This is a genomic window from Corynebacterium lubricantis DSM 45231 (assembly GCF_000379425.1).
Taxonomy (GTDB): domain Bacteria; phylum Actinomycetota; class Actinomycetes; order Mycobacteriales; family Mycobacteriaceae; genus Corynebacterium; species Corynebacterium lubricantis.
The window spans coordinates 1-113,073 of sequence record NZ_KB902238.1; the positions used below are offsets into that span (position 1 = coordinate 1).

The following is a 113,073-nucleotide window of genomic DNA, read 5'->3' on the forward strand; positions in this document are numbered from 1 at the left end:
GGCGGACAGCAGGAGGTTGATGGTGTCCTGGAGCATCTGGCGCATCAGATCGGGTGAGGCTTGGGCCAGCAGGTCGTCGAGGTATCCGGTGGGGTCGATATGATTGGGCGCGGAGGCCATCGTTGGTGTCCTTTCGAGGATGTGTAGGAGCTGAGTCGAAAGGTACCGCGGTGGTCTCCTTGCTGGTCGGCAGGGGGGGNTCACCAGGCGGTAGCTGTACACCACACTATTGGACGCAACCATGTTATATTCGCACCACCGACAGTGAAATAGGAAGCATGAGTAATCCACTTCAATTACACGATGTCACCAAAAACTTCGGTGACAACACTGTCCTATCCGGTATCACACTGTCCATCAATCCAGGCGAAACAGTTGCTGTCATGGGACCGTCTGGTTCCGGTAAGTCGACGCTTTTGCACTGCATGTCAGGGGTTTTGGTGCCCACGCACGGCAAGGTTGACTATGGTGAGACGTGCTTGAGCTCGCTTAACGACGATTCCCGCTCGTCGCTTCGCCTCAACCACTTCGGTTTTGTCTTCCAAGATGGACAATTGTTGCCAGAGCTCACCGCCCTAGATAACGTGGCGCTTCCTGCCATGCTCACTGGTGTGCCACGCTACGAGGCTCACCAGCACGCTTTCAACCTGCTGCGACAGTTGGGCCTGGAAAAGTTCACCAAACGCCGCCCTGGCAAACTTTCCGGTGGCCAAGCACAGCGCGTGGCCATTGCCCGTGCCCTGGTAACTGAACCTGGCATCATCTTCGCCGACGAACCTACCGGCGCACTCGACCAGACGACCGGCCAAGAGGTAATGCAAATGCTGACTACCTTGGTCAAACAATCGGGCTCCACCTTGGTCGTAGTCACACACGATTCCAACGTGGCTAATTGGTTGGACCGACGCGTGGAAATCCGAGATGGAATTGTGCACGATGATCGCCTGCTGCGAGGTGTCCGATGAATACTGCCGTACTAGTTTCGACGCTCTCTCGCGGAAGTAGGCAAGCGCGTACTGGCAGCGCCGTAGTCAGCGTTGTGGCCGTTACCGCTATGACTCTGACATCATTTGCAGCTTTCCTGCTCGCCGGTGGAACATGGATGTTCTACCGGCGCTCCCAGGAACCGTTCGGCTTGCTGGTAGAGCTGTCTTCTGTCTCCGATAGCTTCAACTTCTTGGATAACTGGTTAATTTTAGCCGTGATTGCCTGTACCCTGCTTATCCCCGGTGTTGTCAGTTTGGCCTCCCAATCTGCAGTTTTGGGTGTATCAGGCAGGGAAAACCGGCTAGCCACGCTGCGTCTTCTTGGGCTTTCTGCCCGCCAGATTACGCGCATGACCGTGTATGAATCAGGTATTCAAGCCTTGATTGGTATCGTGTTCGGTTTTGCCTTGAGTTTGGCTTGCCTGCCCTTCGCACGTGCTTTTACCTTCCAAAGCGAATTCATCCGGCCCCGTGAAATGCTGCTTCCGTGGTGGGCATATCTGCTTGTCGCCCTCGTTCTCTTACTCTTGGTAGTGGTTTCCTCTGCATGGAGTATGCAGCGAGTACGTGTCTCTCCCCTAGGTGTGGCGAAAAACGATGTACCAGCAACCTTGAAAGCAGGACGCGTTGTCGCCGGACTGCTAGTCATAGCCGGGGCAATGCTGGTACTTGTTCAGATCAACCTGTTTTCCTCCACCCAAGCTGCACTTGCTGTCCTGGTCCCTTTGTTGATTGCAATCGCCATGCTGAATCTAATCCTGCCGTTCGTACTCCAAACGATGTCACGCCTTGCTTCCTATCTGCCCGGCTCAACCCACTACGTAGCCACACAGCGTGTGGTGGCCAATGGGCGTCAAGCGTGGCGACGCAGCGGCGTGATGGCATTCTTCGGAATCATTGCCGGATTTTTAGTCACCTCACCGCTGCTCAATGATGGCTTCAGCCTGGAGTTATCAACTGATAGGCAAGCCAACATTCTCTGGCAAGACATCTCCACCGGCTCCATCATTGCCTTGGTCTTCGGCTTTGCTTTGACTGCTATGTCAGTCTTTCTCGGACAGACAAGTTCGGTTTATGAAGACGCCGACCTTACTCGCGCACTCCACCATGTGGGCGTGAATAAGCACTTCCACGTTCGTGTGGCCGTGTTGGAAGTGTTGGCACCGATGATCATTATCTCGCTTGCCGGATTCGCTCTCGGAAGCCTGCTGGGGCTGGCCATCCTAGGCATGGTTGCCGAAGTCAACCTTGCCGGCCGCCTCGTCGCCGCCTTCGGAATGCTCGCCTGCGGGTGGATCGCTGCTGCAGCCGCGGTAGTTGCCACCCAGCCCCTTCGCTCACAGCTCTTGGCTCAAGTGTCACGGAAGAATGACTAACGCAGCCTGATTGACGCCAAGGGCATAAAGAAACTTTGGCCACACTTTGCCGAGGGGCGAAAGGTTCCACGACACCGTTCTGCCACACTAACGGCATGACTTCTGCCACTGCAGCAGAATACTTCAACCTCTCGCAACACCGACTAGAAGCGGTGTCGCGAGAGATCCCTTTGTGGAGAGCAAGGGACTCATTTAGCTCATGCCTCCGTAAATGCCGTAGCTAGATTGTTTGCTTGGCTCGCTATGCGTGCAAGCGCTGAACGAAATGATTCAGCGCCAGGACCCTCGAGGATCGTCAGCGAAACGTCTAGGTCCCGACTCACCCACAGCATGTGCCAGGCAAGATCATCCCAGGTTGGCGCGCCTGTAAGGAACTGGCACCCACGTTCAGTTGGCTCAAGTTGATCTAGGTAAGGCGCTGGTACGCGCCGTGCCAATCGCTCAGGAGAAACGGCCATCTCGATACGGGCAACGCACTCATACCGGCTGGCCAAATCCCGATCAAAGCCGATACTGGGTGCCCGTCGCGGCTGAAAGTTCCAAATGGTCGAGCTGACCTCGCTCATACGATCGATCCGAAACACCCGCCAATCGTCACGCTTGCGGTCATAACCTTGCAGATACCAGTGTTCACCTTGTGTCATTAACCGTGCTGGTTCCACCTCCCGTGCAGTCCTCTCGTCGGCATGCTTGCGATAGGAAATGCACACCAGCGTGTGATCCCTCTGTGCTGTGGCAAGAAGCTGAAGAACATGAAGATCAACTACCGATCGACCTCGAGGTATAGCGAAAGTAGCATCATCAACAGCGGTGACAATAGCGCGCAGTTTCGGTGGTAATACCTGATCAAGCTTTGACAGGGCACGCAGAGCTGCCTCACCGACCTCATCGGCTCCCGATAATGCCACCATGCGCAGGCATACAACAAGTGCCACTGCTTCGTCATTGTCTAAAAGCAGTGGCGGCAAGCGGCGCCCGGCGCCGAGTCGGTAGCCACCGGCAATCCCACGATCTGCCTCTACCGGATAGCCCAGATCACGCAGGCGAGTCACATCACGACGAATGGTCCGCTCGGTGACCTCTAATCGTTGCGCAAGTTCATGGGCTTGTCATGTCGTGCGCGCCTGAAGCAAACCAAGTAAGCGCAGGAGACGCTCGGTTGTCAGGTGGGTCGTTTCAGCCATGCCCCTGATTTTGCCCTAGACAGCGGACAAGATCTGTCCGCAATGATTTTTAGAATGGAGTCACCGACAACCACAGTCATCGCACACTGGAAGGAAATCCCATGTACCTACCGCGTATCGACGACGAACGCACCACCTTGTGCAATTACATAGAAACACAACTCGATGCCATTCGCGCCAGCTCCTACGGCTTAAACGACGACCAAGCACGGCACACACCGCTGCGCAGCATCCTAAGTATCAGCGGAATCATTAAGCACTCCACCTGGGTGATGAAACAATCCCTCGCAGGAGCAGGCCACAGCGAACACGCACAGCCTGCTGAGGCTTTTTCCGACAGCTTTACACCCACTAGTGAGGAAACCTTGGACAATCTGCTTGTCACATTCGATGCTGTACGAGGTGAATACATGACCATGTGCCGCGAGAGCGACCTCGAAGCAGAGCTACCCGTCGGACCCATGCCTTGGTACCGCATGAATGAAACACGACCAGCAAAGCTACGCTACCTCTACGTACACCACGTCGAAGAATTCGCCCGCCATACCGGTCACGCCGACATCATCCGCGAACAACTCGACGGAGCCAAAGCCGTCGAACTACTCGCCGCTGTTGAAGGACTCCCTGCTAACGACTTCGTAACCCCGTGGCACGCCTAACTACCACGGCACCTCGGACTAGTGTGTGATGGTAGTTTGCTGGTACACAGCCAGGCGAGGTTGACCTTCGATACGTCGATAAAGGCTGGTCATCACCGTAGTGAAGGGCTCAGCAAGGTCACCACGCGTTGATGTCGCCTTATACACCAGCGCCGTGGCCTCTGGCCCCGCATCAACTATGCGGGGCTGACTTATCTCATAAGAATCCCAGCCTGGAGCGCCGTCGAGGGATTCGGCTATCTCATCACGTGTCATCACCATGCCATTGACCAAAATGAATACCGCATCAGGCATCAGTAACTCGCCATAAAACGATCCACCTCGCGACTCGCACAGCGATTGCCACCCCGCGTGCTCGAGTTCCACAAGCTCGTCGATAGTAAAAGCCGTCATGCGGTGGACTGTACCGTCGTCAAACGATATATGCAGGAAACTAATCTTTACCGAAGGCATGGATTCTCTCGTCCTGCAGCCGGCAGGCTACCGCTGCTTTGGTCACCCCGCCGACCAGCCGCTTTCATACCTCTTAGACCTGCTTATCAACCCAACACCGGTCACTAAAAGACACAGCGCGATGAGGCAGCTCCGCTCCAGCTTTCACCTCGCAACATCTACGGAACGATGTCGCGAAACATCACCCATTGACCCCACCACCACGTCACGCGTATAAATCGTGGCATGGACACTCGACAGTGGTTCTCTCAGGCCACCACCGGCCTGATTTCTCTCCTGCCCGGCCTGACCGACCAGCTCGATGCCCCCGGCCTTGGCGTGTGGTCGATCCGATCCCTGCTCGGACACACCTCCCGAGCATTCACAACGATAGAAACCTACCTTGACACAGAACCAGTCAATCCCGGCACCATCGATCTGGATTCACCTGCCGCCTACTACCGAGCCGCCAGCGCCACACTTGCCGATCCCGCCCAAGTCGCCGAGCGCGGCCACCAAGCCGGTCTTGCACTCGGCGACGATGCTGAGGCTACCGTCCGCGCCTCTGCCACTTCGGTACTAGATCTTGTTGCAGCTTCCGCCGATGATGCCGTAGTCGTGACACCGCTTGGCAAAATGACCTTGTCCGGCTACCTGCCCACACGCGCCTTCGAGGTGACCGTCCATTCCCTCGACCTAGCAAACGCATCACATCAGCCCATCCCCGCGGAGACCCTCGCCTGCATAACACCAGCGTTGGAGCTAGCCACACGGATCGCATCTCCAGATCAACAGCTGCATCTACTTCTAGCCGCAACAGGGCGAACAACCTTGACCCCCGGATTCAGCGTCTTATAAGAACCGCCCGCATTTTTCCTTGGTCGTGGCCCACGAGGTGCACTTTGCACGACTTTGTTCACAGCGACCTGCGGTTTTATATTTCGCAGTTCGTTAGGTCCGGATTTTCGCTTCACGACGACCCCTTGCGCGGACCTAACGCCGGGCGAAAACCAAAACCCCAGGTCAAATAAAGGTGATATCTTGCGAAGTGCACCTCTTTAAAGATTCAAATAAAAGCGCAATTAAGGAACGATGTCGTGAGACATCAACGGCCCAATCCAGCCAGAAACGAAAAACGTGAGGTCCCAAACCTTTAATGTTTGGGACCTCACGTTTTAATTGTGCCCGAGGGGGGACTTGAACCCCCACGTACTTGCGTACACTGGCACCTGAAGCCAGCGCGTCTGCCAATTCCGCCACCCGGGCGGGCAACGCGCTTAACTTTAGTGCACTGTCGAATAAAACAACAAATCACATGGTAAACCGCGTTTTCAACCTCCAAGTACAGGGTTTTCCAAGCCTGTCCCACGGCGCGGATATAGGAAACACTAGGGTTTGGGCACTATACTGAACCAGAAAACTTTTGCCCAAAACTACATAGCACCATCATTGCTTGGAAGGAGGTGCGGTAAATGGCGTTTTTAGATCGTCTTGCAAAGCTAGATTCATCTTTACAGCGGGGCCTTGATAATGGCTTCGCTGCAGTTTTTGGAGGGCGCGTTGTCCCTGCAGAAATTGAAGAACTGCTGAAGCAGGAAGCTCAGGACAATGTAACTGTCAACGAGAACGATCGCGAGGTAGCTCCCAACGTGTATGCGGTGGGTGTCTCCTCTAAGGACTTGGAGAATTTGTCTAAGGAACGCGAAACACCGCAGTTCCTCGCCGAGCAGTTGATGCGTTTCATTCGCAACCAAGGCTGGATCCTTGCGGGTCCGGCTGTTGTGCGAATTGCTGAAGAATCGGGGCTACGAACCGGCCAGCTCAGGGTGTCGTCGTATATCGATGACAATCCGGATGTGGCTAGCGGGTTCGATGCCATTGTTTCCGACGCAGCAAAGAAGAAGCCAGCTCAGGCTTCTTCCGCTGCTGCGGCTGCGGCCCCGCACAACAAGGAGGAAGAAGTGTCCGAACCAAATTCCATCACCCCAGTGAACAACGCTGAGGCTGCGGTGAGCTTGCTGCTGCAGGATGGATCGTCCCGCACCTACCTGGTGCACGAGGGATCCAACATCCTTGGTCGCTCCAACGATTCGGACTTCCGTCTCCCGGACACTGGCGTCTCCCGCCAGCACGCGGAGATCACCTGGGACGGCCGCGATGCCGTGCTCACCGATCTTGAATCCACGAATGGCACCACCGTCAACGAAGAACACATTGATAACTGGCTGTTGCAGGATGGTGATGTGATCACGATCGGCCACTCCAATATTGAGGTTCGCATCGTCGAGCCACAGTCACGCTAACGAAAGGGCCATATCAATCGTGGACTCAGCGATTCTCCTTATTGTTCGGTTTGGCCTGCTCGCACTCCTGTGGGTACTTATCATCGTTGTGGTGTGGGCGCTGAGCAAGGACATCATCAAGTCAAGTGGCGTGCGCCGCACGAAGACGCAATCGAACCCGATCCGGCGCGAGAAGGCCAATTCGGTCCAGGTCGTGGAAGGCCCGCTGAAGGGCAGTCATATGGATGTCTCCGGCTTGGAGGCATTCACGCTCGGGCGCGCCGATGACAATGACTTTGTGCTTGGCGACGATTTCTCGTCGTCACGCCATGCGCGCCTCTTCCGGCGCGGCAGTGACTGGTTCGTCGAAGACCTGGACTCCCGCAATGGCACGTACGTTGCCGGCTCGCGCATTGAGCAACCCGAGCGGGTGTCGGTGGGAACTGATATCAAGATGGGTCGCACGATCGTGAGGTTGGTGCCATGACCTTAAAACTCAATTACGCCGCCGGCTCCGATCGTGGGCTCGTGCGCGACAACAACGAGGATTCCGCCTATGCGGGGCCTCACCTGCTTTTGCTTGCCGACGGAATGGGCGGGCACGCAGCTGGCGAGGTTGCCTCCCAGCTCATGGTCGAGCACATGGAACATCTCGACCGCGATCCCGGCGACAACGATATGCTCGCGCTACTCGGCGCTGCTGCCGACGACGGCAACGCCTCGATCGCGGACTCGATTCGTGAGCACCCCGAGCAAGACGGCATGGGCACGACCCTGACATCCCTGCTCTTTAATGGCAAAGAGTTCGGCTTAATCCATGCCGGCGATTCGCGTGGCTACCGGTTGCGCGACAAGCACCTGGAGCAGATTACTGTCGACGACACGTTCGTCCAGTCGCTGGTGCAGCAAGGCAAGCTCAACCAGGATGATGTGTCCTCGCACCCGCAGAAATCGCTGATTTTGAAGGCCTACACGGGTCGCCCAGTCGACCCTTACCTCGCGGTTCTGGATGCGAAACCAGGCGATCGCCTGTTGTTGTGCTCGGATGGTCTGTCGGACCCTGTGACCAGCTCCACGATTGAGGCTGCGATGAATCAGGGCACTCCTGAAGAAGCGGTCCAGGTGCTCATTGAACTGGCATTGCGCTCGGGTGGTCCCGACAATGTCACTATCGTGATCGCTGATGTTGTGGAAGGCGACTCGGATACCCCGGTTCCCACGAAGCCTGTCTTAGCCGGTGCGCTTGCACTCGAGCAGAACGAGACACATCCGGATACGGCTGCTGGTCGCGCTGCTGCGCTGAACCGCAAGCCTCAGGTGATTCCTCCGAATCAAAATGCGGAGGGCCACTCGCGTCTCGCAGATTCCGAAGTTGGCGACGACGATGAGGAGGTTCACCCCGCGGGCTCCAATGAGCACGAATCAGGGCGCAAGAAGAACGGCCGCGGACGGTGGGGTGTGATCATCTCGCTCTTAGTCGTGTTGATTGTGCTCCTCGGTGGCGGAATCGCTGCGAATCGGATCATCGATAACCGGTTCTTTGTTAGCGTGAATGCAGATAACCAATTCGTCATCGAACACGGTGTGGACTTCTCAGTCTTCGGTAACCGACTTAATGAACCCATCCAGCTGACGTGCATAGACGGTAACAACGAGCTGAAGTTCGTCGATATAGGTGCAGTACCGAAAGACTGCGAGACCTTCTCCTCGGAGGACCTGCCTGCTTCCGCGCAGGGCGCTGCAGAGAATCTTCCGAGCGGCTCCTATGACGAAGTCACTCAGCAACTCAATAGGCTGGCTAATGAAGCACTACCTGTGTGCGTCGACGCCCCACGGGGCGCCGCTAACGACGAAACACGACAAGTGGAATGCCGGGAGGTGAACTGATGTCACGCATTTTAGGACGCAAGCTCGAGCTAGGATTACTACTCCTAGTCACTGCGGTGATCGCGGTAGCTTTGGTGAGCCTCGAGCTCTCCCAAGGCAATGCTCTCACCACGGAGATGGCATGGATCATCGGTGGCTTTATCGGTGTGTTTGCCCTCGCGCACATCGTGATCAAATTCGCGGCACCTTATTCCGACCAGATCATCTTGCCGGTTGTGGCAGCTTTGAACGGGCTGGGCCTGGTCATGATCTATCGCATCGACATTGCCAACGAGACTAATCTGGCGTCTCGCCAGGTCATGTGGACACTCGTGGGTGTTGTGCTGCTCATTGCCACGTTGATTATCGTGGCCGACCACAAGGTACTCAGCCGCTTTTCCTACATCCTGGGACTCGTGGGCCTCGTGCTGCTTGCCCTGCCATTAGTGTGGCCACAGCCGGGCGGCGACGAGTTCGCCGATGCCCGCATCTGGATCACTATTGGCCCGTTTTCTGTACAGCCTTCCGAGTTCTCGAAGATCTTGCTGCTCATGTTCTTCGCGCAGCTGCTCGCCCAAAAGCGTGCGCTGTTTACCGTCGCGGGCTACCGGTTCTTAGGCCTTGAGTTCCCACGTTTGCGCGACCTCGCACCCATCCTTGTCGTGTGGGCGATCGCGATTTTGATCATGGCCATCTCCAACGACTTCGGCCCAGCGCTGCTGCTTTTCGCCACCGTGTTGGGCATGGTCTATTTCGCTACTGGACGAGCGGCGTGGCTGGTGATCGGGCTTGGCCTGGTCGCCATCGGCGCTAGTGCCGTCTACGCGGTATCCGACAAGATCCAGTCGCGTGTGGCCAACTTCCTGGACCCCATCGCGACATACCACGACGTCGGCGGCGGGCATCAGCTCGCGCAGTCGCTGTTCGGTCAGGCGTGGGGCGGAATCACCGGCACCGGCTTGGGCATGGGCTATCCCAGCGAAGTCCCTGTCGCCCACTCCGACTTCATCCTGGCAGCCATCGGCGAGGAGCTCGGATTGTTCGGGCTCGGTGCCGTGCTCATCTTGTTCGGCATCTTGATTGCCCGCGGTTTCGGCGCAGCGATGAACGTGCGCGATTCCTACGGCAAGCTGCTAGCCTCCGGCTTGGCTCTGACCATCGCGATCCAGATCTTCGTGGTCATGGGCGGTGTCTCCGGGCTCCTGCCAATGACCGGTTTGACCACGCCGTTCATGTCGGCGGGTGGCTCCTCGCTCATGGCTAACTACATCCTGGTGGCCATTTTGCTGCGGATCTCGAACGGGGCTCGCAAGCCTGCGGAGCTCGACTCCGCCCAGCAGCAGGCTCCAGGCACCAATCTTTTCCCGGCAGCTGGCCCTGCCTCATCTAATGCATCTAATGCGGAGGTGGCACGATGAATCGCAGCATCCGCAACGGAGCGATCTTCTCCCTCATCCTGATCCTTGCCCTCTTGATCAATCAGACCTGGATCCAGGGCGGATTCAAGGAGCAGGAGTACGCACAGAACTCCTTGAACAACCGCGCAACCTACATGATGCGCGAAACAGAGCGCGGCCAGATCAACGCTGGTGGCCAGATTCTCGCCGAATCCACACCAGACGAAAACGGCATCTACTCGCGCAATTACCCCACCATGCCGGTGTCTTTCTCGTCGGTACTTGGCTATGCCTCGGGCACCTACGGCACCGCCGGCCTGGAGCAGGGGTACAACGATGTGCTCAACGGTGATTCCACCTCTTTCTTGAACAATCGCGCCTTCGATACTGGGCAACACCGTCAGGGCGACTCGATCGATCTCACCCTGGATCCCAATACCCAGGCCACCGCGTACGAGATGTTGTCGAACAATGGCTACGAAGGCGCAGTCGTCGCGATGCGTCCGTCGACCGGTGCCCTGCTGGCAATGGCCTCGACACCGTCGTATGACCCGAATGCCATTGTGAACCCGGAGACCGCTGACGCGGCGTGGAGCGAGGTCAACAACGACCCTGGCCAGCCGCTGCTCAACCATGCAGCGCAAGAACAGTTGCCTCCGGGGTCGATTTTCAAGATCATCACCACCGCGGCTGGGCTGGAAAGTGGCTTCACACCGGATTCTCAGCTCACCGGAGCGGCCTCGATCACGTTGCCGGACACCGTCACTGAGCTGACTAACTACGGCAACAATGCCTGTGCTGGCAGCGGCGGCGGCCAGGTCTCGCTGCAGACCGCGTTCGCTTATTCCTGCAATACCGCCTTCGTGGAAATGTCCACGGAGATTGGCACCGACGGCCTGCGCGACATGGCCACTGCTTTTGGTGTCGGCGAGTCCTACGATCTGGGCCTGCCTACCGCCGCTGGCTCGCTCGGCGAGCTGCCTGATCTGGCGGCCACCGCGCAGTCCTCGATTGGCCAGCGCGACGTCACCATGACCGCGCTGCAGGCAGCAGTCATGGCATCGACCGTGGCTAACGACGGCCTCCGCATGGAGCCATACGTCGTCGACCGCGTCTTGGGCCCCGAGCTCCAGGTCCGCAGCGAAACCAGCCCGACCGAAGTCACCCAGGCAGTTTCGCCTGAGCAGGCGGGCACGCTGACCGAGCTGATGTACGCCTCCGAGCGCAACACTTCCGGCTACGACGGCAACAGCTTCGCATCGAAGACCGGTACCGCCGAGCACGGCGAAGACGTTCCCCCACACGTGTGGTACGTCGCTTTCGACCCCGCGAAGGACGTTGCGGTTGCCGTCGTGGTGAAAGACGGTGGCGGCTTCGGCTCCAGCGCAACCGGCGGCCAGGTCTCCTCGCCCATCGGCCGCGCCGTGCTGCGCGTCGCCCCGGCTGGAGGTTCAGAATAATGCACCCCGATAACCTTGAGGGCTTGCAAGAGCTAATTGGTAGCGATTACACGTTGCAGTGGATCATCGGCCACGGTGGTATGTCCACGGTTTGGCTTGCCGACGACAACACCCACGACCGCGAAGTAGCCATCAAGGTGCTCAAGCCTGAGTTTTCCTCTCACGAGGAATTCCTCACTCGTTTCCGCAACGAGGCGACTGCGGCCGAGGGCATTGAATCCGAAAACGTCGTGGCCACCTACGACTACCGCGAGGTCGAGTCCGACGCAGGCTTTACGGTGTGCTTCATTGTCATGGAGTACGTCCGCGGCGAATCGCTGGCCGATCTGCTCGCCCGTGAGGGAAAGATGGATGAACCACTGGCCCTCGACGTGTTGGAGCAGGCCGCTCATGGTTTGAAGGTCATCCACAGCATGGGTTTGGTCCACCGCGATATCAAGCCGGGCAACATCATGATCACCCAGAACGGGCAGGTCAAGATCACCGACTTCGGCATTGCCAAGGCAGCCGCGGCCGTCCCTCTAACGCGGACCGGCATGGTGGTGGGTACTGCCCAATACGTTTCACCAGAGCAGGCCCAGGGTAAGGAAGTCACCGCTGCCTCCGATGTGTACTCGTTGGGTGTTGTCGGTTATGAATTGTTGGCGGGTCAGCGTCCGTTCTCGGGTGATTCGTCGGTAAGCGTGGCTCTGGCTCACGTTAATAATGTGCCGCCTGCGCTGTCGACGAGCGTGTCTGCGCCGGCGCGCGAACTCATTGAGATTGCGCTGCGTAAGAATCCTGAGACTCGTTTTGCTGATGGCAACGAATTTGCCATCGCGGTTGCCGCCGTGCGCGAGGGTAAGCGCCCGCCGCAGCCGGCGAGTGCGGCGATGAATCAGGTCGCGGAGGAGCCTTCGCCGACGGCGTCGACGCGCCAACTTGCCGCAGTCGCGCAGCCCACCACGTTGCACCCGGCTGCCCGGAAGGATCCGGAAGGCTTGGTTACGGGGCCTGCCCAAAAGGCACCGAAGGCCGCGCCACAGCAGGCGCAGACCAAGAAGAATAGTTCCTGGCCGTGGGTTTTGTTGATCCTGTTGCTCATTGCGGCCATCGGTGGCTTGGTATGGGCGTTCGTCTCGGACTCGTTTTCTTCGCGGAACAACGAACCGCCAACTCCCACCGAAGTGATTGTTACTGAAACCGTGACGTCTTCGAACGGGGAGCCAACCTCGGTCGAGGAGCCCACGTTTGCTCCTGCGCCGACGACTCAAGCTCCTACGCAGGCGCCGGAGACGACGCGCACCACCAGTCAACAACCAACAACCCGGGAACCAGAGCCAACACAAACAACTCAGGCGCCAACGCAGGAGCCCGAACCGACGCAACCTACGCAGGTGCCGCCGACCAGCGACACCGGCAACGGTAACAACAACGGTAACGGTGCTGGTCCTGGCGAGCAGCCTCCGCAGGCGACGCAAAATGGTAATGGACCTGGTGCGACCGGTGGGACCGGGAATGGCACCACAGGAGGCGGGGCAGCAACTCCGAATGATGCTGGGGATGCCTTAGTAGACATGCTGGACGGAGGCGCATAATGACCTTGGTCGGAGACCGCTACGAGCTCAAAGAGAGCATCGGCACCGGTGGCATGAGCGATGTCTACGCCGCCACCGACACCCTGCTCGGCCGTGAGATTGCCATCAAAATGTTGAAGGTCGACATGGCCCGGGACGAGAATTTCCGGGAACGCTTTCGTCGTGAAGCGCAAAACTCTGCGCGCCTGAACCACCCGAACATCGTGGCTGTCTACGACACGGGAAGTTATAACGTCGACGGTATCGATGTGCCGTTCATTGTGATGGAACGCGTCAACGGCCGGAACCTGCGCGATATCGTGCGCGAGGACGGAGTGCTCACGCCGGAGGAGGCCGCGAGGTTCCTCTACCCTGTCACTCTTGCGCTGCAGGCCAGCCACGATGCGGGCATTATTCACCGCGACGTGAAGCCGGCGAACATCATGGTCACCAATACCGGCGCTGTGAAGGTGATGGACTTCGGCATCGCGCGTGCGCTGGACGATTCCACCGCGCAGATGACGCAGACCTCCGCCGTGATTGGTACCGCGCAATATCTCTCGCCGGAGCAGGCACGTGGCAAGCCGGCCGATGGTCGCAGCGATATCTACGCGCTGGGCTGCGTGATGTACGAATCGGTCACGGGGCGTCCGCCTTTCGAGGGCGAGACTCCTTTCGCCGTGGCGTATCAGCACGTGCAGGAGGATCCGGAGGAGCCAAGCGGTTTCATCGCGGATCTGACGCCGCAACAGGCGGTCAACGTTGACTCGGTGATTTTGACGGCGATGGCGAAGCACCCGGCGGATCGTTACCAAACCGCCACGGAGATGGGCGAGGATTTGCAGCGCCTGGAGCGCGGTGCGGTCACTGCGGCCGCGCGTACTCACGTCACTGACCCGAGCGATGCTCCGACGACGGTGAGCGGGGCTGTTCCTGCTGCGGCCGCTGGTGCTGCGGGGGCTGGGGCTGCTTCTGCTTCCGATGAGACCCGCTACGGCCAGCACCGCGCGGAGAACTCGCGCCCCGCAAATCGCTGGTTGAAGTGGATCGCAGCGCTGTTGGCACTGGTGGCACTCGGTTTTGGTGTCGCTTTCGCGGTGGACTATTTCCGCCAGAACGAGGAGCAGCCCATTGCCGAGACGATGATTACCGTCCCGGATGTCACGGGCATGTCGCGCAGCGAGGCGCAGACGATGCTGATCGATCTTGGTTTCCAGGTCGAGATTGCCCACGCCGCTAGTTCCGATGTGGAAGAAAACCATGTGATTCGCTCGAACCCGTCGGCCGGCTCCCAGCTGCGCGCGGGTACTCAGGTCACGCTGACGGTGTCGTCGGGCAGCGAGGTCGTCTCGGTGCCGGATCTGACCGGCATGTCTGCCCAGCAAGCTGCGCAAGTGCTTTCCGACGCGGGCCTGCAACTCGACCAGAATCTCCAGGAGGAAAACAGCAGTTCTGTCGGCCAGGGCCAGATCATTCGCCAGTCGCCGAGCGCGGGCACCGAGCTCGCCGTGGGATCAGCTGTCTCTGTTGTGGTCTCCGCAGGTCCGGTGCCCACTACCACCGAGGAGGAAGAGGTCATGGTGCGGATCCCATCCTTGGTGGGCATGTCCTCGCAGGCAGCCCAGTCAACACTGGACTCGCTCGGCTTGTCCGCGCGCTTTACACCAATCGACTCCAACCGCCCCGAAGGCGAAGTCATCTCCGTCGAGGGCGAAGGCACCGAGGTCAAGGAGGGCTCCACCGTGAACATCCAGATCTCTAACGGCCAGGTGATGAGCATGCCAGACATCCGCCGCATGACCCCGGACCAAGCCCGCAGCGCTTTGACCCAGGCAGGTTGGGCCGGCCAGCTTGAGACAGGTGCCCCGATTCCAACGGGAGCACTTGTCGACGAGGGCCTGATCGGTGGGTTCACCCCCGAAGCCGGTGCTGAGATTCGTCGCAATTCCACGATCACCGTTCGCCTCTGGGAATTCGACGCCGCGGCCCTACTTCCCTCGGGCCTCTAGATAGTGGCTGCTAACATTGATAAATAGAAACGCTTTGACGCGGTAAAGCTTAAGGAAACGAAGGAATGCTATGCCTAAGGCAAAAGTAACTAAGACAACGGTGGGCACCCAGTCCAGCTCCACCACCAACCGCACCCCGGTCAAGATCAACACCGGTGGCACCCCGATGTGGTACAAGGTGCTCATGTTCGGGTTCATGCTCTTCGGCCTTGTCTGGCTGTTGGTGAACTACCTCGCGGGCGACCAGATCCAGTTCATGATGGAGCTCGGCCCATGGAACTACCTCATCGGCTTCGGCGGCCTGATTATTGGTTTGTTGATGACCATGGGTTGGCGTTAACCCCGACCTAGCACCGTTTCCTAAGATCTAAGGCCCTGGGCCACTCTTTCAAGAGTGGCCCAGGGCTTTTTTGCACCTTTTTGCACCCCCGCGCGAGCTTCCTCTGCACTTTGTTCACCGCGTGTTATCCCACAGTTCTTCTAGCTCATGCGATAAGTTATCCACAGGGTGTGAATGAAATTGTGGAAAGACCGAAAATCCCCCAATTCCACAGCCTGTGGATAACTCTGTGCACTACTTCCACCATGTGACTAAAAGTGCTGATAGTCAACCATTCGGGCAGGTTATCCCCTACCCATTCGCCTAAATTTTCGGTAAATTACAAGAATGTGGTTATCCACAATGTGGATAACTGTTGTGAATAACTCACAACTGGGGACAACTAGTGGATAACGGGTGGATAACTCCCCGACTTTTCACAGCCGCTTCTCGGGGTGTCCAGACAGAAAAGAAATCCCACACACAGACGACATCTGCATGTGGGATTAGGGGGTGCCAGGCCTCGGGTGGCGCTAGAACGTGACGACGAAAGCCGCGCTCACACCGCCCACCACCAGCACAGCCAGCCAGCGCACAAGCTTCGAGCGCGAGGTCACCGGCCAGGCCATCAGGGCTCCGGCAATCAACCCGCCAAGATGTCCCCAAAGGCTCACACCTGGGCTGATCAGCGTGTACAACACGTTCATTACTAACAAAACGAGTGGGGCGCGGAGGTCGGCTGATCGTCGCGAAGCGACGGCGATGAGCACCGCCATCAGTGCGTAGAGCGCACCCGACGCCCCGGCCGTGGGTGTGTTCGGATCCATCAACAGTATTGCGGCCGAACCGCCGAGCCCGCCGGCGAGATACGTGGCCGCATACAGCGGCGTGCCCAGATAGCGCTCGATCTCACGGCCGATGAACAGCAAGAAGAGCATGTTCAAGGTGAGATGCCCGATGTCGAGATGCAGAAACATCGCCGTGATCGCGCGCAGCGCCCCGAGCGGCTCGGAGGTAACGAACGGGCCCCACAACACCGTATGGATCCCCAGCGGAGAACCCCACACGAGATCGCCGAGCGAGCGCGACTGCACGGCCGCGATCAGGAAAACGACCACACAGATGAGCATGATCGCCGAGGTCGCCGGTGCCTGGCGGGTGTAATTGCGGATATTCATATGCTTATTACACACGAAAGCCCCCGCACGAAGCGGGGGCTAAAGTGAGCGAATTTACTCGGAGATTTCAACGGACTCGATGACAACGTCCTCGACAGGACGGTCCATGCGGCCGGTCTGCACTGCAGCCAGCTTATCGACGACAGCCTTGGAATCTGCGTCGGTGACCTCACCAAAGATGGTGTGCTTGTTGGTCAGCCATGGGGTTGCGTCCACGGTGATGAAGAACTGGGAACCGTTGGTGCCTGGGCCAGCATTAGCCATTGCCAACAGGTAAGGGCGGTCGAAGGTCAGCTCAGGGTGGAACTCATCAGCGAACTCGTAGCCAGGGCCGCCGGTGCCGGTGCCGGTTGGGTCGCCGCCCTGGATCATGAAACCAGGGATGATGCGGTGGAAGATTGCACCGTCGTAGAAAGGACCATCGGTGGTGCCAGATGCGTTCTGAGCGGAGTAGTCCTTGGAGCCGTTGGACAGGCCAACGAAGTTGTCCACGGTCTGAGGTGCGTGGTTACCGAACAGGTCGATGACAATGTCACCGAGGTTGGTGTGCAGAGTTGCAGTAGCGGTCTTCTGAGTCATGCTAAATATTCTAGAGAAGTTTTGTGCTGGGTGCGGCTGCGCGCGGGGTTGTTCGCTATGGGCGTTCACCTACCCAGCGCCACAGCACCTTAACGGTTGAGGGTTGCCGAATTCCGCGGTCGCTGCATTTCGGCAATCTACGGCAACCTTGGAATTCGTGGAGCCTCAACCGTTAATCTGTGGGAGGGGTGGCACCTGGAGGGAGCGAATTCCTGGCTTCAAGTGCCGTTTTGATCTCGGCGACGAACCGATCTGGATTCTTAGTGAGATCAATTGGGCGGTATCTCACGACACGATAGCCCCAGTTGAGCAATCGCTTCTCCCGATCACGCTCCTGCAGCACTATGTCGTCTCGATTCTCACCTTTATATTTGATGTCACCGTCGACCTCGATAATGAGGAAGCCATCAATTAACACATCGACTCGGTAGTTATCCACCCACACCTGCACGGTGATACCTGTGATCCCTGCTTGGATCAAGATCGCCCTGGCAAGTGACTCATACGCTGATTCCGAAGTATCGATAGCAGCCGCGATGCATTTTCTTGCTGTGGCGACGCCTTTTCTCCGTCCGAGCAAAAGCAGTTCCTTTGAAAGCGCTTCCCGAGTGAAACCGTTTGCTAAGGCCCAGTCACACGCAATAACCCCCTCAACCTCCCCGTGATACCTGCAAATATCGATGACAGTTCGAAGCTGCTTGGTAAGTCGAACCCCATTCCAGTGATGTATATCCGACGGATTCAGGACTGCATAGTAATAGCTCACGCCCTTGTCCCTGTCTCTCTTAGCCGGAACTGCGCCAGAGGGGACAACCATTTCAACGGTTTCCGGAGTGAGGGAGACTGTCCAAATACGATGAATCCGTGCTGCAGATCGACCAGCGATAACTGCTTTTTGCGCGGTCCTGCCAACAGCGAATGCCTTCAAGATCCGCTTCTTGTACCAATCAAGATCTTTGTACAGGTCAGCAGGAATAAACCACTGCGAAGAAAGTGAAACGAGCTCACCATTTGCAATTGCTTCCCACACACTGAGGTCCGAGGATTGAACGGTACGTAAATTTACAAGCTTAGGTAGAAGAGTGTCGAATGTAAGTAGTTCAGCCATGCCCTTTTAGACTGTCGCGCGGCTCTTTTGGTTGCATTGCCGTCGAAGCCCGCGCACATTAACGGTTCCAGAATGCCGAAAACCGAAGACGCCTGTTTGAGATTACCAAAGAGCGACCTCGGTTTTCGTGGAGGTTCAACCGTTAATCTGCGACGGTGGCGGGACCCTCACCCATTGAAGTGCGGATTAACCTGCAGAACTAAACGGTAACGCTAACCTCAGACGACACCTCGTCGCGCGCGAGAACCATGTTGCGCAGCGCTGGCTCGACCTCGGCGTAACCGCGGGTCTTCAGGCCACAGTCAGGGTTAACCCAGAGGCGCTCAACCGGAACGTGCTTCAGAGCAGCGCGGATGAGCTCTGCCATCTCAGCAACGGAAGGCACGCGTGGGGCGTGGATGTCCCAGATGCCCGGGCCGATCTCGGAGTGGAAGGTCTCGTCGATGTCTTCCAGCAGCTCCATGCGGGAACGAGCTGCCTCGATGGAGGTCACGTCGGCGTCCAGGCCAGCGACGGCGTCGATGATCTGGCCGAACTCGGAGTAGCAGAGGTGGGTGTGGATCTGGGTCTCTGGTGCCGCGTTCAAGGAAACGAGGCGGAAGGAGCGCACTGCCCAATCCAGGTACTCTGGGCGAGCGTCTGCACGCAGTGGCAAAAGTTCGCGCAGGGCTGGCTCGTCGATCTGGATGACCTTGATGCCAGCGGCTTCGAGGTCGGTGACCTCGTCGGCAAGTGCAACACCGATCTGGTCAGCGGACTCGGCCAGGGTGACGTCGTCGCGGGTAAAGGACCAGGCCAGGATGGTGACAGGGCCGGTGAGCATACCCTTAACTGGCTTGTCGGACAGGGACTGAGCGTACTTTGCCCACTCCACGGTCATTGGTGCTGGGCGGGACACGTCGCCGACAACGATTGGTGGACGGGTGCAACGGGAGCCGTACGACTGGACCCAGCCGTTGTCGGTGGTGACAAAGCCCTCGAGGAGCTCTGCGAAGTACTGCACCATGTCGTTGCGCTCTGGCTCGCCGTGGACCAAGACGTCCAGGCCGAGGCGCTCCTGCAGTTCGATGACGGACTTCACTTCGTCGCGAAGACGCTCGTTGTAATCAGCGTCGGACAGCTCGCCGTTGCGGTGCTGGGTGCGGGCGCGACGCAGCTCGGCGGTCTGTGGGAAGGAACCGATGGTGGTGGTTGGCAGCAGCGGCAGGCCGAGGGCCTTCTGTGCTTCAACGCGCTCAGCGAACTCTGGCTGGCGCTTGACCTGGCCTTCTGGCAGCGCAGCGACGCGCTCAGCAACTGCAGGGTTGTGCAGCTTGGTGGATTCTGCGCGGGTGCGCACGGCGCGGTCGGAGCGAGCGAAAGCATCAGCGGCGTCGAAGCGACCAGCAACGAGTGCCTGGACTTCGCCGATCTTTTCGTCGGCGAAGGAGAACCAGCCGGCGACGTCGACGGGGAGCGACTTCTCGTCGTCAAGCGTGTGTGGAACGTGCTGCAGGGACACGGAGGTGGAGACGTGCTTGGTGCCCAGCTGCTCGAGGATTTCTTCCTTCTGGCGCAGGTTGCCGGCCCAGATGTTGCGGCCGTCGATCAGGCCTGCGACCAGGGTGATGGAATCTGGGACAGCAGCGGCGATGCGTGCTGGGTACTCAGGATCTGCGGCCAGGGTGGCTGGAGCCAGGTCGACCTGAAGTGCCTCAGGGCCAGCTGCGACAACAGCTGCAAGGCCCTCGCGCAGGGAACCATAAGGAGTGGTCAGGTAGACGTTTGGACGGTCTTCGGAGCCGAGCAGCTCGGTCCATGCCTCGCCGGCAAGCTTGGCCAGCTCGGCGTCTTCGACCTCGATGTCAGCGGTGAGGATTGGCTCGGCAACCTGCACCCACTCGACACCAGCAGCCTTCAGCTCCTGGAAGACGGAGGCGTAGGCGGCGGTGAGCTCGTCGAGACGCGAAAAATCGATTGGCTTGGACAGCGCGAGCAGGGTGATTGGGCCGACCAGGTAAGGGCGAACGGTGTGGCCTGCGGCGCGAGCTTCCTCGACGATGCGCAGGATGCGGGATGCGTCTGGGTGGAAGGCGTCGCCGGAGAGTTCTGGCACGAGGTAGTGGTAGTTGGTGTCGAACCACTTGGTCATCTCGAGCGGGTTGCGCTCGTCGGTGCCGCGGCACAGGGCGAACTCTTCGTCGAGGTCAGCGGCAGAAAGCACACCGACGGTCAGTGCGGTCTCGAGCACCTGGTCGTAGTAGGCAACGTCGGCCGGGATGGTGTAGTCCTCGGTCAGGCCGAGATCGCGCAGGCGGTTGTAGGTGTCAATGCGCAGGGCGTGCGTGGTGGAGAGGAAAGTCTCCTGGTCGATACGGCCAGCCCAGTAGGATTCGAGCGCGCGCTTGAGCTCGCGGTTGCGGCCGATGCGAGGGTAACCCTCGATGGTTGCATGAGGAAAAGTCATGAAAGGAAGTCCTTTGTGAAGGAGTCGATTAACAAGTGTCTTGTTCTGCAATCCTGCGGAGGCTTCCGGTTCGTGCAGTGCTAGCTAGCTTTCAAGCTTGCTAGCGTTCGGGTTCGGGATGCCGATGCGATTCAGAAGATCCTGAGTCACTTCGACGTTGTTGTGGGTGTAGATGTGTAGTCCGCCGGCTCCGCCGTCCACAATGGTGCGGGCCAGCTCTACGGTCATCTGCATGCCCTCTTCGTACTCGTCCGTGGCGGCCTGCATTCGCTTGACCACCCGGTCGGGGACGCTGATTCCCGACAGCACGCCCATGCGCTCAGCCCGCTTCAGGCTGGTCATAGGCATGATGCCAGGAATCAACGGGATCCGTACGCCGGCCATGCGCGCCTTTTCCACGAAGCGTAGGTAGTCCTCGGCGTCGAAGAAGAGTTGGGTGATGGCGAAATCGGCACCCAGGCGCTGCTTCGCCAGCAGCACATCCAGGTCCTCGTCGGGCCCGGAGGACTCGGCGTGGCCGGAGGGGTAACAGGCCACGGAGATGGCCAGGTTGCCTGCTGCCAGGCGCCATTCCTCCTCGTGCTCGATCTCGCGGATGAGTTTGACTAGGTCGGTCGCGTGCTGGAGATGGTCGGCAGGCAACGATGTCTCACCCTCAGGCAGGTCACCGCGCAGGGCGATGAAGCCGCGCACGCCTGCGTCGAGAAGCGTGTGAATCCACTCGGTGAGCTCCTCGCGAGTGCCAGCCGTGCAGGCCAGGTGCGCGATGGTGCGTGCGGAAGTCTCGCGGCTGATGCGCGAGATGAAGTTGGCGGTGCCCTCCAGCCAGTGCGAACGTGCCGAGCTGGTCACCGAAATGTAGTCCGGCTTGTACGCATTGAGCGTGGCCAACAGGCGCTCGATTTTCTCCTCGTCCGCGTCGTGGCGCGGCGGGATCACCTCGAAGCTCAAGGCGAGGCGGCGGCGCTTGGGCGCCTCCGGGGCGGGTTCGTCGAGGGAGTCGAGCGGGGCCGATGCAGAAAGCCGAGCTGACAGCCGCGACGACGAAAATGTGGCAGACACTTTCAAGTGTCCTTTCAAGTCAAGATGTTCGTCGTGTAGTTGTCGCGGCCGGGCTCGGCACTTGCGTTGGAGAGAATCTAACCCAGCAGCAATATGGAGTTCAATTGAAAACAATTGGTGTGACCAGCAATTATGTCGCTGACTAGCAGTTTCGACATGAATATAATTCGCGTCACACCGTTGATTTGAACACCTCTCCCTCACTGTCAAACACCGGTATTCTTGGATTTACGTACAGTGATAAATTGACACAGCTCGACTGAAAGATCGAAGAAAGTAGGTCCACAATGAATCTGGCACTGATTAGGCAGGGCTACTCCGTCGCCCGCGATGTTTTGGATACCGTGAACGACTATCGCGAGCAGAAGCAGCGCGAGGCATTCGACGCGCTGCAGGAGGCCGCTGACAACTTCGACGCCGATGAGCTGCGCGAGCGTGGACAAGATCTTTTCGACGAGTCCCGCCGCGAAGCCGGCAAGCTCACCCAGGCCGCACATCGTCGCCTGGATAAGACTCGCGCTACGATCGCCGACCGCGCCCAGGACGCATCCAAGCAGGTAGAGGCACGCGCAACGCAGGTTGCGGATAAGGTCACCGGCAAGGAAGCCAAGCGCGAGAAGCGTCGCAAGAACACCCGCCGTGCGCTGTCCGCCGTGGGTATTGTGGCGCTGCTGTCCGCGATCGCCGCGGCCGTGTACTACTTCTTCTTCGCTTCCGATAACAAGCAGAAGGAAGAGCGCACCACCCCTCCACGCGTCGAGGAGCACTCCACCGAGAAGGACTCCAAGCTGGTCTACTCCACCACTTCCGACAAGGCTGCGGAGAAGGCTTCCGCAGGACCACTTGGCGAAGAGCCTGCCGAGCGCGACGAGGAACTCCTGGAATCCCTCGAGGAGCAGCTGGAAACGCTTGCCGACGATGGCGGCGCCGCAGACGACCTGAAGGAAGAGGGCAAGGACGCAGCGTCTGATCCAACCGCTTTCTACCGCGACGATTTCAGCGATGAATTCAACAAGAAGGACAACGAAGGCAACTAAGCCCTAAACGCTTCTGGCCCCCGTGCGAACCGACTCGGTCCGAGCGGGGCTTTTGTCTAACCCAAGCAGGTCCAATCGGCGGGTTCAGCCGTCATCTAGTGCCGTAAACTCCTTGATAGGCATCAAATATCGATGAATCAAAATCCTTTGTCAATGTGCCTTGAGTTACTGCCGACAAGGGGGTCAAAGCCCGGCCATCACCTTGTTCGGGCAATGCGTGGTTAGGAGCCAACCACCACTGAGTCATCGAGGCTGCCATACGCACTTGATCTGTTTCTTGACATTTATGGCGCATAGCCTGGTTTATCTCAGCGACCACTGGATGCACTGCACCATCCACAAACTGAAAGTTTGGGTAGTACGTCGTGTCACCCAAGGGAAAGAAAATTACTACACCGTAGTCCCGGTACGATTTCAGCATCTGACGTGGACTTTTGATCTGTTTGCGTTTCTCGACAGGAAAATCTGCGCTGTAAAATTTGTCTACACTGAGGAGTCTCCGAACAATTGCCGCAGACCCCGTTTCGACCCAATCAAGAAGACTTCCAGCCAACATTGGCGACTTGTCAAGTGAAAATTTCTCATCCCAAATCGGATTGTCTTCCCATTTCTCGGGAAAACCAGCGTCCCGCAGGTCAAGACTCAATTCACGGCACTTCTCTACTACGAACGAAACAATTTCTAGTATTTGTTTATCATCCGGCGAGACGCTTAGAAGCGTGTATCGAAGAGCAAGTAGGAGTCCATAAAGACGATTGTTTACATGCTGGTCGGATAAGTCAGCCAGCACCTCACCTACTTGTACCGCTGAAATTCGCGGACTACTAAGCACAACATCAAAGATCAAAGACGCGATTCCAAATTCGCGAATAGTGGCGGCAAAGGTTCCGAGCATGACGAAAACTGTTCAGCCAATTGCTCAATACCTCAGTTTCGCCGACCAACCTTCCCTCTTTGTTCTGACGGCTTACCTGAAGTCGATCTGCAATGACGCGCTTGTCCTCTTGGGGCATAAGGTCGAAGAATCGACTAAGCGCTCCGAATGACATGACCTCAGTTGCTACCCAAAGAGGTAGATGGGGGCCATACTTTTCACGAAAGTGCTGCACAAAAGAAGACTTTGCGCGTTTTTCAAGTCGATCATATTCTTCGATCCACTCCTCATACGTCGGCAGGATTCTAGGTTCGCCGTTTTCATCTTGAGTCACCATCTCGAAGAGGTCGGGCTTTCGATGAATAAACGGGTCTACCTTTCCCATCCTGTGACTAACAAAGAAACGAAACGCCACTTCTACAGCGCTGAGAACGCTTCCTAGACGTGTCCGCAATTCGTCATCGAATTTGTAAATCTCAACAATTTTGGAAAGAGATGTTCCTTCCACAAATGTTTCAAGGCGGATCTCACGTCCTAAGTCGTCCTCGCTGGGGGCCGGAGGCCGAGGAACTTCACGAAATGGGTACCAATACCCCGAAAGCCGGTAGTATCCGTACCGCTCAAGTTCTCTATATGCGACAGACGCGTTCCCACAGTCCATCCCACGCTCCACTAGTTGGCTTACCTGTTGAGGAAGAGTGAAATGTGGCTTGCCATAAACGCTATCCGCCGTCATCATAAAAATGACATCCCCCAGAAAAGAACAATGCCCGCGTCCTCTATCCAGAAGAGCGGGCCTGTCATGTTGCCTTTAGACTACCTCACAGTTAAGAAAGCTGATAGCCCAGAATTCACATAATGTTTCAATTTTCCCCTGAATAGGGGACCGCCGAGCCTATCCCTGCAGGAACGCCTCCAGTTTTTCAGCGCCGTCAACGGCCAGCGGGGTAGGTGGCTCGGCGAATGCCAATTCCAGCAGCAGGATCTGGTTCTCGCGCACGGCCGTGATCGCGTCGGCACCTGGCAGTGTTGTCACTGCATCGACCGCGCCCGACTCGCCCGAGTGCAGGAGCAGGATCACATCGGGATTCGCCGCCACGAGTTGTTCCGCGCTGATCTCAAAGACGCGGTCCTGCTGGTCACCGAACACGTTGGTCAGCCCGACGGAGGTCACTACCGGGTTCGACATGGAATCCTTGCCGTAGGCATACATGGTGGCACCCTCAATGCCGGGGTACACCACGGCCACGGTCTTGCCCTCCCCTGCTGTCTGATCCAGGGCGGCGACGCGGGAAGCCACGTCCTCTTTGAGGGATTCGGCGCGGGAGCTTTCGTCGAAAAGCGTGGCGTAGAGGTCAATCTGGTCGTTGACGTCCTCGATTGAGGCGTCGTGGACCTCGCCGCAGAACCCGGGTTCGTTGATGACGGGCACGTCGCTGACAGTGTCGGCGCTGACGGAATTGCTGTAGCCGATGATGAGGTCGGGGCTCTCGGCCATGACGGCTTCCTTGGAGATCTCGAGGTGGCCGGAGGTGTTCAAGCGATCGGAAAGCGTGGGGATGTCAGCGAGCTGAGCGTTGGTCTCATCGTCGAAATACACCTCGGGGAAAAAGCCCGCCTTCGCCACCACGCGGTCAAGAACTCCCAGTTGAGAGAGGGTTTCAACCGAGGACGCATCCTGGAGCACGACGCGCTCGGGAGCCGCATCGAGGCTAAAAGTGTTGCCACAATTCTCCACGGTAATGGCCGCGTCCGATGCCTCTGAGGAAGTGGTACAGCCGGTCAGGCCAAGCGCGAGAGCGGGAGCGAGGATGAGAACAGGCACAATCTTTTTCATGGTTGGAGCCTTTCAAATTGGAGGTGATCGCGAGTACGTGTGACGGCGACGTTGTAAACGGGTTCAAGGATGGCAGGAACAAGGACCTGATCCGGCGGACCCGAGGCGACGATCTTGCCGTAGTTGAGCAAATAGACGTGATCGCAGTACTCGAGCGCCGCGTTGAGGTCGTGTAACACCACGGTGACGCTGCCCTGGTAGTGGGAAATACTGTGGAAAACATCCAGCGTGTAGCGGATGTCGAGGTGGTTGGTGGGCTCGTCGAGAAGCATGTGTGGCGTGTCTTGGGCGAACGCGCGTGCGATCATGGCGCGCTGGCGCTCGCCGCCGGACAACGTGGGCAGAAAGCGCGTGGCCAATTCGGTCAGGCCGACCTGTTCGAGGGCTTCGAGGACTTTGGTTTCGTTATTGTCGCGGTGCGGGAGGCGGCCGAGTCGGACCACCTCCGCCACGGTCATCTGCGGCGGTTCGTCGTTGTCTTGGCTGACCACGGACAGGCTCTTCGCGATGTCGCGCGCGGAGAGTTTCTTTAGCAGCGAACCATTGATCAGCACCTCGCCTGCGGTGGGTTGAAGCGCGCCGAAGAGGCAGCGCAGCAAGGTGGTTTTGCCGGAGCCGTTGGGCCCGACAAGTCCGGTGATGCCGTGGTCGGGGATGTCTAAGTCGATGCCGTGCAGGATGGATTTGAAGCTGAGGTCGCGGGTGGTGATCATGACGCGGCCCCCATGCGGCGCACGAGCAGCAGCAGGAAAGGCGCTCCGACCAGAGCGGTGAGGATGCCGATGGGGATCTCCTGTGGGGCGAGCAGGGTGCGCGCGGCGATGTCGGCCGCTATGAGCAGCGTGGCACCGAGCAAGGCCGCGACGGGCAGGAGATGGCGGTGCGCTCCCCCGACGAGGCGGCGCGCGGCGTGCGGAACGACAAGCCCGATAAACCCAATCGACCCGGCCATGGCGACGACCGCGCCGACAATGATGCACACGAGAATGACCAGCCCGGCGCGCAGTCGGTCTGGGTTGATCCCGAGGGTGAGTGCCGCATCATCACCTATGGTCAGGGCATCGATGTTGCGGCCGAGCAGCGTGAGTATGACGGTCACCAGTACAACGACAAGGAGCGTTGCGACGAGCACCTGGTTCCATTGCGCCAGCCCCAAGGAACCGAGCAGCCAGAACATCACGGAGCGCGAGCCCTCAGCGGAATCCGAGGCGAAAATCAGAAAGGAAGTGAGTGCGGAGAGCGCATACCCAACGGCAACGCCGGCCATGAGCAGGCGGATGGAGGTGAGGCGACCACCCGCTCGGGCGACGGCAAACATGAGGGCAGCAGCGAGAGCCGCGCCGACGAAGGCAGACCCCTGCAGCGCGAACTCGCCGAAGCCCGCGCCGACTCCGAAGAGGATCGCGAGCGCGGCACCAGTGCTGGCACCGGAGTTGATCCCCAGGATGTAGGGGTCGGCGAGCAAATTGCGCACCACTGCTTGGAGCACTGTCCCGGCGACGGCAAGACCTGCGCCCACCGCAACACCCAAGATGATGCGTGGTGCGCGGATGTCCCAGACGATCGCATTGGCGGTGTCAAGGTCGCTCGGGAGGGGGCGATTCAGCAGGTTGTGGCCCAGGACGGACAAAGTGTCGCGGAGGGGAACCGACGTGGGACCTAAAATAAGACCAGCAAAACACGTGACGACGAGGGCCGCCACCAGAATGCTGGACCACACCAAAGTGCGGCGCTGATGCGCGGCGAAGCCGAGCTTGTCCTGGGTGGGGGTCACCCAGCTAGATTATCAAACGATCAATTGAATATATGAGTTAATCCGAGACTGGATAGACTCTGGAATAATAGGGCTTATGACTGATTTGGACCGCAACCTCGCCATTGCCGAGGGGTGGTCTCCCACTTTCAAGATCATGGGCGATCCCACTCGGCTCAAGCTACTCAGCGCTATCCATTTCGCAGGCCAACATAAGCTGACGGTCAGTGAGCTTGCCGAGGCAACAGGACTGCGAGTGGCCACTACCTCGGCTGCATTGCGCTCGATGGAGACCGCGAGAATTGTCAGTTGCGCGCGCGATGGTCGCACCATGCGCTACGGCATTGCCGACGATCGCGTACACCGGTTATTGCACGAAATAGGCGCTGGCCATAGCTATTAGGAAGCTTGGTAATCTCACACGCATGGACCCGAAAGTGGACTCTAAATTGGACCCAGAAGTACACCAGAAGAATCAACAGCTCCTCTCCGCAGCCGTGCGCAATGGATTGCTCATCGGCATCGGAGTCGGCGTGATTGCTGGGCTTGTCATGGGCAGCGTCACCATGGGTCTTATCTACGGGGCGATTCTTGGGTTGATCGTGGGTGCCGCGATCGGGCTCGTGAAGCAAACACCTCCTCCGAAAAAGGAGCAGGGTAAGAAATGACTATTCTGTACCTCTTTCTTGTCGCCGTCCTGCTCCTGAGCCTGAATCGCGCATGGAAACGCGACGACCATGTAGCCGAAGTGCTCGACCGCGAACTAGAGATTATTGAAGGCCAGATCAACCGCACACAAGACTAAACCCGACCCCTAGCCTTGTGGGCCAGGTGTCGGGCGGGGCAAAACTATCGTGCTAGAGGATTACTCGCTGCGATCGATCTCCTCTTCCTCGGAAGCAATCTCGTTTGGAGTCTTAATATCGATCTTCTTCTTGGAGCTCTTTGCGTCCGGAGTTGGAATGGTAATCGTCAAAACACCATCGCTCAGATCCGCTTCGATCTTGTCGGTGTCTGTCTTCTCCGGCAGCGTCACGCGACGCTGGAAGCTCGAGGAAGATTCACGGACTACGTATTTACGATCCGAGTCCTCTTCCCTCTTCTTGCGGGAAGCAGTAATAGTCAGGGTACGACCATCAACGTCGACGTCGACTTCGTCGGACTTAAAGTTAGGCAGATGCGTTTCTACGACAATCGCGCCGTCTCGCGAATAAACATCTGTGGTTGGGCTCGTGCTGTTTCGTAGACCCGAGCTAAAAGAGTCTCCGAAGAGCGTCCTCTGAAGCGAGTTAAGTTCTGCAAATGGGTCCCAGCGGGAAATGTCGGCCATGGTAGTTCTCCTTTAATTCTAAATTTCTATAATCTGCAAGCGATGGAACTTGAGCGCCCTTCGCTCTACCCCTAATATTACCCCCGATTTGCCTCTAGTCAAATATTCTGATTCTTGTTCGCTAGGGGCGAATTTCGGATAGGATTACAGAGGTAGTGGGTAAGTTCCCCACACTGGTTATAACAACCTCTTAGAGAACTTATTCCAAAGGAAGAAAAATGGTTCGAACCATCGCCGTAACCGGCTCAGCTTCAGGCATCGGCAAAGCAACTGCCGAAATTCTCGAGGAACGCGGAGACACCGTCATCCGCATCGACCTCACCGAGGGAGACATCACCGGAGACCTTGGCAACCCTGAGGAGGTCTCCAGGGTGGCACAAGAAATCGTCAAAAAATCTGGCGGAACCCTCGATGGACTCGTTGCAAACGCCGGTGTGACGGCGGGAAACTCGCTGTCTTTGAAGATCAACTACTTCGGCACGGTCCAGCTCATCGAGGAGCTCGTCCCCGCGCTGGCAAAGTCAGACAACCCACGCGTTTCCATCACCACGTCCGCAGCTACGCTCCAGGGCAACGATCCTGAGCTGGTGGACTTGCTGCTGAACAACGATGTCGAAGGCGCTATTGAGCGTGGCGATTATTTGGGCACCCTGGGACCCCAGGCAGGTTACGCAAACTACTCCTCGTCGAAACGCGCGATCTCTCGCTGGGTTCGCCGCGTCGCTTCGACCGATAAGTACGCAGGTCAAGGCATCGGTATCAACGCCGTGGGACCGGGTCAGGTTCGCACGGGCATGACAAAGGAACTCTTCGCCTCCGAGGAGGGCCGCAAGCAGGCCGCCGACGCAATGCCCACGCCGTATAACGGGATCGCTGATCCAGAACACATCGGGGTTGTGCACGCGTTTTTGCAGGATCCCCGTAATGCACGGATGACGGGCCAGGTATTCTTCGTCGATGGTGGCTACGATGCTCTGCGCCGTGGCGACGATATCTTTACCAGCGTGGAATAGTCGGCGGAATAGGAGTGAAAAGTGTCTGAAGCAGGGTCCGGCCAGCAAGAACCGGTGACAAGCGCCTGGCCCCTCGAGCATTCGCTGGGCTATCTGCTTCGGCGCAGCATCAATCGGCTCAGCACCGCTTGGTCGCATACCGGCCCCGCGCTGACCATGGCACAGTTCACCATCATGATCGAGCTGGACCGCAATCCCGGCCTTGACCAGCACACTCTTAGCGAAAACGTGTGGATCGACTCGTCGACCGTCGCGGACGTATGTCGCCGACTGGTGCAGCAGAACATCCTGGAGCGCACTCGCAGTGAAACCGATCGCCGTCGCTATATTCTCACCCTGACTGCGGAGGGAAAGCAACAGCTGCGCGACGCGCTGCCCAAGGTCACCGCGGTCAACGAAGAATTGGCCACGCACCTCAACGAGAAGCAACAACGCGAACTAGTCGCGTTGCTGCGTCAATCGGTCGGTCTAGAGTAGACCCCGAGCAGGCCCTACTCGGGGATGCGGTCGAAGGCCTCGCTAATCTTCTGTGCCCGTGCCTCGATCGGTCCGCGCGTCTGCGGATGTGTGAACACGTAGTCGGCACCTTCGCGCAGCCCCGTGATCACGAGAGCTGCGACGTCGCGGGGATCCTTCACCGGAAGCGGTGGCAAGAAGTCCTCCATTTTCGACGATTCCGGGCCGTGGCTCGGCCGAGAGGTCGCGTTCTCGTTGATACGCGTCTCGACGAGCGCCGGTACCAAGTTCAGGACCTTCACGTTTTTGTCGGCGTATTCCTTCGCAATGACCTCGCCGAGTGCAAGCGCTGCCGCCTTCGACGCGCCATAAGCGCTGGTTCCCGGCGCGTGCATCAGCGCGGCCACCGACAAGGTGTTCACCACGTGCCCGCCCCCGGAGTTGGATTCGAGGTGCGGCAGGAAGGACTTCAAACCGTGGACGACTCCCCAGAAGTTGGTGTCCATGACCCACTTGAAATCCTCGAGCGTGAGCTCACTAAACGGTGCGAGCGGACCAACGCCTGCGTTATTGACCACGATGTCTACCCGGCCGTGTTCAGCGATGACCTGATCAGCGAGCGATTGCACGGATTGCGCATCGGTGACATCGGTTTGGATGCCGTGGGCGCCGATCTCGGCTGCCACAGAATTGAGCGTCTCGGGATTCCTGCCGGTGATCACGACGGTGGCGCCCTCGTCGATAAGCGATGCTGCAAGTGCCTTACCGATACCGGATGTGCCGCCGGTGACCACCGCTACCTTGCCCTGAAAGGACTCGATTGCCATTGCTCTCACCCTAGCTTTCGAAGAGCTTGAGGCCGGCGATAATCTCCTCGAGAGGAGTCTGGTCGATCAGCGGAGCGGTCTTCTCGCGGGACTGCGCAGGCGTGGTGATCGCGGAGGCAGGGACCTCTTCGACCTTGCGACTGGAAAGGTCCTCGTAGACGTGCTCGCCGTAGAGGCGTCCGCCCTGGTAAGGCCACACCATGGCCATATTCTGGGTGATTTGGTAGGTCTTAGAAGGATCGACATCGTCGTGGGCAAGCAGCTCGTGGGTGCCGGGAACAACCCAGGCGAACACGCCGTCGGAGAAGATTCCGTGATCGGAAACCGCTACGTGCTCCTCGATCGGGCCGAAGACGTTGTCACCGTTGGCTGCGGTGGTGCCGTAAAACTTCGCCACGTCATCCATGCCGTTGAGCACGAGTGTCTGGCCGTGGTCTTGGAGACGGTACTGCGGAGACTCGATGGTCATCTCCGGGATGAGGATTTCCTCCCACCGGCCGGCGACCTCGAGCAGGCCGTGACGGCGGTAGTTCTTCAAAATGTGGCGGTGCTGTGGGTTCTCCACGGTGGCCAACTGCTCGTCGACACCTGCGGGGACCATGTGTACTTGAAAAATAGTCATGCGAGTTGCTCTCCTATTTGCGCTTGATATTCGCGTTGAAACGGAATACATTTTCCGGGTCGTAGCGCTCCTTGAGCTCGACGAGGCGATCCCAGGTACCGCCGTATGCTGCAGCGGTGCCGCCCTCTTCGTCGCCACCGAAGTAGTTGATGTAGGCGCCGCCACTCATGTGAGGCTCAAGCTTGGAGTAGATATCGCGGACCCAGGCGATGTTCTTCTCGTCGTCTTCCTTATCGTCCCAAAGGCCGAGGATATTCACCGGGTGCTTCGCGTGGCGGTGGTTGAACGCGGTGGCATCGTTGTCTACTCGCGCGACCGCTCCGCCGAGGGTGAGGATCTCAATCTGGCAGCGGACGTGTGGGATGTTGCGGGTTGCCTCGATAACATCGTCGATAGCCTCGTCTGGGAATTCCTCCAGGAAGCCGGCCTTGGCGTAGTGGCGGGGGCCATGCTCAAAGACATCATCAAACTGCTGCTGCACAACGACATAAGGCAGCACCCCGTCGGTGGCTGCGACTGGCTCAGGGATGCGATTTCGCAGGGCCTCGATGTAGGCGCGGCCTTCCTCATGGTCACCTGCCCAGATCATCGGGGTGAGCAGGATTGGCTTGCCGCGCAGGTCCTCGGGGATCCACTCGAAGCCAGGCAGGCTTGGGTCTGGGCAGCCGCGGAAGAAGGTCAACCAAGCGAAGTCTTCTGGTGCCTGGGCCATCTCTTCGCGCCACAGCTCGGCGACCTCACGAGCGTCGTCGAGGTCGAAGACCAGTGCTGCCAGGTAGACATCTGGGTGGAAATCATGGCACTTGAAGTGGAACTGCGTCACGATGCCGAAGTTGCCACTGCCGCCGCGCAATGCCCAGAACAGGTCGGGGTCGTTATCCTTGTCCACAGTCTTGATGGTGCCGTCTGCCAGCACGATCTCGCAGGACAGGAGGCTGTCGATGGACAGGCCGAACTTACGCATGATGTGACCGAAACCGCCACCGAGCACGAGCCCGCCCATGCCGGTATGGGAGATGGCGCCAGCCGGAACGACGAGGCTGTGCGGTGCGGTGGCCTTATCCAAGTCACCGAGCAGCGCGCCGCCCTGGCCCCAGGCTTCCTTCTTTTCAGGATCAACGGTGACTTCTTGCATGTTGACCAGGTCGATCACAACGCCGTCGTCGCACATCGAGTGGCCTGGAGCGCTGTGTCCGCCACCCTTGACTGCGATGGGTTGGTTATTGGCTCGCGCCCACTTCACGGCCTCGGCGACCTCTTCGGTGTTCTTCGGTTGGATAATCAACGCTGGATGGCGATCAATCATGCCATTCCAGAGGTGACGGGCCTCGTCGTACTCTGCCTGTCCTTGCGTGCGCACGGTGATACCGGCGTTCAGGAGTTGGGTGGTGTCGAGGTTGCGTGCGTTGGTGGGGTTGGTCGCTTGAGGCATAGCGGGCCTTTCTGAAGATTCGGAAGTACCACTCGATAATTAGTCCGTGTACGTACTAATTTGTGATGGGCCTCATAGTAAACAGAATTGTGTGATCTGTCTAGCGCAGGATGAAAAATTTCTGGCGACGCACAGCGTTCTCCTATGATGGCCTGACCCGGCCTGGCTTCCCATAAGAAAAGGCCACGGAGTAAAAACTCCGTGGCCTGCTCAATTTATATTGCGCTAGTTAAAGCGTTATGCACCTACAACAACCAGGGTCTTTCCCTTGGACTCTGCGTTCGCAGCGAATGCTTCCTTCGTCTGCGACAGTGGGAAGGTGTTGGTGATGCGCTGGGAGATCTTGCCTGCGTTCACCAAGCTGACCAGTTCGTTGAGAACGTCAGTCGAAGGCTGGGTCATCTGGGCAGACACCTCGATGCCCGCGGCTGCCGCAGCCTCTTCGTTGTGCTGGGTGCCACCCATGGACACCATGTGGCCACCCTTCTTCAGTGCCTTGTAGAAAGGTGCTGGATCAACGCCAGCTGGGGCGGTATCGAAGACACCATCAACCTCTGGCAAGGAGTCAGCCCAAGAAGCCTCCTGGTAAATATGCACCTCGTCGGCACCAAGACCCTTCACATAGTCAATATCGCTAGCACTTGCGCTGGCGATTACGCGTGCACCCTTGGCCTTAGCAGCCTGAACGGCAACGCTGCCGATGCCGCCACCAGCTCCGAGGACGACGATGGTGGAACCTTCACTAACGCCAATGGTGCGCAGCGCCTGAATTGCGCTGGCGCCGACGAGTGGCAATGTTGCAGAGTCGTTGAGGTCCAGCTCGGTTGGTGCGAGTGCAGTCAGTGCAGCTGGCGCGAGGATCTGATCGGCGAAGGAACCTGCGCCGCCAAGGAGGAGGCCCGCCTGGCCGATCACCCTGTCACCAACGGAAAGGAGATCAACACCAGCGCCGACCTTCACTACGGTGCCGGAGAAGTCGCCGCCGACGGTAGCTGGCAGCTCGAGTGGCAGCATCTCTGCAAGGTAGCCCGCGATGATCGCGTTATCGATTGCATTAATGCTGGTAGCTGAGACCTGAACCAAGACCTGGCCCTCGGCTGGCTCACCCAGCTCTGGGGTGTTGTTAAGAACGATGTTGTCGGTGGAACCGTACTCGGTGAACTGTGCTGCGGTCATGATGTTTCCTTTTTCCTAGAGTCTGTGTGGCCTGCTTTAAACTTCAAGCTTGAACTCAACCTTAGGTCGATTTACTTCAAGATGCAAGTATTTCTTCAAAGTTTTATTTCAATCTTGAAGTGAAACTGGTTAAAATAGGGCCATGGACAAGGCACAGGAGCCTCGCTGGCTCAACGAAGAAGAGCGTGGCGCGTGGAACGCGCTCGCAAGCATGATGATTTTGCTGCCCGGCGCATTAGACACCCAGCTCAAGCGCGATGCCGATATCTCGCACTTTGAATACCGCGTGATGTCTACCCTCTCCGAGGTGCCTGGGCGCTCGCTGCGCATGAGCGATCTAGCCACACTGGCCGATTCAGCGCTGCCGCGGCTCTCCCAGGTGGTGGCAAAACTAGAAAAGCGCGGCTGGATTCAGCGCGAGCCCGACCCTACCGATGGCCGGTACACCACCGCCACGCTTACCGAAGCCGGGTGGGAGAAAGTCGTGGACACCGCGCCCGGGCACGCTGAGGAGGTCCGCCGCCTTGTCATTGACCCATTGACCAAGACTCAATTACGGGCGTTGACCGAGATTGGTAAGCGGGTTGTGCACGAGATCAACCCGGCCAACCCTCCTACGCATTAGGCAGACATTTGACCGCGAACTAAGCCAGCTTGGAATAAAGGTGCTCGGGCCGGCCCGTTGCGCCATAATTCAGGCGAACGTGAACAACTCCCTGGGCGGCCATCGCCGCCAGTCTGCGCTGCGCCGTTGCCCTTGATACGCCAGCAGCCTCGGCGGCTGCGGCTGCCGAGAGTTCGCGGTTACCCAAAGCGTCGAGAAGCAATTGCTCGGTCGATGAACTGGACACCGGTGCGCTGGGCGCCACCCCATGCAAGATGGAAAGTGCCTGGTCTATCTTTTCTTGGCGCAGCCCGCGCTTCCCCGTGAGCACGTGGCGGTAGCGGGCGTACCTGTCTAAGCGGTCAAGTAAGAGTTGTCGCTGGAAGGGCTTGACTAGATACCCCAATGCCCCGGCGCGAAACGCGCGACGCACGGTGGCGGCCTCGTCGGCTGCACTGAGAATGAAAGCATCGATGCCGGTGTTGTGAACCAACTCGATCCCATCGCCGTCGGGCAGGTACACATCGACGAGCATGAAGTCCGGCTGCGAAGAGCGGATCGCCTCGTGGGCTTCTGCCACGGTGCGCACGGAATTCTGCACGCTAAAGCCGGGAGCCGCTTCGACGATGTCGGCGTGAATCCCGGCGACGCGAAAATCGTCGTCAACTATTAACACTGACCAACTGCGCTGTGCCATCTCACTCCTCTTCCTGCCTATAGTTCACATACTCCCCCGGTTCCATCACTCCCGGCAAGCGCGCGCCAAACACTGCACCTCGCCCGGTGTCGGCGCCGCCCAGTTCGATGACCCACACATCGCCTCCACGGCGCTTGGCTAAGTCGCGAGAAATGGTCAGGCCTATGCCTCGGCCATGGACTCGATCGGGGTCGGGGTCGGACTCGGGCCGGTGATCGAATACGTCAATCCCGGGTTCAATGCCTGGGCCCGAATCTGCCACGATGATGACCAGGTCGCGGGCTTCGTCGAGAAGCGTGACCTCGACGAGTCGTGGTTCCTCGCCATGCAATGCAGCGGTGATGGCGTTATCGACAAGGTTGCCCAGCACCGTGGCCACGTCTTCAACCTCGACAACCGTGCCCAGGACGAGGCTCGTGTCACGGATCTGCAGCGCCACCCCGCGCTCGTCGGCCTCCAACGACTTTGCGCCGAGGAAGGACTGGAGGAAAGCCTCGGTGATCAGATCCGCGCCTGTCAGCGGATAATCCACCGGACCCCGGTCGCGCATGGTGTGAAGGAAATCGTTGGCTTCGTCCTTCCGGCCTGCCTCCAAAAGCCCCGAGGCGACATGCATGCGGTTGGCGAACTCGTGGCGCTGCACGCGCAGCGCCGAGGTCATCGCGCGCACCGAATCCAGGCGCTCGCTGAGCGCCACCATGTCGGTCCGATCGCGGATCACGATCACCGAGCCCAGTTCCTGCCCGCCGCGGTCGACGGAACGAGACTCCAGGTAGAGCACACGGCCGTGAACCACGACGCCGTCGCGCGCATTACCCGCCTCAAGGTCGGCGACAACGTCGGGGGCGAGCTGCAATTCGGCAAGCGTCATGCCCTTGGCATCGCGGACCTCGAAGATGTTGTTCGCAACACCGTTACTCAGGCGAATCACCCCGTTGGTATCAAGTGCCACAACGCCGTCGCCGACACCATCAAGCACCGCGGCCTGGTTTTGCACTAAGACCACCAGTTCCTCAGGCTGCAAGCCCAGGGTTAATTGCTCCCAGCGGCGGCGCAGCAATAAAGCGGCCGCAAAGCCGATGGCCAGGGCCAATAAGGCGGCGGCACCAATGTAGAGGAGGATTCGCGGCAACTCATCGAGCACCCCGGCGCGCTCGAATCCCACCGCGACTTGACCAACGGGCTCCTGCGAATCGGGCGCGAAGACGGGCACCTTCGCCCGTGCCGATTCTCCCAGCGTGCCGCGTTCCCAGACGATGACTTCCCTGCCCTCAATGGCCGCGGTGAAACTGGTGGACACGGGTTGATCCAGGCGGTTGGGGTCGGGGTGCGTCAAGCGGATTCCGGTGTCGTCGGTGATCACCACGAATAGCGCGCCCGTGGATTCGGTTGCCTGATTGGCAAATTCCTGCAGGTATCCCTGAGCCAGTTCTTCCTTCGGCGGATCGTTGTGCAGGTGAGTTTCCTCCGCCACCTGCTCTCGCACCTCCGGTTCCGCAGCAATGGTGCGGGCAATCATCAGCGCTGAGTTCTCGGCCTCGTCGCGAAGCTGCATAATGCTCATGCCAATGAAGAGGACAGAGCTCGTTGCGACGACAGTCGCCACCGTGAGCAGCTGTAAAAACAAGACGCGAGTGGTAAAGCGCATGAACACCTCTTCTAATTCGATTCTCCGATTCTCTGATCCGAGACTGAGAAAACTCCATTTCAGCACGTATAAAACGGTGCACCAAACTGTGTGAGCTAAACGCACTAAACGATGAAAATGCACTCATCGCGATCTAACGCACTGAACCCTTTGAGAGTGATGGAAGCCACTTTAGACTGAGCGCTGTCTTACAGAACACTGAGATTTCACGCACTAAACCGTAAATATTCACTTTCACGAACTTTCACGAACTTTCACGAAGGAGACCGGATGTTATCCGAACCCGCGTTTATGTTGGCTGCGGAATATGCGCCCAGCCACACCCTGTCCGACGGGATCCTCGTCGTGCTGGGATTCCTCATGGTCCTAACCTTCATGGGTCTGATCATGCTTGGCCGAGTGACCCCGATGGTCGCCCTGATCTTGGTCCCCACCATCTTCGGCCTCATCGCCGGAGCTGGCCTCGGCATCGGCGACATGGTCATCGACGCCATTAAGGACATGGCGCCTACCGCGGCCCTACTCATGTTCGCGATCATGTATTTCGGCATCATGATCGACGTCGGACTTTTCGATCCCCTGATTCGCTTCATCACGCGCACGCTCGGCAACGACCCCGCGAAGGTCGTCCTAGCCACTGCTGTACTGGCCGGCGTTGTTTCCCTCGACGGCGACGGTTCCACCACATTCATCATCACCACCTCGGCGATGCTGCCGATCTACCTGCGTCTGGGCATGAGCCCGGTCGTGCTCACCGTCGTCGCCGGCCTAATCAACGGCACCACGAATATTCTCCCCTGGGGCGGCCCCACCGTGCGTGCAGCAGCCGCGCTCGGACTTGAACCATCTGACGTCTTTGTGCCGATGATCCCCTCGCTGGTTGTCGGCCTCGTCGTTGTGTTCATCTTCGCCTGGTTCCTGGGTCTGGCCGAGCGCAAGCGCCTCGGCGGTGCCATCGACGATTCCCGCTTCGGCGGCACCTCCGGTGGTGGCGTTTCGGGGGGCAACGGCGGCACCGGCGGCAGTGGTTCGGGCAGGACGAACAATGACAAGGTTCCTACCGGTGGCGGCGGAGCAGTGCTTGTCGACGAGCGCGAAACCAAGGTTGAGCAGCACGTTTCCGTCGATCCGATGGATACCGAGCAGTCCCAGGACGGGCTCACCGACAGCATGCTCGATCCGCACCGAGCAACCCTGCGCCCGAAGCTGACCTGGTTCAACCTGATTCTCACCATCGCCGTGATGGCACTGCTTATCGCGGATATCTTCCCGCTGGCCTACGTCTTCATGGTGGGCACGGGTATCGCGCTGGCCGTGAACTTCCCGAAGGTCAAGGACCAGGCCACCGAGATGCTGGCCCACTCTTCCTCCATCGTCGGTGTGGTTTCCATGGTGCTTGCAGCAGGCGTGCTGGTTGGTGTCTTCTCCGGTACTGGCATGGTTGATGCGATGGCCAGCTGGATCACCTCCGTCATTCCGAATTCCCTGGGTGCCTACCTAGCTCCGATTACCGGCCTGCTGTCCATTCCGATGACGTTCTTCATGTCCAACGACGCCTTCTACTTTGGCATCCTCCCGGTCTTAGCCGAATCCGCCTCTCACTTCGGTATTGAGCCGGTCGAAATGGCCCGCGCCTCCATCATCGGCCAGCCTGTTCACTTGCAGTCTCCACTGGTGCCTGCGATCCTGCTGCTCGTCTCGCTGGCGAACGTCAGCCTCGGCGAGCACCACAAGAAGGTGCTGTGGCGCGCCACCATCGTTTCCCTGGTCATGCTCGCTGTAGGCATCTTGGTTGGATCCATCCCACTAGCTGCATAATCCGCTTGAATTTTCTTGGCACCTGTTCGGCACCGTAGCTTCCGGCGGTGCCTTTCTCATTGTTTCCGTACCATTGTGGCAACCACTCGATTTCCATTTGAAGTGAGGCATCATGCCTGAGACGACACCTAACCCCCGCTCAGTAAAGCGAAGCACGGCACAATATTGGTCGCTGATTCATACCGAGCGCTCCCGAATCGCTGACGTGGCTGAGGACCTAACGGCAGACCAGTTGCGCACGCAGTCACTGTGCCAAGCCTGGACTGGCGAGTACGTCGTCGCACACTTATCAGCAGCAGCCAACACGGGAAGGTTCGCATGGCTCGCCAGCATGGCACGTTCGAGGTTCCACGCGGATCGGCACAACGCCCGCCAATTGGCGCGCTACCTCGGTGATACTCCAGAGGAAACCGTGCACACCTTTCGTCGATTAGTGCCCAGCACCGTCGCACCCACCAAAGATTACGGGGCCTGGCTCGGCGAGGTCATCGTCCACGGCCAGGACATAGCGGTCCCCCTCGGCGTCGATTTGGCACCCAGCCGTGCCGCGGTCAGCGAGGTGGCCACATATTTCACCACGAAAGACTTCGCCGTGAACAGCTACAGCCTTGTCCAGGACTTAAAGATTGAGGCGCTTGACGACGATTTTCACGTCGGAACCGGGCCGGCCGTACGCGGGAACCTCCTGCCTTTAGTGATGACAATGGCCGGACGCCCGCAGTATCTCGATCAACTTAAAGGTGACGGGGTTGCCGAATTGGAGCGTCGCCTGCGGGGTTGAGAAGTGGCCGAGCGTTGCGTCACTTTTCTGCGGAAATGCACTGTGACGTGCGTAAAATTGGAGCTGGAAAGGATGCATCATGAGCAGCTCCGCAACTAGCCAACTCCCCGCCAACTACGTGCTCGATCACACCATCAACATCCAACAAGATGACAAGGCAAAGATTCAAGGCTATTTCATTGCCATTGCCTTGGTAGCCTTCGCCATTGCCCTGCTCTTCGATCTGCCGATCACCTCAGACTGGCACACCGGCGTAGTTATTGTCATAACCATTATTGCAGTCGTTGTCTATCTCGCGCTTCACGAAGCAACACATGGAATCGTCGCGAAGTGGCTCACTCAAACTCCCTCGACCTACAGCTTTTCTTTTCCATTCCTGCGCACCTCAAATACGGGATTCTTGACTAGGAGGGGTCTCGCTGCGGTTTCCCTCGCTCCCGTGGCGGTCTGGGGAGTTGTTCTTCTCCTGGCACTCCTTGTGGTGCCCGAGGACTTTCGAATGACTTTATATATTCTGCTGGCATTGAATTTCGCGGGTTCGTCCGGCGACTGCATCGAGGCTGCTGCTGCTTTGAAACAACCGGAGAATACGCTGCTGCGGGACAACGGTGACGAGCTCGAGGTGTACCTCCCGGCTTAAGTGGCTTCGGTTTTCTGCGACATCAAAGTCTGATCTCACATTTCACCTCGCCCAAACGTCTGCATAATGAGAGACGAGAGGTGAGAATCATGACATATGTACGACATGCACAGGTGGAGTCCCCGCTTCGCCAGCTGACTGTGGTCGCGGAAGACGACAACCTGGTCGGGCTTTACTTCCCTGAACATCGGTATCCTCCAAAGGAATCTGACGTTGGCCAGCGAGTAGACGTAGAGACAGACGAGACATTGTCTACGGTCGAGAATCAACTGCAAGAGTTCCTTGACGGAAATCGCCAAGAGTTTCATGTTCCTGTGCGCCCCCATGGCGATGACTTCTCGCAGCAAGTCTGGTCACTCCTGCGCGGGATCCCCTATGGCGAAACTACGTCTTATGGCCAGCTGGCTGAGCGTTTAGGCAACAAAAGGCTTGCTCAGCGCGTGGGCCAGGCCGTCGGCCACAACCCCGTCAGTATTGTCATCCCCTGTCACCGGGTGCTCGGTGCCGATGGATCGTTGACCGGTTACGCGGGAGGATTGGATCGGAAACGCTACCTCTTGGAATTAGAGGAACCGGCCGCGGCCGACAGCGGGAGACTTTTCTGAGGCTCATGGAACTGCCATTCGATCACGCCGTGGAACAACATGGGGCAACCGTGCTGCGCGTCTGCCGTGCCGTTTTAGGCCCCGGCGCGGATGCTGATGACGCTTGGTCGGAGACCTTTCTCTCAGCTCTCAAAGCGTGGCCGGAATTGCCAGACGATACGAATACGGAGGCGTGGTTGGTACGCGTCGCTCGTCGTAAAGCAATCGACATTACTCGAGCGCGCGCTCGCCACGCGGTCCCCACCGATGAGCTTCCGGAGCAGGCCTCCACGGATCAAACCCATGGAGACAACGATGTGTGGTCAGAAGTAGCAGCGCTGCCCGAGCGACAGCGGTTGGCCATCGCCTACCACTACCTCGGCGGACTGCCCCACGCAGAAACAGCCGAACTGATCGGAGGCAGCGCAGACGCGGTGCGCCGAGCCGCAGCCGACGGCATGAAGAAACTAAGAAAGTCCTACGAGGACAAGGAGCCCAACAATGGATAACACTCTGTTCCCCATTGACAGTGCCACGTTGACCGAATTGAAAGCTCGGCTTGCCGTGGAGGCTCAGGAGCGTGGGCTCGTCGACGTGGCCTACCGAACCATCGATACCCCAGTCGGGCCACTGCTACTTGCTGCAACTGAAGCAGGCCTTGTTCGAGTCGCGTATGAGAAGGAAGATTTCAGCGCGGTGCTTGACTCACTGGCTTCAAAGATCAGCCCCCGCATTCTTAAAGCACCCCGTCGTTTAGATCCTGTCGCCGAAGAGATCGACGAATACTTCTCGGGCACACGGCTCACTTTCGACGTCCCCTTAGATTTTTCGATGTCCAGCGGTTTCCGCCAAAGCGTGCAACGCTACCTGCCACACATCAAATACGGCCACACGGAATCGTACAAAGAAGTCGCCGAGCACGTCGGCAACCCGAAAGCATCTCGCGCCGTGGGTACCGCGTGTGCCACGAACCCACTTCCCGTTGTAGTGCCTTGTCACCGCGTGCTGCGCAGCGATGGCAGTCTTGGTGGCTACATCGGCGGGTTGGAGGCGAAAACTACTCTGTTGAATCTGGAGAACGCAGCATGAGCAGGAAGGAGCAATCTATGGACTCACTATTCGACGATCTAACGGATCCCCCGGTACCTGAACTCCCAGAGGGTGCGCATTACGTACCCCGGTGGCTCACGCTTGAACACCAAAGTTGGATAGTCCGGCGATTCCATGAATGGACTGCCGGCCCCGTCCCGATTCGCTCAGCGAAGGTTCGCGGGCATGAGATGAGCGTGCGCACGGTCTGCCTCGGTTGGCATTGGCGCCCTTACGAGTACACCCGAGAAGCCGTCGACGTCAACGGCAACCGAGTGCTGGACTTCCCCGATTGGATGGTGCGCCTCGGACGCAAAGCGCTCGTCGCTGCCACGGGCGACCCGCATGCTGGCGACGATTACACACCGGATACGGCACTTGTGAATTACTACGACGACGCGGCTCGCATGGGAATGCACCAGGACAAAGACGAGCAGTCCCTTGCACCTGTGGTGTCGCTTTCCATCGGCGACACCTGCAAGTTCAGGTTCGGAAATACGGAGACCCGCACCAAGCCATACCAAGATATTGATCTCGCCTCGGGCGATCTGTTCGTCTTCGGCGGTCCCTCCCGTCTGGCGTACCATGGCGTTCCAAAGATTTACCCGGGAACTGCCCCAGAGGGCTGCGGGCTAGATTCGGGGCGGATCAACATCACCATGCGCGTCACAGGACTGGAGGGATAGGCGTGGAAAGTACACCGAGCCCGGACAACCAACCGGACAATGGAATCGTCGTCGGCGAAGATGGATTATCTCGCCCACAGTTGGCCAGCACCGATCCCATGATGCGCGACTACTACGACGAAGAATGGGGCATGCCTGTCCGCGACGAGCAAGGCGTGTTCGAAAGGATCAGCCTCGAAGCATTCCAAGCAGGTCTGTCCTGGCCGACAATTCTGCGCAAACGCCCCGCATTCCGTACTGCGTTCGATGACTTCGACCCCGAGAAAGTCGCACGCTACGGTGATGCCGAGTTCGACAGCCTCATGGGCAACGCAGGCATTGTGCGAAATCGAGCCAAGATCTTGGCGACGATTAACAACGCCAACGCCACCCTTCGCCTGCGCGAAAGCGGCGGCTTAGCCGAGTTTGTTTGGTCCTTTCAACCTGCAGAAACCCCAGCTCCGCGAACGATCGCGGAGATCCCCACGAAGTCGCCTGAATCCCTCGCATTATCTAAGGCGCTGCGGAAGGAGGGCTTTTCTTTCGTCGGGCCGACAACTATGTATGCACTGATGGAGGCTATCGGCATCGTCGACACCCACCTGATTGGCTCGCATCGGCGTGGAACGTCCGGAGTCTGGCCTGCATGAGCCAGCGCACGGAACTCAGGGTCGATTCCAACGGTCCCTTCGACTTTCAGGCAGCCTTCGACACCCTTGTGGCGCACCGGATCGAGGGATTACACCAGCTCACCACGAACTCCTGGGAATTCACCCGCCTAGAGCAAATTGGCGACGAAGCGCACCTAATTACAGTCCGCCTGGATCATCGCGGTGCTGTTATTTCATCGGAAACTCAGGACGAAGACGTCAATTCCACCGTCGCACAACGAGTCCGGCATTGGTTCGACTTCGATACGGATCTGGATCCAATTAATCAGCACCTTGGCGCAGACCCCGTATTTGCTGCTCAGGTAAAGGCACGCCCTGGCATCCGAATCACGAGGTTTCAGGCACCGTTCGAAGCGGTGATCCTGACCGTTCTAGGTCAGCAAGTCTCCCTTGCAGCAGGCAGACTTTTCGGCGCCCGCCTTGTCGCTGCCTACTCACCACCGCCTACTCATTCAGGGCTGCGCCTGTTTCCCGCACCAGCCAGCATCGCTGCCACAACCGTCGATGAATTGCGCGCCGCAATTGGCCTCACCAACGCACGCGCGAGAACAGTACACGAGGTGGCCGTACTCTTTGCCGAACAAGACAATCATGCAGTGTTACCTTCGCGCGAGCAGCTGCACCAGATTTCCGGGATCGGACCATGGACCTTGGATTATTTGGCTATCCGGGCAAGCACCAACCCAGACGCTTTCCCTGCCTCCGATGCTGTTCTCAAACGCACGCTTGCGGCAAACATCACCGACAATAGTGTTCAACGCATCCAGTCCTGGGCGCCGTATCGTAGTTACGCAGCAACACGTTTATGGGCATTATCCAGCTAGTTTCGGAATTCTCCGTCTCTCCTCGAAAGCGGTGGGCGCCATAGAAGGCGCAGTTACTCACCTGAGAAGAGGGTCTCCGCGGTCCACTCTTTTGCGGGCTGAGTGTGCAGCTGCCAATAGGTCTCGGCGATGGTGTCAGGGTCAAACGCGGTACCCGGCGCGATCGCACCGTGAACGGTAACGCTCGTGGCTTGCACGCCTGCTGGAGCGAGCTCATCATGCAAAATAGACGAGGTGGCCAGCACGCCAGCCTTGCCAATAGACAGGGTGGCGTATTCGGCACTCGGATGATGGCCGAATCCTCCGCCCGTGATGAAGAACGTGCCACGGCCTGCCTCGCGCATGGCAGGTGTCAGCACCTGAGCAGCTGCAATGGAGCCGAGAACGTCAACGTTGTAAGCGGCAGCCTGCTCGGAAAGCGGAGTCGCCAGGATTCGGTTAGGCACGAACACTGCCGCGTTGTACACCACCACACCAGGAGCGCGCTGCTCAGCAAAGCGTTGCAGCTCAGCTACGAAGTTCTCGGTATCGCCAGCATCGAGAAGCAGCGTATCAACCTCTGCGCCCAGGTCTTTCAGCTCAGCAACAACGGGTTCCAGCTTCGTCGCCGTGCGTGCCGCGAGGGTGACGGAAAAACCCTCCCGCGCGAAACGCTTGGCAATGGAACCGCCCAGGCCGGGACCTGCACCGATGACTAGCAGGTGGTTTGAATCAAGTTCTGGAAAAAGAATTGTTCCTTTCGAGTCAGTTGGTGCGCGCAGCCATGTGCTCGCTAGAATTGCCCAGGCTACTCCCTTTTCCGCAGACGATGCAGCAGGCTATTCAACAAAGCGGTTTAGCTACACAACGAGCACTTGACCCGCATACTCGGCGACATCAATCGCATAACTGCGCGATTGGTTGTACGTGGTCACGGCAGAATTCCACCCGTTGTCGGTGGTGACATCGCGCTCCTCACCACACAAATACGAAGCCGCGGTAAGTACCGCGTCATCGATATTGTGCGGATCCGCTTCCCCGTCGAGATTGCCGTCGCGCCCCTCGAGCTGCCACGTGCCCGGGATGAATTGCATGGGGCCCACTGCACGGTCGTATTCCTGGTCGCCGTCGAGCTCGCCACCATCGGTATCGACAATTTCCGCGACACCCGAACTGCCGTCCAGGGGCACACCGATGATCGCGGGGCTGACCTGGCCGCGCTCGTCGATACGCGCTCCGCCGTACGCGCCGTGCACCGACTCCACCCGACCGATACCGGCCAACGTATTCCAACCGATGCCGCATTCCGGCTGCTCGTCGGCGATGCGCAAGGCCGCGCCCGCATACGCCGCCAGGGCGCGTTCGGGGATATCGCTTGTCGACGAGGTCTCGGCTAACCAATCAGCATCGGCGAGCTGCGCAATCGGCGTATATGCGTTGGTGTCGGCAGCCGGTTCGGCTTGGCTTTGCTCAGGTGCTGTTGGGTAGCCCTGCTCGACGTAGTTCGGTTCGTTCGAGGAGCAACTAGCCAGGACGAGGCTAGTTGTAAGAATTGCGGCCAAGGTTATGCGTTTGGCTGAAATGAGCTTTCCTTCCGAATGACTTGCGTAGGTTTAAGGCACGCGGTGACCGGAGGCCTTCACCAGCCCGTACCATTCGCCACGAGTCAATGGAATATCCGATCCTGCTACAGACTCAACGACGCGGTGGGGCGTTGTAGTTCCCAAAACAACCTGAATTCCTGCTGGGTGCCGGGTAATCCAGGCAACAGCGATCGCCATCGGCGTGACACCGTACTTCTCTGCCAGGCGCTGCAGCTCGGCATTGAGGTCCGGGTATTCGGGGGAATCGAGAAACACACCTTCGTGAGTACCCGCCTGGAACGGCGACCAGGCCTGCACGGTGATCTTGTTGATGCGGCAGTAGTCGATGAGTCCGCCGCCGTCGCGGGTGATGGAATCGTCGCTACCTGCGATATTCGAGGCGAGACCCTGCGCCATCAGCGTCGAATGGGTGATGGACAGCTGCACTTGGTTGGCCACGATCGGCTGTGTGACCGCGGTTTTTAGCAGATCGATTTGGCGCGGGGTGTGGTTGGATACTCCGAACGCGCGGACCTTGCCGGAGGAATCGAGTTCGTCGAAGGCGCGGGCGACCTCCTCGGGCTCGACGAGTGCGTCGGGGCGGTGCAGCAACAACACGTCGATGTAATCGGTGCCCAGAGCCTGCAGGGACTCGTTGACGGAAGCGATGATGTGCTCGTTGGAGTGATCGTAGCTCCACGGATCAGGCACGATGCCCGTCTTGGTCTGCAGGATGATCTGCTCGCGCTCGCTGGAGCTTAAGTGCAGGGCCTTGGCGAATCGGCGCTCGCACCAATGTCGCCCGCCCGGATGATTGAATCCGTACAGGTCAGCGTGGTCGAAGAAGGTGATTCCCGACTCGCGGGCTACTTGGTAGAGCTCGCGGATCTCGTCGTCGGACTTGTCCGCGATGCGCATCATGCCCGCGACGATGTTGGGCACCTGGGTGCCGGTGTTTCCAAGGGGGACGGTTTTCATGGCGGCCAGTGTAATCCAGCGAAAGAATAAAGAAACCGCCTCCCACGCAATGTGGAAGGCGGTCCGGGCTGTGGAGCATAGGAGAATCGAACTCCTGACATCCTGCTTGCAAAGCAGGTGCTCTACCAACTGAGCTAATGCCCCGTGCAGGAACTCACTTTACTCCCACACCCTGCCAAGAGAAAAATCGCCCCACAACCAGCACTAACTACTCTTCATGCAGGCCCTTCATGGCTACCTTCGTAAAGTCGTCGAGGGCTTGTTCGGCGCGCTCGAGCTCTGCACGTGCGGATTCCTGCTCGGCCGGCGGGTCGTAATCGCGCGCCACAATCTTCTCAAACCACGCTTGGTAGCGCGCCAAATCTGCCTCCGACTCTTCGACCTCCTCGTAGGTGGCCCTACCCTGCTCCAGCTCCTCGTCCAGCTCGGCGAAGAAACCCTGAATGCGTGTGAGTAGTTCCTGGTATTCGTCGGCACGCGCGGCTTGGAGCTCGGCGACGACCTCGGTTTCCTCAGCGGGGTCGGTGAAGCGGAAGGACAGGACGCGTGCGCTACCACCTTCGTCCTGGACCTTCGCGGCGAGCGTGCGGATCCCGCGCGTGGTCTTCGGAGTTGCCGGGATCAGGCAGGTGGATTGCTGAATATATAGCGCACCCAGTGCTTTGAGCTTGCGCCAGACCGTTACGCGCAATGATGCGGGCGCGCCCGCCGTCGAGATCGCAATCAGCAGCCATTCCCGTGGTTCACTCATGCCCTTGAGCCTACTTCGTCACGTCACCTCCCCAAAGTAGCGCTCCAATGTTACGATTGTAACAAATCAAAGTAACAAGGGAGAATGCTATGGCTGAGACAATCAGCACCTGGCATGAGGTCGACGCCGACGAGACTCTCGCCGAACTCAACTCTCGCGCCACAGGCTTAAGCACCGCAGAGGCCACCGAAGCCCTCGAAAAGTCAGGGCCCAACCAACTCAAACCACCAAAAAAGAAATCCTTCTGGCACGAGCTGGCCGAGGAATTCACCGAACCGCTCCAGCTCATGCTCATCGTCGTGGCAATCCTGTCGTTCATCTTCGGCGAAATGATCGACGGTATCGCGATTTTGGTCGTGATCGTCCTGAGCGTGCTCGTCGAAACGCTCTCTGAAATGCGCTCGCACAAAGCCATCAGCGCGCTCGCCACACTCACGGCGGCGCGGGCGCACGTGCTTCGCGACGACTCCCCCGTGGAAATCCCCGCCACCGACGTAGTCCCCGGCGACGTTCTTGTGCTTGAGCCAGGCGAAATCATCGCCGCCGACGCCCGCGTCTTGGAGGCAACGGGCCTGCGCCTCAACGAATCCGCACTGACCGGCGAGCCCGTCACCACTGTCAAGGGCGCGGATCCGGTCGCCCAGGACACCACCCTGGCCGAGCGCTCCAGCATGGTCTACTCGGGTACTTCGGTCGCCTCGGGCACCGGCCGCGCCGTGGTCGTGGCCACGGGCAAAGACACCGAGGTCGGCCGCCTGGGCACGATGGTCTCCACTGAGAAGCCGCCTGCCACTCCCCTTCAGAAAACTACCCGCAACCTGGCGAAATATGTCCTGGTCCTGGCGATCATCGTCTCCGTGGCGGTGCCAATCATCGGCCTACTCATGGGCCAGCCATGGCAGAAAATGGTTCTCACGGGTCTCACCCTGGCGTTTGCCACCATCCCCGAAGAGCTCCCCATCCTGGTCACGGTGCTGCTGGCCATCGGCGGCATGATGCTCTCGCGCAAGGGCGCGCTGCTACGCCGCCTCGGCGCCGGCGAAACGCTCGGTTCCATTACCCACCTGGTCACCGACAAGACCGGCACGTTGACGCAGAACAGGATGGATGTCCGCGAGGTGCGTGGCGACGAAGCCACCGTCCTGGCCACCGCCCTCATCGCTCAAGGCGGCGACGATCCCACTTCGTCTGAGCCGATGGATCTCGCGGTCGCGGAACGGGCCCGAAAAGTTGTCCCGGAGTCCTTCCTGGAAAACATCGCCGCAGGCCACACACTTGTCGAATGGCCGTTTACCTCGGAGCGGCGCCGCGTCGCCCGCGTTTTCGCCGACCCTTCGGGTTCCGCAAACATCACGGTCATGGGCGCGCCCGAGTTCGTAATCGCACTCGATAGCGAAGGCTCCCACTGGCAGGCCGAGGCAGAAGAACTGGCCGCCCGCGGGTACCGCGTTCTGGCAGTTGCCTCCCGCCCGCTCAGCGAAGCCGAGCTCGCAGGCGAGCCAGCGGTGGAAGAACTCGAGGCCGGCGCCACCGTCTACGGTCTGATCGGATTCGAAGATCCACTGCGCACCGAGGTCCCCGACGCGGTAACCAGCATCCGTACGGCGGGCATCGCCACCCTTGTGGTCACAGGCGACGATCCGGTCACCGGCCGTGCCATTGCATCACAGGCAGGCATCCCCGAGGGCCCGACTCTGACCGGCGGCCACCTCACCGAGGCAGACGACAACCAACTTGTCGACGGTGCCGTCATCGGCCGCTCCACCCCCGCCGACAAGCTAACCATCGTGCGCCGGCTCCAGGCGCAGGGCTACCGCGTGGCCGTGACCGGCGACGGCGTCAATGATGCCCCCGGTCTCGCCGCCGCCGACGTCGGCATTGCCATGGGCGAGCACGGCACCGACCTCGCCCGCCAAACCGCCGACGTGGTGCTCACCAACGACTCGTTTGCCACTATTGCAGAGGCCATCAAGTCCGGCCGTAACGTGGGCACACAGCTGCGCCGCGCGATCGCCTTCTACCTGGGCGCCAAACTCGCACTGGTACTGGTCACCGTTGTCGCCCTGCTCATGGGTTACCCGGCTCCGTTCAGCCCGGCACAGATCGTCATGATCGAGCTGTTCATGGACATCGGCGCCTCCATTGCCTTTGTCTACGAACCAGCCTCGAAGCGCTCCATGCACCAGCCGCCACGGGATCCGGCGGCGCACTTCGTCGATAAGCCTCTTGTCACTGCTCTTGTGGGCAGCGGCCTTGCCCTGACGGTTGCGGCGCTGCCTGCCTACTTGATTGTGCAGACGCATTCCACCGACGAGATGATGGCGCGCAGTGCCGCGCTGTTTGCCTGGTTGGCCTCGCACGCCCTGATCGCCTGGACCCTGCGCGCGGAGCCTGGCCTGTCGTGGAAGGCGAACCCGTGGTTCCCGACGTGGGCGATCGCCGCGATCCTCACGGCCGTGGTGCTGTGCATGACCCCAGCCGCTTCCGTGATTGGCCTGGTAGCGATGCCATTCTCCGCAGCGCGTGTGGCCATTGGCGCTGCTGTCGCCGGCGTTCTGATCGCGCTCCTGCTGCGGCCGCTGACCACGCACAGGAATACTTTGTAGATTCGCCAGTTTTGGTCGCCGCGCTTGCGTACCCTCGGAATTGATAAGAATCTTGTTCTCGCTTCATCTGACTCAGGCGGCGACCACCATGAAGATGACCATGTCCGAGATGTGGGATTACATCCACACAGAACGAAGAGATCTTGCCGGCGACCTCTGCTCTTTGCGCGCGACGGAGTGGGAGACGCCCTCGCTGTGCCCGGGCTGGAGCGTGCACGACGTGCTGGCCCACCTCACAGATACGGCCCGCACCGGAAAAATCGCATTCATGCGCAGCATGTTGCGCGCACGGGGGGATTTCCACCTCGCCAACGAAAACGGCATCAAGCGCTGGAAATACGAGGACCCGCGCGAAACGCTCCATTATTTCCTCGAGGCTCGCTTTACGACGAAGCTTCCGCCCGCCCATCCTTCCACGCGCCTCGTGGAGATGATCGTGCACGCCGAAGACATCCGCCGGCCCTTATCCATCCCCGCGGAATACCCTACCCAGGGAATCCACGAGGCGCTGAAATACCAGCTGCGCACCTCTGCTTCTTTCGATGGAGGCAAGGAACGAACCCAGGGCCTGCACCTCATTGATGCCGAAAACGGCACTTCCTTCGGCAGCGGCGACGACGTCACCGGCCGCGGGATTGATCTCCTGCTGGCCGTGTCAGGCCGCGCAATTGACCCAGACCTGCTGACTGGGCCTGGGGCACACAAGCTGGTTTAGCGCTCTGGGTTGTCCTGTGCGCGGTTGTCCTGAGCTCGGTTGTCCTGAGCTGGTGCCTGGTTGTCGCCGTCACCGATGCGCTTATCAATTTCTTCGCGAGCCTTCTTAATCTGGTCGGCCTTGTCGGCGCCAAGCTTCTCGGTTGCGAACTGTTCTGCCTTGTCCAGCACAGCGTCGGTCTGAGCCTCGTCGCCGAGGAGGTCTTTTGCCTTATCGAAGATGCCCATGATGCACCACTTTCTGCATGGTTTTGCGTAGCTTCTAGGAATCAGCCCCAGGGCTGGGACCTGGTCCCCAAAATACACACTTTTTGCCTAATCTATCGGCCTGAGCAGCCGGATGGTCGAAAATGCACCCTCGCCATTATCGACCACACGAAATTCCCGAACATTTGCATAGTGCATTTCCCCAGGTCATTTGCGGTCATATCAGCAACATTTCCCGCATGGTCGATAATGATTTTCGACCATCTGAGATCTGGGCACCAAGTTGACACTCATGCCACAAAAATACCGCCTCCCACTTTGCGTGGGAGGCGGTATTTATACTGTGGAGCATAGGAGAATCGAACTCCTGACATCCTGCTTGCAAAGCAGGTGCTCTACCAACTGAGCTAATGCCCCATCGTTCCGTGGTGCGCCCGGCAAGAATCGAACTTGCGACCTCATCGTTATCAGCGATGCGCTCTAACCGACTGAGCTACGGGCGCTGGGAACGAAATAGAACATTACCCACGATTTGAAAACAAAACAAATCGCCTGGTCAAAGGGCATAAATAGCACGAACATGAACACAAAATAAACGGGTTCAGGCGAAAACAAAAAGCGCCCGCACCACCCGAATGAACCACATTCGGGGGTGCGGGCGCGGGCCTAAAGAAAAGTCCTACTTCTTCTTGTCGTCGAGGGTGACGCGAAGCCCACCCATGATGTCTGCGACGAGGTTGTAGATCACTGCCGTCAGCGGCGCGAGAACGGCCACCAGGATGGTGCCAATCGCTCCCATGAGCAATGCCGACATGAAGGCGAGGCCGAAGCCGACGGCCTGCTCGCCGCCAACACCGCCGATCAGGGAGTTCACCTGGTCAACGACGCCAGCTGCGTCCATGCCCACGTACAAGATGGTGACGGCGATCAGCCAGATCACCAGCCCGATGAGGCCGAGGATCAGCCCCACCTTGAAGGCGGATGCTGGCGAGATCTTTCGTAGCTCAACTTCCCGAGCTGCCATGTCTACTCCTTGTCGGAATCTAGGTCAGAATCTGCTGACGAATCTGCGGACGAAGAATCGGACCTACCGGTTGGGGCTCCGGTGGAGTCCATTGCCTCCTCCGGGGTCTTTTCGCCCTTTGCTACAGCAGTTGCTTCCTCTTCGCCTTCATCTTCAACGTTCTTATCAATTGCCAGAAGCTCGACATCGTCGCCGAGATCAACCAAGCGTACCCCCATCGTGGCACGCGAGGACGGACGAATCTGGTTTACCTCGGTGCGAATAACGCCACCAGCCGAAGTAATAGCGAAGATCTGATCCTCCTCTTCGACCGCGAGGGCACTGATCAGCTTGCCGCGCTTCGGGGTGTACTTGAAGGTCATGACGCCCATGCCACCGCGGCCCTGAGGGTTGTACTCCTCGATTGGGGTACGCTTGCCGTAACCACCGGAGGTGGCCACCAGCAGGTACTCGCCGTCATGCACCACGGTCATGGAAAGCAGCTGGTCATCGCCCTTAAAGCGCATGCCCTTCACACCAGCGGTGGCACGACCCATCGGACGCAGCTGATCGTCGTCGGCCGTGAAGCGGATGGCCTGGCCCTGCTCGGAGACGAGCAGGATGTCGTCTTCCTGGCTCACCAAAGAGGCACCGATCAGGGAGTCGCCCTCGGACAGGTTGATGGCAATCAGGCCTGCAGAGCGTGCGGACTCGTAGTCGGTCAGGCGGGACTTCTTCACGCGGCCCTGCTGGGTGGCCAGGACCAGGTAAGGCGCGTCCTCGTAGGACTGGATCTGGATGATCTGCGCGATGCGCTCTTCCGGCTGGAATTCCAGCAGGTTGGCCACGTGCTGGCCGCGTGCGGTGCGGCCTGCTTCCGGCAACTCGTAGGCCTTGAGGCGGTAGACACGACCGAAGTTGGTGAAGAACAAGATCCAGTCGTGCGTGGAGCAGATAAAGAAGTTCTTTACAATGTCGTCTTGCTTCAGCTCGGCGCCGCGCACTCCCTTGCCGCCGCGCTTCTGCGACTTGTAGGCATCCACCTTGGTGCGCTTGGCGTAGCCCGTAGCGGTGATGGTGACCACCACGTTCTCACGCGCAATGAGGTCTTCCTCGGAGACGTCACCGGTGGCGGCCACGATGCGGGTGCGACGCTCGTCGCCGTACTTCTCCACGATCTCTTCGAGTTCGTCGTGGACAATCTGGCGCTGGCGCTCAGGACGAGCCAGGATGTCCTTGTAATCCTCGATCTCTTCTTCGATGGACGCCAACTCGTCGATAATCTTTTGGCGCTCCAGGGCTGCCAGACGGCGCAGCTGCATGGCCAGGATGGCGTCCGCCTGCACCTGATCCACGGTGAGCAGGTCCATCAGGCCGGTGCGGGCCTCGTCGACGGTTGGGCTGCGACGAATCAGGGCGATGACCTCGTCGAGCATATCCAGTGCCTTGACCAGGCCGCGCAGGATGTGGGCGCGCTTTTCGGCCTCGTCGAGGCGGTACTGGGTGCGGCGCACGATGACTTCGATCTGGTGCTTGACGTAGTAACGCAGCATTTGATCGAGGCGCAGGGTGCGCGGCACGCCGTCGACGATGGAGAGCATGTTCGCCGAGAAGTTCGACTCCAGCTGGGAGTGCTTATACAAGTTGTTCAGCACCACGCGCGGAACGGCGTCGCGCTTGAGCGTAACGACGATGCGCATACCCACGCGATCCGAGGTCTCATCCTCGATCTTGGAAATGCCGGCAAGCTTGCCGTTGGTGACCTGGTCCGCGATATTCGCGATGAACGCGTCTGGGTTCACGCTATAGGGCAGCTCGGTGATGGTGATAACCTGGCGGTTTCCAATCTCTTCGATCTCGGTCACGCCACGCATACGGATCGATCCGCGGCCGGTGGTGTAGGCATCCTTGATGCCCTGGTCGCCGACGATCATGGCAGAGGTTGGGAAGTCTGGGCCCTTCACGCGCTCCATGACGGCGTCGAGCGTGGTCTTGTCGTCGGCCTCGTGGTTGTCCAGGATCCAATAGATCGCCTCAGCCAACTCGTTCAAGTTGTGCGGAGGAATATTGGTGGCCATACCCACGGCGATGCCGGAAGAACCGTTCATCAACAGGTTTGGCACGCGCGATGGCAGGACGTCTGGTTCCTGGGTCTTGCCGTCGTAGTTCGGGGAGAAATCCACGGAGTTCTCGCGGATATCGCGGACCATTTCCATGGCCAGCGGGGTCATGCGGCACTCCGTGTAACGCATAGCGGCTGGGCCGTCGTAGCCACGGGAACCGAAGTTACCTTGCCCGTCAATCAGCGGGTAGCGCATCACCCATGGCTGCGCGAGGCGCACCAGGGTGTCGTAGATGGCGGTATCGCCGTGCGGGTGGAACTGACCCATCGTGTCCGAGACTGGGCGCGCGGACTTTACGTAGCCGCGCTCGGGGCGGTAGCCCGAGTCATACATCGCGTAGATGATGCGACGGTGCACTGGCTTCATACCGTCGCGGACCTCAGGCAAGGCACGGCCCACGATCACGCTCATGGCGTAATCAATGTACGAGGTTTGCATCTCGTCATTGATATCAATGGGTTGAATCTTGTCGTAGCCGCCGTCGCTGCCGCCACCATTGGTGGTGTCGTCGCTCATTTAGGACCTTTCTTCGAGTTCTAAGACATACCTATTTTACCCCCACTCTCACGGTTTCCGCCCTTCCAACCCGGTATCAAAGTGATACCGTTGCCCCATGGCTATGACTCTCAGATTAAGCACTGAGGAGGATCGCGCCCTCGTACTCCTCGCCTCCGCGTGGGGTTGCAGTAAGCAGGAAGCGGCGAGGCGTGCGGTGGTCACCACCGCAACGAGTTTGCTTGACGACGAGCAACTCGCCTCCCTTGCCCGCGAGATCATCCCAGGTCACGCCGCCTTAGAGGCGCGAATCAACCAGGCACGGATCTCGATTTCCTTCGAAGATCCGGGCGAGGATCCGGGCGAGGAACCAGGCGTAGACGCATGAGAGCTCTCACCCCCGAGCAACTGCTCATCGTGGCCGACGAATTCTGCGCGCACACGCACGTCACCGTGCGGGATTTCTCGGCCCTTGCAGCCATCGCGGCCGTTCCTGGGGCACGCTTTCACGGGATCGCCGTGCATACAAGCGTCGAGTCGGCGGCGCGACATCTCGAAGCCGCAGTGCGTTCTCTTGAGCCCCTCTCAGCGCGCAATGATGAGTTCGCCCTTGCCGCCGTGCAGATCTATCGCAGGTGGGCAGAAGAGCGTTACCTGCAGGATCTTGCCTGAGGAAAATTTATTGCCGGTTAAGTGGCCAACACCAGACTCCATCTGTTAAGTTTGTGGTCGTTGTGGTTGCAGTGACTCGTGGGACTTGAGTAGCCAGTGTGACTGGAAGAAGTACTGTGGCGGAAGAACTGCAACACTAAAAGCGATTGGCGTGGAATTGATCTCCCGTGCCAATCGCTTTTTCGCGCTACAGTGAAGGCTGAAAATCAACTACGGAAGGTAGATTTATGCCCGAATTGTCAGCGCTCCTCAACGAAGATAAGCGCCCGCAGGTTGTTGCGGATCTAGCCAACGTCGCAGAAAACGCAGTCGCTGCACAGTCCGGCATCACCGGTGTCACCCTGAAGGGCGGCGTCACCGCAGCCAAGAAGATCGACGCCAACATGCTGGAAAAGATCGTCAACCGCGTGCTGCCCGATCTGCTCGGAGAACTACAGCCGCATTGGTCCGCCTACGAGACCGGATCTGCGGCAGATTCAGCGGCTGGCAGCTTCGGCGCCTACCTCGCGCAGCACGACGACAAGGTGGTTGATTCCTTCCTCAGCGTCGCTGATCGCAATGCGGAAAAGGCCCCCAACGTACTCGGTAAGGTCTACCAATCCCTGCGCGGCAAGGCCTCCAAAATTGTGGCGCCGGCACTCCCTGAATTCGGGGATACCATTGAAAAGCACATGAAGTAGCAGGTCAGGGCCTCGGGGCGAGCTCGAGGCTTTCCATCACTCCAACACCTGGCCAGCCGATATAAGGCTCGCGCGACAACACCGTGGGTTTATGCACGTGGCCCAAGATCCAGGTGGCGTAGTTCTTCTCCCGCAGCCCCTCCTCGGTAGCAGGCAGGCAGTTATTATTCGTGTAGCTGCCATCGAGCCCCGTGTGGAACACTCCGACATGGCCGGGCTCGGTGGCGGTGGGGAAATCGTCGATAAGCAAGCGCTCGTCGCGTTTCTTCTTCACATTCGCGGCATGGAAAACCAGTGGGATGCCTGGGACGGTGAGCTCCTCGACGCCGAAACCCGCGGGGCGATAGACGCCGTCGATGTGTGGGAAGCGGGTGTGGAATTCAAAACCCTTGGCCACATCGTGGTTGCCCCAAATCATCACCACAGGAGTCTGCAAAGTTTGCGTAATCCACCGCATCAGCTCGGCGCCCTCTTTCTCGTGGTCGGCGGTGGCAGTGTGACGGTCGAATAGGTCGCCACCGAAGACAACCACCTCTGGATTACGCGCCTGTAATTCGTCCTTCACCCACTGGTGGCCGGGGCTATAGGCGGCGCCAAGGTGAAGATCTGCAAATGCTGCGACGTAAACCATGTCGCTATTCTAGGATGATTAGAGGCTCACCCAATAACGCCGCAGCCCGCCAGTCGTCATCTCGTAAACGCCGCCGGCCTTCTCAATCACGCGCGCAGACGCAGGGTTCGCCTCGAGGCAGGTCACTAGGAGCTTCTCCAGGCCGCGTTCGCGGGCAAGAGGAAGCAGTTGCATCAAGGCCGCAGTGGCTAGGCCTTGTCCGCGTGACGACGATCGCACCGTGTATCCCACATGACCGCCACGGGTGCGCAGGTACTCAGTTCCCAGATTGTGGCGCAGTTGGATACTGCCTAGGTAGGTGGAGTCTTCTGTCATCCACAGGTTGGTGGAAGGGACTCGGCCCGGCTGGGGAGTTCGCTCTTCGTCGATAAGCTTGCGTACCCACTGGGCGAAATCCCGCGGCTGATTGAGGTCAAGGCCCTCTGCCAGATCGAGGCTCATGCCGTGGCCCTCGCCGATGTCCTCGCCCTGCCATACTTCAAGGAAGCTCTGGTGGAACTCGACTGCGGGTTGACTTAACTCCATGGAGTTGATTTTAGAGATCGATGGCGCGTGTGTGGCTGATTCGACGACCTTGGTAGACCAACGGTCCTGCTCCTGGGCGCTCAACGACTCGGACGACTTCCAAAACTGCCTGGATATGGTCGCCGATGCGGATCTCGTCGACAAGCCGGCAGGTCAGCTGGACTCCCGCCTCGGCGAGCAGGAGCGCCGAACCGTCTTCCTCCAAGTTCACGCCCTGGAAGCGTTCCGCCGCGGGCCCGGAGAACTGGCGCACCAAGTGTGCGTGGTCTTCGCTGAGCACTGAGATCCCGATATGGTCGGCGCAGCGCAGCTGTGGCCATGTGGTGGAGGTGTCTTGGATACTCACGCTGACGAGTGCAGGTTCCAGCGACTGACCCACGAAGGATCCCACGGTGATGCCGGTCGGTGTTCCGTTGATGTCGGCTGCGACAACAACTAGTGGCGTTGGGATGTGTGCGAATACGGAACGTACGGCGGTGGCTTCAGGTGCGGGCTGGGTGGAGGTCAAAGTTTGTGTGTGGTTGCTCATGTGAATCAGTAGACCATGCGGTCTTTTTCCTAAACAATATTTTGAATCGTAGTGAGAAAAATAGAGGTACAAAGCGATTCACTAATAGACAGAGATGTCTATATTGCGAATCTATCCGTGCGCTGCATGCACTGCCGTGGTCACATCATGGCGTAACCGAACAAATTCAGCCGAAGCCTTCACTTCGGCAAATTCTTCGACGGAATGCGGATGCAACTCGCTGGGAACTGAGATCTCGTCAATAATGTGCCCGGGGTGAGCACCCATGACAATCACTCGTTGACCGAGCAGAATCGCCTCCTCTACCGAATGAGTGACAAAGATTCCTGTTGGGCTATAACGCCTCCAGATGCCTAATAATTCCGCCTGAAGTACTTCACGGGTAAATGGGTCCAGCGCACCGAAGGGTTCATCCATAAGTACGGTCTGCGGTTGAGCCGCGAGAACTCGTGCGATTTGTGCGCGCTGCTGCATTCCACCGGAGAGCTCGTGCGGTAGCCGGTCCACTGCGTCTGAAAGCCCAACGATTTCAATCAGGGCATCGGCTTGCTCCGAGATCTCATCGTCGTTTTGGTATTTCGCGGCCAGGTGAATGTTCTCGCGCACGCTCAGCCACGGAAACAAAGTGGGCTGTTGAAACACCACTCCCCGATCGGTGCCGGGACCGGTAACTTCGGTACTTCCTTCGGAGGTGACGGTGGAAATTTGTCCCGAACTCGGAGTTTCGAAGCCAGCGATGAGTCGCAGCAGCGTAGATTTTCCGCACCCCGACGGTCCAACGAGGCTGACAAACTCACCGTCACAAACGGTCAGGTTCACCCCTTCGAGCGCATGCACGGTATCGCCTGATTCGGTGTAATAGTTGTGCTGCAATTGCGAAATGGTCAGCATTTAGGGTCTCGTTTCTGGAACTAATACGGCTTCTTCGTAATGCGAACGATCCACGGCAGTAGCAATCGCTTGCTGGTCGAGGAATTCGGCGGTGTTGTACAGGGCGTCTGTGATGTCTTTGTGGAGCTCGGTGGCCTCGGGTGCGATGATCTCCTCGGCCCCTTCCAGCTGGGATTTCGTCTCCTCGAGTCCGAGCCCGATCTGCACGGAGTTGGCCAAGATGTACGGCTCGGGATCTGTGCGATAAATGCTCACCGCATAGTCCTCAAGCTGGGTCCAGACCTGAACGTAGTCTGGGTTGGAAGCGATGATCTTGTCAGTCCCCAGGGTGAATTGGAAGGTCGGCGCGCCATCTTCCGCGACTTCAGCGGAAGTGATCAGCGTGGTACCTGTCTTTTTAATCTCTGCCAGTGCGGGACCCCAGATATACGCTGCATCGATATCTCCCGAGGCCCACGCACCCGGCAATGTGTCCGGAGTGAGGAAGACTAATTCAACATCGTTGCTTGGGTCGATCCCCTCGGCCTCCAACGTTTTCAGTAGCGAGTAGTGCGAGGTGGAATTCGCTCCAGTAGCAATCCTTTTGCCCCGCAGGTCCTGGATTGAGACGATACCCGTAGAATCCCGGGCGACCAACGCCTCACCGGTTCCGGTGATGTTATTAGTGCGGATAATCTTCGCATCCAAGTCAATCGGCTGGCTCAGCCCATTGGCCGCAGGTGGAGAACCCATTACGCCAAAGTCAATGGACTCAGACACAAACCCCTGCACCACGTCCTGGCCAGTAGGAAAACGTACCCAGCTCACGTCGGCATTGGGGAAGCATGCCTCCGCGAGGCCCTGATCGCGCAGGTAGAGGGTCGATCCGGCGATCACCTGGTAGCCAATCCTGAGCTGGCCGTCCGACTCCGCCGGGGTGACTGGGCAGGTCACGTCGCCTGAGATTTCATAGGTGCTCGCTGGGGCGCCCACGCACCCGGTTAGGGCAAGTCCGCTGATTGCCACGGTGGCAATCGTCGATAAGTATTTTTTCATCTTTACTACTTTCCGCGCCACGGGTTCACGCGGCGATCAATCCACACGATGATCTGGTCCATGAGCAGCGCAACTAGGCCGATAATCACGATCGCCCCGATTGCCATGGCGGTGTTCAGCTGCGTGCCGGAGACATAGGCCAGGCCGCCGATGCCGGGGATGCCGTCGTTGATCTCCGCGGCGACAATCGACGCCCACGCCGCCGAGGAGGCAAGGCGTATCGACGAAAGAATCTCGGGTGCTGCGCCAGGGAGTCGGACGCTGCGGAACACATCAATCTCCTTGGCGCCGAGCGTGCGAGCAGCTCGGACCCAGTCTTCCCTCACCCCTACAAATCCGCCGAGGGTACCCACGGTGACAATCGGGAAGGTAGCAAGGAACAACAGGATCACTTTGGATCCGTCGCCGATACCGAACCAGACGATGAGCAGACCGATGTAGCCCATTGGTGGCAGCGCGCGGAGGAAGGTGATGTACGGCTCGACGAGGCTGCGGACTCGAGGTGCAGACGCCAGCGCCCAACCGAGAAGAACGCCAACAATAATGCCTGCGCCGAGGCCAACTGCGATGCGCTGCAAAGTGGCTGCGAGGTGCTGCCATAGAAAGTAGCCTTGCTCGCCGCAAGTCAGGCGGGCACTGCCCTCGCCGACAGGAACACACCTGGAGGCATCCACGACTTCTTGCAGAACCAGTTGCGGCCCAGGTAAGACAACCGGGTTGATGTGGAAGATCTTGGTTGCCGCCCACCACAGGGCGATCACGGCAAATAGGACTCCGACCTGGGCAACCCAGCGTGGGGAGTTCTTTGCTGGTTTCCTTTGTGCAGCGAGCTCCTGGCGAGGTGCGGTGTTTTGCGCTGCAGTAACGGTCGTCCTTGTCGCGGCGGTCATCGGGCTGCGAAAGGGGTTGAGACGGATACTTCAGCGGCACCGGCTTCATGGCCGGCCACGTCCACGCCGAGCTGGATCAGCTCCGGAACGACACCTTCGGACACGTGGAAGCTCTCTTCAAGGTGCGGGTAGCCAGAGAGAACGAAGTGAGTCAATCCGACCTGCTGATATTCCGCGATGCGCTGCGCCACTTGTTCATAGGAGCCAACGAGTGCGGTGCCCGCGCCGCCTCGGACCAAGCCAATCCCGGCCCACAGGTTCGGGGAAAGCTCGAGCTCACGCGCGTTCGTCCCAGCCCTAAAGCCACCACCCTGGTTGTGCAGTTCACTCATCCGACGCTGTCCCTCCGACTGCGACTTCGCCAGACCTTCTTGGATGCGGGCGACCTCTTCCGGATCGATCTGATCGAGTAGCTTCTGCGCCTGATCCCATGCCTCTTCCTCGGTCTCGCGAGCAATCACGTGGAGGCGAATGCCGTACTCCAGCTCACGGCCGTTGGCCTCTCCCTGGGCACGGACGCGCTCAATCTTCTCCACCACCTTGTCAGTGGGCTCACCCCAGGTCAGGTACACATCGGAGCGCTTCCCAGCCACTTCAATGCCAATCTGGGAGGAACCGCCGAAGAAGATCTGCGGTGCTACATCCGGGCGATCGCGCAGGACCGCACCCTCGGTTTTCTGGTAGTCACCGTTGTAATCCAGCGGCTCTGGGTTATGGAAGAGGTGGTCCAGGATTTCGAGTGTCTCGTCCGCGTTACGGTAGCGGTCTTCCTTCGTCGAGTAGTCTCCGTAGGCACGCTGTTCGTGGTCTTCTCCACCCACCACGACGTTAATATTCAAGCGGTTACCCGAAAGTTTCTGAAAGGCGAGCGCCTGCTGGGCAATGATCAGCGGGCTAACCAAACCTGGGCGCACAGCCACCAAAAACTTCAGCTTGCTGGTGCGCGCGATCAACGCCGCGGTGGTGATCCAGGCATCCTCGCACCACAACCCGGTGGGCACGAGAACAGACTGAAAGCCACCCTTCTCGGCCGCAAGCGAGATTTGCGTGAGGTAGTCCAGGTCGGCGGGACGGGAACCGGTGTGGAACCCAGCTCCGTGGCCTCCCGCGGTGATGCCGCGGGAGTCGCCGTAGGTAGGAAGGAACCAATGAAGTGAGATCGTGTTTGTCATGGGCTGTAGTAGACCATGCTGTCCATATTTTCTGCGAGAGTTTGATTCTTAGTGAATTAATCTCCCTCAATCGCCCCGTAGTAAAACTGTTAAATTCATAATAAATGCGCAGTTCATGGCGTATTAATGCACCCTTCACGAGAAGCATCGCGATTTCTAGACAAATTAGTCTAGTATTTCCTACTATGAGCATCGCCACCCAACTGAGCACGCCCGTACAGTTCGCCGTGCCCACATCCGGCAGCGCGCGCATACTCCATCAGATTCGCAACCAGCCAGGTATTACGCGCTCGGAGCTCCGCGACCAGCTAGGCATGTCCCAGCCGACAATCGCACGCAACGTTTCCGCGCTTATCGACGAACGCTTCGTCACCGAAATCCCCGCCTCACAGGTCGACGGTCGTGCTGGCCGACCCTCGCTGGGATTGCGTATCGATGCGTCTCACCTGCGTGTGTGGGGCATACATATCGGATTGCGCTCCACCGAAATTGTCATCGCCGATGGGGCGGGCCGGCTCCTGGAACACGCCACACTCCCCTTATCCATCCCGGAGAATCGGGTGGAGGATTCGCTCGATCTCATCGCGCATCGCATCAAGGCACTTGGTGCCGCACACCCCTCGCCGATCACCGTGGGCATGGCTACAAGTGCGCATATCGATGCCGTCGGCTCCGTGACCAGCGAAGAATACGGTTGGGAGGGTGTGCCTGTGGGCAATGAGATATCCCAGCGCCTCGGTGCGCACGTCTTCTACTCCACCGGTGTAACCGCGATGGCCGGCTACGAGCTGGCCGCCAACGATTTGAGCACGAGAGGCATGGATTCAACACTCTATTTCTATGTCCGCGAGATGATCGGCCACGCCTGGATCTTCAACGGCGCGGTCCACCGCGCGCATTCCGGCACGCCTACCACCGCGCTGCGCCTGCTCGACGACGGCAGCATTGCCACGCACGGCGCGCACCCGCTGAGCACAAGATTTACGCTTGACGACGCACGCTCCCGCGGCCTTTCAGTTGAATCTCTCTCCGAGCTCATTGCCTCTGGCGATCCCCGCGCCCGCGAGGTATTGGATGCCCGTGCCCATCGCATCGCGCGCGCCGTGGCTGTCGCAGTAGACATCGTCGATCCCGAAAAACTTGTGCTCGCGGGTGAGGCCTTTACCGCAGACCCGAAGGGCCTCAAAACGGTGATCCGAGACCTGCGCGACATGGGAGGCGCACCTGCAAAAATGCGGCTGTGTAAAGCGGGCGGCAACGTATTGATCGATGCCGCCCGCCAGGTTGCACTCCAACCGCTCTGGCAGGAACCGCTGGAGTTTGTGTAGTTCCTGCGCTTAATTAGGCAGGCACCTTGGCCGGGCGCTCCAGCGCCTTCCCAATTTTGGTGCCCACAGGTGTGCCATTGAGCTCGTATTCTCCCACTGCATTTCGCGCTAGCGACACTGGGTTATTTGACGAGACCGTGCGCACATTGCGCCAATGACGATCTATCGCCCTCTCCTTCAGCGCCGCCGATGCCCCAACCGCATCAAAAGCGTGTGAGGTGACGTATAGTGCCTGCTCAGAAACCACCGACCACAGCGAAGCAACGATCGCATCGGCCTCATTGAAGGCCTCTGGGGTGCCCTGCTCTGCGGCTTTCGCTACCCTTCGAGAAGCATCAACTAGTGCTCCGCGAAGCACGGTGACGCGACTGCGCGTATCGCCCAACGCCGCCGTCGCCGCCGGGTCACTGCGGTGTTCCACTCCCGGATTCCACGCGTTGCGTGACGACGATCGAGCACGCTCCGCAACCTCACGCACCGCAGCATCAGCGCTGCCCACGAGCACGCTTAGAAGGTTGATCTGCAGGTAGGACCACACCAGGGAGTAGTGGGGCTCGCGAATGACAATCCAGCGCGGGTCGACTTCAATACCGCTGAAAGTTGTCGTACCCGAGGCAGTGAGACGCTGACCAAAGCCCGTCCAATCGTCGATAATTTCAACTCCGGGTCCTCGGACATCTACCGGCAGGCTCACCAAATACTCGTCGCCGTTGGCTCTGCGCCACAGCGCGGTTGTCCATGCGTAATCCGCGAAGTAGGTTCCAGTGGTGTAAAACTTGGTACCGTTGAGAACCTGCACGATCTTGCCCTGGGACTCGATTTCGTCGACAAATGTGTGCGGATCACCGTAAGCGCCTCGGCGTTCACTCTCCGCATTGCCGAAGAGCTTTCCGCTAGCAATCTCGGTCAGCCAATGGTGGCGGAATTCGCTCTCTGGGGATTCAAGGAGTTGTTCCGTAAACGCAAAATGACCGCGCAATGCCTGGGCAACATTGGAATCTGCGGAAGCGATCTCGATGTAGAGCTCGACAACCGCGTCTAGTTCTAAGCCCTCACCGCCGTATTCCTTTGGCACTCGCAAGCCTGTAATGCCCAGCGCGCGCAGTGCCTTGATCTCCTCTTCGGGCAGCCTGCGATCGAGCTCGCGCTGGACAGCACCCGCGCGAATCCTCTCGAGTGTCGGGCCGAATCTCTCAAAAAGCTGATCAAAGTGAGTTGTCATGAGTGGGATCCAATCGTGTATTGCGCAGCCACGTGGCCGCCATTGACGGCATCTGCTCCGATGAGGCGCGCCCGGTAGATGATGGGGTTATGATTCGCTAAGACTCGGGCGTTGCGCCAATGACGGTCAAGGCCGAGTTTCTTGGACGCGGCAGACGCCCCGCCCACTTCAAAAGCCTTTGTGGCCTGTGCAAGCACTACAGGCGCGATGGTTAGCTGCGCCTGATACGCCTCGAGGTCGATGGCAGCGTAATCTTCCTCCGTTGCGGTTCCCGCCTGGGCCTTCGTCGATACGCGATCAAGCGCTCGGACGAAGCCTTCGAAAACCTTGTCCACTCCATACGATGCTGCCTTCACCTCCCCGATGACCTGTTGAACCTGTGGATCATGGCGAGGAAGATCGCCACTGCCATGGCTATAGACTCGGGTGCGGGCCTGCACGTAATCCACGATGTCGCGGACAACCGCACGAGAAATTCCTGTCAGAGTGGAGAGGTGGTGCGACTGTGCCGTGGCCTGGAAGGCACCAGGCGCGGAATATTCGCGGTAGGCAACATCAATTGGATCGACAACGACATTGTCAAAAATGCTCGTTCCTGAGGCGGAAAGCTGCTGGCCGAAGCCGTCCCAATCGTCGAAAAGTGTGACTCCTTTAGCGTCGCGATCGATGAATACGAAGACGTCCTGGTCATTCTCGTCGAGAGCGTGTACTTGGATCCAATCGGCGTACAGGCTGCCGGTGCTGTAGAACTTGGTTCCCGAAACTACCAACTTCCCGTCAACCTCGCGGATCGTCGTACTGAGATTCCCGGATTTGTTTCCCACCTCGGTAAGTGCGTTGCCCACCACGACTCCCTCCTCACCTATGCGGCGCAGCCACGTGCTTCGGTGTTCGGAATCAGGTGCTGTCAACAGCGACTCCACCGCGAGGAAGTGTGGGCGCAAGCCTTGTGCCAAATTCGAATCCGCGGCCGCAAGCTCAACGAGGACTTCGAAGGCCTCGGGCAGAGACAACCCGAAACCACCGAATTCGGTGGGAACCCGAAGCCTCGTGAATCCACTTGCTTTTAACTTCGCGACGAGATCCCGGCTGAAATCCCGGTCGGCTTCGCGTTGCGCGGCGCTTTCTGTGATCTCACGCAAAACTGGTGCTAGCTGGTCGATGATTGAACGCGCTGAAATAGTTTTTGTGAAACTCATGCGTGCACCTGCGCTGCTACTCGACGATCAGTGGCTGTGGAATTCTCGCGACCAATCCGATAGCTGGCACCACGGTGCTCCTCGGGTAGCCGGTCCCCTGCGCCGAACAGCTTGTTGCGCAGCGAGCCTGGCGTGTACTCAGTTTTGTAGCGGCCGAGTTTTTGCAGTTCAGGAACCACATATTCCACAATATCCTCGAAGGTACCGGGAGTAATTGCGTAGGCGAAGTTGAACCCGTCGAGGTCCGTCTCGTCTTGGATGTGGGCAAGCTCGGCGGCAATCTGAGCGCCGGATCCCACAAGGACAGGACCGAATCCACCAATGCCGGTGGATTCTCCCAGCTTCCGAACGGTCCACGCTCCGTCTCCGGTGCCATTGCTAATCGTTGCAGCCGTGGATTGGATCGCGTTGGACTCGATGTTCGTGATCGGCTCGTCGAGATCGTAGAGCGACAAGTCAGCGCCGGTCCAGCCGGACATGAGTGTCAGGCCACCCACGGGATCGATATACTGCTTATATTCAGCCAGCTTGTCTAGGGCGTCACGCTCGGTGGCACCCGTGATGATGGTTTCCATTGCGAAGACTCGAATGGAGTATGGGTCGCGTCCCGCCTCCACGGCTGCAGCGCGAATCTTCGCCACTGTTTCCTTCATCCCTTCAACCGTGTTTGAATTGATGAACACTGCCTCGGCATTCTCCCCGGCAAAGTGCAGGCCACGAGGCGATGCCCCAGCCTGGTAGATCACCGGTGTGCGCTGGATACTGGGCTCGGTGATCGCAATTCCTGGTACGTCGAAGTACTCGCCGTGGTGATTAATTGCGTGTACCTTGTCCGGATCAGCAAAGACTCCAGTTTCCTTGTTGTACTCAACCGCGTCGTCCTCCCACGATCCTTCAAGGAGCTTGTAAATCACCTCGAGGTACTCGTCGGCCCGATCGTAGCGCTGATCGTGGGGAAGCTGATCGGTCTCGCCCATGTTTTGTGCTGCGGATGGGAGGTAGCCAGTGACAACGTTCCAGCCCACGCGCCCCTTGCTCAGGTGGTCGATGGTGGCCAGCCTGCGGGCAAAGGGATACGGGTGCTCATAGGCAGTACCCGCGGTGATGCCGAATCCCAGGTGTTCGGTGGCGTGTGCCATCGCGGAGACCAGCAAGATAGGGTCGTTTACCGGCACCTGCGTGCCGGCACGCAAGGTGGCTTCGTTGCTGGATCCGTAGACATCGTAGGTGCCAAGGACATCGGCGATGAACAGCCCGTCGAAAAGGCCCTCTTCCAGGGTCTTTGCAAGATTCACCCAGTAGTCAATCGTGTTGTAGTCCCGCGCATGATCTTGCGGGTGCTTCCACAGTCCGGGTGACTGGTGGGCAACGCAATTCATGTCGAATGCGTTAAAGAAAATCTGGCGTTTGTTAACCATTGATACTCCATTTCTAGACTGCTTAGTCTGTTAATGGAATACCGTATGTTCTACTCTTATCTGCTGGCAATGAATCGAGCCACGCTGAATCAAATCCGAAGAAACGCACAAAGGCGATGGTTTCAAACCATCGCCTTTGGACTCAGAACGTAGCATTTGGGTAAGTAAACATCCTTACACATCCAGGAAGCGAACGTCCTTCGCCTTGCGCGTAATAAACGAACGACGAGCCGCAACGTCATCGCCCATCAGAACCGAGAACAATTCGTCGGCACGCTGTGCGTCCTCGATATCAACACGACGCAGAATGCGATTCTCGGGATCGAGTGTGGTCTCCCACAGCTCGTTCGGGTTCATCTCGCCGAGACCCTTGTAGCGCTGGATGCCATCGTCGGTGTTGATCTTGCGACCCGCACCGAGGCCCTCCTCGAGTTCTTGGTCACGTTCCGCGTCGGAGTAGGCGTAACCGGGCTCGCCCTTTTGCCACTTCAGCTTGTAAAGAGGTGGGTTAGCCAAGTAGACGTGGCCCTCCGCGATGAGCTCCGGCATGAAGCGGAAAAGCAAAGTCAGCAGCAGTGTTGCGATGTGCTGGCCGTCGACGTCGGCGTCGGCCATCAGCACGATCTTGTGGTAGCGCAGCTTCTTAATGTCGAACTCTTCATGAATGCCGGTACCCAGCGCGGTGATGATGGCCTGGACTTCGGCATTCTTCAGGATGCGGTCCATGCGGGCCTTTTCCACGTTGAGGATCTTGCCGCGCAGCGGAAGAATCGCCTGGTACATGGAGTCACGGCCCTGCTTCGCGGAACCACCTGCGGAGTCACCCTCCACGATGAACAGTTCGGACTTAACCGGATCCTTGGAACGGCAGTCAGCGAGCTTGCCGGGCAGGCCACCCATGTCCGTCGCGGATTTACGACGAACGAGGTCGCGGGCCTTACGCGCTGCCTGGCGCGCATGGGACGACGACACTGCCTTATTGACGATTGCCTTTGCCTCGGCAGGGTTGGCGTCAAACCAGAAGGCGAGGTGCTCGTTGACTGCCTTCTGCACGAAGCTCTTGATCTCGGTATTGCCGAGCTTTGTCTTCGTCTGACCCTCGAACTGTGGATCACCAATGCGCGCGGAAACGACAGCGGCAAGACCCTCACGGCAATCCTCACCGGTGAGGTTTGGGTCCTTATCCTTGATCAGCTTGTGCTCACGTGCGTAACGGTTCATCAAGGAGGTCAAAGCGGCGCGGAAGCCCTCCTCGTGGGTACCGCCCTCATGTGTATTAATGGTGTTCGCAAAGGTGTGCACAGACTCGGAAAAGCCGGTGTTCCACTGCATGGCGATTTCGACTTCGTGGTCGTCGCCCTTGGCCTCGAAGCCAACGATCGAAGGGTGAATTTCCGTCTTGTTCTTGTTCAGGAATTTCACGTAATCCACCAGCCCATCTGGATAGTGGTAGGTGACCTTCTTTTCGCGCTTCTTTGGCTTCTTGGGTGCAATCTCTGCCCCAGCCTCATCGGAGGTCGCCTCTTCCACGACAACATCGTCGAAAGAATCACCATCGATGGCTTCCGCAGTGTCGCCTGCTTCCGCGAGTGCTTCGAGTTCGAGTTCCTCTTCGCTGACGCGCTCGTCCTTGAGCGTGATGGTCAGGCCCTTGTTCAGGAAGGCCATTTCCTGCAGGCGACGCGAGATGGTGTCGTAGTCGAATTCGACGGATTCGAAAATTTCAGGGTCCGGCCAGAAACGGATCGTGGTGCCGGTGCCGCGGGCGTTGCCACCTTCGATCAACGGATCTGGAATCGAACCATTGAAGTTCTGGATCCAGTGCTTTCCGTCACGCTTAATGTCTGCTTCCACACGGGTGGACAGGGCGTTGACCACAGAAATGCCCACGCCGTGCAAACCGCCGGACACCGCATAAGAATCTGAGTCGAACTTGCCGCCTGCGTGCAGCTGGGTCATAACAACTTGGACAGTTGGGGCACCGGAGGGGTGCATCTCCACTGGAATGCCACGGCCGTTGTCGATGACTTGGACGCCACCGTCTTCGAGCAGTGTGACATCGACGCGATCCGCAAAACCAGCCATTGCCTCGTCGACCGAGTTGTCTACGACCTCCCAGATCAGGTGGTGCAGACCTCGAGGCCCGGTCGAGCCGATGTACATGCCTGGGCGCTTGCGCACGGCTTCGAGACCCTCAAGGATGGTGATCGATGAGGCATCATAATGTGATTCATTGGTAGCCACGTGAAACCTAGTACTCCTGTCGCGCTATGGACTTCTAACCTTATCGATACTACACCTTAATGGTGTCCTATAGTGGCAGGGGTCCCGCGCGTTGCAGGGGCATTGTCGCGCCGAATTCGACGTTTTCCCAGGTCAGATTTTAGCCGTACGTGTCTCGTGGGCCACGTCCTTTGACGTGAAGCGGCCCATAACGCCAACTTTTCGTTTTCGGCGGGTAAACATGCAGGTCAGTGATCACACCTGCACCAATTTTGTCAGCAATGTTGCGCAGGATCTGAGGTTTCATCATCTTCAGCTGAGATGCCCAGGCTGTCGTATCAGTAGAAATGAATAAGGTTGATTCTTTCACCATTTCCACGGTGGTGTGCTGCGCTATCTTTTCTCCGACAAGCTCATCCCAGCGGCCCATGACCCAGCCCAGTGCGAGAGGTTTCGCCCAATCTCGATTACGCACCTCGCGTTTGAGTACATCGCCAAAGCCTTTGACCTGATAACTGCGGCGCGGGGCGCGGCCATCCGGACCACTGAGTCGCCCAGGCCCGTAGTACCGCGCTTTTTTCAAGCCACCAGAATCCTCTGAATCCTCCAATTTTATCCCGGGCACGCGGATTCCATCATCTGCCGATTCATCGGTAAGCCGGCCAAGCGCTCGTTTCGGCACAACATTCCTGCCCTGACGGCGCAAATCTGGGACTGTGCCATTACGTTTCTTGGCTGTCCTTCGCAAATTCTCAAAAGTCTCAGCTACCAGGTCGTGTTCTTCAGCCATTAGGCCTCCTCGATCCGAGAAACCCGGTCCACCATGTCAATGCGGTACCTGGCCGCGACGGCATCCGCCAGGTTGCCCGGCAGATCGTCACCCACGGCAGCCGTGATCAGCACCTGTTCTGCCTGTTCAGCAACGTGGACAAGCCGCTGGCGCCGCTTCGTATCAAGTTCGGCAAAAACGTCATCGAGGATGAGGACCGGATCCGAGCCCTGGGCCGACAACAACTGAAATTCCGCAAGGTGCAGCGATAATGCGAAGGACCACGATTCACCGTGGCTGGCGAAACCCTTGGCGGGTTCTTCTCCCAGGATGAGGTGTAAATCGTCGCGGTGCGGGCCGACGAGCGTTAGCCCTCGTTCGATTTCGTTGCGACGACGCCGGCCCAGCTCGCTGAGCATCGCGGCCTCGATGACCTGCGGGTCCCTGGTAGATTCGCCGGACAACTGGCGCACGGCATCATCGACTGTCGAGGAGTAATACACCGAGGCTGGCCGGGATTCGGGAGCAATTGCAGAGTAAGCGTCATGAATCAGCGGCGCGAGCTCGTCGATAAGCGAAAGGCGTGCGGCGATGACCTGCGAACCGTGACTTGCAAGCTGTGCGTCCCAGACATCGAGCGTGGTCAAGGCGCTGGCGCCGTCAGGGTGATCGTAGCCGCGGCGCAGGTCAAAGCCAGAATTTTTCAAAAGTGCGTTGCGCTGACGCATGATTTTGTCGTAATCCGCCTTCACCCCGGCCAATCGAGGTGTGCGGATGGCGATCAAATCATCCATGAAGCGGCGTCGCTCGGCGGGCTCGCCCTTGACTAGGGCCAAATCCTCAGGCGCGAAGAGCACGGTGTGCAAAACGCCAAGCAATTCGCGCGGCGACTTCAGGCGCGTGCGGTTGATCTGCGCCTGGTTCGCACCTTGGGCCTTGATCAGCAGGTGAGAGGTGAGCTCACGTCCGTCGTTGACCGTGGTGGTGGAGATCCTGGCATTCGCGGCGCCACTGCGGATCAAAGGCTGATCCGAGGGCACGCGGTGGCTGGAAAGATGAGCCATGTAGCCAATGGCCTCGACAATATTCGTCTTGCCAAACCCATTGCGACCAGAAAATACAGTGACTCCGGGAGTCAGATCGAGTGACAGCTCGTGCCAGGAGCGAAAATCACGCAAGTCAAGGTGCCGTAAATACACGCTGAGTCACGCCCTTTCGTTACCCACACTTTCGCACTTGTTGCCAATTTGAATCTGCGATTTAGCCTGGCAGGCGCACTGGCATCAGCAGGTAGGTGAAGTCCGTCTTCGGAGTAATGAACGTGCCATCGGCTTCAGCATCCGGCATATTTTCTGGTTCCGGGATCATGATCGCAGGCCGCGAAGGCTCGGTGAATCCGAACACGGCACGGTCGGTGCGAATCACGTTCAGGCCGTCCTTCAGGTAGCCCGAGTTGAATGCAATGACCAGCTCATCGGCACCGGTGTAGGCACAAGGAATGGTCTCGCTTGCCTCGCCAGATTCTGCTCCGGAAGCAAAGAGGCTCAGCTCGCCGGGGCGGAATTCCATGCGCAGCTGCGCGTTGCGGTCGGCCACCAAGCTGACGCGACGGATTGCCTCGAGCAGCGGAGTAATTTCAATACTTGCCATGGACGTGTGGGTCTTTGGCAATAGTGGCTGGATATTCGGGAAGTCTGCGTCGAGCATGCGCGTTGTGGTTTCGCGATTCGACGAATGCAGGCCGAAGAGACCCTCGGCGCCGATGTTCTCGCCGGTACCGACGGCGATTTCCACGGGCTCGTCGAGGTGCGTGTCCAAAGTTCGAGCATTGTCCAACAAGGTTTTCGCAGGTACCAGCAGGTCTGCCTTCACATCGGGTGCGGAAGGCTCCCACTCAAAAGTGCGCAGCGCAAGACGGAAACGGTCAGTTGCCGCGAGCTGGACGTGGGATCCATTGACTTCCATGTGCACACCGGTGAGCATTGGCAACGTATCATCCTTGCCGGCTGCGGATGCCACCTGGGTGACCGCGTTGACGAACAGCGATGGGCTAATGCGACCCGTGGTCTCCGGCAAAGTTGGCAGCTGCGGGTAATCATCGAGCGGCATCAAGGGCAGCTCGAAGCGGGCCGATCCGCCCTGGAGTAAAAGCTTCGAATCATTAACAACGCTGACTTCCACCGGTTTAGCTGGCATATTCGCCACGATGTCTGCCATCAGCTTGCCCGCTACTGCGATGCGACCTGGCTGATCAACCTCAGCCCCGATGCGAACGCGCGAGGAAACTTCGTAGTCGAAGCCCGCAAATTCCAATCCGCTCTCATCGGCGGTAATCACAACAGCGCGCAGCACTGGCTGAGTGTTTTTCGTTGGAAGACTACGGGCAACCCATGCCACCGCATCCGACAAATCATCTTTGTGAACACGGAATGACACGTTGTTGCCGTCCATAGTCTTCTTCGAACTCCTTGAGCCAGTAGTGAAATCTTGTTCCGAGGTTTTATGGCATGCCAAGCACCCAGAAATAACAAATATTGTTCACCACTCTATGTCGTGGACCCAGCTTTTGTCATTTGCGCATGGGCTTTCTTTGCCCTGTCTTGGTCTGAACTTTTGTAATTCGATTCCTCGCTGCGAAGTTGTCCCCATCCCCTTCTCTTAAACGAGAATTATTAGTAGAAAATTTGGTAACTACAGTAAGTCCTGTGCGATCTGTGGATCAGGTGCTGTTTCTCAAGCTTATCTCGGCGATTCGACTTGTGATTTTGGTTGTGGATAACTTGTGGATAAATCGCTTCCTCTGTGGATAAATTTCGGGTCAAAATGACTTTCCACAGATAAATCGGATTCATCCACCATTGTTTAACAGGCAAAACAGAGTTATCCACAGGAGAAATTCTGATGTGACCCAGGCTACAGTGTGCGGAAGATCATTAAATTACAAAGCTGTAATTACACAGGTGTGGATAACTCTGTGGAAAGTGTGGAAAACCCCCACCACTTCCCCAACTACTGCTTTAAGTCCTGCTCAAAGCACTAATTGTTGAAAGTGTGTGGGGGTTTGCGAGAAGAAATCGTCGTAAAGCGAAAAATGCCCGCTACGCGCGACCGCGATTCTTAATAATCTGCGTCAACTCCTGGATCTCGTCGTAGGTGTCGCGCTTTTCCGTCATCTCCTTGCGGATCTTGCGGTCCGCGTACATCACGGTCGTGTGGTCCTTGCCGCCGAACTCGTCGCCGATCTTCGGCAACGACAACTCGGTGAGCTCACGGCACAAATACATGGCAATCTGGCGCGCGTGGGCCACCGCGCGAGTCTTGCCGGCGCCGGTCAGCGTGCTCACGGAAACGTCGAAGTACTCCGCGGCCGCCTCCTTGATCGTGCTGGCATTGATCTCTACGGTCCCGCCTTCGGGCAGAATATCGCGCAGCGCAATCTGCGCCACGTCCATTGTGATTGGCTCATTGATCAGGGAAGAATAGGCCGACACCCTGATCAGTGCGCCTTCGAGCTCGCGTATCGACGACTCGAACTGCGAAGCAATCAGCTCCAAAACAGCGTGGTCAACGTGCGTGCCATCGGCCGCGGCCTTCTTCATCAAAATCGCAATACGCGTCTCCAGATCTGGCGGCTGAACGTCGGTGATCAGGCCACCCTCGAAACGGGTGCGCAGGCGATCCTCCAAGGTAGTCAGCTGTTTTGGCGGACGGTCCGAGGACAAGATGATCTGCTTATTCGACTGGTGCAGCGAGTTGAAGGTGTGGAAGAACTCTTCCTGAGTACCTTCCTTGCCCTCGAGGAACTGGATGTCATCGACCATCAAAATATCCAGGTTGCGGTAGCGACGTTTGAAAGATTCCTGGCGGTCGTCTCGCACTGAGTTGATGTAGTCGTTGGTGAATTCCTCACTGGAGACATACTTAATGCGCAGGCCAGGCTGCAAAAGCTTGGCGTAGTTTCCAGCGGCGTGCAAAAGGTGGGTCTTGCCCAACCCGGATCCGCCCCAGATGAACAGCGGGTTGTAGGCGCGTGCCGGATTTTCCGCGACGGCAACCGCTGCGCCGTTGGCGAAACGGTTGGAGGAACCGATGACGAAATTCTCGAAGGTGTACTTCGGGTTGAGGCTGGTTTCCCGATCCGGGTCGTGGGCGGGCTTCTCGCGCGGGAGGCGCTGAGGCTGCTCGACGACAGGATGGGAATGGTAATCAGCCGTGGGCTGCTTCGGCTGTTCGGTATGAGCGCGCGAAAGCTGATCGATGCCGAAGGAATACTGGTTACCGACCTCTGTGAACTGCGGTTCGCTGTAGGTAGCTGTCCATTCTTCCTGCTGAGGAGCCTGTTGGGGCTGGGTCGGTTGTTCTACCGGTGCGACCATCGGGGGAGCTGCCTGCGGTGCCACTGGTGGTGGAGTTTGAGGGGCTGCTTGGACAGGCGCGGCCTCTGGTTGATGTTGTTGCACCGAGACAGCAATGGTGGTCGGGCGACCGAGAAGACGAGACAACGATGTCGTGATGTGTTCGCCCAAGGTCTCTTCAATGACGGCTTTCGCGGCGGTATGTGGCGCACTGAGGATCGCGTAACCATCAACAATCATCACCGGACGGACGAGCTGTAGATAAGCCCGTTCCTGGTGCGTGAATGTTGGGACATCAGAATTCGGACGTTCTGATAATTCCAACAATTCGTCGACGACTGAGCGCCATAGCACGTCGACTTGCTGATATTGTTCCGCCACTTAAGACCTCGAGTCTGTCTAAAACCAAAAATTAAAAACTAGCTAAAGCAGTCGTGCTTTTCAGACTTATCCTGGTTGTGGACAAGTTTTCTGGCCGACTGTTGTTCCTGCGCTCTTGTTAGTGTGAATGACAAACTTTATTCACCATTCATTCACACCATCCTTTGAGACAAAATGCCTATTCAGCAATGAGTTTTCACAAGTTTATTCACACCTGTGGATAACTTTGCTGTGGAAGTTCTCCACAGTTTAGTCAACTGATTGTGGATAAGTTAGTTACGGCCTAAAAATCGCATTGACCAGCAAGTTTGCTAATGCCGATTGTGAAGTCTCAACCGCTTCTTTAAAGTTATCCACAATTCCTGTTGTGCACAGGGTGTGATTTGTGAGTGATTTCTCCATTGTTACTCGTTTCAGTTGAAGCCTGTCCACATGGAAATTGCTGTCATCTGAAATTCGCCTATCACAGTTTTCTCGAAGTGCTCGCCACGATGCTCGACGGTGCAGGATTTCACGGCGATTCGCCCCCGACCTGCAGAAAAACACATCTTTGTAATTACGGGGGCACCCATTGTCCATAAGAAGTTTACCGGCGTGTCGATTTTGATCGCGGGACGCAAATCGCGTACCCTGTAATGGTCTGTCACATTGAATTTGACACAAGGTATCTACCTTTGCCAGATCCCAATGTGCGTGAGAGCTCCACCAGCACCGAGTACCGGGCCATCGCAAGATGTGTCAGTGCCGGTGAGGCACACGATCGGTCGATGTCACGATGGCCTCGATCTTCCGTTTCTCACTTTTACTTTTCATCTCGGACAGCTAGTTCCCCGGGAGGCCGCACGTGGCTGAAGCTGCGTGCAGCCGTTGGCTGTCATATTTTCTCAAGGAGTCCACCATGTCGAAGCGGACGTTTCAGCCAAATAACCGTCGTCGTTCCCGTAAGCACGGCTTCCGTACCCGTATGCGCACCCGTGCAGGACGCGCTATCGTGTCCGCACGCCGCACCAAGGGCCGTGCAAAGCTAACTGCATAAGTGCTGCCCAAAGCGCATAAGCTGGAATCTTCAGCTCAGTTTCGTCGCACGATGAAAACTGGAACCCGCGCTGGTAGTCGCACCCTCGTGGTGTACCAAACAGCTCGAACCGAACAAGTCATCTCTGGTGGCCCTCGGTTCGGGCTGATTGTGTCTAAAGCCGTGGGTAATGCAGTAATCCGTCACCGCACTTCGAGGCGACTACGCCACATCTGTCTAGCCGCTACGGATTCGCTTGATCACAACATTGATGTAGTAATCAGGGCGTTGCCCGCAGCGGGAGACGCAAGTAGTGCTGAACTGGAACAAGACTTCCGCAGTGCACTTGCAAAGGCACAACGAAAGCGGTGAAGTAGAGACCATGTCGCACTTTAATACTGACGGCGAGCAGATCCCCGAACCGGAAAGCGCCGGTGCTAAAGGGGTAGTTCGCTTGGTGCGCCTTTACCAAAAGTACGTTTCACCGCTTAAAATGTACTCCACTTGCCGTTTCGAACCTACGTGTAGTGCGTACGCTCTGGAGGCAGTATCTCGACGAGGAGCGCTTCGCGGTAGCCTAATGGCAGTCGCGCGCCTCGCGAAATGCGGTCCGTGGCACCCGGGTGGGTATGATCCCGTCCCGAGAAGCGTGTAATTACCCCACCCGACCAAATATAGGAGTAACGAAACCAAGTGCTTAACTTCGTTTACTGGCCGATTTCGGCCGTCCTGTGGTTTTGGCACCAGATTTTCGGTTGGTTGTTTGGCCCTGATTCAGGTATTTCCTGGATCTTGGCCATTATGTTCCTGACATTTACCATTCGCGTTCTGCTGATCAAGCCGACCGTGAATCAGCTGCGCTCTGGCCGCAGGATGCAGGAAATGCAACCGAAGATGCAGGCCATCCGCGAAAAATACAAGAATGACAAAGAAAAACAGGCTCTAGAGACTCAAAAGCTCTACAAAGAAGCCAAGATGAACCCAATGGCCAGCTGTGTTGCGCCATTGGTACAGATGCCCGTGTTCTTCGGCCTTTTCCACGTGCTGCGTTCCTTCAACCGAACCGGTACCGGACAGGGCCAGCTTGGTTTGAGCGTCGAGCAGAACCGCAATACGCCGAACTACATCTTCGATGTCCAGGACGTGCAGTCCTTCCTGGACGCCACTGTCTTCGGTGTTCCAATCTCGGCCTACATGTCCATGCCAAGTGACATGATGGACGCCTTCACCACCGACTTCCAGCGTTGGCAGGTCGTCGCTGTTGCATTCCCACTGATTATTATCATCGCTCTGTTTACCCACTTCAATGCTCGCCTGTCGCTGAACCGTCAGAAGCAGCGTCGTGAAGCTGGTAAGACTGTTGCTCCAACCGGCGATAACGCCGAGCTCATGGAGATGCAGACGAACATGATGAACAAGATGATGCTGTGGTTCCTCCCAGCAACCATCTTCCTGACCGGCTTCCTGTGGCACATCGGTCTGCTGTTCTACATGTTTGCGAACAACATCTGGACCTTCGTCCAGAACGTCCTTGTCTTCCGCAAGATGGACAAGGAAGAGGCTGAAGAGGAAGAAGCCAAGCTTGCTCTGAAGCGCACCAGTGCCCCAACTGTTGGCGCACGCAAGGTAGACAAGCGCACAAAGAAGCAGCGTAAGAAAGACAACTAAAGCGACTTTTTTGTAGCGTCTCCCTCTACAACTCACCGCCTGTACTTTGGATGAATCCAAGGCACAGGCGGTTACTTGTTTCCGGGGTTCGTTGGCTACTCTAAAAGCGGACCTCTCTTGTTGGATCGAACTAGTTTGTAGGAGTACACAGCCGTGTCAGCCGAGATTGAAACCACTCCCGCTATCGCCGAGAAAATCTTCGGCGACCGCCTCCCAATCGCCCAGGCGTACCATGACTCTTTGGCAACCACCGCTGCAGAGCGGGGGTTCATTGGCCCGAAGGAAGTCTCCCGCCTGTGGAGCCGCCACATTCTTAACTGCGCAGTCATTTCGGAAGCCTTCGATCAAGATCTCAGCGTGGCTGACATCGGCTCGGGTGCTGGCCTTCCTGGTGTTCCTCTTGCCATTGCTCGCCCAGATTTGAAAATCACATTGATCGAACCGCTGCTGAAGCGCTCGAACTACCTTGCAGAAATCAAGGAAGAACTCGGGCTGGATAATGTGACTGTGATCCGCGGTCGCGCAGAGGACCAAAGCAAGGGCGCGTTCGACGTCGTCACGTCCCGCGCGGTAGCACCCCTGGGAAAGTTGGCCGGTTGGTCGCTCCCGCTCGTGAAAAAGGGTGGCGCCATGGTGGCGATGAAGGGCTCGTCGGTAAGCGAAGAGCTCGAACGAGACGCTGAACAGATCACTCAGGCCGGCGGTGGCGCCGGAGAGATCTTTATTGTTGGTGAGTCTGTGTTGGAAGAACCCACAACCTTGATTAAGATTCCACGGGTGCGCTAACGCCTGTCGAGGCAAGACACTAAGGTGGAATAAGACTAACCCCGCCAGACGCGGGGCTCCTACGTGCGGAAGTGAAGGCTAGAAACCTCGATGACGGAAAAGAACCTGAAGAAACAGCAGAGGGACAAGAAACCCGCTGCTGCTGCGAGCCCACACGCAGCGCAGGTCGCTTCCGGATCCTTGGAGTTGCCCAAGCCGGAACAGACTCGCTCACTCACCGTGGCCAACCAGAAGGGCGGAGTGGGAAAAACCACGACCTCCGTCAACATGGCGGCCGCACTGGCTCATCATGGCTTGAAGGTATTGGTGATTGACCTTGATCCGCAGGGCAATGCCTCCACCGCCCTCGGTGTGGAGCACCGGACCGGGACCACCTCTAGCTATGAGCTGCTCATCGGTGAGGCGACTGCTCCCGAAGCTATGCAGCAATCGCCCGCAAGCGAGAACTTATTCTGTATTCCCGCCACGATCGACCTCGCCGGCGCCGAGATTGAGTTGGTGAGCATGGTCCGACGGGAATACCGCCTGTCTGATGCCTTGAACCGTGGGTTCTTGGACCAAGAAGGTTTCGATTACGTCTTCGTCGACTGCCCTCCTTCACTCGGTCTGCTCACCATTAACGCGATGACCGCCGTCAACGAAGTGCTCATCCCGATCCAATGTGAGTACTACGCCCTCGAGGGTGTGGGCCAGCTGCTGGGCAATATCACGATGATCCGCGAGCACCTGAACACGAACCTGCATATTTCGGCAATTCTGCTGACTATGTACGATGCGCGAACCAAGCTGGCGGAGCAGGTCGCCACCGAAGTTCGGGATCAGTTTGGCGATGTTGTGTTGAACAATGTCATCCCTCGCTCCGTCAAGGTGTCCGAGGCACCAGGCTATGGCCAGACCGTGATCGACTATGATCCAAGTTCACGAGGCGCGCTGGCTTATCTCGATGCCGCAAAGGAACTAGCTTTGCGCGGGGATTACCAGCCGCACGAAAGCACCGGTCCGATCGGTGTGAGCCCGGAAATTGCGGAGCAGCTTTCTGCGTCGGCCGGGGCGGAAGAACCTGAAATTGAGGTGGATAACTAAATGGCTCAAGAACCAACGCGCAAGGGCGGATTGGGACGTGGCCTTGCTGCATTGATCCCTTCGGCACCCATCGACACCGGAAAAACGAACGGTATTGGTGCGAGTGCCGCAGACGTTGTGTTTGGCGAGGGCAAGGGCAAGGAGAAGCCGGGCAAGCCTGACCAGCAGGAACAGAACGTCACTAAGGATGACTCTGCTAAGTCCGACGGCAAGAAGATTAAGGGAGCTCCGTCTATCCCTGGCGCGCCCACAATGCGCAATCCTAGTGTGACGCCAAAGCCAACGCTGCCACCCGCGGTTTCGGCGGCAGCAGCTCAGGGAGATGCTCAGGCTGGCGGCCAGGAGGATTCCTTCGGGGCCACCTACCAAGAGATTCCGCTGGGCCAGATCACTCCGAATTCTCAGCAGCCACGCCAGGTCTTTGGCGAAGAAGAACTCGCCGAGTTGGTGCACTCCATCCGCGAGTTTGGCTTGTTACAGCCGATTGTCGTGCGTCCGATCAGCGACGGCTATGAACTCATCATGGGTGAACGCCGCTGGCGCGCTGCAGCGAAGGCGGGGCTAAAGACCATCCCCGCGATCGTCCGCGAGACCTCCGACGGCGATATGCTGCGCGACGCGTTGCTTGAGAACATCCACCGCGTCCAGCTCAACCCCTTGGAAGAAGCAGCGGCTTATCAGCAATTGCTGCAGGAATTTGATGTCACCCAGGAAGAGCTCGCCACGCGTCTAGGCCGCTCGCGCCCGGTGATTACCAACATGATTCGACTGCTGAACCTCCCCGTGAGCGTGCAGCGTCGCGTCGCGGCTGGCGTCTTGTCGTCGGGTCACGCGAGAGCGCTGTTGGGTGTCAAGCTTGGCGACGAGGCCACTGAACGCCTCGCGGACCGCGTTGTCGCAGAGGGACTAAGCGTTCGTGCCACCGAAGAAGCCGTCACCTTGCTGAACAAGAACGGTGAAGTACCCGAGAAGCCGAAGCCCGCTGCCGTGGAGCAACCGGAATTCCTGTCGGTTGCGGCAGAACGTCTTGCTGACGAGTGGGAAACCAAGGTGAGCGTGTCTATGGGCAAGCGCAAAGGCAAGATCGTCGTTGAGTTCAGTGACAAGGACGATTTCGAACGTATTTTGGGTCTGATCGAGGGAAACAACTAGCCCTTCTCGTTGTCGGCTTGCGGCCGGCACACCCGGAGATGGAGGAACGATGCCGGAATCAAGTGTTGCGGTCGTTCCCGTCAATTACGATTCAATCCCTCAGATCCACGAGAAGTGCGCCCAATCGACCTTTTGGGAGCTTGACCCGCTGAGTGAAAACCTGGCTAGCCTGAATCCCTCTGTGGATAAAGAAGCCTGGATCGCAGGCCAAAGCTTCGATCATGGCACCTGTGGCTTCAATATCGTCCTCCGAGATAGTGACAAGCGTGCTTTCGCGACGATCTTGTTTTGCCCCAGTAGTGAGGCCCCGGGGGCGATTCGGATGCCCTCAGGCTCTCTCTCGCGCGATGCCTTCGCCATTACCAGCCTGCATATTGATCCTGTAGCTGCAGGTCGTGGGTGGGAGTCAGTACTCCTCGACGCCTCTATTATGGCCTTGAACGACCGAGGCATTCCGGCGCTGGAAGCGTTCGGCTATGACCCTGAGGCACCACAGGCCCAATCGGATTTCAATCAGGCGCTTGTGGATCATGCCGCCGAGATTGGGCTGATGGATAAGACTCTGCTTGAAAGCGCCGGCTTTCGCGTTATTCACGAGCACCCTGTGATTCCGCGTTTGCGTCTTGATCTGCCTCCGGAGCAGGATTTATTAAGCGCTGCGGAGATCGAATACCTGCTTCAATCAGTTCCCGCAATCAGTTGATTCAATTCGGCGTAATGGTTTAATTGTAATGATGTAATTCTGATTGAAAGTTTTAGATCAAGCAGTTAGTCTATGTCCATGCGCAGTGACGAAATGTTGGACACCATTAGGCGAGGTCAAGGCATATCCATCGCATTCGCCAGGCGCACTTCGTCGGCGTATATCAATGAACGTGGAGTGATTGAACTCTTAGCCTGTATGGCTAACGGAGAGGGCGGCACTCTTTTCATCGGAGTGAATCAAAACGGATCGATTAGTGGCTGCTATCCCTTCCACGGGGACTCAACCTCACCGCGGGAGCTCGAGGCCACCATCCGTCAGTACACGTCCCCATCGTTGAGTACCTCCGTCTCCGTGGAGCAGATTGACGGCAAGGACGTTGTGGCCATATCGGTGGAGGAATCTCGCACGCCGATCGCTACGACGTGGGGTGTCTATCGCTCTCGCCGCCTCAATTCTCAAGGCACCGCGGAATGCTTTGGCATGGATCCGACATACTTATTCACTCGTTACCGTGATGCCAACGCCGTGGATTGGGCGCGTATCCCGGTTCCCGGCCTTTCCATGAGCGACCTAGCGCCGGAGGCATTCGATACGGCACGGGTGCTCGTGAGCGAGACGAACGCCGACCCGATCATCGCATCGCTTTCCGACGATGACCTACTGCGCTCCCTAGGCTATCGGAATGATTCTATTGAGCCGATGACTTATGGAGCTGTCCTGCTCTTTGGCACCCGGGAAGCTTTGCAGCATCACCTGCCCTCTCACCAACTCGTCGTCGCCGACGTTGCAGGAACGAAGCGAACCTCACGCTCGCAGGCACCGCTTGCCGTCATGCTCGCTGACCTGCACAAACGGCGCGAAAAACTAGACCCTCCGGTCACGGAGCTCATTATCAATGCATTAGCGCACCGTGACTACTTCCTCCCTGGACCCGTGTATGTCTACGGGGATCAAAAACGCACAACCGTCACAAGCCCGGGCGGACTCCCCCGCGGCTTAACTCCCCAGATTGTCTGCAGCTCGACGGCCTCGTATGCTCCACGCAGCCTTTCGCTGTCGACCGCGTTGGCGCGTTTGGGTGTGACAGACGGAGCGGGGTTGGGGCTAGGTGCGGTATCCAAGTACCAGATTGAGCACGGCTTCGGTACCTTGACGTGGGCCGGAACGCATGAGCGGGCCGTCACCGTCACCGCGAGAAAAGAGCTGCTCCACCCTGAACTACCGGGACTAGTTGCTGCTGCCTCCCGCGAACTCAGCCTCAATCAGCTGATCGTCTTAGATGCGTGGCAAGAAGAACCTGATGCGCAAGTGAGTGACCTCGCCGCGAAAACCGGATTGCAGGACGATGAGGTACACGGAGTCGTCGATACGCTCCGTGTTCTTGGACTCTCACCGAGGGACACGGTCCCTGTTCACACTACCCAGGGAGCGCCACGCGGAAATGAGGAAAAGGTGGTCGCGCTTGTAGCTTCCAGAGGCGATGTGACAAGCGGCGAGGTGGCCGACGCCTTGGACTTAAGTCAGCAGCAGGCCTATCGAGTTTTAAAAAAACTAGTGGATGCCGGTCGCCTCTCCAAAGTAGGAAACACGCGGACCAGCAGGTACCGGTTTAATTAGGCGCGTTCCTGCATCAGCAAATCGCGGAACTTGTAGGTTCCGGTCGGCTGATCGTCCTGATCGAGCAGGTACAGGCGCTTCAATGCCACAACGATTGCTTCCGCGATGGAATCGCGCTGCTTAGGGTCGGTCAGGATTGCAACGTCCGAGGGATTGGTGAGATAACCCAGGCAGACCTCGACCGTAGGCATCGTGGTGAGGCGGAGCACTTCCCACGTGCGACCGTGGTTGTAACAATTGTTCAGATCGGTGCGTGCGACGATTTCTCGTTGGATGAATCCTGAGAGGGTTTCTCCCGTTAGCGACGAGGCACCTTTGTCCGAACCGAAGTAGAAGGTGGCCACACCGTTGGCCTTTTCGTTCTGGTAACGGTCCATGTGGAGGGAGATCATCACGTCTGCATCGAAACCATTGGCAATATCGGCGCGCTCACGAGCTGTCGGGTTATCACCCCGTGGACGAGAAATGATGGTTTCCATGCCGGTGGCCACCATGCGACCTTCAACGCGTGTGGCCAAATCCCAGAGGAGCTCTTCCTCAGAAATGGGCCCATACAAGCCATTGACGGTCATGCCCTTTTCTGCCCCACCCAGGGCCGGATCAATAACGACCCTTTTACCTGCAAGCATTGGGCCCGCACGGCGAACAGTTTCCAGCTCGTGGATCCTCTGAGCGGAACCGCCCGTGATGCGACGACCCAGCAGACTCAGCGAACGCAACGTTGCTGGGCGACAGACTCCATCATCCTGGAGACCGTAATTGAGCTGGTAGTTTGAGAGCGCCTCGTGCGTGTTTGGGCCGAAGTGACCATCGAGTTTGTCGGTGTAGAAGCCGAGCTCTTGGAGCTGTTTTTGCAACTGACCGACATCATCACCGATGAATTCTTGGTTCGGCTGGTAGGACAGCACGCGCTCGCCCAACGTATACGATGCCTCCCGCAATTCGCGGAGAGTGACATCGTCAATGCTGCCACTGGCTACAACACCACGTGATTGCTGAAAAGCGCGGAGGGTTTCAGAGAGATCAGCGTCAAAGTACTGTTCATCGTGGGAGTACTGTCGTTGGTCCCATTCGCCAATATCTCCCTCGAATCCAGGGAGCATGCCCAAACTAGCCAAAGTCGAACGGACTTCGGCTACTCGTGGGCTGGAATCTCCAACTCGGAGAACTCGACTCACAGTACCCCTTTCATGCACAACAAGTAGATAGTGTCCACGCTCAGGGCGATCGTGGCCAACGGTTTGTTGTCAATGTTAAGTAACGTGTCTCAGGATACCACTAGAGATGAGATTCGATCTTCTCTACGATCTCGTGTTTCGGACGAAGTCCAACGAATTCATCGACCTTTTCGCCGTTCTTGAAAATCAGCACGGTGGGAATCGACATCACCTGGAACATCGCCCCTAAGGTGCGTTCCGAGTCCACATCAACCTTCGCGACGGTGATCTTTTCTCCCATGTCAGAGGCGATTTCATCGAGCAAAGGAGAGAGCTTCTTACAAGGCCCGCACCACTCTGCCCAGAAGTCAACGACGACCGGTTTATCGGAGTCAACCACGGTGGACTTAAAGGTCTCCGCGGTGACATCAATTGTGTTAGCCATGGACATTTCCTCCATTAAATTTCTTTAATAATTCTATAGTTTGGAGTGGTTTTAGAGCGCTTCAATGAAGTGCTGTGCATCCAACGCCGCGCGGCAACCAGAGCCTGCGGCAGTAATGGCCTGCTGGTAGTGGTCATCGACCAAGTCACCACAGGCGAAGACACCAGGAATATTGGTGCGTGTGGAAGGCTCCTCCACGCGAACATAGCCTTCGTCATTGAGTGTGATCTGGTTGTCCAAGAAGCCCGAACGAGGGTCATGGCCGATAGCAACGAACATAGCCGTTGCGTCCAGGTCGCTGACCTCGTCGGTCTTCACATTGCGGACGCGCAGGCCACCGACCTTGCCGTCTGCCTCGATGACTTCTTCGACAACGGTGTCGGTGAGGAACTCAATCTTGTCGTTCTTTTGCGCGCGCTCCAGCATGATGGGAGATGCACGGAATTCGTCGCGACGGTGAATGACCGTCACCTTGTCGCCGAAGCGGGTCAGGAAGGTGGCTTCCTCCATCGCGGAGTCGCCGCCACCGACAACGGCAATGTGCTGGCCCTTAAAGAAGAAGCCGTCACAGGTAGCACAGGTGGAGACACCGCGACCCGTGAGCTTGTCCTCGCCGGGGATACCCAGGTGGCGTGCTGCAGCACCTGTTGCCAGGATGACGGTGCGCGCCTGGAATTCTTCATCGCCGACCCAGACCTTCTTTACGTCGCCCTCAAGCTCGACCTTGTCCACCAGTTCGGAGCGCAGCTCGGCACCGAACTTCTCGGCCTGGGCGCGCATTTCCATCATCAGATCAGGGCCAAGGATGCCGTTTTGGAACCCTGGGTAGTTTTCTACTTCGGTGGTGTTCATGAGTTCGCCACCGAACTCGTAGCCTTCGAAGACGAGTGGATTAAGGTTAGCGCGCGCAGCGTAGAGTGCGGCCGTGTAACCTGCAGGGCCCGAACCTACAACGATGACGTCGCGGATCTCTGACATGTAATGATGCTCCTTGGGTAGAAAACTATTGGGCCAGTATACCTACCCTTTATCAACGCTTCGCACCAAAATTCATTCCAGGCCCGCTGTCCCAGCCGTGGTCCCAGCGTCATTGCTCACGGGTGAGCTGCTTGTGTAGCGCTTCGCGGCCCCGAGCTCGCCGGGATTTGATGGTTCCGGGACGCACACCCATCTCTCGCGCAGCCCGTTCGACGGTGAGCCCGGCGACGTCGATCAGCAAAATCGCTCTGCGCTGCGCGGCGGGCAATCTTCCCATGATCTGCCGCAGCATGATCACGCGGTCAAGCTGCGAGATGGGGTCGTGCCCGAGGGCCGGATTGGAGTCGGTGTTGAGTTTGGCGTCGTCGAGGCTGAGGTGCGCGATGCGGCGGCGATGCTTGATGTGGTCATATCCCGAATTCATCACCAGGCGGTTCAGCCAAGTGGACAGCGTCGCCTCGTTCCGAAAGCCCTGCAAGTTGCACGCGGCTTTGAACAGGGCTTCCTGCAGGATGTCCTGGGCATCGTGCTCGTTTTTCGCGTATCGACGAGCCACTGGCAAAAGCCGCGGCCTGTGGCGCTCCACGATGATGGAGAAGGCTCGTGCTTCGCCCAGGTTAAAAGCATTGATGAGTTCCTGGTCGGTTGAGTGCGTAGAAATGGTCCCCGAAATGTGTGGCGCAACCGCCATAATGTTCCCCCGAACATGATCCCCCGAACAATGTGCTGCTTGTTCTGGTCTCATTGTGCCCAGGAATGACGAAACCCGCTGGACAGGAATGCACACTTAAGTGCGCAAGCTCCTGTTGACCAGCGGGCTGTTACCGGCTAGAGCGAGCTATTCGGGGATTCCGATCAGAGAAACCTCGGAGATCTCCGCTACCCCGCCCTTGTCGGTGGGAATGTCGGTGAACCAGATCACCACACCAGTAATGTCGGGCTGGCTGTCGATCTCGATGCTGTTTGAGCTCGAGCGCAGCGTGCCATCGCTGATCAGGGGCAGCGATTCCAGAGGCGTCGTGTCACGGTTGGTCTCCTGTCCAGCTGGCAGTGCGTAGATGTTGTAGGAGACACCCGTCGTGGTCGTGTCGATCTCAATGTGTTGGAGTTCCATGGCGCGCTGGGGCTCGACGATCAGGCCGATGCCTGGCTTGGTGCCCAACCCATTGGGGTACGCGTCCGTGCTCCAAGTGGTGGAGGTATCTCCGTCGATCACGTTGGAGGTATCCCCTGGGTTATCGGAGGATTGATCCTGACCGGGAGCCTGCCACGTATTTGCCTGCTGCAGGTTTACCACCACCGGGAGTGGACGGGCGGTAGAAGTCTCCATGTCGGAGGCATCGCCTTCGACAGATTCTTGATTCACCGGAGATTGTGAGCTGCCTCCCCCGACGAAGCCGACCAGATAGGTGGTCAGCGCTGCGATGAGCACGACCACCGCGACCGCAAGCGCAATCAAGAGTGCGAATCCGCGTGGGGTGTAGCCCCGAGAACCGAATCCGGAGACGGAGGCTGGGTTCGGAGTCTCGTCCTTGACTACGGGAACGACGGAGGTGGAAGAATCTTCAAACTCGTTGAAGTCGTCGCCGTGCGGGGTCTGCCCTGTGCTTTCGACCTCTTCTTGTTGATCGGCCACGGCCGCATCCGCCTTGCTGAATGCGCGGAGATCAGTGGCCAGGTCACGGTAGCGCTGTGAGTCAGGGTTGTCTGTCTCCGGGTTGGCGATGTCGTCGGAAAGCTTTCGTGCCCTCGCCGTGATGTCGTCGAGTTCGTCCGAATTGATGTCGCCGGTAGCTGTGTCGAGCAGCTCCAGTGCGGAGGCGAAGCTCGAGGCATCACCCTTCTGGGATGAAGTCGGCAGCACCGCTGGGAACGCGAGGACCACTTCCCCATCGACGGAGACGCGCAGTCGGTTGCGGTTATCCAGGCCGAGGAGGGCGTCGTTGTCGTGGGCTTCGGCGAGCGCGTCGGCAAGCGGTGCCATCGCGATGGCCACGGCCTCTGGGTGCAGGTCTGCTTCCGATTCTGCGACGGCCTTCAACGAGGAGCCAGGGATCCAGTCGGCTACGACGAGGCAGCCTGCTCGGTATGCGAGCACCTGGATATTCGGTGCGACGGCCTCGTGGTGCAAGGCGCCGAGCTGACGGGTGCGACGAGCAACGTCGCGGGAGATGCGTGCCGCTTCGTCGGCGCTGACTGGAGCCATCGGAGCTTGGCCTTGAGTATCCACGAACGTCAGCGCGACGGTACGGCCCGTCTTTATTTCCTTTGCCTGCCAGAATTGGGCGCCGGAAACGGATCCATGATCGCGCAGTAGACGGAATCTGCCATCGGACACGGGAGCACCGGCGACCAGGCGTGGGCCTCGGACGACACCGGCGGACATCGGTGGTGGCACCGGTGATGCGTTGAACGTGTCGGAGGCGAGGAACTGCTGAGACATTTCGGTCGGGTCGGTGGTTCCGGTCTCGATCACGTTGTCTTCGTTCGGGCGGATGAACTTGCCAATCACAGGAATCCGGGCGAACACGCGGCCGAGGTTTTGCACCTCAGGCAGGCCCGAGCGCGACAGGACGATTCCCGTTACGATCAGGAAGACAATGCCCTCGATGGCAATCTCGATGAGAATTCCCAGGGAATCGCGCATGCCCATTGACGTGACAATGTCCACGGGTCCGAAGGAGGATGCGCGCATCAGCCAACGAACCAACAGTCCTGCCGCAATACCGACCAACGAGGAGGCCGCGGCCCACAGCGAGGTGTGCATAATCGTGCCCGATTGGAGATTGCCAAGCTTGCGCTTGAGCAAGAAGGCACCGATGAGTGCGCCAGCGATGAAACCGAAACCATTGGCCGCACCGAGGAGGATCACGACGTTTTCCGAGGAGGACGCCACGACCGGAGCCAGGTACGACAAGAACACCTTGGTCACTGTGATGCCGGCGATGATAAAGGTGGGCGTCCAGGCGTCTTCGCGGGCATAGAACACGCGCAGGTGCAGCATGACAAGCGCGTACGGGATCAGTGTGAAGGCCGAGAAACTAATCGTGCGACCGAGGATCCTCGCCTCTTCAGTGGTAAAAGCACCGTAGCCGAAGAGCGCGTTACCGATGTCCGGGCCCAGCGCCGTCATGAAGATGATGATCGGGATCAGCGCGATGAAGGTCAGCTTTGTCGCCAGCGTGAGGTCACGGACCACGGCCTTATCGTCACCGTCAGCTGCATTGCGCGACAGGCGAGGCATGATCGCAGTCAAAAGAGTGACGCCGATAATGCCATAAGGCACCTGCAAAAGCTGCCAGTGTTGCTGATAAATCGCATACGCCGAAGCATCCGCATTATTCGCGATACGCGCGGTAAACACATAACCCAGCTGCGAAATCAGCACATACGCGACAATTGCGAGCGCCATCCCGCCGAATTCTTTCAGGCGATCGTCGATACCCCAGAGCGGACGCAGATCAATCTTGAGCCGCTTCAGCGAAGGCAGCATGATCAGACATTGCATGACCACACCGAAGGTGGTGCCTAGGCCGAGAAGAAGCACGTGCGGATCGCTAATCGACGATGGCGCCGCCGGGTTCAGCGAGCCAGGCACCAACCGGTACGCGGCCAACACGGTGATCGAGATGAGGTTATTCACCACAGGTGCCCAGGCACCAGGCTTGAACACCCCCTTGGTATTCAAGATTGCCATGAACAGCGAGAACAGGCCGTAGAAGAAAATCTGCGGCAATAGCAGATACGCGAAGGACGTGGCTTGCGTATAGTTCGTCGCGGCTTCCTCGTCCATCATCATGCGCACCAACACAGGCGCGCCGGCGGTCGCCAGCACAGTGACACCGAGAAGCAGCGTCAACGTCAGCGTAAACAGCTGTCTGATGAAGCGAGCACCCTTGTCAGGGTCTTCTTTTTCTGCACGCACAAGCACGGGGACAACGAGGGCCGTCAGGACGGAACCCAACACGACCTCGGTAATCATGTTGGGCAGCGTGTTGGCCAAGTTGAAGGCAGAGGCGATCGCACCACCCAACATCGAGGTAATCATCACGGTGCGGATGAAGCCCGTGATGCGTGAGATCAGGGTGGCAATGGCCATCGAACCGGTGTCGCGGACGACAGTTTCGTCGCTGGAATTCTGTCCCGATTCGTTGCCCGTGTTGTTGCCCGGTACATCGGAGTGTCCGTTCGTGTCCACTCCAGAAGGACTGACAGTGAGTGTCGAGCGGTCGGCTGCCGGGGCGGCCGCTGTTACGAGAGAACGCCGAGGCGCTGGCACTGGCGCCGGAGGCGAGGGGGTAACTATCCGTCGGCGTTGACCAGACGGTTGCCCAGTCGACGGCGGTTCACCTATCGATCCGGAGGTGTGTTCTTCGGTGGCCACAATACATCCAATCTGTTTTGCGTATTGAGAAGTTGAACGAGGCTAATGCGGTGGATGCATGAATCAGTCGGGTGGCCGATCGAGAGACGACTCCTCTGGGGCCGACTTACTGCTGACGGACTTTTCCGCGTCTTTTGCGCGTCGCGATTTCGCGAAACGGAATAACAACACCAAGGCGAGGAAGATGGCCAGCACCCCTCCGATGGCCACTGCCCCGACCTCACCGGCGGCGGTGCGCACGGAAATCTGCACCGGCTGGGAAACGGGTTGCCCGTTTGGTGTAGCCAAGTACAGGTTGAGGTCTGTCCGCTCCCGCGAGTTGGGGATGTCAGCAGTGAGCTGAATCGTGATGGACCCCCGCGCCGGAATGCGGAGCTCGGAGGGAGTGTTCAGCGTGACGCCTTCGGGGGCTTCGTACAAGATTGTGGCATCGATAGGGAGTGGTAAGCCGTTCTCAGCAACGATGAGCAGTGGCGACGATTCCGAGGCCCGTGTGTACACGTTGCCCGGCGGGATGAGATCAACTGCATCGCGCATCTCGTTGAGGGAGTCGCGGGTGGAATTGAGTCGGTCCCTCGTCTGCGCGGTGGCTTCTGTGTAGAGGTCGGCTGATCGTCGATAAGTGAGCGATGCCGCCGAAATGAGGTCGCGCCGCAACGGCAATGTGAACCCGTAGCGCGTCAGTGCGATGGCGGAATCCGGGACCAAAAACGACGTGAGGTCGTCGGCGTACTTCGCTTGCTGGCCGATGCTGAGGATCTCGGAATCGGAGAAGACAGTGGGGTCCGGAAACGGGCTGCCGGAACTGTTCGCGGTGGGGATTGTCCCGTCTGCCGGTGGTGTGAGGTAATCCTCGAGGGTCATCGGGCGCGCAGCTTCGTCGTCCATGAGCTCGGCGATGGTATTCATGATCGAATCGGCGGTGGAGGCCTCCCACGTCGCGGGCGGATTGATCAACACCGGATTGCCGGACGGTTCTTCGCTGGTCGCAGCTTCCTCGTCGACGGCGAGGCGAATGGCGTTGGCAGCGTTGATATTGCGCGCTTCCACGGAATCCAACGTCGCATCGGAGCGGTAGTAGACATTGGAATAGCCCGTGGTCTCCGGGGCAATCCCGGTAGAGGCGAGCGTCGATGCCAACGAGTCTTGATAGGCGACGGAAACAATGCCGTCTCCCAACTGGGCGAAGCGGTCGGTGTCGGAATTTCCCAATGTTTCACGTGAAACAGTGTTATTTGCCACGAGCACGCGCACCGTCGAGGTGGGTGCGGGGGCGACGGCCATATCCGGGTTCGGCGGCACCTCAAGCTCGAGGTTGGTGAGCTGCTCGCCTTCAACGTGTGTGGTGGCGGAGTCCTTTTTGGCTTGCTCCGCGTAGGACCTCTCCCACGCAGCCTGCATTCCACCCTGGAGGAGACCGGAGTTTTCGTGGTCGGCCCAGCCGAGAGCTGGCACAGTGGACTCGGAAACGTATCCCGACGGAGGGATCACAACATTATCGACGACTTCGGCACCCAGGATGTCGCGCAGGGTGAAAGGTCCACGCTCGAGGGCCTCTCGGACGAGCCAGGGTGCGCCAGCATCGACGAGGGCATTCACGTCGGCGTTGGCCCACGGCAGGGCAACAACACAGTTGCCCTTGGTGATTTCAGTCAGTTGGTTCAGCCAGGCTTGGGCATCCGCTTGGCCTGCCCCAGGAGTGGAAACGAACGCATTGTCGTTATCGCCCCAGGAGTCCCGGAGGCGTTTCGGCTCCTGGGCAATGGGCGGCCGAGTCTCGGCAACGACATACCCAGCGCTCATGCGCTCCACCGTGGACACGAGTGCGGGGTCAATGGCCAGGCAGGTTGCCTCGGCGATATTCTCCCCTCCCGGTGCGGCAATGGCGTCGGCGTAGGTGTTCACCAATTCGCTGAGCCTCCCGCCGGGCGTCAGCTGGTCGGCGAGATCCTCAGAGTTCAGGATCAACTGCGGATCGTTGGGTGCATCACCGGTTTCGCCGGGGACAATGTCCGCGTCGGCGGTGATGGGATAGAGCAGACTGACATCAGCACTGCGTTGTGCCGCGGGGACAGTTGCTTCCTGGTCTCTTGTGTTCTGGTCTCCGTCGTCGGCGGCACCCGCAGAGCGGACGGCGAGGTGGAAGCGCTCGGAGTCTAAGTGCCCTCCCCCGCCGCGAGTCAGTTCCAGCATGAGTGGATAGACCGCGGGGCCGGGAAATGGCAGCGAACCGGCGAGGGCCGGGTCGGTGTGCACCGTGATCTCTAGCTCGACGGTTTCTCCGGGAGCGACAATTTGGTTGAAGTTTCTAGTTTCACCGGCGGTGTAATCGGTGGGTTCGGCGACACTAGCCACACGGGAGTCTGCAACCGACGCTGAAATCGGGCCACGCCGGGGTGTTATGGAAAAACTCTCGAGCGGGGTCTCGGATGCATTCGTGATCGCGACCCTGGCCGTGAAATCAGCATTTGGAGCCAGGGTATCGGGAGCGTCGACCACGTCGATGGTGATGCCCTCGACGCCGTCGTTCGGGCGAATATTTGGGTTCGCCCACTCAGATGCGACTGAGGCATTGTCAGGCGGGGTCGGAACCGGCAGGGCCTGTGCGACGGGAGCTGTGCTTAATGTTGCCACCGCGCTCACTGCAACCGTCGTGGTGGTGGCCAAGACCGTGCAGACACTTCTCCCTAGGCGTTGCAGACCAGAGAAGCGGGTCACCGAGGTGTCGCCCTTCCGGCCTCATGTTCCTTTCTGGCCAGCTCGGGCATTTGATCGAATGCTAGGCGAGCTAGTTTTCGTTCATCCGCATATGCCAGATGCTCGATGAGTTGATCGACCGGGACCCACGACACTTCGGTGACTTCCGGGTCCTCGTCGTTAAGCTCGCCATCGACGAAGCGCAAGAGATTATGGTGCACCGTCTTATGTATGCGTACTCCATCGGACACAAACCAGTAGTCAATGGTGCCCAACGTGGAAAATGCCTCACCGTAAATACCGGTTTCTTCCCAGACTTCCCGCTCGGCGGTTTGCCATTCGTGTTCGCCCGGTTCAACATGGCCCTTCGGCATGGACCAGAGCAGTCGTCCCCGACGGTCAAGGCGACCGATCAGAGCGACGTAGATGCGCGATAGGTCCACAGAGTTATCGGGGCGCACGGCTTCCGCCATTCCAGAGACAACCAGACCACCCGCCGAGGTCTCGTCGCGCGTCTCCATCCGAGGACTGGCGTTATATTGCCGCTTCCGGTTGGCGCTATTGCGGGAATTCCTGCTCTGGCCTCCGCGGCTATTGCGCTTCCGATTCTGCGTGTTCTTCTGCGAGCCCTTTTGCTGCGCGGTGCTGGACTTGCCCGACTTCGTGGCGGACCCAGACCCAGAACCGGAACCGGACCCAGACGCAGAAGTAGAGGACGCGTTGTTATTGGTCGAATTCGTCGTGGAACCGGTTGCCGAGCTCGACGAGGAACGCCGACGGCCCCTCCTGCGCCGGGACCGTCGTTGCTGACCCTGCTCACCATTGTTCTGTGCCTTCTGCTCAGACGATGCTGAAGCAGCGGCACCTGAACCAGAGCCAGACTGCCCACCTTCTACCGAAGTCTTATTCTCCGACTTGTTGTGAGCATTGTTCTGGGTCTTGTTCTGGTGATTTCCGGCAGGCCGACGTGAACGCCGGCGCCTCCTGCGTCGACGCTCTCCCGAGTCTTCACCCTGGGGCGTGCGGTGGCTCGCTCCACCGCCTTCAGATGCGGTGGGTGGCCGAGTAGTGTCAGTCATGTTCCGCTTATCGTATCGTTCCCACACATGTTTGTGGTATTTTGACGTGCCGATTCTTCCCACAGGTAATGTATTAGCGGTGAGTATGTCTGAGAATCCCCGCAACCAACTGCAATTCCTCTCAAATGAACATTCAGAAGAGATCAAGCAGGTGTTTTCGCGTGCAAATTCGACGATAGAGAGCTTGGGGGGGTTGCTGACTCCCCTGGTGCAAAAATTCCAGGAGCGCGGCGAGTCCTTATATCTTGTTGGCGGTCCAGTGCGCGACGCATTTTTGGGACGCATGGGCAACGATCTTGACTTCACTACCTCCGCGCGCCCAGACGTGGTGTACGAGATCCTAGAAGAGTGGGGCGAGACGGTCTGGGACACGGGCATCGAATACGGCACCGTGTCCACGGTCAAAGAGGGCCAGCTGATCGAGATTACGACCTTCCGCGCCGACCTTTATAACGGTGTGACACGCAACCCCGAGGTCACTTTCGGCGACACCATCGAGGGTGACCTCGTGCGCCGCGATTTCAAGTGCAACGCAATGGCGTTCAAGCTTTCGCTTATCGACGAGGCGTTTACCTGGGACTTCGTCGATCCAGTGGGAGGCCTCAACGATTTAATCAACAAATGGTTGGACACCCCCCAGGAACCCGAGATCAGTTTCCGAGACGATCCGCTGCGTATGTTGCGTGCGGCTCGCTTCGTCTCTCAGCTTGGGTTCCGCGTCTCCGATCGGGTCTTCAAGGCGCTGCACGACATGGCCAGTGAAATCGAGCGCATCACCGTCGAGCGCATCCAGGCCGAGCTGGACAAGCTCATGCTCGGTGCTGCCCCGTGGGACGGTATCGACTTGTTGGTTCAGACCGGCCTTGCAGATTACGTGCTACCCGAAGTCGCCGCCTTGCAGATGACCCCGGATGAGCACATGCAGCACAAGGACGTCTACGTGCATTCGCTCACCGTGCTGCGCCAAGCTATTGAGCGCGAGGACGACGGTCCGGACCTCGTGCTGCGGTGGGCAGCCCTGCTACACGATATTGGCAAGCCCGACACGCGTGCCAAAAAGGAAGGTGGCGGTGTGACGTTCCACCACCATGAGGTCGTCGGTGCGAAACTTGCCCGCAAGCGTCTCAAGCAGCTCCGTTTTTCCAAGGCAGCCACCCAAGATATTGGGCAGCTCGTATTCCTTCACATGCGTTTCCACGGATTCGGTGAAGGTCAGTGGACGGATTCGGCCGTTCGTCGTTACGTGAATGACGCCGGGGACCTGCTCCCCCGCCTGCACAAACTGGTCCGCGCCGACTCGACGACCAGAAACCCGAAGAAGGCGGCGCGACTGCAGCGCACCTACGACCATCTCGAAGAGCGCATCGCAGAAATCGAGGAGAAGGAAGACCTCGCCAAGGTGCGTCCCGACCTTGACGGCAATGAAATCATGGAGATCCTTGGCGTGAAGCCCGGACCCGAGGTCGGCAAGGCGTGGGCGTTCCTCAAGGAGCTGCGCCTGGAGCGTGGGCCTTTGGGGCGCGAGGAGGCTATAGCGGAATTGAAGAAATGGTGGGAAGGTGAGAAAGATGACTGAGAACTATTTTGCGGATCGGTTATTTAACGCGTTAGAGAAGGAAGAGCCGTCCTCGGGAATGCTCTTAGTTGCGGCACCGGGCATGCCCTCGCCCGAGTTTGCGCGCAGCGTCGTTTTGATCATCGAGCATTCCGAGGCGTACACGTTTGGCGTGACGCTCACCCAGCGCAGTGATATCGCCGTGTACAACGTGCTTCCCGAGTGGCTGCCCGCGGTGGCAAAGCCGCAGGCGTTTTATGTCGGAGGCCCAGTGGCTCCTCAGTCCGCGGTCGGTGTGGGAGTGACGAAACCGGATGTCGTGATCGACGAGCATCCTGAGTTCACACGCCTGGCAAACCGGCTCGTCCACGTCGATCTGCGCTCCAAGCCTCACGATGTTGTGGAGTATCTCGACGGGATGCGCATCTTCGCCGGCTATTCGGAGTGGGCACCCGGTCAGCTCGACGCAGAGATCGACCGGGGCGACTGGTACGTTGCTCCGGCGCTCCCGGGCGACGTGGTTGCGGCCGGAAGCTCGGATCTGTGGGGCGACGTGCTTCGTCGTCAGCAAATGCCCTTGCCGCTGTTTTCCACCTTCCCGGTCAACGTGGAGGACAATTAATGGCACCTTCCCCCGAACCTAGGAAACCTAGTGAATCGCGTACAACCACCCTTAACGAGGTGAAGTTAGGGGTCAAGGACACCCTCGTCGCTGGAATCGGGCTGGTCCCGCTCGGCCTCGCTTTCGGACTACTGATGACTCAGTCGGGATTCGCTTGGTGGTGGACCCCGATTTTTTCCATTGTTATCTACGCAGGCTCAATGGAGTTTCTGGCCATTAACATGGTCACCTCGGGTGTCGGTCCGGTCTCCGCCGCCATCACTGGTTTCATGGTGAACTTCCGACATATCTTCTACGGTCTGACATTTCCACGCCACCGCATTAAGTCCAGGCTGGGTCGGGCATATTCGACTTACGCGCTTACCGACGAGTCATACGGCATCGTCTCGGCCCTCGATGCCAAGGAACCCATCTCTGGCACACGAGCACTAACCATCCAGATCGTGTGCCAATCCCTGTGGGCGATTCCGGGCATCATCGGCGGTCTCGTGGGCGAGATCATCCCCGCAGGACTCGAAGGCATGGACTTCGCGCTTACGGCACTCTTCGTCGTCCTGGCGTGGGATAGCTTCCAGAACAACAAGGATTACTCGCTGCCTTTCATCGCGGCGACGCTCGCTGTGATCGTGGGAATCTTCTTCCCGAACTCCATCCTTATCATCGCGCTGTTGGCGTATTTCGCGATCCTGTTGGTGCGCTACCTCTCCCCGCGTATCGACGATTTACTGACCTGGCGCGCGAAGGGAGACAGGATTTAGATGTACGGACTTCCCGAGGGAGTCACGCTCTCCATGGTGGCCGCAGTCCTGATTCCCGTTGCGATCGTCACCGTGCTGCTTCGCGCGCTGCCCTTCCCCTTCCTGAAGTTCTTCAAGGGTAACCAGTTCATCGGGTTGCTCGGGCGCATGATGCCGGTTGGTGTCATGGTAGTGCTTGTGGTGTACACGCTGTTTGGACAGGTGTCCGCTCCTGGCGGCATCGTGTCGTCGTTAATTGGCGTTGCTGTGACCCTGCTCCTGCATTGGTGGAAGAAGGACTCGGGTCTGTCCATCCTGGGTGGAACCGCTGTGTATATGGTGCTTGTGAATCTCGTGTTTTAAGCTCTCGGAACAAGCAAAGGCCGCTGCGCATTCAAATGCGAAGCGGCCTTTATGCTGCCTTATATGGGCGCTCAAGCTGCGTTAAAGCTGCGGGAACTTCACCCGCGTCTCTTCCCACAAGCCCTCAAATTCGTCGGCGGTGAGGCGTTGGGCCTCGATGTTCTCAAACTGATCGTAGGTGTCTGGGTGAGGCACTTGCTCTAGTGGCTCATTCGCCTGGCCCACGATCTTCCCGTCGGTAAACGCTCCCATGATGGTTTCATCCGGTGCTAGCTCGATCATGCGGACCATGATGCAGGCCTGCGCTGAGACCTCCTCGAGCTCAGCGATGGTGATCAGCGTGCCTGCGCCGGGTACGTCGAGTGTGGTGCGGACATAATGTTTCACGTGAAACATCTCCTCTTTTATGCTTTGGATTGTTCTGCTTCTCGGCCATAGCGCGCGGCGAGCCACGAGCACATCATCAGCTGTACCTGGTGGAAAATCATCAGCGGCAAGATCAGAAGGCCAAGGGATGCTCCTCCAAAGATAACCGATGCCATGGGCAGGCCGGTGGCGAGCGACTTCTTCGTTCCACAGAACTCGATGGCGATGCGGTCCTTGCGGTTGAAACCGAGCCTCTCGGCAACGAAGCGGGTGAGCCACAGCATGAAGGCCACCAGCACGACCGAGAAGACGATGAGGAAGAGGATCTCCCAGACGGTGACCTGCTGCCACACTCCCCCGACCATGCCAGCGGAGAAGGCTGAGTAGACCACCATGGTGATCGAGCCGCGGTCGACGATCTTCGTGGCCTTGTTTGCTGCGGCACCCTTGATAGCCGGGAAAATGGCCCGGCCGATCTGGCCCAGGATAAATGGCAGGAGCAGCAGGAGCGCGATGTCGAGGAAGACCTGGCCATCGATCTGAATGCTGTCGCCGGTGCCCATCAACAGCATCACGAGAAGCGGGGTGAGGAAGACGCCGGCGAGGCTGGAGAGCGAGGCCGCCACGATGGCGCCCGAGATGTTGCCTTTTGCAATCGAGGTGAACGCAACTGAGGACTGGACCGTGGAGGGTACCAGGGTAAGGAAGAGGATTCCGCGGTACATTTCCTCGCCAATGAGGTTGCTGAGCGGCTGCAGGAGCACGCCGACGATCGGATAGATCATGAACGTGAAAGCCAGGATAGTGAGATGGAGCCTCCAGTGCATCACGCCGTTGAGGGCTTCTCGGGTGGACAGGCGGGCACCGTAGAGGAAGAACAACAAAGCGATGGCAATATTCGTCGCGATGCTGAACCACTCGGCGAACTGCCCGCGGGCCGGAAGAATTATGGCGACGATGACCGCCACGATAATGAGGACGATTAAGGGATCAGTCCTTTTCAATCTTGAGAGCATGCCCCGAGTCTATTGTGGAACCCATGACCTCACCAAAGCTTTCCGAATCTATTTCCCTGCGCGGCCTCACCGTACGCAACCGGATCTGGGTTTCGCCGATGTGCCAATATCACGTGCGGGACGAGGACGGCATCCCCGAGATGTGGCACCAGGTGCACTACGGCGGGCTAGCCAACGGGGGCTTCGGCATGGTCATGGCCGAGGCAACCGGAGTCGTGCCTGAGGGTCGCATCTCTCCCCGCTGTACCGGGATCTGGTTGGATGCGCACACGGAGGCGTGGCGCCCCATTGTCAGCTTTGTCCATGAGCAGGGCGCCAGCATGGGCATCCAGCTCAACCACGCGGGGCGCAAGGCCTCCACGGTGCCGATGCTTCCCAACATGAATGCGCGCGGCACCGTTCCGCCGGAGCAGGGCGGCTGGGTCGCAGCGGGTCCCTCCCCCATCGCCGCGCGCGGCCAGGCTGAGCCCCGCGCCATGAGCACCAACGAGGTGCGCGCACTCCCCGGGCAGTTCGCCGCGGCCGCTCAGCGGGCCGTGGATGCGGGCTTCGACACCGTGGAAGTCCACGCGGCGCACGGCTACCTTCTGCATCAGTTCCTCTCCCCTTTGAGCAATACGCGTGACGACGACTACGGCGGCTCCTTTGCCAATCGCACCCGACTGACCCGCGAGGTTGTCCAAGCCGTGCGCGACACCATCCCCGAGCAGATGCCGTTGCTTCTGCGCATCTCCGCTACCGACTGGGCGGAAGGCGGCTGGGCACTCGAGGAAACAGTCGAACTCGCCGCCCAACTCCGCGACTTGGGTGTCGACCTCATCGACGTCTCCACCGGCGGCAACGTGCACGCGCAGATTCCCGTCGGTCCCGCCTACCAAGTCCCTTTCGCATCGGCTGTACGCAAGGCAGGGATTCCCACGGGCGCCGTCGGCATGATCACCGATGCGCAGCAAGCAGAGCAGGTGCTTGTCGACGAGCACGCCGACGTAGTTCTTTTAGGCCGCGAAGCCCTCCGCATGCCCACCTGGCCGATTCATGCCTTAAAAGATTTAGGGGCAGAGCGCGACGCTCTGCCCTTCCCCGATTCTTATTTCCGAGCGTGGTAGGTAATTAGCGGATCTCTCTGCGTTGCGCGCCGTATAGCCCGATTGCGATCAGCGCGAGCCCGGCTACCGTGAGTCCCACCGCAATGCCCCACTCCCCGTCACTCGGTGTCACGGGGTGACCCAGTGGCGAAAGGTCAATCGCCCACTCAGGCAGCTGGAGGATCTCGCCCAAGAGAGTCACCACAGCCGAGATAGCCAGTGGTGCCCATGCCCATGGTGTTGCACGTGGAACACAACCGACGATGGCCACCGCCGCTCCGACGAAGAAAATCGACGGCGCGAGCATGGACCAGGAGGCCTGGGCCAGCGACGTGTAATCGTCGCTAATTGTGCTCTCTTGCGTGGCCAGCCCGATCGCACCGGCACCGTGCATGATGGCCGTCAAGAGAATGACACTGAGCGTTGCGACGAGTGCTGCCGTGGCGAGCGGGACCCAGCGTCGCATACCGGTGGAGCGCTGGAGGTCCACGGTGCGCGCCCTCTCTTCGCCGCGGTAGGTGGTGATTTGCTGGATGCCCGCCGCACCGATCATGATCGCAACCATCTGGGCGATGTAGGCGATGAAGGCTTCGAGTGCTTCCGAGCCGCCGAGGAGGTCGCGGAAGATCTGGCCGGAGGAGTCGGACCGTCCCATGAGGTCGACCATGTCGCCGGAGAGTGAAAGCAGGAACGCGGATGCAATGGCAACGACGAAGACCCATGCGATGAGGCTGCCTTTGGTAAGTATCCAACGCAGATGGATCGGACCTCGAATATTCCTCGTGCGCCTTGATGTTGAGCGCTGCGGGAGGAATCCGGTGCCGTATTCCCTCCGTGATTCTGCGAGCCCGATGAGGACGATTCCGGCGAGACAAGCGAGAGCTAGGATTCCCGCGCGTCCGAAATCATCCTCCGTGTAGGCACCGATCAGCTCGCGCCAACCCAATGGGGTGATCCAGTTGAGCCACTCGATTTCCTCGGTGTCCGCGACGATGCGGACGATGTATGAGATGGCGACGGTCAGTAGCGCGGTGCGTCCCAGGGTCGCTCCGTCATTGACGAAGAGGAGTGCTGCCTGGGCAACGAGCATGGATCCCGTGATGGCGAGGAAAATGGTCAGACCGTAGGCAACCGCGCCCTCAGTGGTGAGTTCGTCGATATATGAGAGGAGGCCCCAGAGTATCAACGTGGATCCGGCTCCGATGACTGCGGCTGCAAGCAGTCCCGTCAGGGTTGCCGCTGCCCAAGGCGCGAGTGGTCGAATGCCGGTGGAGCGTTGCAGCTCGGCGAGTCCCGTGTACTCGCGCCGTCTATGGAGGTCGACGACGAGGAGTACGACCATGATGGAACCGAGTAGCCCGGTCCACATCGCCCCTTCCCAGGTGGTCATTTGCCCTACTGTTCCTGGAGCGTCGATAAGTCCGTAGAGCGCTCGGGTGCCCATGTTGCTTGAGAGGCCCTCCAACATGGGCTGGCGCAGCGAGAGCTCAGGATAATATTCGTAGTAGGCCCAGGGGAAGACAAGAGCGATGGCCAGAATGGGAATAATCCAACCGAGGAGATAGCCTCGCTTGAGCCTGAGGTTGAGGCGTGTCAGGGTCAGGATGGATTTCATTTTGCCGCCTCGGTTTCGTAGTGGCGCATGAAAATTTCCTCGAGGCTTGACGGCTGCGTGGTGATGTCGGTGGCGTGGGCGTCGAGTAGCTTTTGCAACAGCGCGGGTACCTCATCGCGCTCGACGGTGAACGTGGTCAGCCCCGTCGCGTCGGTGACTCCCCCATCAATCAATGTTTCACGTGAAACACGTCCCGTGACGGTATGGGTGGAAAGGTGACGAATTTGGCTAATCGTTCCATGCTCCACCGCCCGGCCTTCTTTAATCACTGTGACGTAATTGCACAGTTTCTCTACCTCACTAAGAATGTGGCTAGAAAGTAGCACCGACACCCCATTCGCGTTCTCCCTCCGGATCTGTTCGACAAACTCGGCCTCCATGAGAGGATCGAGGCCGGCGGTCGGTTCGTCGAGAATGAGGACCTCGGCGCCGAAGGACAACGCCGCAACAAGACTCACTTTGCGACGATTGCCCGTGGAATAGTCGCGCGTCTTCTTCGAGGGATCAAGCCCGAAGGCGTCGATGAGTTCAGCTTCCCTCTTTCGGTCGGTGGGAACCCCGCGCATTGACTCGAGAGTGCGGAGCACCTCGGCTCCCGTCAGCGTGGGCCAGAGCGACACATCGCCCGGGACATAACCGATGCGTTTGAGAATCTCGGGATTCTTCCGCGGATCCTTGCCTAAGACTCGTACCTCTCCGCTTGTCGGATGCAGTACTCCTAACAAGGTGCGGATAGCTGTTGACTTGCCCGACCCATTCGGCCCAAGGAACCCGTGGACTGATCCCTGCTCGACAGTGAGATCAAACTCGTCTAAGGCGCGAAAATCTCCGAACTTCTTCACCACGCTTCGGACCTCGAGGACGGGATTCACGGTTTCCATGACAATTCTCCTTCTGTGGTTTCTTGTGAAACATTCGGGGCGATAGCGGTGTCGACATAGGTGAGGAAGCGTCGGATAAAGAGTTGGTGGTTGGGATTCGGGTAGGCGGATTCCAACAGCAGCATGAGTCCTGGGATTCGCATCACGCGTGGCAGGGTGATGCTCCACTCCTCGGGCAGGAGACCCCAGTCCCCTTCCATAGCTTGGTCGTAGCGTAGGAGCGCATCGTCCACGGCCTGTTCTGCCTCGGAAGGTTCGAGTTCTGTGATGGATCCAAACCATGCATAGAGATCCAGCGTGGCCTCGAGGCGTTCTTCCGTTAGTTGGGCAAGCCAACGATTGAGGACATCCCTTACTCCCGGAATACGGCAGACAACTTCTGCTGCTCGCCGTTCCCGTTCGATTAAGGGAACCTGCGCTGGATCGACGCGCTCAAGGACTCGCGCGTAGAAATCGTCGAGAAGCGCGCTATGTTTCACGTGAAACTGCGGCCCTTCCATGCGATCTCGGACGGCGCGGAGTTGGGTTCGCTGCTTCTGAAGTTCGGCGATGCGGCGATCGATGTCGGCTTCTGCGGCGGCGAGCTGTGTTTCGGTATCGGCGTCCTCGGCAAGGAGGATCTCGCCGATGGCGTGCAGCGACAGTCCAGACTCGGCGAGAGCTCGGATACGCACCACACGCACGGCGTGATCGAGCCCGTAGCGACGCACGCCTGGGTTGTCGGGCACCGGAACGAGCCCGACATGGTGGTAGTGACGGATAGCGCGAACCGTGGTCCCGGTCAGGTCCGCGAGTTCTTTGACTTTCATACTTCCCACCCAACTCTGTGACGTAGCGTCACAGTCAAGTTTAGTGGGAAAGCTAGCCCAAAGAAGCCTTAAACGTATCCAATGTGGCCTTCCAGTGGGCCTTCATGTCGTCGCGCGCTTCCGATGATGGCAGCTTCTCGTGCTGCACTGCAAACCGGGTCTTCGCCACCCCTTTCGCGGATGCGTCGTTGCACATGACAACGACCTTCGTGCCGTCGACCAGGTCGGCGCGCCAGTAGCGCCATTTTTCGCTTTCGCTTGTCGACGATTCCCCGTCGACTGCAGCAGGCAGAGCGCCTTCGGCGCTCGCCATAAATTCCGTGAACCTGGCGAACACGTCAGTCCACTCCCCCGGCATGGTCTTTGTGGCGTTTGCCGAGAACTTTCCGGAGTCCCGTTGGCCTACCTCGCGGCGCCCGATCTCGCGCTCAATGTCCACTGCAATACTCTGAGCCCACCAACCGCTGGCGCCATAATCTTCGGCCAAGGTGGCCATCTGCTTGTGGCTGAGTTCGTTGAGATCCTTGTTGCCGTTTTCGTGGTTGCGGAGGAAGTCCATCCATTCCGGGATGGTGCGACCCGTCGCCTTCTCGAACTTGTCCATGGATCCGATTGTGCCAAAAGAAGACCCACTCCATGTTTCACGTGAAACATGGAGCGGGTAGGAAAATCGTCGTAAAGCGAAATGCTACTTCTTCGTGGCTGCCTTCATCGCGGAAATGAACTCGGTGAGTTCCTTCTTTAGGCCGTCCATGTCGGTGACGCGGCCCGGGTTCGGGTGCTCGCCCTCGACGTACTTGTCGATGATCTTGGCCACTGCGGAACCGGAGATGGCACCGGTGGCGCCGGCGGCAATGGCGTCGGCGACGTGCTGGGGGTTGGAGATCCCGAAGCCCAGCAGGATCGGGGCGCCGCCGTAGGACTTCACGTTGTCCACGACATCCTTGAGGCCGGTGGTGTCCGACTCCTTTTCGGTGCCGGTCACGCCGTCGCGGGAGACGGCGTAGATGTAGCCCTTGGAGCGGGCAGCGACACCTTCGAGCGTCTCTTTGGAGGCCTGGGCGGGAGCGATGAAGATCGGGTCAACGCCATTGGCCTCGGCAGCGTCGGCGAAAGGCTTGCCCTCGCGGACGGGAACGTCGGGAAGCAGGATCGAGTCGGCGCCCGCCTCGTGGAACTCCTTGTAGAAGTTGTCCAGGCCGCGGACGAAAGGAACGTTGGAGTAGATCAGCATGCCGATCGGCAGGTCGGTGTAAGCCTCACGAATTTGGCGCACCTGATCGATGACCATGTTCACCGTCGCTCCCCCATCAAGGGCGCGCACGTGCGACTTCTGGATCGTCGGGCCATCGGCGATGGGATCGGAGAACGGCACGCCAAGCTCAAGCGCGTCGGCGCCGGCCTCGACGATGGTCTTGATGATCTCGACGGCATCTGCCGGGGTGGGATCAGAGAGCATCAGGAAGGGAACGAAGGCGCCCTCATTCTTGGCCTCGAGGTCTGCGAAGGCCTTCTCGTAACGAGTAGTCATGGCTTAGTCCTCCTTCAGGACGTAGTCGGGGTGCTCGTCGAGAGTGCGACGGACGTGGTCGATGTCTTTGTCGCCGCGGCCCGAGAGGGAAACGAGGATGTTGATGTCTTCACCCTTGGCCTCAGCCTCTTCAGCGCGCTTCAAAGCGTAGGCAAAGGCGTGGGAGGACTCCAGTGCCGGAATGATGCCCTCGTGGCGTGAGAGGAGCTGGAAGGCCTGCAGGGCCTCCTTGTCGGTGACGGGCACGTACTGCGCGCGACCGGTCTTGGCCAGGTGCGCGTGCTGCGGCCCCACGGCCGGGTAGTCCAGTCCGGCCGAGATGGAGTAGGACTCCTCGATCTGGCCGTCCGGATTGCGCATGAGGTAGGACTTGGTGCCGTGCAGAATGCCAATGTTGCCCTCGGCGATGGCGGCGCCGTGCTTGCCGGACTCCATGCCCTCGCCGCCAGGTTCGGTGCCCACGAGTTCGACTCCCTCGTCGTCAATGAAGTCGGAGAAGATGCCGATCGCGTTGGAGCCGCCACCCACGGAGGCGACTACAACGTCGGGCAGTCCGCCGGTGCGCTCGAGCATCTGGGCCTTAGCTTCCTCGGCGATGACGCGGTGGAAGTCGCGCACGATGGTTGGGAATGGGTGCGGGCCGGCCGCGGTGCCAAGGAGGTAATGGGAGTCGTGGAAGGTGGCGGTCCAGTCGCGCAGGGCTTCGTTCACGGCGTCTTTGAGGGTGCCGGAACCGGAATCAACGCCGATGACCTTCGCGCCCATCAGCTCCATGCGGTAGACGTTCGGCTGCTGGCGGGCGATGTCCTTCGCGCCCATGTAAATCACGCATTCTAGGTCGAGCAACGCACAGACGAGAGCGGTGGCGGTGCCGTGCTGGCCCGCTCCGGTCTCGGCGATGATGCGCGTCTTGCCCATCTTCTTCGCCAGCAGCGCCTGTCCGATCACCTGGTTGGTCTTGTGCGCACCGCCGTGCACAAGGTCCTCGCGCTTGAGGAAGATGCGGGCGTGCTTCTTGCCCTGTGGCAGGTTGCGGCACTCGGTCAGAGGAGTTGGGCGCCCAAGGTAGTCGCGCAAGATCGTGCGGTACTCGTCCATGAACTCGGGATCATTCCACGCGTCGACGAACGCTCGCTCCAGCTGGTCGAGTGCAGGCATGAGGGATTCGGGGACGAACTGCCCGCCGAATTCACCGAAATAGGCCGGCAGAATGGTGCTGCCACCGCTGCGGGATTCTTCTGTCATTTCGTGTCTCTCTTCTTCGTTTCTGATTCGACTAGTTGGAAAAGCCGCGGATGATTTCGAATGCCCGCAGAATTGCTCCCGCGTCCTTGTGCTTCGCCCAGACTCCTGCGTCCGCGCCGTACTCAAGACCGGAATTCATGTCCAAGCCAAGGGTACCCACGCGCAGGGCGTCTTCGAGGTTGTTGAGGTTTAATCCGCCAGCCAGCAGCGCATTCGACTTCACGGTCTCAGGCACGGTGGACCAATCAAACGGTTGCCCGCTGCCGCCCTGGCGTCCATCGAGGACAAGGCGATCGACCTTATCGACGAGTGCCTCCGCCACTGCGGGACCCTCAGCCTCCGTCATGGCAAGAGCGCGCCAGACCTCTACCCCAGCGCCGACTTCCGCACGCGCCTTATCGACGAGTTCCAGCTCGGCTTCGATGGAGCCCTGATATGGGGCGTGAACCTGGATGGCATGGATGCCGTCCTGGATCAGCGTGGCCCAGCCCTCGGTGCGTGTTGTTACCGCGACGTACTTCAGGCCTGGCTCGTGGGCGATGATTTCTGCCGATGTTTCACGTGAAACATAGCGTGGACTGTTCTCCTCAAAGATCAGTCCGCCGTAGACAGCACCCGCGGCCTTCGCCGTCTGGGCCGCTGACCAATCGGTAAGGCCACAAACCTTGTTCGGGCCGTAAACCAGCTCGCGCGCGGCGGCGTCGATGTCCGGCTTACTTGTGAGCTGAGATCCCACCAGGAAGGCATTGGAGTGCCCGCCGAGCTCGCGGACGGTCTGGGAGTTGCGGATGCCCGACTCGGAGACCACTACTGCGTCCTCCGGAAGCAGTTTCACAAGTCGTGCTGAGCGCTCCAGGTCGATGCTGAGGTCGTGGAGGTTGCGGTGGTTCACGCCGAAGATCTTGGCGCCGAGGCGGATTGCGCGCTCGACTTCCTCTTCGTCGATGACTTCGGTGAGCACGTCGAGGCCAAGACGCGCGGCCTCGGCGGAGAGGGCGGCGTACTGTTCGTCGTCAAGCACGGAGAGCATGAGCAGGATCGCGTCGGCGCCGAAGTAGCGCGCGGCGTGGATCTGCACCGGGTCGATGATGAAGTCTTTGCACAACACCGGCAGGTGCGTCTCGGCAGAGACGGTGGCGAGGTGGTTGTAGTCGCCACCGAACTTATCCGGCTCGCAGAGCACCGAGATGCCGGAGGCGTAGCGCGAGTAAATGCGTGCGATCTGACCCGGCTCGTAGTGCTCGCGGATCAGGCCCAGCGAAGGAGAGGAGGACTTGCACTCCATGATGAAGTTGTTCGCTCCCCTGCCGCCGCGCGCCAGCGAGTCGTACAACGAGCGCTCGGAGACCGGAAGGGTTGCTGGATCAACGTGGGAGATGCGTGCCTTAATTTCGTCAAGGTGACGTTTTCGGCCTTCAACAATACCCTCAAGGACGGTAGGTAATTTAGTCACTGTAATCGGTCCCCTCGTGCTCTGCTAACCAGTTCTCTACGGTGTGCTCGGCAAGCAACGTCTTCGCCTGCTCCACGCCTTCCTTGATTGTGTCGGCCTTGCCGTAGAGGTAGAACATTGCACCGGTGGATGCCGCGATTGCATCCGTGTGTGCCTGTGGGCCGGTGCCCGCGAAGGTGGCGCGCATGGCGGTCGCGTTCTCCACACCGTCGCCGCCGCGCAGGTCCTCCAGGGAGTGCTGCTGGATTCCGATGTCGGCAGGCATGAAGGAGTACTTCTCAATGTTGCCGTCGCGGTCGAGCTCCCAGACGGTGGTCTCGCCGTGAACAGCAATCTCGTCGGTACCTGCGCCATGTACCACGAGCGCGCGGCCGCGCCCGAGCTCGCGCATGGTCTCGGCGATCATCTGGCCCTGAGCCGGGTTGGCAATGCCCATGATCTGGTACTCAGGTCGCGCTGGGGAAAGCAGTGGGCCCATCGTGTTGAAGAGCGTGGACACACCAAGCGCCTTACGCACCGGCTGCACGTGCGCAATTGCGGGATTGTAGGCCGGAGCGAAGAGGAAGGTGAAGTTGGAGGCCTCGAACTGGCGCACCGCGCGCTCAGGATCGAGATCCAGCGGAATGTTCAGCGCCTCGAGCACGTCGGCGGAGCCGGACTTGGAGGAGACGGAACGGTTGCCGCACTTGATCATCTTCACGCCGCCGGCGGAGGCCGTGAGCGATGCCGCGGTGGTGATGTTGATGGTGTTTGCGCCGTCGCCGCCGGTGCCAGCGGTGTCCATGAGGCCCTCGCCGGTGATTGGGAAAGGACGTCCGGCTGCCAGGAAGGCCTTGGAGGCGCCGGCGATGTCCTCGAAGGTCTCGCCCCGTGTGCGGATGGTGGCCAGAAGAGCGGCGATGTGGATATCGTCGTAGTCACCGATGGTTAGCGGAGTAAACGCCTCGATGGCTTCCTCGAGGGAGGGGTGCTTGTTGTCTAGGAATCGCTTCAGAATCTCGAGCGACTTATCGCTTGCCATGTTAGGTTAGCCTTTCCTGGAGAGTGTCAATAATGTGTCTACGCAACGATTGAGAATTACAGGCCCTTTCGGAGTCAGGATCGACTCCGGGTGAAACTGCAGGCCAATGGCCATTTTATCCGCCGACTCGGCAGCCATGACGATCGGGCCAATGGTCGAATCGGTTGTGGCCAGGGCGACCATGCCTTCCGGGGCCTGCGTGGTGCCCAGGGAGTGATAGCGGGCGACGGGAACGATGCGGCCGACGTGTTCGGGGAACTCGGGAGCCGCGTCGACCGCGAGGCCAGCGAAGACGGGATGGGCCACACCCTCGTCGCTAAGCATCATGGCCTCGGACGTACCGTGGACCGGGCCGCACGGCTCGACCGTGCCACCGAAATGCTCGATGAGGGCCTGGAAGCCGAGGCAGATGCCGAGGATGGGGATGCCGCGCTCGAAGGCGGCGGGGATCAGCTCCATCATCACACCGGCTTCGGCTGGGTAGCCGGGGCCCGGCGAGAGGATGATCAGCGAGGGGTTTTCGGCCAGGACCTGCTCGACGGGCACGGTGTTGCGGAAGACGATGTAGTCGTAGCCGTGGAGCGCGTCGACGAGGTTGTAAACGAAAGAATCCTGGTTGTCGAGAAGAACGATCTTGCTCATCGCACGACCTCCAATTGAGCATCGGCGGCCAGCGCGATGGCGTTGAGCACCGCGTAGGCCTTGTGCAGGGTTTCATCGGCCTCGGACTGAGGGTTGGAGTCGCGCACGACGCCGGCGCCCGCCTGGACGGCCGCCACTCCCCCAGAAACGTATGCCGAGCGGATAATAATGCAGTTGTCCATGTCGCCATTTCCGCGCATGTAGCCCACGGCACCGCCGTAGGAGCCGCGGCGACGCTTCTCCACGCCGCGCAGGAGCTCGGTGGCACGAAGCTTGGGCGCGCCGGTCAAGGTGCCCATGTTCATGCAGGCTCGATACGCGTCGTAGGCGTCGAGGTCCGGTGCGAGAGTGGCTGTGACCCGGGAAACCAGGTGCATGACGCGAGAGTAGCGGTCCACCTGAAGCAGGTCCTCGACCTTGCGGGTGCCGGGCTCGGCCACACGCGCCATGTCGTTGCGGGCGAGATCGACCAGCATCGTGTGCTCCGCGATTTCCTTGGCATCGGTGCGCAGCTCGAGCTCCATGCGGATATCCAGCTCGTCGTTGATAGTGCCATCCGGGTTCAGGCCGCGCGGGCGGGTACCGGCGATGGGATAGAGCTGCACCTGGCGCGTGTCGGCAGAGTACTTCAGGTTCGACTCGGGAGAGGCGCCGAAGAGCTCGTAGGTCTCGCCATTGCGGTCCACGCCGCGCACATAAAACATGTAGGGCGAAGGGTTGGTCTCGCGCAGCTGGCGGTACGCGGCGAAGGCATCCACGCACTCAGCGGTGAAGGTACGCGCCGGCACGACCTGGTAAATGTCGCCGTTGTAGATGTTCTGCTTCAGGTTTTCCACCTGCTCGCGGAACTCCGCATCCGGGATATCCGCGGTCACGGTCAGAGTGCCCGAGGGGTTCTCCGTGGCCTGGTAGGCGTGCTCCGCGTCCGGTTCGGCTGCGTCGATCCGGGAGGCGTAATCGTCGATAAGTTCTTTGACGCTGCCCTGCTCGCCTGCCGCATTGACCGAGGTCAAATGGGCCGTGCGCGTCTTGTGGTCGATGGTGAGCAGCACCTCGGCCAGCACGAACTGGTAATCGGGGTAGGTGTTCGCCGACTCCTCGACCGCAGGCAGCTCCTCGAAGGACTCCAGGTAATCGAAGGCGATGCCTCCGCCGAGCAGCGGGAGATCCGCGTCCTCGTAGCCCGCGTGCTGCGTGAGCTGGCGCAACACCTCCGCCGAGCTAGTCGCGGTGAGGCGCTCGCGCTCGTCGGCGACCTGGGAGGCTGGGAAGTCATACTCGTTCTCGGCGGTGGCGTATTGCTTGAGCTGACCGTGCAGACGGCGTGCAATGATCTCGCCCGAGGCGGAGAGCGGCTCGATGACGACGCGGGTGCCGTTGCAGGTCACGCGTAGCGACGAGGCGAGGATCGCCACCGACTGCAATCCGGAACGGGTAGTGATATCAGCGGACTCAAGCAGCACAGAATCTGTCGACTCCGTACCACCGATATGCGCGAACAGGCTCGACGCGTTGGCGTGATAGCGCACCTCGCGTCTAGCCACAACGGGCTGGAAATTTTCCATCAGTACTCTCTTTTATGTTTATTGACCGGCTAATCGGCACCGGCTGGCTCTCGCGCCTTGAGAAGTACTGGGTATAAAAAAGACCCGCGGCGCTTGAAGCTAGCCGGCGGGCCGAATAAGTGAACGAAATTGTGGCTCGCCGTTACGCGCGCCACCACCAGTTGTTAGGAAGAATGTCGATCACGCGCTTAACTTTATGACGAGATCGTGATCCGCGCAACTGGTTTGCCATATTTACTGGCTATGGGGTTATTGGTCTGTGTTCTTTGGGGCGTTCTTTGGGGCGTCGTTGTTATCGGATTGGGAGGCCGCGCGACGCATCGCTTCGAAGTCAAGCTGCGGGGCGGGTGCAGGCTCAGGGGGTTGGTTTTCCAGATCCTCAATCGTCTTATTGACGACCGCTGCCGCACGCGCACCAAAATTGGCGCCCACGGAAACAAACACCACCGCAACGACCACCGCGATCACGGGAAGCAGCCAGAGCCAACCACCCGCGATCCACGCGAAGGCTGCGCCGAAGAGCATGACCACACCTGAGAGTAACCAAAACGGCCCCGCTACCTTGTGGGCCTGGATCCAGGTGGATTCGTTCTTGCGAACTTCCGCCACGCGCAGGCCAATATACGAATTACCAGGGAGCTTGCCCGCGGCCGCCATACCGCCCACGACGATGAGAGCAATCGCCAGAATGAGGAAAACAATGGCGACAATGAGATTGAGGGTCATAGTTTTCATCCTATCGGTGGGTGGGACATGTGCATAAATGACTTTGGTTGCGCTTTGCGGGGTGCATCTTTCTTTATGCTGGGGGTATGACAAACCTTCTGGTATTTGAATTTCCCTCTACTGGTCCATTTGGTGCGGAAGCAGAAAAGGCTTACTCCGATCTCGCCGCAGATATTGCTGAGCAAGACGGATTGATCTGGAAAGTGTGGACGGAAGATCCGGGGCGCCAGGTAGCTGGTGGGGTCTACTTGTTCCGTGACGAAGCAAGCGCGCAGGCGTACGTGGAGAAGCACACTGCGCGCCTGGCTAGCTTTGGCATCACGGAGATCTCCGCTACTTCCTACGAGGTCAACGAGGCACTTTCGCTCGTTGATCATGCAGTTCTGAAGCGGTAGACATTCTTGCTTGGTTTCCTGGCTAGTTTCCTGCTGATTCGATCAGGTTGCTGCCCGGAAGAGCTTCCTTGGCCTGCACCGCGCTCGCCCACGCCTCAGTAGTGGCGACGGTTGCGAAATTGGAGTTGAGCAAGGTCATCAGGGTTTCATGGACCTGCTGGGCTGGGGCCTGGCCTGCAGCGTTGCCCAGGTTGATGGCTCCGGTGGCATCGGAAAGGACTTCTACCTGCAGGCCCTTTGGCTCAGCGTCAACAGAGGTGGCGAGAATGCAGTTGTTCGTCATATAGCCAACGAGAGTGATGGTGTCTACTTCGTGAGATGCCAACCAGTCCTGCACTCCGGTGCCTGGGAAAACTGAGCTGTAGCTCTTCGTGAAAGTCGCCCAGTTCGCGGTTGCGCGTTCCTTGATCTCGGGGTGCGACTCCTGTGCCTTGGTGCCCGGGGCGAAGACGGGGAAGCCGTCCGGATACTCGTGTTCGATGAGTGCGATGGGCAGACCTTCGGCTTCGGCAGCGTCAAGCACCTGGTGGATCTTCGTTAGGGACTCTTCCCGTGGCGGGTACTGGATTTCAAGCGGACCTTCGAAGTACTCGTTTTGCACATCGACGATGATGACGGCGCGGCGGGGATTGCTCATTGTGACTCCTAGTTAGGTGTGAATTCTTGCTCCTTCTAGTGTGCCGGGGCCCGGCAAGGTAGCGTGAGTGGCTGAAGCGCACACTATCGATGGAATTAGGCCAAACATTCGGATTGCAATACACGCTTTTGACGGAATCACGATGTTTCACGTGGCCTCCCCGCTTGCTGTATTCGGCGAGGTGGCGCGACTTGGGATTGCGTCGGATTGGCAAACCCAAGTCTGGAGCCACGACGGCCTGCCAGTGCGAACTGCTGAAGGACCAATTCTTAGCGACGTAGCGGGACCCGAGGTGGTTGAGCAGGCTGACCTGCTTGTTCTCCCCTCCTGGCATGCAGATTTAAGGACCCCAGAAGAACCGCTCGTCGGGCTGATCCAGTCGGCCCACATTCGTGGTACAGAAATTGCTGGCTTATGTCTTGGTGCCTTCCCGGTGGCTGCAGCAGGAATTCTTGATGGCCGAAGTGCTGTGACGCATTGGCGTTGCGCTGACCAGCTCCAAGTGGCTGCGCCCCGCGTCGACGTGGATCCCGACGCCCTATACCTCGACCACGGTGATGTGATGACCTCCGCTGGGACTGCATCTGCTCTCGACGCCTGCCTCCACCTCGTCCGCAAACACTTGGGTGCCGACGCAGCCACAAAAGTTGCTCGGCAATTAGTTATTGCTCCGCATCGCGATGGTGGCCAAGCCCAATACATCGAACGCCCCCTGCCAGTGGATGTTTCCGATGATGCGATACAAGGTGTCATGAACTGGGCGTTGGCAAACCTTGACCAGCCGCTTGCGGTGGCAGATCTCGCAGCGCGAGCAAGAATGAGCACCAGGAATTTCACCCGCAAGTTTCGGGAGTTGACGGGCGCAACGCCCGCTCAGTGGGTCACGGAAAAGCGTCTCGACGAATCCCGTCGCCTCCTAGAGACAACCTCCTGGACGGTAGAACGTGTAGCCAGGACCTGCGGGTATGGATCGCCCGTGACTTTCAGGCAGAGTTTCCTTGCTGCTTATGGCACGCCTCCCTCGGCGTACCGCAAGCATTTTACAAATGGGGTTGACTAAGCGATTCGACAAGTTTGTATTGAATAAACCCACCTTATGCTTCCTTATCCGTCACCCGTGGGAGAAAATGAGCGGGTAAGGCATGACCAATCCGAATTCGCCATGCTCTTTCACTGTCATTGTCCACTGTTATTTCTCGCATACGTGAAAGTACGCCTATAAACTTCAAAAAAATCGCGAGCAGCTTGCTGTTTAGGATTGTCGTCGCGATTATCCTTGGCATCATCTGTAGCCTGTTCTTCCCAACGTGGCTCGCACGCGTGTTCATCACGTTCAACTCGTTGTTCAGCAATTTTCTGAACTTCTTCGTTCCCGTGCTGATCTTCGCGCTGATCACCCCTGCAAT

Annotated in this window: 113 protein-coding genes, 4 tRNA genes and 1 pseudogene (1 of these 118 only partly in view); 51 read left to right on the plus strand and 67 right to left on the minus strand. The window is 58.7% G+C overall.

Annotation, left to right across the window (positions count from 1 at the left end; genetic code table 11):
• Positions 1-278 precede the first annotated feature (278 nt).
• Positions 279-965 (plus strand): ABC transporter ATP-binding protein, encoded by a 687-nt coding sequence (locus A37O_RS0113715; RefSeq protein WP_018298083.1) that lies wholly within the window; start codon positions 279-281, stop codon positions 963-965.
• On the plus strand, positions 962-2,362 hold the full coding sequence (locus A37O_RS0113720) for an FtsX-like permease family protein (RefSeq protein WP_026196388.1): 1,401 nt from the start codon (positions 962-964) through the stop codon (positions 2,360-2,362). The genes A37O_RS0113715 and A37O_RS0113720 overlap by 4 nt, the downstream gene beginning before the upstream one ends.
• Positions 2,363-2,559: 197 nt before the next feature.
• Here A37O_RS0113720 and A37O_RS15740 read toward each other — a convergent pair whose 3' ends face one another.
• Both A37O_RS15740 and A37O_RS16915 read right to left on the minus strand, forming a co-directional pair.
• A complete protein-coding gene (locus tag A37O_RS15740) occupies positions 2,560-3,273 on the minus strand; it encodes a helix-turn-helix transcriptional regulator (RefSeq protein WP_018298085.1) in 714 nt (237 codons plus the stop codon).
• 87 nt (positions 3,274-3,360) lie between these two features.
• Positions 3,361-3,456: pseudogene (locus A37O_RS16915) on the minus strand (helix-turn-helix domain-containing protein); the annotation flags it as partial.
• 191 nt (positions 3,457-3,647) lie between these two features.
• Here A37O_RS16915 and A37O_RS0113730 point away from each other — a divergent pair.
• A complete protein-coding gene (locus A37O_RS0113730; RefSeq protein ID WP_018298086.1) occupies positions 3,648-4,205 on the plus strand; it encodes a mycothiol transferase in 558 nt (185 codons plus the stop codon).
• Positions 4,206-4,223: 18 nt separating this feature from the next.
• On the opposite strand, the gene A37O_RS0113735 is transcribed toward A37O_RS0113730, so the two are convergent.
• The gene (locus A37O_RS0113735) at positions 4,224-4,598 is read right to left on the minus strand and encodes a nuclear transport factor 2 family protein (RefSeq protein ID WP_026196389.1); all 375 of its coding nucleotides are present in this window, start codon (positions 4,596-4,598) and stop codon (positions 4,224-4,226) included.
• A 285-nt stretch (positions 4,599-4,883) separates the two neighbouring features.
• Here A37O_RS0113735 and A37O_RS0113740 point away from each other — a divergent pair, with 285 nt between their 5' ends.
• Positions 4,884-5,495, plus strand: a complete 612-nt coding sequence (locus A37O_RS0113740) for a maleylpyruvate isomerase N-terminal domain-containing protein (RefSeq protein WP_018298088.1) — start codon at positions 4,884-4,886, stop codon at positions 5,493-5,495.
• 324 nt (positions 5,496-5,819) lie between these two features.
• Here the strand turns inward: A37O_RS0113740 and A37O_RS0113745 are convergent.
• Positions 5,820-5,903 (minus strand) — tRNA-Leu (locus A37O_RS0113745).
• Between the two features lie 206 nt (positions 5,904-6,109).
• Between A37O_RS0113745 and A37O_RS0113750 the strand changes: the two genes are divergently transcribed.
• From A37O_RS0113750 to crgA, 8 genes are all read left to right on the plus strand, one after another.
• On the plus strand, positions 6,110-6,940 hold the full coding sequence (locus tag A37O_RS0113750; protein ID WP_018298089.1) for an FHA domain-containing protein: 831 nt from the start codon (positions 6,110-6,112) through the stop codon (positions 6,938-6,940).
• A 19-nt stretch (positions 6,941-6,959) separates the two neighbouring features.
• Positions 6,960-7,406: an FHA domain-containing protein FhaB/FipA gene (locus A37O_RS0113755; RefSeq protein ID WP_018298090.1), complete on the plus strand. Its 447-nt coding sequence runs from the start codon at positions 6,960-6,962 to the stop codon at positions 7,404-7,406.
• Positions 7,403-8,806, plus strand: coding sequence for a PP2C family protein-serine/threonine phosphatase (locus tag A37O_RS0113760; protein ID WP_018298091.1), 1,404 nt, complete (start codon positions 7,403-7,405; stop codon positions 8,804-8,806). The genes A37O_RS0113755 and A37O_RS0113760 overlap by 4 nt, the downstream gene beginning before the upstream one ends.
• On the plus strand, positions 8,806-10,203 hold the full coding sequence (locus tag A37O_RS0113765; RefSeq protein WP_018298092.1) for an FtsW/RodA/SpoVE family cell cycle protein: 1,398 nt from the start codon (positions 8,806-8,808) through the stop codon (positions 10,201-10,203). Before A37O_RS0113760 ends, A37O_RS0113765 begins: the two co-directional genes overlap by 1 nt.
• Positions 10,200-11,642 carry a penicillin-binding transpeptidase domain-containing protein gene (locus A37O_RS0113770; RefSeq protein ID WP_018298093.1) on the plus strand — a complete coding sequence of 481 codons (1,443 nt, stop codon included), beginning with the start codon at positions 10,200-10,202 and terminating at the stop codon, positions 11,640-11,642. The genes A37O_RS0113765 and A37O_RS0113770 overlap by 4 nt, the downstream gene beginning before the upstream one ends.
• Positions 11,642-13,219 (plus strand): serine/threonine-protein kinase, encoded by a 1,578-nt coding sequence (locus A37O_RS15565; RefSeq protein WP_018298094.1) that lies wholly within the window; start codon positions 11,642-11,644, stop codon positions 13,217-13,219. Before A37O_RS0113770 ends, A37O_RS15565 begins: the two co-directional genes overlap by 1 nt.
• Positions 13,219-15,207 carry a Stk1 family PASTA domain-containing Ser/Thr kinase gene (gene pknB, locus A37O_RS0113780; protein ID WP_018298095.1) on the plus strand — a complete coding sequence of 663 codons (1,989 nt, stop codon included), beginning with the start codon at positions 13,219-13,221 and terminating at the stop codon, positions 15,205-15,207. The genes A37O_RS15565 and pknB overlap by 1 nt, the downstream gene beginning before the upstream one ends.
• A gap of 70 nt (positions 15,208-15,277) precedes the next feature.
• Entirely contained in the window at positions 15,278-15,547 is a 270-nt protein-coding gene (crgA, locus tag A37O_RS0113785) for a cell division protein CrgA (RefSeq protein ID WP_018298096.1), read from the plus strand.
• Between the two features lie 512 nt (positions 15,548-16,059).
• Here crgA and A37O_RS0113790 read toward each other — a convergent pair.
• The 5 genes from A37O_RS0113790 to A37O_RS0113810 all read right to left on the minus strand — a co-directional run bounded on the left by A37O_RS0113790 (position 16,060) and on the right by A37O_RS0113810 (position 21,899).
• Positions 16,060-16,719, minus strand: a complete 660-nt coding sequence (locus tag A37O_RS0113790; protein ID WP_342661966.1) for a rhomboid family intramembrane serine protease — start codon at positions 16,717-16,719, stop codon at positions 16,060-16,062.
• A 39-nt stretch (positions 16,720-16,758) separates the two neighbouring features.
• The gene (locus A37O_RS0113795) at positions 16,759-17,283 is read right to left on the minus strand and encodes a peptidylprolyl isomerase (RefSeq protein ID WP_018298098.1); all 525 of its coding nucleotides are present in this window, start codon (positions 17,281-17,283) and stop codon (positions 16,759-16,761) included.
• A 172-nt stretch (positions 17,284-17,455) separates the two neighbouring features.
• Positions 17,456-18,391, minus strand: coding sequence for a DUF559 domain-containing protein (locus A37O_RS0113800; RefSeq protein ID WP_018298099.1), 936 nt, complete (start codon positions 18,389-18,391; stop codon positions 17,456-17,458).
• Between the two features lie 199 nt (positions 18,392-18,590).
• Complete coding sequence (gene metE, locus A37O_RS0113805) at positions 18,591-20,837, minus strand: 5-methyltetrahydropteroyltriglutamate--homocysteine S-methyltransferase (RefSeq protein WP_018298100.1); 2,247 nt, start codon at positions 20,835-20,837, stop codon at positions 18,591-18,593.
• 84 nt (positions 20,838-20,921) lie between these two features.
• Entirely contained in the window at positions 20,922-21,899 is a 978-nt protein-coding gene (locus tag A37O_RS0113810) for a methylenetetrahydrofolate reductase (RefSeq protein ID WP_018298101.1), read from the minus strand.
• A gap of 287 nt (positions 21,900-22,186) precedes the next feature.
• On the opposite strand from A37O_RS0113810, the gene A37O_RS0113815 reads away from it, so the two are divergent.
• Positions 22,187-22,936: a hypothetical protein gene (locus A37O_RS0113815; RefSeq protein WP_018298102.1), complete on the plus strand. Its 750-nt coding sequence runs from the start codon at positions 22,187-22,189 to the stop codon at positions 22,934-22,936.
• Between the two features lie 91 nt (positions 22,937-23,027).
• Here A37O_RS0113815 and A37O_RS15570 read toward each other — a convergent pair whose 3' ends face one another.
• From A37O_RS15570 to A37O_RS0113835, 5 genes are all read right to left on the minus strand, one after another.
• The gene (locus A37O_RS15570; protein ID WP_018298103.1) at positions 23,028-23,831 is read right to left on the minus strand and encodes a hypothetical protein; all 804 of its coding nucleotides are present in this window, start codon (positions 23,829-23,831) and stop codon (positions 23,028-23,030) included.
• Positions 23,773-24,549: an Abi family protein gene (locus A37O_RS16320; RefSeq protein WP_083912668.1), complete on the minus strand. Its 777-nt coding sequence runs from the start codon at positions 24,547-24,549 to the stop codon at positions 23,773-23,775. The genes A37O_RS15570 and A37O_RS16320 overlap by 59 nt, the downstream gene beginning before the upstream one ends.
• 156 nt (positions 24,550-24,705) lie before the next feature.
• Positions 24,706-25,647: an ABC transporter substrate-binding protein gene (locus tag A37O_RS0113825; RefSeq protein ID WP_018298107.1), complete on the minus strand. Its 942-nt coding sequence runs from the start codon at positions 25,645-25,647 to the stop codon at positions 24,706-24,708.
• On the minus strand, positions 25,644-26,360 hold the full coding sequence (locus A37O_RS0113830; RefSeq protein WP_018298108.1) for an ABC transporter ATP-binding protein: 717 nt from the start codon (positions 26,358-26,360) through the stop codon (positions 25,644-25,646). Before A37O_RS0113830 ends, A37O_RS0113825 begins: the two co-directional genes overlap by 4 nt.
• A complete protein-coding gene (locus A37O_RS0113835; protein WP_018298109.1) occupies positions 26,357-27,421 on the minus strand; it encodes a FecCD family ABC transporter permease in 1,065 nt (354 codons plus the stop codon). Before A37O_RS0113835 ends, A37O_RS0113830 begins: the two co-directional genes overlap by 4 nt.
• Before the next feature lie 76 nt (positions 27,422-27,497).
• Between A37O_RS0113835 and A37O_RS0113840 the strand changes: the two genes are divergently transcribed.
• The 3 genes from A37O_RS0113840 to A37O_RS16605 are packed head-to-tail and all read left to right on the plus strand — an operon-like array spanning position 27,498 to position 28,205.
• Positions 27,498-27,803 carry an ArsR/SmtB family transcription factor gene (locus A37O_RS0113840; protein ID WP_018298110.1) on the plus strand — a complete coding sequence of 102 codons (306 nt, stop codon included), beginning with the start codon at positions 27,498-27,500 and terminating at the stop codon, positions 27,801-27,803.
• Between the two features lie 34 nt (positions 27,804-27,837).
• Positions 27,838-28,068, plus strand: coding sequence for a hypothetical protein (locus A37O_RS0113845; RefSeq protein WP_156802619.1), 231 nt, complete (start codon positions 27,838-27,840; stop codon positions 28,066-28,068).
• A complete protein-coding gene (locus A37O_RS16605; protein WP_018298112.1) occupies positions 28,065-28,205 on the plus strand; it encodes a hypothetical protein in 141 nt (46 codons plus the stop codon). Before A37O_RS0113845 ends, A37O_RS16605 begins: the two co-directional genes overlap by 4 nt.
• A 60-nt stretch (positions 28,206-28,265) precedes the next feature.
• Here A37O_RS16605 and A37O_RS0113855 read toward each other — a convergent pair whose 3' ends face one another.
• Positions 28,266-28,730 (minus strand): Hsp20/alpha crystallin family protein, encoded by a 465-nt coding sequence (locus A37O_RS0113855; protein WP_018298113.1) that lies wholly within the window; start codon positions 28,728-28,730, stop codon positions 28,266-28,268.
• Between the two features lie 218 nt (positions 28,731-28,948).
• Between A37O_RS0113855 and A37O_RS0113860 the strand changes: the two genes are divergently transcribed.
• Both A37O_RS0113860 and A37O_RS0113865 read left to right on the plus strand, forming a co-directional pair.
• Positions 28,949-29,743: an SDR family oxidoreductase gene (locus tag A37O_RS0113860; protein WP_018298114.1), complete on the plus strand. Its 795-nt coding sequence runs from the start codon at positions 28,949-28,951 to the stop codon at positions 29,741-29,743.
• Positions 29,744-29,764: 21 nt separating this feature from the next.
• The gene (locus tag A37O_RS0113865; protein WP_018298115.1) at positions 29,765-30,220 is read left to right on the plus strand and encodes a MarR family winged helix-turn-helix transcriptional regulator; all 456 of its coding nucleotides are present in this window, start codon (positions 29,765-29,767) and stop codon (positions 30,218-30,220) included.
• Positions 30,221-30,234: 14 nt separating this feature from the next.
• Here A37O_RS0113865 and A37O_RS0113870 read toward each other — a convergent pair whose 3' ends face one another.
• From A37O_RS0113870 to A37O_RS0113885, 4 genes are all read right to left on the minus strand, one after another.
• Positions 30,235-31,026 carry an SDR family oxidoreductase gene (locus A37O_RS0113870; RefSeq protein WP_018298116.1) on the minus strand — a complete coding sequence of 264 codons (792 nt, stop codon included), beginning with the start codon at positions 31,024-31,026 and terminating at the stop codon, positions 30,235-30,237.
• 10 nt (positions 31,027-31,036) lie between these two features.
• Positions 31,037-31,648: a hypothetical protein gene (locus A37O_RS0113875; RefSeq protein WP_033378281.1), complete on the minus strand. Its 612-nt coding sequence runs from the start codon at positions 31,646-31,648 to the stop codon at positions 31,037-31,039.
• A gap of 13 nt (positions 31,649-31,661) precedes the next feature.
• Entirely contained in the window at positions 31,662-33,080 is a 1,419-nt protein-coding gene (locus A37O_RS15580) for an FAD-binding oxidoreductase (protein ID WP_018298118.1), read from the minus strand.
• Between the two features lie 237 nt (positions 33,081-33,317).
• Complete coding sequence (locus tag A37O_RS0113885; RefSeq protein WP_018298119.1) at positions 33,318-34,256, minus strand: NADP-dependent oxidoreductase; 939 nt, start codon at positions 34,254-34,256, stop codon at positions 33,318-33,320.
• Between the two features lie 142 nt (positions 34,257-34,398).
• Between A37O_RS0113885 and A37O_RS0113890 the strand changes: the two genes are divergently transcribed.
• Positions 34,399-34,881, plus strand: a complete 483-nt coding sequence (locus tag A37O_RS0113890) for a MarR family winged helix-turn-helix transcriptional regulator (protein ID WP_018298120.1) — start codon at positions 34,399-34,401, stop codon at positions 34,879-34,881.
• 19 nt (positions 34,882-34,900) lie between these two features.
• On the opposite strand, the gene A37O_RS0113895 is transcribed toward A37O_RS0113890, so the two are convergent.
• Positions 34,901-35,557: a response regulator gene (locus A37O_RS0113895; RefSeq protein WP_018298121.1), complete on the minus strand. Its 657-nt coding sequence runs from the start codon at positions 35,555-35,557 to the stop codon at positions 34,901-34,903.
• A gap of 1 nt (position 35,558) precedes the next feature.
• Positions 35,559-37,205 carry a sensor histidine kinase gene (locus tag A37O_RS0113900; RefSeq protein WP_018298122.1) on the minus strand — a complete coding sequence of 549 codons (1,647 nt, stop codon included), beginning with the start codon at positions 37,203-37,205 and terminating at the stop codon, positions 35,559-35,561.
• A 270-nt stretch (positions 37,206-37,475) separates the two neighbouring features.
• On the opposite strand from A37O_RS0113900, the gene A37O_RS0113905 reads away from it, so the two are divergent.
• From A37O_RS0113905 to A37O_RS0113945, 9 genes are all read left to right on the plus strand, one after another.
• Positions 37,476-39,023, plus strand: a complete 1,548-nt coding sequence (locus A37O_RS0113905; protein ID WP_018298123.1) for a CitMHS family transporter — start codon at positions 37,476-37,478, stop codon at positions 39,021-39,023.
• A gap of 112 nt (positions 39,024-39,135) precedes the next feature.
• Positions 39,136-39,804 carry a maleylpyruvate isomerase family mycothiol-dependent enzyme gene (locus tag A37O_RS0113910; protein ID WP_018298124.1) on the plus strand — a complete coding sequence of 223 codons (669 nt, stop codon included), beginning with the start codon at positions 39,136-39,138 and terminating at the stop codon, positions 39,802-39,804.
• 79 nt (positions 39,805-39,883) lie between these two features.
• The gene (locus tag A37O_RS0113915) at positions 39,884-40,444 is read left to right on the plus strand and encodes a DUF3267 domain-containing protein (RefSeq protein ID WP_018298125.1); all 561 of its coding nucleotides are present in this window, start codon (positions 39,884-39,886) and stop codon (positions 40,442-40,444) included.
• Positions 40,445-40,533: 89 nt separating this feature from the next.
• The gene (locus A37O_RS0113920; RefSeq protein ID WP_026196391.1) at positions 40,534-41,049 is read left to right on the plus strand and encodes a methylated-DNA--[protein]-cysteine S-methyltransferase; all 516 of its coding nucleotides are present in this window, start codon (positions 40,534-40,536) and stop codon (positions 41,047-41,049) included.
• 5 nt (positions 41,050-41,054) lie between these two features.
• Positions 41,055-41,537, plus strand: coding sequence for an RNA polymerase sigma factor (locus A37O_RS0113925; protein WP_018298127.1), 483 nt, complete (start codon positions 41,055-41,057; stop codon positions 41,535-41,537).
• Positions 41,530-42,117, plus strand: coding sequence for a methylated-DNA--[protein]-cysteine S-methyltransferase (locus A37O_RS0113930; protein ID WP_018298128.1), 588 nt, complete (start codon positions 41,530-41,532; stop codon positions 42,115-42,117). Before A37O_RS0113925 ends, A37O_RS0113930 begins: the two co-directional genes overlap by 8 nt.
• A 17-nt stretch (positions 42,118-42,134) precedes the next feature.
• Positions 42,135-42,803: an alpha-ketoglutarate-dependent dioxygenase AlkB family protein gene (locus tag A37O_RS0113935; protein ID WP_026196392.1), complete on the plus strand. Its 669-nt coding sequence runs from the start codon at positions 42,135-42,137 to the stop codon at positions 42,801-42,803.
• A gap of 2 nt (positions 42,804-42,805) precedes the next feature.
• Positions 42,806-43,432, plus strand: coding sequence for a DNA-3-methyladenine glycosylase I (locus tag A37O_RS0113940; protein ID WP_018298130.1), 627 nt, complete (start codon positions 42,806-42,808; stop codon positions 43,430-43,432).
• Positions 43,429-44,277: a DNA-3-methyladenine glycosylase family protein gene (locus A37O_RS0113945; RefSeq protein WP_018298131.1), complete on the plus strand. Its 849-nt coding sequence runs from the start codon at positions 43,429-43,431 to the stop codon at positions 44,275-44,277. Before A37O_RS0113940 ends, A37O_RS0113945 begins: the two co-directional genes overlap by 4 nt.
• A 53-nt stretch (positions 44,278-44,330) precedes the next feature.
• On the opposite strand, the gene A37O_RS16325 is transcribed toward A37O_RS0113945, so the two are convergent.
• The 5 genes from A37O_RS16325 to A37O_RS0113970 form a co-directional block, all read right to left on the minus strand.
• Positions 44,331-45,056 (minus strand): SDR family NAD(P)-dependent oxidoreductase, encoded by a 726-nt coding sequence (locus A37O_RS16325; RefSeq protein ID WP_083912669.1) that lies wholly within the window; start codon positions 45,054-45,056, stop codon positions 44,331-44,333.
• 60 nt (positions 45,057-45,116) lie between these two features.
• The gene (locus A37O_RS0113955; protein ID WP_018298134.1) at positions 45,117-45,818 is read right to left on the minus strand and encodes a lytic transglycosylase domain-containing protein; all 702 of its coding nucleotides are present in this window, start codon (positions 45,816-45,818) and stop codon (positions 45,117-45,119) included.
• Between the two features lie 51 nt (positions 45,819-45,869).
• The gene (locus A37O_RS0113960) at positions 45,870-46,817 is read right to left on the minus strand and encodes an aldo/keto reductase (protein WP_026196394.1); all 948 of its coding nucleotides are present in this window, start codon (positions 46,815-46,817) and stop codon (positions 45,870-45,872) included.
• A gap of 71 nt (positions 46,818-46,888) precedes the next feature.
• Positions 46,889-46,961, minus strand: a tRNA-Ala gene (locus A37O_RS0113965).
• 64 nt (positions 46,962-47,025) lie between these two features.
• Entirely contained in the window at positions 47,026-47,568 is a 543-nt protein-coding gene (locus tag A37O_RS0113970; protein ID WP_018298135.1) for a Chromate resistance protein ChrB, read from the minus strand.
• Between the two features lie 89 nt (positions 47,569-47,657).
• Between A37O_RS0113970 and A37O_RS15585 the strand changes: the two genes are divergently transcribed.
• Both A37O_RS15585 and A37O_RS0113980 read left to right on the plus strand, forming a co-directional pair.
• Positions 47,658-50,174, plus strand: coding sequence for a cation-translocating P-type ATPase (locus tag A37O_RS15585; RefSeq protein ID WP_018298136.1), 2,517 nt, complete (start codon positions 47,658-47,660; stop codon positions 50,172-50,174).
• An 88-nt stretch (positions 50,175-50,262) separates the two neighbouring features.
• Positions 50,263-50,889: a maleylpyruvate isomerase family mycothiol-dependent enzyme gene (locus A37O_RS0113980; protein WP_026196395.1), complete on the plus strand. Its 627-nt coding sequence runs from the start codon at positions 50,263-50,265 to the stop codon at positions 50,887-50,889.
• Here A37O_RS0113980 and A37O_RS0113985 read toward each other — a convergent pair.
• The 5 genes from A37O_RS0113985 to gyrA form a co-directional block, all read right to left on the minus strand.
• On the minus strand, positions 50,886-51,116 hold the full coding sequence (locus tag A37O_RS0113985; protein WP_018298138.1) for an antitoxin: 231 nt from the start codon (positions 51,114-51,116) through the stop codon (positions 50,886-50,888). The genes A37O_RS0113980 and A37O_RS0113985 overlap by 4 nt on opposite strands.
• Before the next feature lie 323 nt (positions 51,117-51,439).
• Positions 51,440-51,512 (minus strand) — tRNA-Ala (locus A37O_RS0113990).
• Between the two features lie 9 nt (positions 51,513-51,521).
• Positions 51,522-51,598 (minus strand) — tRNA-Ile (locus tag A37O_RS0113995).
• 176 nt (positions 51,599-51,774) lie between these two features.
• On the minus strand, positions 51,775-52,119 hold the full coding sequence (locus tag A37O_RS0114000) for a DUF3566 domain-containing protein (protein ID WP_018298139.1): 345 nt from the start codon (positions 52,117-52,119) through the stop codon (positions 51,775-51,777).
• Positions 52,120-52,121: 2 nt separating this feature from the next.
• On the minus strand, positions 52,122-54,737 hold the full coding sequence (gene gyrA, locus A37O_RS0114005) for a DNA gyrase subunit A (protein ID WP_018298140.1): 2,616 nt from the start codon (positions 54,735-54,737) through the stop codon (positions 52,122-52,124).
• 97 nt (positions 54,738-54,834) lie between these two features.
• On the opposite strand from gyrA, the gene A37O_RS16330 reads away from it, so the two are divergent.
• From A37O_RS16330 to A37O_RS0114020, 3 genes are all read left to right on the plus strand, one after another.
• Positions 54,835-55,104 (plus strand): CopG family transcriptional regulator, encoded by a 270-nt coding sequence (locus A37O_RS16330; RefSeq protein ID WP_083912670.1) that lies wholly within the window; start codon positions 54,835-54,837, stop codon positions 55,102-55,104.
• Positions 55,101-55,388, plus strand: coding sequence for a hypothetical protein (locus tag A37O_RS0114015; protein WP_018298142.1), 288 nt, complete (start codon positions 55,101-55,103; stop codon positions 55,386-55,388). Before A37O_RS16330 ends, A37O_RS0114015 begins: the two co-directional genes overlap by 4 nt.
• Positions 55,389-55,615: 227 nt before the next feature.
• Positions 55,616-56,068 carry a DUF6918 family protein gene (locus A37O_RS0114020; protein WP_018298143.1) on the plus strand — a complete coding sequence of 151 codons (453 nt, stop codon included), beginning with the start codon at positions 55,616-55,618 and terminating at the stop codon, positions 56,066-56,068.
• Positions 56,069-56,072: 4 nt separating this feature from the next.
• Here A37O_RS0114020 and A37O_RS0114025 read toward each other — a convergent pair whose 3' ends face one another.
• The 7 genes from A37O_RS0114025 to A37O_RS0114055 all read right to left on the minus strand — a co-directional run bounded on the left by A37O_RS0114025 (position 56,073) and on the right by A37O_RS0114055 (position 61,741).
• Positions 56,073-56,699 carry a metallophosphoesterase family protein gene (locus A37O_RS0114025; protein ID WP_018298144.1) on the minus strand — a complete coding sequence of 209 codons (627 nt, stop codon included), beginning with the start codon at positions 56,697-56,699 and terminating at the stop codon, positions 56,073-56,075.
• 18 nt (positions 56,700-56,717) lie between these two features.
• The gene (locus A37O_RS0114030; protein ID WP_018298145.1) at positions 56,718-57,224 is read right to left on the minus strand and encodes a GNAT family N-acetyltransferase; all 507 of its coding nucleotides are present in this window, start codon (positions 57,222-57,224) and stop codon (positions 56,718-56,720) included.
• 10 nt (positions 57,225-57,234) lie between these two features.
• On the minus strand, positions 57,235-57,753 hold the full coding sequence (locus tag A37O_RS0114035) for a flavin reductase family protein (protein WP_018298146.1): 519 nt from the start codon (positions 57,751-57,753) through the stop codon (positions 57,235-57,237).
• Positions 57,754-57,864: 111 nt separating this feature from the next.
• Complete coding sequence (locus A37O_RS0114040) at positions 57,865-58,644, minus strand: ABC transporter ATP-binding protein (protein ID WP_018298147.1); 780 nt, start codon at positions 58,642-58,644, stop codon at positions 57,865-57,867.
• Positions 58,645-59,679, minus strand: coding sequence for a taurine ABC transporter substrate-binding protein (locus tag A37O_RS15590; RefSeq protein ID WP_018298148.1), 1,035 nt, complete (start codon positions 59,677-59,679; stop codon positions 58,645-58,647).
• A 5-nt stretch (positions 59,680-59,684) separates the two neighbouring features.
• Positions 59,685-60,569 (minus strand): ABC transporter permease, encoded by an 885-nt coding sequence (locus tag A37O_RS0114050; RefSeq protein ID WP_018298149.1) that lies wholly within the window; start codon positions 60,567-60,569, stop codon positions 59,685-59,687.
• Positions 60,566-61,741, minus strand: coding sequence for an LLM class flavin-dependent oxidoreductase (locus A37O_RS0114055; protein ID WP_018298150.1), 1,176 nt, complete (start codon positions 61,739-61,741; stop codon positions 60,566-60,568). Before A37O_RS0114055 ends, A37O_RS0114050 begins: the two co-directional genes overlap by 4 nt.
• Positions 61,742-61,926: 185 nt before the next feature.
• Between A37O_RS0114055 and A37O_RS0114060 the strand changes: the two genes are divergently transcribed.
• Complete coding sequence (locus tag A37O_RS0114060) at positions 61,927-63,069, plus strand: ROK family transcriptional regulator (protein ID WP_018298151.1); 1,143 nt, start codon at positions 61,927-61,929, stop codon at positions 63,067-63,069.
• Positions 63,070-63,082: 13 nt separating this feature from the next.
• Here A37O_RS0114060 and A37O_RS0114065 read toward each other — a convergent pair whose 3' ends face one another.
• The 8 genes from A37O_RS0114065 to dnaA all read right to left on the minus strand — a co-directional run bounded on the left by A37O_RS0114065 (position 63,083) and on the right by dnaA (position 74,636).
• Complete coding sequence (locus tag A37O_RS0114065) at positions 63,083-64,291, minus strand: acyl-CoA dehydrogenase family protein (protein WP_018298152.1); 1,209 nt, start codon at positions 64,289-64,291, stop codon at positions 63,083-63,085.
• A complete protein-coding gene (locus A37O_RS0114070) occupies positions 64,288-65,490 on the minus strand; it encodes an acyl-CoA dehydrogenase family protein (RefSeq protein WP_018298153.1) in 1,203 nt (400 codons plus the stop codon). The genes A37O_RS0114065 and A37O_RS0114070 overlap by 4 nt, the downstream gene beginning before the upstream one ends.
• On the minus strand, positions 65,487-66,908 hold the full coding sequence (locus tag A37O_RS0114075) for an LLM class flavin-dependent oxidoreductase (protein WP_018298154.1): 1,422 nt from the start codon (positions 66,906-66,908) through the stop codon (positions 65,487-65,489). The genes A37O_RS0114070 and A37O_RS0114075 overlap by 4 nt, the downstream gene beginning before the upstream one ends.
• A 174-nt stretch (positions 66,909-67,082) precedes the next feature.
• Positions 67,083-69,152 (minus strand): DNA topoisomerase (ATP-hydrolyzing) subunit B, encoded by a 2,070-nt coding sequence (gyrB, locus tag A37O_RS0114080; protein WP_018298155.1) that lies wholly within the window; start codon positions 69,150-69,152, stop codon positions 67,083-67,085.
• Positions 69,153-69,291: 139 nt separating this feature from the next.
• Positions 69,292-69,921: a DciA family protein gene (locus A37O_RS0114085; RefSeq protein ID WP_018298156.1), complete on the minus strand. Its 630-nt coding sequence runs from the start codon at positions 69,919-69,921 to the stop codon at positions 69,292-69,294.
• Positions 69,921-71,099, minus strand: a complete 1,179-nt coding sequence (gene recF / locus A37O_RS0114090; protein ID WP_018298157.1) for a DNA replication/repair protein RecF — start codon at positions 71,097-71,099, stop codon at positions 69,921-69,923. The genes A37O_RS0114085 and recF overlap by 1 nt, the downstream gene beginning before the upstream one ends.
• A gap of 61 nt (positions 71,100-71,160) precedes the next feature.
• Positions 71,161-72,351, minus strand: coding sequence for a DNA polymerase III subunit beta (gene dnaN, locus A37O_RS0114095; RefSeq protein ID WP_018298158.1), 1,191 nt, complete (start codon positions 72,349-72,351; stop codon positions 71,161-71,163).
• A 647-nt stretch (positions 72,352-72,998) separates the two neighbouring features.
• Positions 72,999-74,636 carry a chromosomal replication initiator protein DnaA gene (dnaA, locus tag A37O_RS0114100; RefSeq protein ID WP_026196397.1) on the minus strand — a complete coding sequence of 546 codons (1,638 nt, stop codon included), beginning with the start codon at positions 74,634-74,636 and terminating at the stop codon, positions 72,999-73,001.
• An 898-nt stretch (positions 74,637-75,534) separates the two neighbouring features.
• Here dnaA and rpmH point away from each other — a divergent pair.
• The 9 genes from rpmH (at position 75,535) to A37O_RS0114135 (ending at position 82,663) form a co-directional block, all read left to right on the plus strand.
• Positions 75,535-75,672, plus strand: a complete 138-nt coding sequence (rpmH, locus tag A37O_RS0114105) for a 50S ribosomal protein L34 (protein WP_018298161.1) — start codon at positions 75,535-75,537, stop codon at positions 75,670-75,672.
• On the plus strand, positions 75,673-76,023 hold the full coding sequence (gene rnpA, locus A37O_RS16335) for a ribonuclease P protein component (RefSeq protein ID WP_083912672.1): 351 nt from the start codon (positions 75,673-75,675) through the stop codon (positions 76,021-76,023).
• Positions 76,024-76,033: 10 nt separating this feature from the next.
• Positions 76,034-76,306 carry a membrane protein insertion efficiency factor YidD gene (gene yidD, locus A37O_RS16340; protein ID WP_083912673.1) on the plus strand — a complete coding sequence of 91 codons (273 nt, stop codon included), beginning with the start codon at positions 76,034-76,036 and terminating at the stop codon, positions 76,304-76,306.
• 38 nt (positions 76,307-76,344) lie between these two features.
• On the plus strand, positions 76,345-77,319 hold the full coding sequence (gene yidC, locus A37O_RS0114110; RefSeq protein WP_018298162.1) for a membrane protein insertase YidC: 975 nt from the start codon (positions 76,345-76,347) through the stop codon (positions 77,317-77,319).
• A gap of 153 nt (positions 77,320-77,472) precedes the next feature.
• On the plus strand, positions 77,473-78,105 hold the full coding sequence (gene rsmG / locus A37O_RS0114115; RefSeq protein WP_018298163.1) for a 16S rRNA (guanine(527)-N(7))-methyltransferase RsmG: 633 nt from the start codon (positions 77,473-77,475) through the stop codon (positions 78,103-78,105).
• A gap of 90 nt (positions 78,106-78,195) precedes the next feature.
• Positions 78,196-79,188 (plus strand): ParA family protein, encoded by a 993-nt coding sequence (locus A37O_RS0114120; protein WP_018298164.1) that lies wholly within the window; start codon positions 78,196-78,198, stop codon positions 79,186-79,188.
• Entirely contained in the window at positions 79,189-80,340 is a 1,152-nt protein-coding gene (locus tag A37O_RS0114125; protein ID WP_018298165.1) for a ParB/RepB/Spo0J family partition protein, read from the plus strand. It abuts the gene before it with no gap.
• A gap of 49 nt (positions 80,341-80,389) precedes the next feature.
• Positions 80,390-81,043 (plus strand): hypothetical protein, encoded by a 654-nt coding sequence (locus A37O_RS0114130; protein ID WP_018298166.1) that lies wholly within the window; start codon positions 80,390-80,392, stop codon positions 81,041-81,043.
• A 78-nt stretch (positions 81,044-81,121) separates the two neighbouring features.
• Positions 81,122-82,663 (plus strand): RNA-binding domain-containing protein, encoded by a 1,542-nt coding sequence (locus A37O_RS0114135; protein ID WP_156802620.1) that lies wholly within the window; start codon positions 81,122-81,124, stop codon positions 82,661-82,663.
• On the opposite strand, the gene A37O_RS0114140 is transcribed toward A37O_RS0114135, so the two are convergent.
• From A37O_RS0114140 to A37O_RS16345, 7 genes are all read right to left on the minus strand, one after another.
• Positions 82,660-83,841, minus strand: a complete 1,182-nt coding sequence (locus A37O_RS0114140) for an N-acetylmuramoyl-L-alanine amidase (RefSeq protein WP_026196399.1) — start codon at positions 83,839-83,841, stop codon at positions 82,660-82,662. The genes A37O_RS0114135 and A37O_RS0114140 overlap by 4 nt on opposite strands.
• A 100-nt stretch (positions 83,842-83,941) precedes the next feature.
• On the minus strand, positions 83,942-84,265 hold the full coding sequence (trxA, locus tag A37O_RS0114145; protein WP_026196400.1) for a thioredoxin: 324 nt from the start codon (positions 84,263-84,265) through the stop codon (positions 83,942-83,944).
• Between the two features lie 51 nt (positions 84,266-84,316).
• Positions 84,317-85,243 (minus strand): thioredoxin-disulfide reductase, encoded by a 927-nt coding sequence (gene trxB, locus A37O_RS0114150; RefSeq protein ID WP_018298170.1) that lies wholly within the window; start codon positions 85,241-85,243, stop codon positions 84,317-84,319.
• Between the two features lie 109 nt (positions 85,244-85,352).
• Positions 85,353-85,934 carry an RNA polymerase sigma factor gene (locus A37O_RS0114155; RefSeq protein ID WP_018298171.1) on the minus strand — a complete coding sequence of 194 codons (582 nt, stop codon included), beginning with the start codon at positions 85,932-85,934 and terminating at the stop codon, positions 85,353-85,355.
• Between the two features lie 147 nt (positions 85,935-86,081).
• Positions 86,082-89,597, minus strand: coding sequence for a murein biosynthesis integral membrane protein MurJ (locus A37O_RS0114160; protein ID WP_026196402.1), 3,516 nt, complete (start codon positions 89,595-89,597; stop codon positions 86,082-86,084).
• Between the two features lie 93 nt (positions 89,598-89,690).
• Positions 89,691-92,294: a hypothetical protein gene (locus A37O_RS0114165; RefSeq protein WP_156802621.1), complete on the minus strand. Its 2,604-nt coding sequence runs from the start codon at positions 92,292-92,294 to the stop codon at positions 89,691-89,693.
• A gap of 47 nt (positions 92,295-92,341) precedes the next feature.
• Entirely contained in the window at positions 92,342-93,403 is a 1,062-nt protein-coding gene (locus tag A37O_RS16345; RefSeq protein WP_083912674.1) for an NUDIX hydrolase, read from the minus strand.
• An 85-nt stretch (positions 93,404-93,488) separates the two neighbouring features.
• Here A37O_RS16345 and A37O_RS0114175 point away from each other — a divergent pair, with 85 nt between their 5' ends.
• Genes A37O_RS0114175 through A37O_RS0114190 form a run of 4 tightly spaced genes read left to right on the plus strand, consistent with a single transcriptional unit; the run spans position 93,489 to position 96,680 of the window.
• Positions 93,489-94,979, plus strand: coding sequence for a CCA tRNA nucleotidyltransferase (locus tag A37O_RS0114175; RefSeq protein WP_018298175.1), 1,491 nt, complete (start codon positions 93,489-93,491; stop codon positions 94,977-94,979).
• Entirely contained in the window at positions 94,972-95,580 is a 609-nt protein-coding gene (locus A37O_RS0114180) for a YqgE/AlgH family protein (protein WP_018298176.1), read from the plus strand. Before A37O_RS0114175 ends, A37O_RS0114180 begins: the two co-directional genes overlap by 8 nt.
• Positions 95,580-96,338, plus strand: a complete 759-nt coding sequence (locus A37O_RS0114185; RefSeq protein ID WP_051078003.1) for an AzlC family ABC transporter permease — start codon at positions 95,580-95,582, stop codon at positions 96,336-96,338. The genes A37O_RS0114180 and A37O_RS0114185 overlap by 1 nt, the downstream gene beginning before the upstream one ends.
• Positions 96,339-96,680: a branched-chain amino acid transporter permease gene (locus A37O_RS0114190; RefSeq protein ID WP_018298178.1), complete on the plus strand. Its 342-nt coding sequence runs from the start codon at positions 96,339-96,341 to the stop codon at positions 96,678-96,680.
• An 81-nt stretch (positions 96,681-96,761) separates the two neighbouring features.
• Here the strand turns inward: A37O_RS0114190 and A37O_RS0114195 are convergent, their stop codons facing one another.
• Together A37O_RS0114195 and A37O_RS0114200 are read right to left on the minus strand one after the other, a co-directional pair.
• Entirely contained in the window at positions 96,762-97,076 is a 315-nt protein-coding gene (locus A37O_RS0114195) for a hypothetical protein (protein ID WP_018298179.1), read from the minus strand.
• 8 nt (positions 97,077-97,084) lie between these two features.
• Positions 97,085-98,062, minus strand: coding sequence for a bile acid:sodium symporter family protein (locus A37O_RS0114200; RefSeq protein WP_026196404.1), 978 nt, complete (start codon positions 98,060-98,062; stop codon positions 97,085-97,087).
• Between the two features lie 23 nt (positions 98,063-98,085).
• Between A37O_RS0114200 and A37O_RS0114205 the strand changes: the two genes are divergently transcribed.
• On the plus strand, positions 98,086-99,168 hold the full coding sequence (locus A37O_RS0114205) for an NADH:flavin oxidoreductase/NADH oxidase (protein WP_018298181.1): 1,083 nt from the start codon (positions 98,086-98,088) through the stop codon (positions 99,166-99,168).
• 4 nt (positions 99,169-99,172) lie between these two features.
• Here A37O_RS0114205 and A37O_RS0114210 read toward each other — a convergent pair whose 3' ends face one another.
• The 11 genes from A37O_RS0114210 to A37O_RS0114260 form a co-directional block, all read right to left on the minus strand.
• Positions 99,173-100,762, minus strand: coding sequence for a hypothetical protein (locus A37O_RS0114210; RefSeq protein WP_018298182.1), 1,590 nt, complete (start codon positions 100,760-100,762; stop codon positions 99,173-99,175).
• Positions 100,759-101,643: an ABC transporter ATP-binding protein gene (locus A37O_RS0114215; protein WP_018298183.1), complete on the minus strand. Its 885-nt coding sequence runs from the start codon at positions 101,641-101,643 to the stop codon at positions 100,759-100,761. Before A37O_RS0114215 ends, A37O_RS0114210 begins: the two co-directional genes overlap by 4 nt.
• A complete protein-coding gene (locus A37O_RS15965; protein WP_018298184.1) occupies positions 101,631-102,452 on the minus strand; it encodes a MerR family transcriptional regulator in 822 nt (273 codons plus the stop codon). Before A37O_RS15965 ends, A37O_RS0114215 begins: the two co-directional genes overlap by 13 nt.
• 52 nt (positions 102,453-102,504) lie before the next feature.
• Positions 102,505-103,056, minus strand: a complete 552-nt coding sequence (locus A37O_RS0114225) for a hypothetical protein (RefSeq protein WP_018298185.1) — start codon at positions 103,054-103,056, stop codon at positions 102,505-102,507.
• An 84-nt stretch (positions 103,057-103,140) separates the two neighbouring features.
• Complete coding sequence (trpA, locus tag A37O_RS0114230; RefSeq protein WP_018298186.1) at positions 103,141-103,983, minus strand: tryptophan synthase subunit alpha; 843 nt, start codon at positions 103,981-103,983, stop codon at positions 103,141-103,143.
• A gap of 3 nt (positions 103,984-103,986) precedes the next feature.
• Positions 103,987-105,228 carry a tryptophan synthase subunit beta gene (trpB, locus tag A37O_RS0114235; RefSeq protein ID WP_018298187.1) on the minus strand — a complete coding sequence of 414 codons (1,242 nt, stop codon included), beginning with the start codon at positions 105,226-105,228 and terminating at the stop codon, positions 103,987-103,989.
• 31 nt (positions 105,229-105,259) lie between these two features.
• Positions 105,260-106,687: a bifunctional indole-3-glycerol-phosphate synthase TrpC/phosphoribosylanthranilate isomerase TrpF gene (gene trpCF, locus A37O_RS0114240; RefSeq protein WP_026196405.1), complete on the minus strand. Its 1,428-nt coding sequence runs from the start codon at positions 106,685-106,687 to the stop codon at positions 105,260-105,262.
• The gene (trpD, locus tag A37O_RS0114245) at positions 106,674-107,702 is read right to left on the minus strand and encodes an anthranilate phosphoribosyltransferase (protein WP_018298189.1); all 1,029 of its coding nucleotides are present in this window, start codon (positions 107,700-107,702) and stop codon (positions 106,674-106,676) included. The genes trpCF and trpD overlap by 14 nt, the downstream gene beginning before the upstream one ends.
• 6 nt (positions 107,703-107,708) lie before the next feature.
• Entirely contained in the window at positions 107,709-108,344 is a 636-nt protein-coding gene (locus tag A37O_RS0114250; RefSeq protein ID WP_018298190.1) for an anthranilate synthase component II, read from the minus strand.
• Positions 108,341-109,909 carry an anthranilate synthase component 1 gene (locus A37O_RS0114255; protein WP_018298191.1) on the minus strand — a complete coding sequence of 523 codons (1,569 nt, stop codon included), beginning with the start codon at positions 109,907-109,909 and terminating at the stop codon, positions 108,341-108,343. The genes A37O_RS0114250 and A37O_RS0114255 overlap by 4 nt, the downstream gene beginning before the upstream one ends.
• 249 nt (positions 109,910-110,158) lie before the next feature.
• On the minus strand, positions 110,159-110,635 hold the full coding sequence (locus A37O_RS0114260) for an SdpI family protein (RefSeq protein WP_018298192.1): 477 nt from the start codon (positions 110,633-110,635) through the stop codon (positions 110,159-110,161).
• A gap of 86 nt (positions 110,636-110,721) precedes the next feature.
• Between A37O_RS0114260 and A37O_RS0114265 the strand changes: the two genes are divergently transcribed.
• Complete coding sequence (locus tag A37O_RS0114265; RefSeq protein ID WP_018298193.1) at positions 110,722-111,030, plus strand: monooxygenase; 309 nt, start codon at positions 110,722-110,724, stop codon at positions 111,028-111,030.
• Positions 111,031-111,052: 22 nt separating this feature from the next.
• Here the strand turns inward: A37O_RS0114265 and A37O_RS0114270 are convergent, their stop codons facing one another.
• Positions 111,053-111,667 carry an isochorismatase family protein gene (locus A37O_RS0114270; protein WP_018298194.1) on the minus strand — a complete coding sequence of 205 codons (615 nt, stop codon included), beginning with the start codon at positions 111,665-111,667 and terminating at the stop codon, positions 111,053-111,055.
• 106 nt (positions 111,668-111,773) lie between these two features.
• Between A37O_RS0114270 and A37O_RS0114275 the strand changes: the two genes are divergently transcribed.
• Positions 111,774-112,727, plus strand: a complete 954-nt coding sequence (locus A37O_RS0114275; protein ID WP_026196406.1) for a GlxA family transcriptional regulator — start codon at positions 111,774-111,776, stop codon at positions 112,725-112,727.
• A 158-nt stretch (positions 112,728-112,885) separates the two neighbouring features.
• Positions 112,886-113,073, plus strand: the 5' portion of a protein-coding gene (locus A37O_RS15605; RefSeq protein WP_083912676.1) for a dicarboxylate/amino acid:cation symporter. The gene runs 1,117 nt beyond the window's last position; the window shows 188 of its 1,305 coding nt (coding positions 1-188); the start codon lies at positions 112,886-112,888; its stop codon lies off the right edge, out of view.

Coding starts and splice junctions, on each gene's coding strand:
- A37O_RS0113715 (WP_018298083.1), top strand. CDS start 279: ATGAGTAATCCACTTCAATTACACGATGTCACCAAAAACTTCGGTGAC.
- A37O_RS0113720 (WP_026196388.1), top strand. CDS start 962: ATGAATACTGCCGTACTAGTTTCGACGCTCTCTCGCGGAAGTAGGCAA.
- A37O_RS15740 (WP_018298085.1), bottom strand. CDS start 3,273: ATGGTGGCATTATCGGGAGCCGATGAGGTCGGTGAGGCAGCTCTGCGT.
- A37O_RS0113730 (WP_018298086.1), top strand. CDS start 3,648: ATGTACCTACCGCGTATCGACGACGAACGCACCACCTTGTGCAATTAC.
- A37O_RS0113735 (WP_026196389.1), bottom strand. CDS start 4,598: ATGACGGCTTTTACTATCGACGAGCTTGTGGAACTCGAGCACGCGGGG.
- A37O_RS0113740 (WP_018298088.1), top strand. CDS start 4,884: ATGGACACTCGACAGTGGTTCTCTCAGGCCACCACCGGCCTGATTTCT.
- A37O_RS0113750 (WP_018298089.1), top strand. CDS start 6,110: ATGGCGTTTTTAGATCGTCTTGCAAAGCTAGATTCATCTTTACAGCGG.
- A37O_RS0113760 (WP_018298091.1), top strand. CDS start 7,403: ATGACCTTAAAACTCAATTACGCCGCCGGCTCCGATCGTGGGCTCGTG.
- A37O_RS0113765 (WP_018298092.1), top strand. CDS start 8,806: ATGTCACGCATTTTAGGACGCAAGCTCGAGCTAGGATTACTACTCCTA.
- A37O_RS0113770 (WP_018298093.1), top strand. CDS start 10,200: ATGAATCGCAGCATCCGCAACGGAGCGATCTTCTCCCTCATCCTGATC.
- A37O_RS15565 (WP_018298094.1), top strand. CDS start 11,642: ATGCACCCCGATAACCTTGAGGGCTTGCAAGAGCTAATTGGTAGCGAT.
- pknB (WP_018298095.1), top strand. CDS start 13,219: ATGACCTTGGTCGGAGACCGCTACGAGCTCAAAGAGAGCATCGGCACC.
- crgA (WP_018298096.1), top strand. CDS start 15,278: ATGCCTAAGGCAAAAGTAACTAAGACAACGGTGGGCACCCAGTCCAGC.
- A37O_RS0113795 (WP_018298098.1), bottom strand. CDS start 17,283: ATGACTCAGAAGACCGCTACTGCAACTCTGCACACCAACCTCGGTGAC.
- A37O_RS0113800 (WP_018298099.1), bottom strand. CDS start 18,391: ATGGCTGAACTACTTACATTCGACACTCTTCTACCTAAGCTTGTAAAT.
- metE (WP_018298100.1), bottom strand. CDS start 20,837: ATGACTTTTCCTCATGCAACCATCGAGGGTTACCCTCGCATCGGCCGC.
- A37O_RS0113815 (WP_018298102.1), top strand. CDS start 22,187: ATGAATCTGGCACTGATTAGGCAGGGCTACTCCGTCGCCCGCGATGTT.
- A37O_RS15570 (WP_018298103.1), bottom strand. CDS start 23,831: ATGCTCGGAACCTTTGCCGCCACTATTCGCGAATTTGGAATCGCGTCT.
- A37O_RS16320 (WP_083912668.1), bottom strand. CDS start 24,549: ATGATGACGGCGGATAGCGTTTATGGCAAGCCACATTTCACTCTTCCT.
- A37O_RS0113825 (WP_018298107.1), bottom strand. CDS start 25,647: ATGAAAAAGATTGTGCCTGTTCTCATCCTCGCTCCCGCTCTCGCGCTT.
- A37O_RS0113830 (WP_018298108.1), bottom strand. CDS start 26,360: ATGATCACCACCCGCGACCTCAGCTTCAAATCCATCCTGCACGGCATC.
- A37O_RS0113840 (WP_018298110.1), top strand. CDS start 27,498: ATGACTGATTTGGACCGCAACCTCGCCATTGCCGAGGGGTGGTCTCCC.
- A37O_RS16605 (WP_018298112.1), top strand. CDS start 28,065: ATGACTATTCTGTACCTCTTTCTTGTCGCCGTCCTGCTCCTGAGCCTG.
- A37O_RS0113855 (WP_018298113.1), bottom strand. CDS start 28,730: ATGGCCGACATTTCCCGCTGGGACCCATTTGCAGAACTTAACTCGCTT.
- A37O_RS0113860 (WP_018298114.1), top strand. CDS start 28,949: ATGGTTCGAACCATCGCCGTAACCGGCTCAGCTTCAGGCATCGGCAAA.
- A37O_RS0113870 (WP_018298116.1), bottom strand. CDS start 31,026: ATGGCAATCGAGTCCTTTCAGGGCAAGGTAGCGGTGGTCACCGGCGGC.
- A37O_RS0113875 (WP_033378281.1), bottom strand. CDS start 31,648: ATGACTATTTTTCAAGTACACATGGTCCCCGCAGGTGTCGACGAGCAG.
- A37O_RS15580 (WP_018298118.1), bottom strand. CDS start 33,080: ATGCCTCAAGCGACCAACCCCACCAACGCACGCAACCTCGACACCACC.
- A37O_RS0113885 (WP_018298119.1), bottom strand. CDS start 34,256: ATGACCGCAGCACAGTTCACCGAGTACGGTTCCACCGACAACATCGTT.
- A37O_RS0113890 (WP_018298120.1), top strand. CDS start 34,399: ATGGACAAGGCACAGGAGCCTCGCTGGCTCAACGAAGAAGAGCGTGGC.
- A37O_RS0113895 (WP_018298121.1), bottom strand. CDS start 35,557: ATGGCACAGCGCAGTTGGTCAGTGTTAATAGTTGACGACGATTTTCGC.
- A37O_RS0113900 (WP_018298122.1), bottom strand. CDS start 37,205: ATGCGCTTTACCACTCGCGTCTTGTTTTTACAGCTGCTCACGGTGGCG.
- A37O_RS0113905 (WP_018298123.1), top strand. CDS start 37,476: ATGTTATCCGAACCCGCGTTTATGTTGGCTGCGGAATATGCGCCCAGC.
- A37O_RS0113910 (WP_018298124.1), top strand. CDS start 39,136: ATGCCTGAGACGACACCTAACCCCCGCTCAGTAAAGCGAAGCACGGCA.
- A37O_RS0113915 (WP_018298125.1), top strand. CDS start 39,884: ATGAGCAGCTCCGCAACTAGCCAACTCCCCGCCAACTACGTGCTCGAT.
- A37O_RS0113920 (WP_026196391.1), top strand. CDS start 40,534: ATGACATATGTACGACATGCACAGGTGGAGTCCCCGCTTCGCCAGCTG.
- A37O_RS0113925 (WP_018298127.1), top strand. CDS start 41,055: ATGGAACTGCCATTCGATCACGCCGTGGAACAACATGGGGCAACCGTG.
- A37O_RS0113930 (WP_018298128.1), top strand. CDS start 41,530: ATGGATAACACTCTGTTCCCCATTGACAGTGCCACGTTGACCGAATTG.
- A37O_RS0113935 (WP_026196392.1), top strand. CDS start 42,135: ATGGACTCACTATTCGACGATCTAACGGATCCCCCGGTACCTGAACTC.
- A37O_RS0113945 (WP_018298131.1), top strand. CDS start 43,429: ATGAGCCAGCGCACGGAACTCAGGGTCGATTCCAACGGTCCCTTCGAC.
- A37O_RS0113960 (WP_026196394.1), bottom strand. CDS start 46,817: ATGAAAACCGTCCCCCTTGGAAACACCGGCACCCAGGTGCCCAACATC.
- A37O_RS0113970 (WP_018298135.1), bottom strand. CDS start 47,568: ATGAGTGAACCACGGGAATGGCTGCTGATTGCGATCTCGACGGCGGGC.
- A37O_RS15585 (WP_018298136.1), top strand. CDS start 47,658: ATGGCTGAGACAATCAGCACCTGGCATGAGGTCGACGCCGACGAGACT.
- A37O_RS0113980 (WP_026196395.1), top strand. CDS start 50,263: ATGAAGATGACCATGTCCGAGATGTGGGATTACATCCACACAGAACGA.
- A37O_RS0113985 (WP_018298138.1), bottom strand. CDS start 51,116: ATGGGCATCTTCGATAAGGCAAAAGACCTCCTCGGCGACGAGGCTCAG.
- A37O_RS0114000 (WP_018298139.1), bottom strand. CDS start 52,119: ATGGCAGCTCGGGAAGTTGAGCTACGAAAGATCTCGCCAGCATCCGCC.
- gyrA (WP_018298140.1), bottom strand. CDS start 54,737: ATGAGCGACGACACCACCAATGGTGGCGGCAGCGACGGCGGCTACGAC.
- A37O_RS16330 (WP_083912670.1), top strand. CDS start 54,835: ATGGCTATGACTCTCAGATTAAGCACTGAGGAGGATCGCGCCCTCGTA.
- A37O_RS0114015 (WP_018298142.1), top strand. CDS start 55,101: ATGAGAGCTCTCACCCCCGAGCAACTGCTCATCGTGGCCGACGAATTC.
- A37O_RS0114020 (WP_018298143.1), top strand. CDS start 55,616: ATGCCCGAATTGTCAGCGCTCCTCAACGAAGATAAGCGCCCGCAGGTT.
- A37O_RS0114025 (WP_018298144.1), bottom strand. CDS start 56,699: ATGGTTTACGTCGCAGCATTTGCAGATCTTCACCTTGGCGCCGCCTAT.
- A37O_RS0114030 (WP_018298145.1), bottom strand. CDS start 57,224: ATGGAGTTAAGTCAACCCGCAGTCGAGTTCCACCAGAGCTTCCTTGAA.
- A37O_RS0114035 (WP_018298146.1), bottom strand. CDS start 57,753: ATGAGCAACCACACACAAACTTTGACCTCCACCCAGCCCGCACCTGAA.
- A37O_RS0114040 (WP_018298147.1), bottom strand. CDS start 58,644: ATGCTGACCATTTCGCAATTGCAGCACAACTATTACACCGAATCAGGC.
- A37O_RS15590 (WP_018298148.1), bottom strand. CDS start 59,679: ATGAAAAAATACTTATCGACGATTGCCACCGTGGCAATCAGCGGACTT.
- A37O_RS0114050 (WP_018298149.1), bottom strand. CDS start 60,569: ATGACCGCCGCGACAAGGACGACCGTTACTGCAGCGCAAAACACCGCA.
- A37O_RS0114055 (WP_018298150.1), bottom strand. CDS start 61,741: ATGACAAACACGATCTCACTTCATTGGTTCCTTCCTACCTACGGCGAC.
- A37O_RS0114060 (WP_018298151.1), top strand. CDS start 61,927: ATGAGCATCGCCACCCAACTGAGCACGCCCGTACAGTTCGCCGTGCCC.
- A37O_RS0114065 (WP_018298152.1), bottom strand. CDS start 64,291: ATGACAACTCACTTTGATCAGCTTTTTGAGAGATTCGGCCCGACACTC.
- A37O_RS0114070 (WP_018298153.1), bottom strand. CDS start 65,490: ATGAGTTTCACAAAAACTATTTCAGCGCGTTCAATCATCGACCAGCTA.
- A37O_RS0114075 (WP_018298154.1), bottom strand. CDS start 66,908: ATGGTTAACAAACGCCAGATTTTCTTTAACGCATTCGACATGAATTGC.
- A37O_RS0114085 (WP_018298156.1), bottom strand. CDS start 69,921: ATGGCTGAAGAACACGACCTGGTAGCTGAGACTTTTGAGAATTTGCGA.
- dnaN (WP_018298158.1), bottom strand. CDS start 72,351: ATGGACGGCAACAACGTGTCATTCCGTGTTCACAAAGATGATTTGTCG.
- rpmH (WP_018298161.1), top strand. CDS start 75,535: ATGTCGAAGCGGACGTTTCAGCCAAATAACCGTCGTCGTTCCCGTAAG.
- yidD (WP_083912673.1), top strand. CDS start 76,034: ATGTCGCACTTTAATACTGACGGCGAGCAGATCCCCGAACCGGAAAGC.
- A37O_RS0114120 (WP_018298164.1), top strand. CDS start 78,196: ATGACGGAAAAGAACCTGAAGAAACAGCAGAGGGACAAGAAACCCGCT.
- A37O_RS0114125 (WP_018298165.1), top strand. CDS start 79,189: ATGGCTCAAGAACCAACGCGCAAGGGCGGATTGGGACGTGGCCTTGCT.
- A37O_RS0114130 (WP_018298166.1), top strand. CDS start 80,390: ATGCCGGAATCAAGTGTTGCGGTCGTTCCCGTCAATTACGATTCAATC.
- A37O_RS0114135 (WP_156802620.1), top strand. CDS start 81,122: ATGCGCAGTGACGAAATGTTGGACACCATTAGGCGAGGTCAAGGCATA.
- trxA (WP_026196400.1), bottom strand. CDS start 84,265: ATGGCTAACACAATTGATGTCACCGCGGAGACCTTTAAGTCCACCGTG.
- trxB (WP_018298170.1), bottom strand. CDS start 85,243: ATGTCAGAGATCCGCGACGTCATCGTTGTAGGTTCGGGCCCTGCAGGT.
- A37O_RS0114155 (WP_018298171.1), bottom strand. CDS start 85,934: ATGGCGGTTGCGCCACACATTTCGGGGACCATTTCTACGCACTCAACC.
- A37O_RS16345 (WP_083912674.1), bottom strand. CDS start 93,403: ATGACTGACACTACTCGGCCACCCACCGCATCTGAAGGCGGTGGAGCG.
- A37O_RS0114175 (WP_018298175.1), top strand. CDS start 93,489: ATGTCTGAGAATCCCCGCAACCAACTGCAATTCCTCTCAAATGAACAT.
- A37O_RS0114180 (WP_018298176.1), top strand. CDS start 94,972: ATGACTGAGAACTATTTTGCGGATCGGTTATTTAACGCGTTAGAGAAG.
- A37O_RS0114185 (WP_051078003.1), top strand. CDS start 95,580: ATGGCACCTTCCCCCGAACCTAGGAAACCTAGTGAATCGCGTACAACC.
- A37O_RS0114190 (WP_018298178.1), top strand. CDS start 96,339: ATGTACGGACTTCCCGAGGGAGTCACGCTCTCCATGGTGGCCGCAGTC.
- A37O_RS0114195 (WP_018298179.1), bottom strand. CDS start 97,076: ATGTTTCACGTGAAACATTATGTCCGCACCACACTCGACGTACCCGGC.
- A37O_RS0114200 (WP_026196404.1), bottom strand. CDS start 98,062: ATGCTCTCAAGATTGAAAAGGACTGATCCCTTAATCGTCCTCATTATC.
- A37O_RS0114205 (WP_018298181.1), top strand. CDS start 98,086: ATGACCTCACCAAAGCTTTCCGAATCTATTTCCCTGCGCGGCCTCACC.
- A37O_RS0114210 (WP_018298182.1), bottom strand. CDS start 100,762: ATGAAATCCATCCTGACCCTGACACGCCTCAACCTCAGGCTCAAGCGA.
- A37O_RS0114215 (WP_018298183.1), bottom strand. CDS start 101,643: ATGGAAACCGTGAATCCCGTCCTCGAGGTCCGAAGCGTGGTGAAGAAG.
- A37O_RS15965 (WP_018298184.1), bottom strand. CDS start 102,452: ATGAAAGTCAAAGAACTCGCGGACCTGACCGGGACCACGGTTCGCGCT.
- A37O_RS0114225 (WP_018298185.1), bottom strand. CDS start 103,056: ATGGACAAGTTCGAGAAGGCGACGGGTCGCACCATCCCGGAATGGATG.
- trpA (WP_018298186.1), bottom strand. CDS start 103,983: ATGACTACTCGTTACGAGAAGGCCTTCGCAGACCTCGAGGCCAAGAAT.
- trpB (WP_018298187.1), bottom strand. CDS start 105,228: ATGACAGAAGAATCCCGCAGCGGTGGCAGCACCATTCTGCCGGCCTAT.
- trpD (WP_018298189.1), bottom strand. CDS start 107,702: ATGGCAAGCGATAAGTCGCTCGAGATTCTGAAGCGATTCCTAGACAAC.
- A37O_RS0114250 (WP_018298190.1), bottom strand. CDS start 108,344: ATGAGCAAGATCGTTCTTCTCGACAACCAGGATTCTTTCGTTTACAAC.
- A37O_RS0114255 (WP_018298191.1), bottom strand. CDS start 109,909: ATGGAAAATTTCCAGCCCGTTGTGGCTAGACGCGAGGTGCGCTATCAC.
- A37O_RS0114260 (WP_018298192.1), bottom strand. CDS start 110,635: ATGACCCTCAATCTCATTGTCGCCATTGTTTTCCTCATTCTGGCGATT.
- A37O_RS0114265 (WP_018298193.1), top strand. CDS start 110,722: ATGACAAACCTTCTGGTATTTGAATTTCCCTCTACTGGTCCATTTGGT.
- A37O_RS0114270 (WP_018298194.1), bottom strand. CDS start 111,667: ATGAGCAATCCCCGCCGCGCCGTCATCATCGTCGATGTGCAAAACGAG.